Source organism: Pantoea sp. Morm (genome assembly GCF_016643525.1).
GTDB classification, from domain to species: domain Bacteria; phylum Pseudomonadota; class Gammaproteobacteria; order Enterobacterales; family Enterobacteriaceae; genus Pantoea; species Pantoea dispersa.
Window position 1 is genome coordinate 1 of record NZ_VOQX01000005.1, and the last position, 115,343, is coordinate 115,343.

At 57.9% G+C, this 115,343-nt stretch carries 97 protein-coding genes, 1 tRNA gene, 1 pseudogene and 1 riboswitch (1 of these 100 running past the window's edge); of the genes and pseudogenes, 55 read left to right on the forward strand and 44 right to left on the reverse strand.

Annotation, left to right across the window (positions count from 1 at the left end):
- The first annotated feature begins 9 nt into the window (after window positions 1–9).
- Window positions 10–85, forward strand: a tRNA-Phe gene (locus FT726_RS02870).
- Between the two features lie 393 nt (window positions 86–478).
- On the opposite strand, the pseudogene FT726_RS27610 reads toward FT726_RS02870, so the two are convergent.
- The 8 genes and pseudogenes from FT726_RS27610 to FT726_RS02910 all read right to left on the reverse strand — a co-directional run bounded on the left by FT726_RS27610 (window position 479) and on the right by FT726_RS02910 (window position 8,310).
- Window positions 479–766, reverse strand: a pseudogene (locus FT726_RS27610) (RAQPRD family integrative conjugative element protein).
- A gap of 127 nt (window positions 767–893) precedes the next feature.
- Entirely contained in the window at window positions 894–1,364 is a 471-nt protein-coding gene (locus FT726_RS02880; RefSeq protein ID WP_346302378.1) for a hypothetical protein, read from the reverse strand.
- A gap of 578 nt (window positions 1,365–1,942) precedes the next feature.
- Window positions 1,943–4,003: a pyridoxamine 5'-phosphate oxidase family protein gene (locus FT726_RS02885; RefSeq protein ID WP_346302379.1), complete on the reverse strand. Its 2,061-nt coding sequence runs from the start codon at window positions 4,001–4,003 to the stop codon at window positions 1,943–1,945.
- A gap of 14 nt (window positions 4,004–4,017) precedes the next feature.
- A complete protein-coding gene (locus FT726_RS02890; protein WP_058759678.1) occupies window positions 4,018–4,629 on the reverse strand; it encodes a glutathione S-transferase family protein in 612 nt (203 codons plus the stop codon).
- Window positions 4,630–4,791: 162 nt separating this feature from the next.
- Window positions 4,792–6,147 (reverse strand): PTS cellobiose transporter subunit IIC, encoded by a 1,356-nt coding sequence (celB, locus tag FT726_RS02895; protein WP_346302380.1) that lies wholly within the window; start codon window positions 6,145–6,147, stop codon window positions 4,792–4,794.
- Between the two features lie 153 nt (window positions 6,148–6,300).
- The gene (locus FT726_RS02900; protein ID WP_021507629.1) at window positions 6,301–7,608 is read right to left on the reverse strand and encodes a 6-phospho-beta-glucosidase; all 1,308 of its coding nucleotides are present in this window, start codon (window positions 7,606–7,608) and stop codon (window positions 6,301–6,303) included.
- Entirely contained in the window at window positions 7,601–7,945 is a 345-nt protein-coding gene (locus tag FT726_RS02905; RefSeq protein ID WP_230201125.1) for a PTS lactose/cellobiose transporter subunit IIA, read from the reverse strand. The genes FT726_RS02900 and FT726_RS02905 overlap by 8 nt, the downstream gene beginning before the upstream one ends.
- Window positions 7,946–8,004: 59 nt before the next feature.
- Entirely contained in the window at window positions 8,005–8,310 is a 306-nt protein-coding gene (locus FT726_RS02910; protein WP_021507627.1) for a PTS sugar transporter subunit IIB, read from the reverse strand.
- Between the two features lie 291 nt (window positions 8,311–8,601).
- Here FT726_RS02910 and FT726_RS02915 point away from each other — a divergent pair, with 291 nt between their 5' ends.
- Window positions 8,602–9,546, forward strand: a complete 945-nt coding sequence (locus FT726_RS02915; protein WP_288423197.1) for a MurR/RpiR family transcriptional regulator — start codon at window positions 8,602–8,604, stop codon at window positions 9,544–9,546.
- Window positions 9,547–9,928: 382 nt separating this feature from the next.
- Here FT726_RS02915 and FT726_RS02920 read toward each other — a convergent pair whose 3' ends face one another.
- Entirely contained in the window at window positions 9,929–11,611 is a 1,683-nt protein-coding gene (locus FT726_RS02920) for an AIPR family protein (RefSeq protein ID WP_288423200.1), read from the reverse strand.
- A gap of 507 nt (window positions 11,612–12,118) precedes the next feature.
- Between FT726_RS02920 and FT726_RS02925 the strand changes: the two genes are divergently transcribed.
- From FT726_RS02925 to FT726_RS02935, 3 genes are read left to right on the forward strand one after another with little or no spacing between them, the layout of a single operon-like run.
- The gene (locus FT726_RS02925) at window positions 12,119–12,664 is read left to right on the forward strand and encodes a helix-turn-helix domain-containing protein (RefSeq protein WP_058780409.1); all 546 of its coding nucleotides are present in this window, start codon (window positions 12,119–12,121) and stop codon (window positions 12,662–12,664) included.
- Window positions 12,661–13,701, forward strand: coding sequence for an HlyD family secretion protein (locus FT726_RS02930; protein ID WP_346302381.1), 1,041 nt, complete (start codon window positions 12,661–12,663; stop codon window positions 13,699–13,701). Before FT726_RS02925 ends, FT726_RS02930 begins: the two co-directional genes overlap by 4 nt.
- Complete coding sequence (locus FT726_RS02935; RefSeq protein WP_249217897.1) at window positions 13,698–15,254, forward strand: DHA2 family efflux MFS transporter permease subunit; 1,557 nt, start codon at window positions 13,698–13,700, stop codon at window positions 15,252–15,254. Before FT726_RS02930 ends, FT726_RS02935 begins: the two co-directional genes overlap by 4 nt.
- Before the next feature lie 18 nt (window positions 15,255–15,272).
- Here the strand turns inward: FT726_RS02935 and uxuA are convergent, their stop codons facing one another.
- The 3 genes from uxuA to FT726_RS02950 all read right to left on the reverse strand — a co-directional run bounded on the left by uxuA (window position 15,273) and on the right by FT726_RS02950 (window position 20,425).
- Entirely contained in the window at window positions 15,273–16,337 is a 1,065-nt protein-coding gene (gene uxuA, locus FT726_RS02940; protein ID WP_288423210.1) for a mannonate dehydratase, read from the reverse strand.
- A gap of 132 nt (window positions 16,338–16,469) precedes the next feature.
- A complete protein-coding gene (locus FT726_RS02945) occupies window positions 16,470–17,174 on the reverse strand; it encodes a response regulator transcription factor (protein WP_282995920.1) in 705 nt (234 codons plus the stop codon).
- On the reverse strand, window positions 17,174–20,425 hold the full coding sequence (locus tag FT726_RS02950) for a transporter substrate-binding domain-containing protein (protein WP_346302382.1): 3,252 nt from the start codon (window positions 20,423–20,425) through the stop codon (window positions 17,174–17,176). The genes FT726_RS02945 and FT726_RS02950 overlap by 1 nt, the downstream gene beginning before the upstream one ends.
- Window positions 20,426–20,795: 370 nt before the next feature.
- Here FT726_RS02950 and FT726_RS02955 point away from each other — a divergent pair, with 370 nt between their 5' ends.
- A complete protein-coding gene (locus FT726_RS02955) occupies window positions 20,796–21,758 on the forward strand; it encodes a sensor domain-containing diguanylate cyclase (protein ID WP_166719826.1) in 963 nt (320 codons plus the stop codon).
- A 27-nt stretch (window positions 21,759–21,785) separates the two neighbouring features.
- Here FT726_RS02955 and FT726_RS02960 read toward each other — a convergent pair whose 3' ends face one another.
- A complete protein-coding gene (locus FT726_RS02960; RefSeq protein ID WP_346302383.1) occupies window positions 21,786–23,654 on the reverse strand; it encodes an amidohydrolase in 1,869 nt (622 codons plus the stop codon).
- A gap of 162 nt (window positions 23,655–23,816) precedes the next feature.
- On the opposite strand from FT726_RS02960, the gene FT726_RS02965 reads away from it, so the two are divergent.
- Window positions 23,817–24,725, forward strand: coding sequence for a LysR family transcriptional regulator (locus FT726_RS02965; RefSeq protein WP_021507614.1), 909 nt, complete (start codon window positions 23,817–23,819; stop codon window positions 24,723–24,725).
- Here FT726_RS02965 and FT726_RS02970 read toward each other — a convergent pair whose 3' ends face one another.
- The gene (locus tag FT726_RS02970; protein ID WP_241798000.1) at window positions 24,726–26,315 is read right to left on the reverse strand and encodes an MFS transporter; all 1,590 of its coding nucleotides are present in this window, start codon (window positions 26,313–26,315) and stop codon (window positions 24,726–24,728) included. It lies immediately after the preceding gene.
- Window positions 26,316–26,530: 215 nt separating this feature from the next.
- Between FT726_RS02970 and FT726_RS02975 the strand changes: the two genes are divergently transcribed.
- On the forward strand, window positions 26,531–27,352 hold the full coding sequence (locus FT726_RS02975) for an alpha/beta fold hydrolase (protein WP_010616452.1): 822 nt from the start codon (window positions 26,531–26,533) through the stop codon (window positions 27,350–27,352).
- Between the two features lie 197 nt (window positions 27,353–27,549).
- Here FT726_RS02975 and treF read toward each other — a convergent pair whose 3' ends face one another.
- Together treF and FT726_RS02985 are read right to left on the reverse strand one after the other, a co-directional pair.
- The gene (gene treF / locus FT726_RS02980) at window positions 27,550–29,208 is read right to left on the reverse strand and encodes an alpha,alpha-trehalase TreF (protein WP_058759659.1); all 1,659 of its coding nucleotides are present in this window, start codon (window positions 29,206–29,208) and stop codon (window positions 27,550–27,552) included.
- A gap of 348 nt (window positions 29,209–29,556) precedes the next feature.
- The gene (locus FT726_RS02985) at window positions 29,557–30,411 is read right to left on the reverse strand and encodes an SDR family oxidoreductase (protein ID WP_346302384.1); all 855 of its coding nucleotides are present in this window, start codon (window positions 30,409–30,411) and stop codon (window positions 29,557–29,559) included.
- A gap of 101 nt (window positions 30,412–30,512) precedes the next feature.
- Here FT726_RS02985 and FT726_RS02990 point away from each other — a divergent pair, with 101 nt between their 5' ends.
- Window positions 30,513–30,884: a helix-turn-helix domain-containing protein gene (locus FT726_RS02990; RefSeq protein ID WP_021507610.1), complete on the forward strand. Its 372-nt coding sequence runs from the start codon at window positions 30,513–30,515 to the stop codon at window positions 30,882–30,884.
- 22 nt (window positions 30,885–30,906) lie between these two features.
- Here FT726_RS02990 and yghX read toward each other — a convergent pair whose 3' ends face one another.
- A complete protein-coding gene (gene yghX / locus FT726_RS02995; protein WP_058759656.1) occupies window positions 30,907–31,797 on the reverse strand; it encodes a YghX family hydrolase in 891 nt (296 codons plus the stop codon).
- Window positions 31,798–32,365: 568 nt separating this feature from the next.
- Between yghX and FT726_RS03000 the strand changes: the two genes are divergently transcribed.
- The 7 genes from FT726_RS03000 (at window position 32,366) to nhaR (ending at window position 38,916) form a co-directional block, all read left to right on the forward strand.
- Complete coding sequence (locus FT726_RS03000) at window positions 32,366–33,790, forward strand: cytochrome ubiquinol oxidase subunit I (RefSeq protein WP_058759655.1); 1,425 nt, start codon at window positions 32,366–32,368, stop codon at window positions 33,788–33,790.
- On the forward strand, window positions 33,791–34,795 hold the full coding sequence (gene cydB / locus FT726_RS03005) for a cytochrome d ubiquinol oxidase subunit II (protein ID WP_021507607.1): 1,005 nt from the start codon (window positions 33,791–33,793) through the stop codon (window positions 34,793–34,795). It begins immediately after the preceding gene.
- Window position 34,796: 1 nt separating this feature from the next.
- Complete coding sequence (locus FT726_RS03010) at window positions 34,797–34,964, forward strand: DUF2474 domain-containing protein (protein ID WP_021507606.1); 168 nt, start codon at window positions 34,797–34,799, stop codon at window positions 34,962–34,964.
- Window positions 34,965–35,354: 390 nt separating this feature from the next.
- On the forward strand, window positions 35,355–36,221 hold the full coding sequence (locus FT726_RS03015; RefSeq protein ID WP_346302385.1) for a helix-turn-helix domain-containing protein: 867 nt from the start codon (window positions 35,355–35,357) through the stop codon (window positions 36,219–36,221).
- A 251-nt stretch (window positions 36,222–36,472) separates the two neighbouring features.
- Complete coding sequence (locus tag FT726_RS03020; protein ID WP_164861030.1) at window positions 36,473–36,616, forward strand: hypothetical protein; 144 nt, start codon at window positions 36,473–36,475, stop codon at window positions 36,614–36,616.
- 189 nt (window positions 36,617–36,805) lie between these two features.
- Window positions 36,806–37,984 (forward strand): Na+/H+ antiporter NhaA, encoded by a 1,179-nt coding sequence (nhaA, locus tag FT726_RS03025; protein ID WP_346302386.1) that lies wholly within the window; start codon window positions 36,806–36,808, stop codon window positions 37,982–37,984.
- 29 nt (window positions 37,985–38,013) lie between these two features.
- Complete coding sequence (nhaR, locus tag FT726_RS03030; RefSeq protein WP_058780421.1) at window positions 38,014–38,916, forward strand: transcriptional activator NhaR; 903 nt, start codon at window positions 38,014–38,016, stop codon at window positions 38,914–38,916.
- Window positions 38,917–38,967: 51 nt separating this feature from the next.
- On the opposite strand, the gene rpsT is transcribed toward nhaR, so the two are convergent.
- Window positions 38,968–39,231, reverse strand: a complete 264-nt coding sequence (gene rpsT, locus FT726_RS03035) for a 30S ribosomal protein S20 (protein ID WP_013507813.1) — start codon at window positions 39,229–39,231, stop codon at window positions 38,968–38,970.
- Window positions 39,232–39,550: 319 nt separating this feature from the next.
- Between rpsT and ribF the strand changes: the two genes are divergently transcribed.
- The 10 genes from ribF to folA all read left to right on the forward strand — a co-directional run bounded on the left by ribF (window position 39,551) and on the right by folA (window position 53,294).
- Window positions 39,551–40,489, forward strand: a complete 939-nt coding sequence (gene ribF / locus FT726_RS03040; RefSeq protein WP_058774845.1) for a bifunctional riboflavin kinase/FAD synthetase — start codon at window positions 39,551–39,553, stop codon at window positions 40,487–40,489.
- Window positions 40,490–40,516: 27 nt separating this feature from the next.
- Entirely contained in the window at window positions 40,517–43,336 is a 2,820-nt protein-coding gene (gene ileS, locus FT726_RS03045) for an isoleucine--tRNA ligase (RefSeq protein ID WP_241797998.1), read from the forward strand.
- Window positions 43,336–43,836: a signal peptidase II gene (gene lspA, locus FT726_RS03050; protein ID WP_058759648.1), complete on the forward strand. Its 501-nt coding sequence runs from the start codon at window positions 43,336–43,338 to the stop codon at window positions 43,834–43,836. Before ileS ends, lspA begins: the two co-directional genes overlap by 1 nt.
- A gap of 9 nt (window positions 43,837–43,845) precedes the next feature.
- Complete coding sequence (gene fkpB / locus FT726_RS03055; RefSeq protein ID WP_021507597.1) at window positions 43,846–44,316, forward strand: FKBP-type peptidyl-prolyl cis-trans isomerase; 471 nt, start codon at window positions 43,846–43,848, stop codon at window positions 44,314–44,316.
- Window positions 44,297–45,250: a 4-hydroxy-3-methylbut-2-enyl diphosphate reductase gene (gene ispH / locus FT726_RS03060; protein WP_021507596.1), complete on the forward strand. Its 954-nt coding sequence runs from the start codon at window positions 44,297–44,299 to the stop codon at window positions 45,248–45,250. The genes fkpB and ispH overlap by 20 nt, the downstream gene beginning before the upstream one ends.
- 223 nt (window positions 45,251–45,473) lie before the next feature.
- Window positions 45,474–46,289 (forward strand): 4-hydroxy-tetrahydrodipicolinate reductase, encoded by an 816-nt coding sequence (gene dapB, locus FT726_RS03065; RefSeq protein ID WP_021507594.1) that lies wholly within the window; start codon window positions 45,474–45,476, stop codon window positions 46,287–46,289.
- 470 nt (window positions 46,290–46,759) lie between these two features.
- Window positions 46,760–47,908 (forward strand): glutamine-hydrolyzing carbamoyl-phosphate synthase small subunit, encoded by a 1,149-nt coding sequence (gene carA, locus FT726_RS03070; RefSeq protein WP_288423254.1) that lies wholly within the window; start codon window positions 46,760–46,762, stop codon window positions 47,906–47,908.
- Window positions 47,909–47,921: 13 nt separating this feature from the next.
- Complete coding sequence (gene carB, locus FT726_RS03075) at window positions 47,922–51,146, forward strand: carbamoyl-phosphate synthase large subunit (protein ID WP_021507592.1); 3,225 nt, start codon at window positions 47,922–47,924, stop codon at window positions 51,144–51,146.
- A gap of 235 nt (window positions 51,147–51,381) precedes the next feature.
- A complete protein-coding gene (locus tag FT726_RS03080) occupies window positions 51,382–52,524 on the forward strand; it encodes a porin (RefSeq protein WP_058774843.1) in 1,143 nt (380 codons plus the stop codon).
- 287 nt (window positions 52,525–52,811) lie between these two features.
- Entirely contained in the window at window positions 52,812–53,294 is a 483-nt protein-coding gene (gene folA / locus FT726_RS03085) for a type 3 dihydrofolate reductase (protein ID WP_031279709.1), read from the forward strand.
- A gap of 234 nt (window positions 53,295–53,528) precedes the next feature.
- On the opposite strand, the gene apaH is transcribed toward folA, so the two are convergent.
- From apaH to lptD, 6 genes are read right to left on the reverse strand one after another with little or no spacing between them, the layout of a single operon-like run.
- Window positions 53,529–54,398 carry a bis(5'-nucleosyl)-tetraphosphatase (symmetrical) ApaH gene (apaH, locus tag FT726_RS03090; RefSeq protein ID WP_058759644.1) on the reverse strand — a complete coding sequence of 290 codons (870 nt, stop codon included), beginning with the start codon at window positions 54,396–54,398 and terminating at the stop codon, window positions 53,529–53,531.
- 52 nt (window positions 54,399–54,450) lie between these two features.
- Window positions 54,451–54,828, reverse strand: coding sequence for a Co2+/Mg2+ efflux protein ApaG (gene apaG, locus FT726_RS03095; protein WP_021507588.1), 378 nt, complete (start codon window positions 54,826–54,828; stop codon window positions 54,451–54,453).
- Window positions 54,829–54,832: 4 nt separating this feature from the next.
- Window positions 54,833–55,657 carry a 16S rRNA (adenine(1518)-N(6)/adenine(1519)-N(6))-dimethyltransferase RsmA gene (gene rsmA / locus FT726_RS03100; protein ID WP_021507587.1) on the reverse strand — a complete coding sequence of 275 codons (825 nt, stop codon included), beginning with the start codon at window positions 55,655–55,657 and terminating at the stop codon, window positions 54,833–54,835.
- The gene (gene pdxA / locus FT726_RS03105) at window positions 55,650–56,642 is read right to left on the reverse strand and encodes a 4-hydroxythreonine-4-phosphate dehydrogenase PdxA (RefSeq protein WP_059010320.1); all 993 of its coding nucleotides are present in this window, start codon (window positions 56,640–56,642) and stop codon (window positions 55,650–55,652) included. The genes rsmA and pdxA overlap by 8 nt, the downstream gene beginning before the upstream one ends.
- Window positions 56,632–57,927 (reverse strand): peptidylprolyl isomerase SurA, encoded by a 1,296-nt coding sequence (surA, locus tag FT726_RS03110; protein ID WP_031279707.1) that lies wholly within the window; start codon window positions 57,925–57,927, stop codon window positions 56,632–56,634. The genes pdxA and surA overlap by 11 nt, the downstream gene beginning before the upstream one ends.
- A gap of 54 nt (window positions 57,928–57,981) precedes the next feature.
- On the reverse strand, window positions 57,982–60,354 hold the full coding sequence (gene lptD, locus FT726_RS03115) for an LPS assembly protein LptD (protein WP_230857095.1): 2,373 nt from the start codon (window positions 60,352–60,354) through the stop codon (window positions 57,982–57,984).
- Window positions 60,355–60,536: 182 nt separating this feature from the next.
- Between lptD and djlA the strand changes: the two genes are divergently transcribed.
- A complete protein-coding gene (djlA, locus tag FT726_RS03120; protein WP_021312869.1) occupies window positions 60,537–61,349 on the forward strand; it encodes a co-chaperone DjlA in 813 nt (270 codons plus the stop codon).
- A gap of 14 nt (window positions 61,350–61,363) precedes the next feature.
- On the opposite strand, the gene rluA is transcribed toward djlA, so the two are convergent.
- From rluA to polB, 3 genes are all read right to left on the reverse strand, one after another.
- A complete protein-coding gene (rluA, locus tag FT726_RS03125; RefSeq protein WP_346302387.1) occupies window positions 61,364–62,023 on the reverse strand; it encodes a bifunctional tRNA pseudouridine(32) synthase/23S rRNA pseudouridine(746) synthase RluA in 660 nt (219 codons plus the stop codon).
- Between the two features lie 21 nt (window positions 62,024–62,044).
- The gene (gene rapA / locus FT726_RS03130) at window positions 62,045–64,951 is read right to left on the reverse strand and encodes an RNA polymerase-associated protein RapA (RefSeq protein WP_058770630.1); all 2,907 of its coding nucleotides are present in this window, start codon (window positions 64,949–64,951) and stop codon (window positions 62,045–62,047) included.
- Window positions 64,952–65,102: 151 nt separating this feature from the next.
- The gene (gene polB / locus FT726_RS03135) at window positions 65,103–67,463 is read right to left on the reverse strand and encodes a DNA polymerase II (RefSeq protein WP_260641671.1); all 2,361 of its coding nucleotides are present in this window, start codon (window positions 67,461–67,463) and stop codon (window positions 65,103–65,105) included.
- Between the two features lie 169 nt (window positions 67,464–67,632).
- On the opposite strand from polB, the gene FT726_RS03140 reads away from it, so the two are divergent.
- The gene (locus FT726_RS03140) at window positions 67,633–68,397 is read left to right on the forward strand and encodes a DedA family protein (RefSeq protein WP_058759640.1); all 765 of its coding nucleotides are present in this window, start codon (window positions 67,633–67,635) and stop codon (window positions 68,395–68,397) included.
- Here the strand turns inward: FT726_RS03140 and thiQ are convergent.
- From thiQ to sgrR, 4 genes are all read right to left on the reverse strand, one after another.
- Window positions 68,394–69,095 carry a thiamine ABC transporter ATP-binding protein ThiQ gene (thiQ, locus tag FT726_RS03145; RefSeq protein WP_215800380.1) on the reverse strand — a complete coding sequence of 234 codons (702 nt, stop codon included), beginning with the start codon at window positions 69,093–69,095 and terminating at the stop codon, window positions 68,394–68,396. The genes FT726_RS03140 and thiQ overlap by 4 nt on opposite strands.
- Window positions 69,079–70,689: a thiamine/thiamine pyrophosphate ABC transporter permease ThiP gene (thiP, locus tag FT726_RS03150; protein ID WP_346302388.1), complete on the reverse strand. Its 1,611-nt coding sequence runs from the start codon at window positions 70,687–70,689 to the stop codon at window positions 69,079–69,081. Before thiP ends, thiQ begins: the two co-directional genes overlap by 17 nt.
- Complete coding sequence (gene thiB / locus FT726_RS03155; protein WP_215800378.1) at window positions 70,665–71,651, reverse strand: thiamine ABC transporter substrate binding subunit; 987 nt, start codon at window positions 71,649–71,651, stop codon at window positions 70,665–70,667. The genes thiP and thiB overlap by 25 nt, the downstream gene beginning before the upstream one ends.
- Before the next feature lie 46 nt (window positions 71,652–71,697).
- A riboswitch (TPP riboswitch) is annotated at window positions 71,698–71,791 on the reverse strand.
- 70 nt (window positions 71,792–71,861) lie between these two features.
- Window positions 71,862–73,523: an HTH-type transcriptional regulator SgrR gene (gene sgrR / locus FT726_RS03160; RefSeq protein ID WP_058770626.1), complete on the reverse strand. Its 1,662-nt coding sequence runs from the start codon at window positions 73,521–73,523 to the stop codon at window positions 71,862–71,864.
- A 254-nt stretch (window positions 73,524–73,777) separates the two neighbouring features.
- Here sgrR and FT726_RS03165 point away from each other — a divergent pair, with 254 nt between their 5' ends.
- Complete coding sequence (locus FT726_RS03165; RefSeq protein ID WP_282995903.1) at window positions 73,778–74,959, forward strand: MFS transporter; 1,182 nt, start codon at window positions 73,778–73,780, stop codon at window positions 74,957–74,959.
- A 204-nt stretch (window positions 74,960–75,163) separates the two neighbouring features.
- On the opposite strand, the gene leuD is transcribed toward FT726_RS03165, so the two are convergent.
- From leuD to leuL, 5 genes are all read right to left on the reverse strand, one after another.
- Window positions 75,164–75,769: a 3-isopropylmalate dehydratase small subunit gene (leuD, locus tag FT726_RS03170; RefSeq protein WP_058759635.1), complete on the reverse strand. Its 606-nt coding sequence runs from the start codon at window positions 75,767–75,769 to the stop codon at window positions 75,164–75,166.
- A gap of 3 nt (window positions 75,770–75,772) precedes the next feature.
- Complete coding sequence (leuC, locus tag FT726_RS03175) at window positions 75,773–77,179, reverse strand: 3-isopropylmalate dehydratase large subunit (protein WP_058759634.1); 1,407 nt, start codon at window positions 77,177–77,179, stop codon at window positions 75,773–75,775.
- Window positions 77,180–77,183: 4 nt separating this feature from the next.
- A complete protein-coding gene (gene leuB / locus FT726_RS03180; RefSeq protein ID WP_058759633.1) occupies window positions 77,184–78,275 on the reverse strand; it encodes a 3-isopropylmalate dehydrogenase in 1,092 nt (363 codons plus the stop codon).
- Between the two features lie 2 nt (window positions 78,276–78,277).
- A complete protein-coding gene (gene leuA / locus FT726_RS03185) occupies window positions 78,278–79,840 on the reverse strand; it encodes a 2-isopropylmalate synthase (protein ID WP_021507571.1) in 1,563 nt (520 codons plus the stop codon).
- A gap of 93 nt (window positions 79,841–79,933) precedes the next feature.
- Window positions 79,934–80,017 carry a leu operon leader peptide gene (leuL, locus tag FT726_RS27615; RefSeq protein WP_125308910.1) on the reverse strand — a complete coding sequence of 28 codons (84 nt, stop codon included), beginning with the start codon at window positions 80,015–80,017 and terminating at the stop codon, window positions 79,934–79,936.
- 132 nt (window positions 80,018–80,149) lie between these two features.
- Between leuL and FT726_RS03190 the strand changes: the two genes are divergently transcribed.
- The 22 genes from FT726_RS03190 (at window position 80,150) to secA (ending at window position 106,022) form a co-directional block, all read left to right on the forward strand.
- Window positions 80,150–80,329 (forward strand): hypothetical protein, encoded by a 180-nt coding sequence (locus FT726_RS03190; RefSeq protein ID WP_346302389.1) that lies wholly within the window; start codon window positions 80,150–80,152, stop codon window positions 80,327–80,329.
- Between the two features lie 419 nt (window positions 80,330–80,748).
- Complete coding sequence (ilvI, locus tag FT726_RS03195) at window positions 80,749–82,473, forward strand: acetolactate synthase 3 large subunit (protein WP_346302390.1); 1,725 nt, start codon at window positions 80,749–80,751, stop codon at window positions 82,471–82,473.
- A gap of 2 nt (window positions 82,474–82,475) precedes the next feature.
- Window positions 82,476–82,967, forward strand: coding sequence for an acetolactate synthase small subunit (gene ilvN, locus FT726_RS03200; RefSeq protein WP_010615603.1), 492 nt, complete (start codon window positions 82,476–82,478; stop codon window positions 82,965–82,967).
- 197 nt (window positions 82,968–83,164) lie between these two features.
- Window positions 83,165–84,175 carry a catabolite repressor/activator gene (gene cra / locus FT726_RS03205; RefSeq protein WP_346302391.1) on the forward strand — a complete coding sequence of 337 codons (1,011 nt, stop codon included), beginning with the start codon at window positions 83,165–83,167 and terminating at the stop codon, window positions 84,173–84,175.
- A 492-nt stretch (window positions 84,176–84,667) separates the two neighbouring features.
- Window positions 84,668–85,126, forward strand: a complete 459-nt coding sequence (gene mraZ, locus FT726_RS03210; RefSeq protein WP_021507569.1) for a division/cell wall cluster transcriptional repressor MraZ — start codon at window positions 84,668–84,670, stop codon at window positions 85,124–85,126.
- Between the two features lie 2 nt (window positions 85,127–85,128).
- Window positions 85,129–86,070, forward strand: a complete 942-nt coding sequence (rsmH, locus tag FT726_RS03215; RefSeq protein WP_288423284.1) for a 16S rRNA (cytosine(1402)-N(4))-methyltransferase RsmH — start codon at window positions 85,129–85,131, stop codon at window positions 86,068–86,070.
- On the forward strand, window positions 86,067–86,387 hold the full coding sequence (gene ftsL, locus FT726_RS03220) for a cell division protein FtsL (protein ID WP_021507567.1): 321 nt from the start codon (window positions 86,067–86,069) through the stop codon (window positions 86,385–86,387). Before rsmH ends, ftsL begins: the two co-directional genes overlap by 4 nt.
- Window positions 86,388–86,403: 16 nt before the next feature.
- Complete coding sequence (locus tag FT726_RS03225) at window positions 86,404–88,173, forward strand: peptidoglycan glycosyltransferase FtsI (protein WP_288423287.1); 1,770 nt, start codon at window positions 86,404–86,406, stop codon at window positions 88,171–88,173.
- On the forward strand, window positions 88,160–89,647 hold the full coding sequence (gene murE, locus FT726_RS03230; RefSeq protein WP_346302392.1) for a UDP-N-acetylmuramoyl-L-alanyl-D-glutamate--2,6-diaminopimelate ligase: 1,488 nt from the start codon (window positions 88,160–88,162) through the stop codon (window positions 89,645–89,647). Before FT726_RS03225 ends, murE begins: the two co-directional genes overlap by 14 nt.
- Window positions 89,644–91,005, forward strand: a complete 1,362-nt coding sequence (murF, locus tag FT726_RS03235) for a UDP-N-acetylmuramoyl-tripeptide--D-alanyl-D-alanine ligase (RefSeq protein WP_288423292.1) — start codon at window positions 89,644–89,646, stop codon at window positions 91,003–91,005. The genes murE and murF overlap by 4 nt, the downstream gene beginning before the upstream one ends.
- The gene (mraY, locus tag FT726_RS03240; RefSeq protein WP_021507563.1) at window positions 90,999–92,081 is read left to right on the forward strand and encodes a phospho-N-acetylmuramoyl-pentapeptide-transferase; all 1,083 of its coding nucleotides are present in this window, start codon (window positions 90,999–91,001) and stop codon (window positions 92,079–92,081) included. The genes murF and mraY overlap by 7 nt, the downstream gene beginning before the upstream one ends.
- A 2-nt stretch (window positions 92,082–92,083) precedes the next feature.
- On the forward strand, window positions 92,084–93,400 hold the full coding sequence (gene murD, locus FT726_RS03245) for a UDP-N-acetylmuramoyl-L-alanine--D-glutamate ligase (RefSeq protein ID WP_346302393.1): 1,317 nt from the start codon (window positions 92,084–92,086) through the stop codon (window positions 93,398–93,400).
- On the forward strand, window positions 93,400–94,614 hold the full coding sequence (ftsW, locus tag FT726_RS03250; RefSeq protein WP_021507561.1) for a cell division protein FtsW: 1,215 nt from the start codon (window positions 93,400–93,402) through the stop codon (window positions 94,612–94,614). Before murD ends, ftsW begins: the two co-directional genes overlap by 1 nt.
- Complete coding sequence (gene murG, locus FT726_RS03255) at window positions 94,611–95,669, forward strand: undecaprenyldiphospho-muramoylpentapeptide beta-N-acetylglucosaminyltransferase (RefSeq protein WP_150360694.1); 1,059 nt, start codon at window positions 94,611–94,613, stop codon at window positions 95,667–95,669. Before ftsW ends, murG begins: the two co-directional genes overlap by 4 nt.
- Before the next feature lie 70 nt (window positions 95,670–95,739).
- Window positions 95,740–97,215: a UDP-N-acetylmuramate--L-alanine ligase gene (murC, locus tag FT726_RS03260; protein WP_031279704.1), complete on the forward strand. Its 1,476-nt coding sequence runs from the start codon at window positions 95,740–95,742 to the stop codon at window positions 97,213–97,215.
- A complete protein-coding gene (locus tag FT726_RS03265; protein ID WP_058759625.1) occupies window positions 97,208–98,128 on the forward strand; it encodes a D-alanine--D-alanine ligase in 921 nt (306 codons plus the stop codon). The genes murC and FT726_RS03265 overlap by 8 nt, the downstream gene beginning before the upstream one ends.
- A 1-nt stretch (window position 98,129) precedes the next feature.
- Window positions 98,130–98,969, forward strand: a complete 840-nt coding sequence (gene ftsQ / locus FT726_RS03270; protein WP_058780440.1) for a cell division protein FtsQ — start codon at window positions 98,130–98,132, stop codon at window positions 98,967–98,969.
- Entirely contained in the window at window positions 98,966–100,222 is a 1,257-nt protein-coding gene (ftsA, locus tag FT726_RS03275; RefSeq protein ID WP_013507861.1) for a cell division protein FtsA, read from the forward strand. The genes ftsQ and ftsA overlap by 4 nt, the downstream gene beginning before the upstream one ends.
- 71 nt (window positions 100,223–100,293) lie before the next feature.
- On the forward strand, window positions 100,294–101,448 hold the full coding sequence (ftsZ, locus tag FT726_RS03280; protein WP_021507556.1) for a cell division protein FtsZ: 1,155 nt from the start codon (window positions 100,294–100,296) through the stop codon (window positions 101,446–101,448).
- Between the two features lie 101 nt (window positions 101,449–101,549).
- Window positions 101,550–102,467: a UDP-3-O-acyl-N-acetylglucosamine deacetylase gene (lpxC, locus tag FT726_RS03285; RefSeq protein ID WP_031279703.1), complete on the forward strand. Its 918-nt coding sequence runs from the start codon at window positions 101,550–101,552 to the stop codon at window positions 102,465–102,467.
- Between the two features lie 271 nt (window positions 102,468–102,738).
- On the forward strand, window positions 102,739–103,245 hold the full coding sequence (gene secM / locus FT726_RS03290; RefSeq protein WP_346302394.1) for a secA translation cis-regulator SecM: 507 nt from the start codon (window positions 102,739–102,741) through the stop codon (window positions 103,243–103,245).
- 71 nt (window positions 103,246–103,316) lie between these two features.
- Complete coding sequence (gene secA, locus FT726_RS03295) at window positions 103,317–106,022, forward strand: preprotein translocase subunit SecA (protein WP_059010287.1); 2,706 nt, start codon at window positions 103,317–103,319, stop codon at window positions 106,020–106,022.
- 40 nt (window positions 106,023–106,062) lie between these two features.
- On the opposite strand, the gene FT726_RS03300 is transcribed toward secA, so the two are convergent.
- Complete coding sequence (locus tag FT726_RS03300) at window positions 106,063–106,449, reverse strand: transcriptional regulator (RefSeq protein WP_021507552.1); 387 nt, start codon at window positions 106,447–106,449, stop codon at window positions 106,063–106,065.
- Between the two features lie 185 nt (window positions 106,450–106,634).
- Here FT726_RS03300 and mutT point away from each other — a divergent pair, with 185 nt between their 5' ends.
- Window positions 106,635–107,030: an 8-oxo-dGTP diphosphatase MutT gene (gene mutT, locus FT726_RS03305; RefSeq protein WP_215800374.1), complete on the forward strand. Its 396-nt coding sequence runs from the start codon at window positions 106,635–106,637 to the stop codon at window positions 107,028–107,030.
- Between the two features lie 26 nt (window positions 107,031–107,056).
- Here mutT and yacG read toward each other — a convergent pair whose 3' ends face one another.
- From yacG to coaE, 3 genes are read right to left on the reverse strand one after another with little or no spacing between them, the layout of a single operon-like run.
- Window positions 107,057–107,254, reverse strand: coding sequence for a DNA gyrase inhibitor YacG (gene yacG, locus FT726_RS03310; RefSeq protein WP_021507551.1), 198 nt, complete (start codon window positions 107,252–107,254; stop codon window positions 107,057–107,059).
- An 8-nt stretch (window positions 107,255–107,262) separates the two neighbouring features.
- The gene (gene zapD / locus FT726_RS03315; protein WP_346302395.1) at window positions 107,263–108,006 is read right to left on the reverse strand and encodes a cell division protein ZapD; all 744 of its coding nucleotides are present in this window, start codon (window positions 108,004–108,006) and stop codon (window positions 107,263–107,265) included.
- Window positions 108,007–108,010: 4 nt separating this feature from the next.
- A complete protein-coding gene (gene coaE, locus FT726_RS03320) occupies window positions 108,011–108,619 on the reverse strand; it encodes a dephospho-CoA kinase (protein WP_346302396.1) in 609 nt (202 codons plus the stop codon).
- 208 nt (window positions 108,620–108,827) lie between these two features.
- On the opposite strand from coaE, the gene FT726_RS03325 reads away from it, so the two are divergent.
- Window positions 108,828–109,868: a GMP reductase gene (locus tag FT726_RS03325; protein ID WP_262256407.1), complete on the forward strand. Its 1,041-nt coding sequence runs from the start codon at window positions 108,828–108,830 to the stop codon at window positions 109,866–109,868.
- 30 nt (window positions 109,869–109,898) lie between these two features.
- Here FT726_RS03325 and hofC read toward each other — a convergent pair whose 3' ends face one another.
- The 4 genes from hofC to nadC form a co-directional block, all read right to left on the reverse strand.
- Window positions 109,899–111,098, reverse strand: coding sequence for a protein transport protein HofC (gene hofC, locus FT726_RS03330; protein WP_282996480.1), 1,200 nt, complete (start codon window positions 111,096–111,098; stop codon window positions 109,899–109,901).
- Complete coding sequence (gspE, locus tag FT726_RS03335) at window positions 111,091–112,479, reverse strand: type II secretion system protein GspE (protein WP_346302397.1); 1,389 nt, start codon at window positions 112,477–112,479, stop codon at window positions 111,091–111,093. The genes hofC and gspE overlap by 8 nt, the downstream gene beginning before the upstream one ends.
- Entirely contained in the window at window positions 112,472–112,921 is a 450-nt protein-coding gene (ppdD, locus tag FT726_RS03340) for a prepilin peptidase-dependent pilin (protein ID WP_021507545.1), read from the reverse strand. Before ppdD ends, gspE begins: the two co-directional genes overlap by 8 nt.
- Before the next feature lie 176 nt (window positions 112,922–113,097).
- A complete protein-coding gene (gene nadC, locus FT726_RS03345) occupies window positions 113,098–113,994 on the reverse strand; it encodes a carboxylating nicotinate-nucleotide diphosphorylase (protein ID WP_282996479.1) in 897 nt (298 codons plus the stop codon).
- A gap of 182 nt (window positions 113,995–114,176) precedes the next feature.
- Between nadC and ampD the strand changes: the two genes are divergently transcribed.
- Window positions 114,177–114,728, forward strand: a complete 552-nt coding sequence (gene ampD, locus FT726_RS03350) for a 1,6-anhydro-N-acetylmuramyl-L-alanine amidase AmpD (RefSeq protein WP_010618114.1) — start codon at window positions 114,177–114,179, stop codon at window positions 114,726–114,728.
- Between the two features lie 16 nt (window positions 114,729–114,744).
- On the forward strand, window positions 114,745–115,343 hold the 5' portion of the coding sequence (gene ampE / locus FT726_RS03355; RefSeq protein ID WP_031279700.1) for a beta-lactamase regulator AmpE. Its footprint extends 256 nt past the window's final position; only the first 599 of its 855 coding nucleotides appear in the window; the start codon lies at window positions 114,745–114,747; the stop codon falls past the right edge of the window.

The window sequence follows — 115,343 nt, forward strand, 5'->3', positions numbered from 1 at the left end:
CGCCCCGTTGCCCGGATAGCTCAGTCGGTAGAGCAGGGGATTGAAAATCCCCGTGTCCGTGGTTCGATTCCGCGTCCGGGCACCAACATTCTGAAAACCCAGCCTTTATGGCTGGGTTTTTGCTTTTTGAAGCACCAATGATTTCTGGTCACTTTGACTGCTGAGGTCATAGTACTGCTTCAGCTATCCAGTATGAGTCTTCCTCTTAAGCAATCTGACGGGTAAAAGCACTTCGAAAATGTCTGCGTTAACTGGTGAACATCCAGATGCAGACGATCGGTTAAGCCATAGAACGGATAACAAATCGGACTAGCGCGGCATCCCTGACTTAGGTATTTTCCCGTCCATGCCAGACATCCAATGCAGCTCAGGCTGACCAGAGAAACAACTCACAGTGGTAGCCCAACGGACTCCAGTTACAGAACGCTAATATCGATGTTGCCGGATGCCGTTTTAATCGCGTTAATCTGTGCGGCAATCATCGCCATAGCGGACGGCCTCGCGTGTAATCGCCGCTGACCTTGCCGTAATCCAGCGACTGCGCACGGAGAGGCTGCGTGTAGCAGCCGATGCCAGCACGCATGGTGTTGAGGTCTTCATTGGCTTTCTTGTAGTCGAACAGTTAGCGGCGGCGGTTATTGGGGGCGGACTGAGCAGCGACAGTGCGGGCACGGTCGAGGGAGAGCTGGACTTGGTCTAGCAGGCGCTGGGTGGTGGCAAGTTTGTCGAGTTCGGATGCAGTGGCACTGCTTATTTCTAAACCTATAAAAAGGGATAAAAATTAACAGTTGATGTTTGTGGTCTATCATAATTCACCTTCGAAGTCATAATGAAGGTGAATGTTTTCGTAGATCCTTTCGAACATTTAAAACTTAAAATGAAATTAGGGGGAATTAATTCCATCCCTTGCTTTGGGTGTTATCTCTATAGTGATATGTAAATTTTTCATTATAGATGGATTTGAAGTGAATTTTAAAATCAAATTCGGCTGACCCTTGATATCCTTTTTTAAGAGCAAAAATAGATTGACTAACTGCACATGAGGCCTTTGATTTTTTATTCGCTTCTATGAAGGCTACTTCTTCTTCCTTTTTTATGAAGTCATTCTGCCTGGGGGTCCGATAAATGAAACAGAATGGATCTAGGTTAAGAGATTTGATTGCTGCAAAAAACGGTCCAAAATAATCATTATCAACAACCTTACCATTAACTGTTACTTGTATTGATTTAACAATAGCGTTTCCCGGCCCACCATTAAAAAAAAAAAAAGAAAGATATTTGTCATCATTGCTTCCATTTATAGCATAGTAGGTAGTTAAGATGGGCATTACGGATATTTTGTCATGAGAGCGTTGTTCAATCATCTGAAATACACTCAATATAAATGCAATGGTAGAAATTATGATTGCAAAATTCCTTTTTATGTAATCAATAAATATTGTTAACATTATAGCTCCATTATGTTTTATTAATCATATCTAAAAGGTGTCAAAAGCCAGTTAAACAACTAAAAGCCCCACTTAGGCTACTATACTATCGATAATGATACATTAAAATAGTGCATAAGTTTGCATGGTGAAAGTATATGATCATTATGCTCGTGATCCTAACTAATAATGGCAAAATATACCAGATGATAAAAGATGATACTTATGGCGAAAAATAGTGATGATTTTGATGATATCAATAATAAAATTCTTAGTGATAGTAAACCTGTAAAATAACGCATTTCTAGAAGGCAAGATAAGGTCTATGGTGACGAATTACCACCACTACCCGCAAGTGAAGAAGTTTATAATTTTAAACAAACTAAATCTTCAAACGAGGTGACCTGCTCCCCGTTGATTAATACGCTGTAATGTTAGTAATGTTTTCAATTTCACCCTGACCCCGAATATGATCCATGCATAATCAGGAATAACCGGCTTGCCGGGCACTCACCTCACAACGCCAGCTGCACCGCCGCGTCCCCGTCTTCGACCTGCGCCGGCACCGCGCAGCAGAGCAGCACCTCATCCTGCGCCAGCGTGATGCCTGGCCGGGAAGTATAAGTCACCGCACCTTTCACCAGTCTGGTCTTACAGCTGCCACAATGTCCGGCGCGACAGCTGTAGGCCGGGCTCAGGCCGCGCGCTTCGGCCAGCTCCAGCAGCGTGCCGGACTGCGGTGTCCAGCGCGCTTCTTTCAGCGATTCAGTAAACACCACCGGCACCGCTTCGGTCGCCACCGGCGGCAGCGCGGCGGGCTCTGGCACATCCTCCTGCTGACGCTGCAGCGACGAAGGACCAAACGCTTCAGCGTGAATACGCGCGTCGGCAATATTCAGGCCGCGCAGTCCGTCATACATCGCCTGGGTAAATGACGGCGGGCCGCACAGATAGAAATCGTAATCGTTGAACGGCAGCACCTGCGACAGCAGCGCCATATCGATGCGTCCGGCAACGTCGTAATCCACGCCCGCTTCGGCTTCGCCCGGCTGGCTGAGCACGCGTACCAGTTTCAACGCACCTTCGCTGGCCGCCAGCAGCGCATCGATCTCACGCGCAAACGGGCGTTCGGCGACGTTACGCGCCGACTGCAGCAAATACACCGGGCGCATCCGGCGTTTGCGTCGGCCTTCATAAATCAGGTGACGCAGCATCGCCAGCAGCGGCGTGATGCCGACGCCCGCTGCCAGCAGCACCGCTGGCCGCGTTTCGTGTGCATCAATAGTGAAGTCACCGGCCGGTGCGCGCACCTCCAGCCGATCGCCGACGCGCAGAGCATCGTGCAGATACTGTGATACGGCACCTTCACGCTTCACGCTGATGCGGTAATAACCATCCGACGGCGCAACTGACAACGTATATTGCCGAATCAGTGGTTTAGTGCTGCCCGGCAGCGTCAGGCGGATCGGCAGATGCTGGCCCGCCAGATGCGGCAGCACGCCAGCGCCATCATCCGGCATAAGATGAAACGAGCGAATCTGCGCGCTCTCCTCGACGATCCGCGTGATGCGGAATGGTCGCCACTGCGCCGCCAGCTGCTGCGCCTGCAGGCGTTTGCTGGCGGACGGCCAGTCACCGGTCATCAGCGAGGCGGGCGATACGCCGTCTGGCTGATCGGCCCAGCGCAGGGCGAGGGCCGCGCGCCGGCGCACGATGCGGCGCGCGCTAAAGCGCCACAGCCGCTCGGCACCCTGAAAGGCCACGATTTCGGCGGAATCGGTTATCACCGTGGCATCGCCGCTCATTTGTAATACATCGCCGCTGGCGTAGTCGATAAACAGCAGCCCGGCCTTGCCGTTGAGCACGATATTGCCGAGGGTGGAGAAGAACAGGTTGCCGTTGAAGTCCGGAATGGTCAGCACATCATTGGCAGCGATGCGCACAAAACCGGCTTTGCCGCCGCGATGCGAAACGTCTACCTGACGGCGCGCCTGGTCGGCATAAGTGGTGACATAAAACGTGTCCGCCTGCCGGATGGCGGCGCGCGCGGCGTCATCCAGCGCGCTGAGCGTCTCAACTTCGCCCTGATAAGCCCTGCCGGGCGCATGGTCGAAGCGGAAATCGCGCAGCTGAATATAGCGCGGACAGTTGCCGAAGCTCTGGTCAACCTGCACGCGCAGGCCGCCGCCAATTGCCGTCAGCACGCCGTTCATGCGGTTGCGCCGCCGCGTGTGCAGCTCAATGCCGAGCAGGCCCACCGGCGCGCCATCGGTCATCCCGGCGGCCGCCGGATCGCTGGCGTCAGGACCGGCCGCGATATCCAGTGTGGTGGCGTTGGGCGAGAAGATAAAACCGGGCTGGCCTTCCAGCAGCGTGGCCCAGGCATCACCCTGTGCATCAACGCTGCCGGCAACGATAAACGGCAGCTGCGCGTAAAAGTCACGATGCTGATCGGGCATGTAATCGCGAATCACGCGCTGCCCGACATCGGCCATACGTTCCGCCACCCCCGCCTGCTGCTGCAGCGCAATTTCACCGTCATGCCATACCGGCAGCGTAATCAGTTTCTCGCCCATGATGCTGGCTCCTGTCAGGCGCGCAGGCCGGCGGCGGTCTGCGGAAAAGGCACAAAGCCGGGCAGCGCTTCAATCCGGCGCAGCAGCTGATTCACCGCAGGGTAACCGGACATCTCGACATTGCCTTCCGGCGCTCCGGCCAGGTAGCTGTATAAAGCGATGTCAGCAATGGTGGGATGGTCGCCCACCAGCCACTCACGCTGGCTGAGATGGCTTTCCAGCCGCGAAAGAATCAGATGCGCGCGCGCCAGCACCTCTTCCGCGTTGAATTTGGCACCAAACACGGTAATCAGGCGCGCCGCCGCCGGACCGTAAGCCAGTTCACCGGCCGCCACCGACAGCCAGCGCTGCACCTGGGCGGCACCCAGCGCATCTTCCGGCAGCCAGTCGCTGCGGTTAAATTTCTTCGCCAGGTACACCAGAATGGCGTTGGAATCTGCGATATAAACACCTTCGTCTTCCAGCACCGGCACCTGACCGAACGGGTTGATGGCGAGAAACGCCGGGGTTTTATGTTCGCCGCCAGGCAGGTCAACTTCGACCGTTTCATGCGCTATGCCGAGCAGTGACAGCGCCAGCAGTGCGCGGTGAGCGTGGCCGGAGAGCGCTAAATTGTACAGTTTCATCATGCGATTCCTCAGGTAGTGGCCGGGGTGATCCCGAGCCGTGGCCTAAGGTTCGCACAGCCGTATTGCTGGCAGAATAGCCAGATCTGCGAAGTCATTATTGCAAAAAGTGGAAGGATGCGGCCGGGTGCGCAGCAGAGCGCACCCGGCAGAGGAAGTGGTTCAGGAAGGCACGACGGCACTACTGCTGGCGGCCTTCGCCTGCTGTTCATTCTGCTGCTCTTCGCGCAGCTTCAGGCGATCCCACACGCGGAAAAATGGATAGTAGACCACCAGCGAAATCGTCAGGTTGACCACCTGCAACACCGTGCCGGAGATATGGCCGCCGGTGGCGAGATAGCCGCTGACGAAGATCGGCGTGGTAAAGGGCAGGGCGATGCCGGCTGGCGGCGCCACCAGACCGCTGCTCATTGCCGCCCACGAAACAATCACCAGCAGCACTGGCGTCAGGATAAACGGCAGGAACAGGTACGGGTTCATCACCAGCGGAATACCGAACACCAGTGGCTCGCTGATGTTGAACAGCGCCGCCGGCGCGGCGATTTTCCCCAGCTGTTTCATCTGGCGGCTGCGCGCGCGGATCAGCATAAAGATCACCAGCCCAAGCAGCGCGCCGGTGCCGCCAGGCGCAATCCATAAATCGTAAAACTGCTGGGTAAAGATGTGCGGAATCGGCTGGTTATGCTGAAAGGCTTCGAGGTTTTCACTCATGTTCGACAGCCATACCGGCTGAATGAACACCAGCACGATGGCATCGCCGTGCAGGCCGAGCGTCCACAGAATGCCAATCAGCAGCACCGAGAAAATCATCCCCGGCAGCGTGCCGCCGACGTGGTGCATCGGCAGACCAATCACCGTGGCGATCAGGTTGTTGATGTCCTGGAACGGTGAGGCTTCAACGGCCAGGCGCAGCAGCAGCACCACGGCCAGCACGCAAAAGCCGGGAACCAGCGCGAGGAACGATTTCGCCACCGCCGGCGGTACGCCTTCCGGCATCTTAATCACCAGGTTACGGCTGTGCACAAAGCGGTAGATTTCCGTGGAGAGCAGCGCAATCACAATCGCCACGAACAGGCCCTGACTACCGATCAGCGAAATTGGCAGCACGCCGGTGACCAGCTGCGCGGGCGCGCCTTCAACCGGGGCGAACAGCGTCTGCTGCGGAATGGTCATCACAAACGCCACCAGCGCCATCGCGCCGCTGGTTAGCGGGTCGAGCGTGCGGTATTTCTCCGCCAGCCGGTAAGCGATGCCGAAGCTGGAGATCAGCGCCATGATGTCGTAGGTGGCACGCACCGGATAGAGCAGTTTATTGCGCCAGCTGTCGCCGAACAGGTCGGCCATCAGATGGCCCCACGCCGGGATCGGCAGGTAGGCGAAGATCAGAAAAAAGCTGCCGATCAGCATGAACGGCATGTTGAGAATGATGCCGTCCCGCACGGACAGCACATGCTTCTGCCCGGCCACCTTGAGCGCGGCGGGCAGCACATAACGTTCGATGATATTACGGTTGGACATAGGGCCTCCTCGGGCACAATGGCGCAACAAATTAACAGGTCAATGCGTGTCATTTCGGCGCGGCAGCGGATACCTGCACCCGGCCGTCGCGGCGCAATTTATTGCGCGATGAAGCGCGCCGCGACGGCCTGGGTGCGGTTTGCGACAGGGATATCACGCAAACTGCGGCAGCCACGGTTGATTCAGCGTCAGCACTTCGTCCAGCAGCGCTTCGGCGCTGGCGACATCGCCGACCAGCGGATTGCCGACCAGCGCCAGCAGCGCGGCACCGCGATCGCCGTGCACCGCCGCGTCGATGGTCAATCGCTCGAAGGCTTTGATCTGCTGCGTCAGCCCGTGCATCAGCGGTGGCAGCGCGCCAAACACCAGCGGGTGCGCGCCCTGCGCATCGACCACACAGTTCACTTCCACCACCGCGTCGTCCGGCAGACCGTGAATCGCCCCACGGTTCTGGCAGTTCACCACCAGATTTTGCCCGCTATTGTTATGGATGGCGCTGATGAGCTCAACGGCCACTTCGGAGTAATATGCGCCGCCGCGAAAACTCAGCTGCTCCGGCTTGTGCGCCAGCTGCGGATCGGCATACAGCGCGAACAGCTCGGCTTCCACTTTCATCACCTGTTCGGCGCGCGTTCCGGCCTGGCCGTGCTGTGCTTTCTCCTGCTCTTCGGCCAGCATCTGCGGTGTTTGCCAGTAGTAGCGGTGATAAGGGCAGGGAATCGCCTGCAGCGCGCGCAGAAACGCCGGCGACCACGGCATCTCTTTGATGTTATTCATGGTCAGCGCCTGGCCTTCGCACAGCTGTTCGATCACCCCGGCGGTCACGTCCTCGCCGCGGCACAGCACCTGATGCACCCACACCAGATGATTCAGCCCGGCAAAGCGCAGCGCCACCTCGTCAAACGGCGCCTGTAACATGCCGGCGATCATATGGTGCATATTCACCGGCACGTTACACAGGCCGATGATCTTCGCGTTGCTGTAGCGCGCCACGGCTTCGGTAACGATGCCCGCCGGATTGGTAAAGTTGATGATGAAGGCGTCCGGTGCCAGCTGTTCCACTTTGCGCGCAATCTCCAGCATCACCGGAATGGTGCGCAGCGCTTTGGCGAAGCCGCCGACGCCGGTGGTTTCCTGACCGAGACGGCCATACTTCAGGCCCAGCCGTTCATCGGCGGCGCGTGCCGCCAGCTGGCCGACGCGCAGCTGTGTCAGCACAAAGCGCGCGCCGCGAATCGCCTCATCCAGCGCGAAGTGCACGCTGACCTTAACCTGCTCCAGCCCGTTTTTTTGCAGCATGCGGCGCGTGAGATCGGCGATGATCTGCACCTTTTCGCGTCCTGCCGCCACATCCACCAGCGCCAGTTCGGTTACCGGCAGCTGCGCATAACGGTTGATGATTCCCTCCACCAGCTCCGGCGAATAGCTGCTGCCGCCGCCAATGATTGCTATCTTAAGCATCGTTTTCTCCTGCCGTGGTACGGCGATAGAGTTCAATGATTTCGCCCGCTAAATCCTGAATCAGCATGGCGTTCATCAGGTGATCCTGGGCATGAACCAGAATCAGGGTAACCGGCAACCGGCCGCTGCCTTCGTCCAGGCTAATTAGTGCCGTCTGCTGCTGGTGCGCGCTGCTCACGTTTTCCCGCGCCGCCGCCAGCTGCTGCTGTGCCGCATCAAACTGGCCGGCGCGCGCCAGCCGCAGGGCGCTGAGAGCGGCGCTGCGCGCGGCACCGGCCTGCACCAGCAGCAGCATGATCTCCTCTTCCGGAACCACCATTACGTCATCTTCAGGCATGCAGAATCTCCCACAGCGCAACGCCGTGTGTTATCAGTCAGATTGGGGGAAACGAAGAATCAGGAAGCGCGCAGCGCCAGCGCTTTATCCAGCACCTGTTCGCCGCGCATCATGCCGTAATCCATCATGTCGATAACGGCGACCGCCTTGCCCTGCGGGGCTGCGATGGCGGTGAGGCGGGCAGCTTCAAACTGCACCTGCGGGCCGAGCAGCACCACGTCTGCGTCCGGCAGGATACGTTCGAAATCGGCCACCGGGACGGCCTGAATGTTGATCGCCAGCCCGCGCGCTTGTGCGGCGTGCTGCATTTTATTCACCAGCATGCTGGTAGACATGCCGGCGGCACAGCAAAGAACAATGCGCATAATTTATCCTCCTGTGAATTGACTCCGGCATTTAAGACCTGTCGCAGTCGCACTGTAAATACCCTGCGGCCAGATGATTTTGTGGTGAAAGTTATTTAAAGTATTATTTATCAATATCTTAATCATTAAACCGCCATGAAAATAATTTTCATTGGTGTGATCGGCACGATGATTTTCTGTTGCGAGTGCTTTAATTCCAGGAAAATTCAGTGCGCTCAGCTGAAAAAAATCTCACCATGAAAAATATTTTCATGCATCATGAGAGTTCGTTACTGAGGATGTGATGAGCTAATGGATATTGTCTGGCAACTGCAGCAGCAGTCGGCGCGTTTTGATGCGCAGGAATCAAAGCTGGCGCGATTTATTCTGGATAACCTGCACGCCAGCGCGCAGGCCACCATGGAGAGTCTGGCGACGCAGGCGGGTGTCAGCCCGGCTGTACTCCAGCGCTTTGCTGCCTCGGCGGGCTACCGCGATCTGGATGATTTTCTGCACCAGGTGCGCCAGGCCGGCCAGCAGGAAAGTGCGTTTATGACGGTGATTCGTCAGCGGCAGGCTTCGCTCAGCCAGCAGGAGCAGCGGGTGGCGCGCGCCATCCTGCGTGACACCGCGTTTGCGGCCTCGGCCACCATTGAACAACTGGCCAGCCGGGCGGAAGTCAGTGCGGCGACCATTACCCGCTTTGCCCGTTCGGTCGGCTGCGACGATATTCGCGATCTGCGTATGCGGCTGGCACGCGCCAGCGCCGAGCCAGCCAGCGCCAGCCACGGTGCGGTGCCGCAGCTGGTGAGTCTGCATCAGGCGCTGACCCAGCAGTGGCAGCAGCTGGATGACAGCCGCTGGCAGCAGGCGGCGCAGGCGCTGCGTCAGGCACGCAGCGTGTTGCTGATTGGTGCCGCCGGCCAGCACACGCCGCTGGTGGCGGAAGTGCAGCAGCGGTTGAGTGAATCCGGGCTGGCGCTGGCGTGGATCCAGGACGACAACCTGCTGCGCCTGACGCTCAGCCGTTTGCAGCCGGACGATCTGCTGCTGATCCTCGCGCCGGACACCATCAACAGCAGCGTGCTCAGCGCGGTGCATCACGCTCACATCCAGCAGACCCCAGTGATGGCGCTGTGCCCGGCGGCGCTGGATCTCGCCAGCCAGGCCAACTACTGGCTGCCGCTGCCGGATGCAGCACCGGCGCGGCGCTATGGCATTCTGCTGGCTCTGGACCGGCTGGCGGCGGCGCTGTAACACCCCGCCTTTCGACTCAGGCGGTTGCCGCCACCTGAGATTTGGCTTCAATAAACTGCACCAGCGCGCGCGTCACGTCAGCGGTGGTGGCGCTGCCGCCGACGTCCGAATTACTGCTATATCATTCTGACATTATCAAAATATATTAAAGGCTTTATGCTGGTTAACGTTTGGAATAAGGGTAATGATAAGGTGAATAGCCGGCATACCGCAGAAACATGAACGTGGCGGGCGATAATAAAATTTGAAAGAAATCTACAGAATTTCAACAGCTAAAACTCTTATGGTTTTAAATGATTTATTAAGAGGCTTCTTGATGCCTAAATTTTTATTGGATATGTGTATGGATCTTTAAGGGTGGAGTTTCTCCACCCATATTTTGTTAGATTTTCATTTTTTCAATGACTGATTTTGTAATTTCTGTGGTTTTCATTAGGTTTTTGAATAAGTTGGCGATATAGGCGTCAGGATATAGTTCAATAACTGTTTCATGAATTAAATCAAGCGCTTTATCACAAAGCTTAGCTATTTCATTAATTTCATCAATAATAAGCTTTTCAGAGCCATCGTAAAGATTAAAACTAGCTGATTGCATTGCAATATGAGCGATTAAACGATTGCCGTGAATGGTAATTGCTCTCTCTTTACCTTCCTTACTCTTTTTAAGCCTGACTAATCTACTTTCAATGCTTCTATAAACCTGAATGATTCTCCATAATTGTGGTCCTGTGAGTGATTTGTTAAACAATAAAGTGTAGGGGGGTTTTTTAATATCATCCCATAACCGTCCTATACCACTTTTTGCATCAACAACCAAACTAACATCATTTTGTGCGCAAGCTAAAGAAATTGTCGCTTCTTCAAGCCCACATTGATTGTCTAAATTTATTACTGAATCCCCGGATTTATATTTATATTCTTTGTCATCCATTAGCATTTCAACTCTCAGCCTTTCCTGGTTTTGATCTAACGAAACAAAATCTCTTTTTTCAATTCTATTTTGAGTGTTGTTATTTCTGGTTATCTCAACTTCGAGTTGTGGAGGGCAATTTTCCAAAGAGATAATTCTGAATGGAACTTTGGCAATTTCGACTTTTTCAGGAACTTCTAAACTCGCACTGGCAATTGAACCGACAGTTTGAGCACCATTAACTATAGTAAGACCATAGCAAAAGAATTGTCCATGTTCACGGGTTCCACCACCTATAGCTTTTTTGACAATTTTATCACATAGAGCTGTTATACCATTATTAAAATACCAGAACTTATCAGCATCTGATTTAAGAGTATTTACAATGCTACTATTTACGTCAGTTGAACCTAGAAACATTCTAATATTTGGAGAAAATAACCCTTCCTGATGCTCTTTATACCATTGAGCCAAGTCGGAAGCTGCAATTTGTCCATAATATGAACTGTAAGGATTTTTAACGCTTCCCCAGTGGCTTAATAACACTTCAACATCAATCTTTTTATTTTTTCCAGCAGATATGGCGTTATGTAGATCTTGTTGTTTTACAATGTGATAGCTAAATATATTAGATGAGTCATTATGTTTGTTAATGAATTCTTCGAGTGCCTCAATGACATCTTCTGAAACACTGTCGTTACCTGTATAACAGATTAGAAGGGAAATTCTGATATTAATATTGTCAAGAGCATCTTCAACTTCAGCTTGTTTTGACTTTATTTTATCGTTGACTCTGGAGTAATTTGAATTTATGGTTTTTTCAACCCCAGCAAGAAACTTACGAATTCCTCCAACATCAATACTACCTGTTCCATTCTTTTTCCATTTAGATTGGCCAAAATATAATACGTGATTGACACGACTGTAGAAAATAGAATCTATGCCATTATCCATATATCCATCTGTGATAGAGTTGGCTGCTTGCTCATTATCACAGCCAGAGACATAGGATAGAGAGTAAGCCATTTGCCCTCGTGTTAAGGTTGCATCTTCTTTGTCATTATCAGACTTTCCCTCTAAGTCGGTAATGTCTAATAGTTTGGAAAAATCCTTTAAGATTGCTTGTTTAATGTGTCTGACGTGTAATTGTGCCATAGCAGTTCCATAAGTTTAAGTTAGTAGTCCCTTCAGAAATTTTATCATAAATTTTTTTAATGTAAAACACATTAGATAACTGGAATTCTATTGGTGTGAAAGCTTATTTGGAGTGGTTAACTTTATTGCTTATTTGTAATGCAAATATTCAAATATATTATTTAACCTATTCAAAAATAAGTCTTTTAATTTGTATTTGTACATCATAAATATTTTGGATTATTATTTAACTAGTGACTGAGGTTAAATTTAATTTCAATGATAAATTTATTAATTATTTTATTGGATAACTGTTCCGAATTTCTGAAATTTAATTAAAATATATAACTATCATGGTCGGGGCTTTCATTCTCACAATTTATGCTGAGGTTTATAAAAACCTATTTTAAGTCAGACAGTTAGATAATTAACAAATCATCGAGAACACTTTCATTTTGCAAGTAACTTGCAAAATGAAAGTTACCCTGCCACAGTATCCCGCATCGACTTCACATCGGGAACTGGCCCATGAAAAACCAACCTCTGTGTAATATGCCGTGCCCTATCGCACGCAGCCTTGGACGCGTCGGCGATGGCTGGAGCATGCTGATCATGCGCGATGCGCTGGCCGGCTTTACCCGCTTTGATGAATTTCAGAAAAGCAGCGGCGTGGCACCTAATATTCTGTCGCGCCGGCTGAAAGAGCTGGTGGAGGATGGATTGCTGGAAAAGGTGTGTTACAGCGACGCTCCGGCACGCTACGAGTACCAGCTCACTGCGGCGGGCCGCGATTTTCGCACGGTAATACTGGCGCTGGCCGAGTGGGGCAGCACCCACTTTTCACCGGAAGGGCGGCAGATGCAGCTGGTTGAAAGCGCCACTCAGCGCCCGGTGACGCCGCAAATGGTCGACAGCGCCACCGGCCAGCCGCTCTCCAGTGACAAATACCAGATGGTGCCAGGCCCGGCGGCCAGCCCGATGATGCACTATCGCCAGCAGTATCTGGCGAGAAAGCGCGCAGGCGATACGGCGCAAAAATTCGCTCCGCAGACGGTGGCCGGGAACGAACCATGAGCCTGACGCGGAAAAAAGCGGCACTGCTGCTGATGCTGGCCTGCGGCGGCGTGGCGCTGGCCGGCTATGGCTATTACTGGTGGCACAGCGCGCGCTTTATGCCTTCGACCGATGATGCTTACGTCGGCGCGGATATCAGTGCGATTTCGGCCAAAGTGTCCGGCTATGTCCAGACCCTGGCGGTGCAGGATAATGCGGCGGTTAAAAAGGGCGACCTGCTGGTGCAGCTGGATAACCGCGACTATTGGGCGGCGGTTGACCGTGCGGTGGGCGAAGTCGCCGCGCAGCAGGCGGCGCTGCAGGATATCGCCGCCACGCGCCAGCTCCAGCTGGCCACCATCGACGGCGCGCGTGCTGCGCTGCAGGCGGCGCAGGCGGTGACGCAGAAAACCACCGCCGACCAGCGCCGCTATGACGCGCTGGTGAGCAGCGCTGCGGTGTCGCAGCAGATTCGCGATCATGCGCAGGCCGATTACCATCAGGCGCTGGCGCAGGAAGGCAAAACCCGTGCCGATCGCGCGGTCGCCGAACGTCAGCTGCAGGTGCTGGATGCGCGTGAGCAGCAGACGCACGCCGCGCTGGCACAGGCGCAGGCCGACCTGGCACTGGCACAGCTCAATCTGGAATACACCGCTATCCGCGCGCCGTTTGATGGCGTAATCGGCAATCGCCGCGCCTGGGCTGGTTCGTATGTCAGCAGCGGCACGCAGCTGCTGTCGCTGGTGCCGGCGCAGGGGCTGTGGATTGACGCCAACTTTAAAGAGAGCCAGCTGGCGCACATGCGGCCAGGCCAGACGGCAACGATTATCGCGGACGTGCTGCCAGGCCGCACCTTCAGCGGGCATGTCGCCAGCCTGTCGCCTGCGACCGGTTCGCGCTTTAGCATTCTGCCGGCGGAAAACGCCACCGGTAACTTCACCAAAATTGTCCAGCGCGTGCCGGTGCGCATTGCGCTGGACGGCGATGCGGCCACGCTCGGGCTGTTGCGTCCGGGACTGTCGGTGACTGTTACCGTCGATGAGCGCAGCGCGCAATGAGCCGCGTGGTCGCCGCGCCGATCGCGCCCGCGCAGATGCCGGTCAGCCGGAAAGTCTTCGCCTTTGCCACCCTGTGCATCGGCATGTTTATCGCGCTGCTGGATATCCAGATTGTCTCAGCTTCGCTGCGCGACATTGGCGGTGGCCTGTCGGCGGGGGATGATGAAACCGTGTGGGTGCAGACCAGCTACCTGATCGCCGAAATCATCATTATTCCGCTCTCCGGCTGGCTGGCCAGCGTGCTGTCTACGCGCTGGCTGTTCGCCGCCTCGGCCTGCGGCTTTACGCTGATGAGCCTGCTGTGCGGCTGGGCGTGGAACATTCAGAGCATGATCGCGTTCCGTGCGCTGCAGGGGCTGGCGGGTGGCTCGATGATCCCGCTGGTGTTCACCACCGCCTTCGCCTTTTTCCAGGGCCGGCAGCGGGTGATTGCTGCCGCGACCGTCGGCGCGCTGGCGTCGCTGGCGCCGACGCTTGGCCCGACCGTTGGCGGCTGGATCACCGATAACTTCAGCTGGCACTGGCTGTTTTTTATCAACATCATTCCCGGTATTTACATCACCATTGCGGTTCCGCTGCTGGTGAACATTGACGCGCCCAACCGCGAACTGCTGCGCGGCGCGGATTATCTCAGCATCGTGCTGCTGGCGCTGGCGCTCGGCTGTCTGGAATATACGCTGGAAGAGGGGCCGCGCTGGGGCTGGTTTGATGATGACACCATTGCCACCACCGGCTGGATTGCGCTGGCGGCGGGCGTGTTGTTTGTGATCCGCACACTGCGGCATGCCAAACCGATTGTCGATTTACGCGCGCTCAAGGACCGCGACTTTAGCCTCGGCTGCTACTTCTCGTTTATGGCGGGCGTAGGGATCTTTGCCACCATTTACCTTACGCCACTGTTTCTCAGCCAGGTGCGCGGCTTCAGCGCACTTGAGACTGGACTGGCGATCTTCTCCACCGGGGTGTTTCAGATTCTGTCGATCCCGCTGTATGCCTGGCTGGCGAACCGCGTCGATCTGCGTATTTTGCTGGCGGCGGGGCTGATCTGTTTTGCGCTGTCGATGCATTTCTTCGTGCCGATTACCCATGACTGGGGGGCGAAGGAGCTGCTGTTTCCGCAGGCATTTCGCGGTATGGCGCAGCAGTTTGCCGTGGCACCGACGGTGACGCTGACGCTGGGCAGTTTGCCACCGGCACGCCTGAAGCTCGCGTCTGGCCTGTTTAATCTGATGCGCAACCTTGGCGGCGCGATTGGCATTGCCCTGTGCGGTACGGTGCTCAACGACCGCACCAACCTGCACTTTAGCCGGCTGGCGGATCATCTCAACAGCGCCAGCCTGACGCTGGGTGATTTTCTGCAGGGGCGCGCTCAGGCGCTGATGACCAGCGGCCTGAGCCCGGATGCCGCGCATACGGCCGCGCTGCAGTCGCTGGCGGCGCTGACGCTGCGTGAAGCGCGCACCCAGGCCTTTTCCGACGCGTTCTGGCTGATCATGACAGGATTTTTCGTCGCGGCGCTGCTGGTACCGTTATTGAAAAAGCCGCAAGGGTGAGCGCCAGATCGCAGCCCATTAACGTTTACTCAGCGCTTCCCACAGGCCCAGCAGATAAGTGGTGCCCAGCGCGCGGTCGTACAAACCGTAGCCGGGCCTTCCGGTTTCGCCCCAGATAAAGCGGCCGTGATCCGAACGGATATAGCCGTCAAAGCCGTTGTCATACATCGACTGCAGCACTTTATACATATCCAGCGAGCCATACTCCGTCGGATGCGCGCACTCGTAGAAATCTTTATCGCGAATGATCCTGATGTTGCGCACGTGGGCAAACGGGATGCGCTTGCGGCGCGAGAATTCGGCCAGAATGGCATAGACATCGTTCTGCGGATCCTCGGCAATCGATCCGGTGCACAGCGTGATGCCGTTGGCTTCAGAATCGACGACGTTACAGATCCAGTCGAGATCATCGCGGTTTTTCACCACGCGCGGCAGACCGAAGATCGAATACGGCGGATCGTCCGGGTGGATCGCCATCTTCACGCCCACCTCTTCGCACACCGGGATCACCGCTTTGAGGAAATAGGCGAGGTTTTCACGCAGCTTCGCGTCATCTACGTCCTGATATTTGGCAAACAGCTCCTGAACTTTTGCCAGCCGTTCCGGCTCCCAGCCCGGCAGCGCGAAGCCGTTGGCGCTGCCCAGTACTTCTTTCACCACCTCGTCGAGGCTTTTATCAATGCCCTGCTTCTCGAAGGCCATGGTGATGGAGCCATCCGGCAGCACGTAATGCATATCCGTCTTCATCCAGTCAAACACCGGCATGAAGTTGTAGCAGATCACTTTTACCCCGGCGGCCGCCAGGTTGCGGATACTTTGCTGATAATTGGCGATGTAGCGATCGCGGCTCGGCAGGCCGATCTTGATGTCGTCGTGAATATTAACACTCTCAATCACTTCAACCGTCAGTCCGGCTGCGTGCACCTGATCGACCAGCGCCTGGATCTTCTCCTGCGGCCAGGTTTCGCCCACCGGCACATCGTAGAGTGCGCCCACCACGCCGCGTACGCCCGGCACCTGGCGAATATATTCCAGCGAAACCTTGTCTTCCTTCGGCCCAAACCACCGCATTGTCAGCTGCATTATGTCATCCACCGTCATCGTGTCTGTATGATAACGGCTAAGCTACCATACTAGAATTCATGAGGGCAGCATTGTGCGGCGATTAAGCCATGATCCGCGTCACAGAACCGGTTTTATCCGCAGCGCAGTCGCTTACTGGGTGGTCACCAGCTCGGTGAAATACTGCTTGTACTTAAACAGTTCGAGATCCGAGCGCAGCCCCAGTTTGCGCAGCGCGGTCTGCTTCTGACCGCTGATGGTTTTGCGGCTGCGCGCGTATTTACCGGCGATCTGCGTAATGCTCAACCCGTCGAGATAACAGCGAATTACCTCGATTTCGCGCGGGCTCAGCTCGCGCAGCAGCAGCGAGATGTCGTCGCCCGCCTGGCGCGGCGTCAGGTAGTCGTGCATCTCGCGATCGCTCTCCTGGAATTTATCCAGCTCCAGCATCATGTCCGGCGTCAGGAAACGCTTGCCGCGACAGATTTGATGGATGGCATCGATCAGCACCTCCTGATCGTGGCTTTTACCGACAAATCCCTGCACGCCGGCTTTCAGCAACAGCTGGACAATCGCTGGTTTCTCCACCGCGGACGACACCAGAATCTTCAGCTGCGGGTAGTGCAGGCGCAGCTGTTTCACCATTTGCAGCCCGTCGAGCTGGTCTTCACCCAGCATGTAATCCAGCACCAGGATATCGAGCGGGTGGCGCTGCAGGAAGGCCATCAGCTGCTGGCGCTGGGCAAAAGCCCCGACCAGATCGAGCTGCGGCTCCTGCGCTAAGCGGTACTGCATGGCTTTACCAATCAGCGGATGATCGTCCAGCACGGCAATCTGCCAGATTGCGCTCTCTTTCATTAAATCACCTCTTCAGGAATGGGCGTTTCCAGGGCACGCAGGAACAGCGCATCCAGCTCGGCCACCGCCCCGGCGACCTCCGGCAGCAGCTGCTGTAATAGCGCACTATCTTGATGCTCCGCGGCCTGTTCGGCGGCGCGGCAGCGATGTTGCAGCGCGTCGGCGCGCAGCATTCGGGCACTGCCGAGTAGCTGATGCGCGGCGTGACGCGCCGAAGCAAAATTGTTCGCAGCCACCGCCTGCGTCAGCTGGGCGAGATCGTAACTGTTCTGCTGGCGCGCGGTGGTCACCAGGTCGCGCCACGCCTGCGGGTTGTTTGCCGCCAGATTTTCCAGCGTCAGCAGGGTATCGTCACGCGTCGGGTTCATCGGTGCGCCGGTGATCACCTGCAGCAGCTGTGCGCGCTCCAGCGGTTTAAACAGACAACCGTTCATGCCGGCGTCCTGCGCCAGCTGCGCCACGCGCTCCTCCGCCATCGCCGTCAGGCCGTAAACCGGTACCGCGCGTCGCACCAGGCGCTTCTCTTCAGCGCGCAGCTGGCGGGTGAATTCGAAGCCGTCCATCTCCGGCATGTTGCAGTCGGTAATCACGCGGTCAGGCTGATTTTCGCGCCACAGCGCCAGTGCCGCTGCACCGCCGTCCGCCACCAGCACATGGTGGCCGGCGTAGCGCAGCTGCTGGGCCAGCAGCAGACGGTTGGTGGCGTTGTCATCGACAATCAGAATGCGCAGTGCAGCCTGTTTTGCTGGCTCCACCGGCTGTTGCAGGGCGGGCTGCTCATGTTCAATGCTCGCCGCTTCCGCGCGGAAGCGCAGCATAAATACGCTGCCGTCACCCGGTTCACTCTCGACGTGCAGCTCGGTGCCGAGCATCACCGCCAGCCGGCGGCAGATATTCAGGCCTAACCCGGTGCCGCTGGCGCGGTTGCTGCCCTGATCGACCTGAATGAACGGCTCGAAGATCGCCTGCTGCTGCTCTGCCGTCAGGCCAACCCCGCTGTCGCTCACCTCCAGCACATACTCCGGCCGCGTGCTCTCTGCCTGATACAGCGCCACTTCCACTTCGCCGTGCGAGGTAAACTTGATGGCGTTGCTCACCAGATTGGAGAGAATTTGCTTCAGCGCCACCGGGTCAAACAGCACCTGGTCCTGCTCCAGCTCCAGCACGATATTCAGCGCCAGCCCCTTGTTCAGCGCCACCTGGCGGAACAGCGCTTCGCAATCCCGTACCACTTCACTGAGCGACATCGGCTGCAGCTGCACGCTGAAATGCCCGGATTCGATTTTTGCCAGGTCGAGAATATCGCCCACCAGCGACAGCAGCGAACGTGACGACTCCCAGGCGACATCAATGTTTTTCTGCCGCTGCTGTTCATTACTCTGGCCGAGATGCTCGATTTCCAGCAGGCCAATCAGCGCCGCCAGCGGCGTGCGGATTTCATGACTCATGTGCGACAGGAAGGTGCTTTTCGCTTCGCTGGCGCGCACCGCGACTTCGTTGGCTTTGCGCAGGTCGGCCATCAGCGCTTCGATATGCGCCAGCTGCTCGCTGATTTCACGCTCGTGCTCGCGCTGTTTGGCCAGCGAGGCTTTCAGCAGATGGTTACGCCACAGGAAAAACAGCAGGCCCAGCCCGGCCACGGCGACGATGCGCAATATATAGCTGCGATAGCTTTGCCACGAGGTGCTGGTGGCGGGCGGCGTGTATTTGATCCAGCGCTCCATCAGCGACTGCATGGTCGGCTGCGGAATATCGGACAGCGCTTTGTTAAGGATCGACAGCAGCACCTGATCCTGACCATTGACCGCCATCGCCATGCGGAACATCGGCAGCGGCGCGACAAACGCGACCTTAAAGCTGTCATTAAAGTGATTGTTGAGCAGAAACAGCGACGACTCGTACGGCACGATAAAGCCATCCAGCTGCTTATCGAGTAGCTGACCGAGTGAATCAATCGATACGCCGTTTTCGACGAAGTTGATGCCCGGCCAGCGTTCGCGTAAATCGTAACGATAGTAAGCGCGCTCATAGATACCGATGCGCTTGCCCGCCATCTCATCAAAGCTTTTCCACGGGCTGTCTTTGCGCGTCACCACTACCCACGACGAGTAGATGTAGGAGCGGGTATAGCGGATTTTGTCGTCCTGCTGCGCGGTGGCGTCGCTGACGGCGATAATCGCATCGCGCTGGCGATTAAGCGTATCGCGCATGTTGCTCAACCCCTGAATCGGGTTGTAGCGAAAGCGAATGCCGGTGCGCTGGGAAATCATTTTCAGCAGGTCCACGCTCAGGCCGACCACGCGCTGGCGGTTATCAATAAAGGTAAATGGCGTATGCGAAGGATCGTAGTTAACGGTGATCTCGCGGTGCTCTGCCAGCCACGCGGCCTCTTTGTCGCTGAGATCCAGCGGATGGTTTTTAACCACCGACTGATAATCCAGGCTCCAGGCTTCCGCGATCTGTACCGCGTTGCGCAGCGGAATGTTTTTCAGGATTTCATCGATGGCTGCGATCAGCGGCAGATTGGCACTGTTGCTGGCAAAGCGCGCGTCGACATCGTTGGTGTACGGCGTGCTGTGCGCTTCAATCACATTCTGCAGGCCGCGATGCGAAAGAAAGCGCTGAGTGGCGCTGTTGCTCCAGAACAGGGTGTTTTCGCTAAACGCGGTGTCGGTGTAGGCCCACAGCGGCGGCGCGGCCGGCGCCAGCGTGGCGCGCGGATAGCGCTTGTGCAGCAGCGCTTTGAGTTCTGCATCACCGTAATAGAGCAGGCGATAGCGGCTATTTTTCAGCTCACTGTCGAAGGTCGCGTTACGTTTGCTGATTAATACGCTGCGCGCCAGTGAATACGGCAGGCTCAGCGCCAGCTGCGTATCCTGATTGGCGGCCAGCGTATAGTAAGGAATCAGATCGACTTCACCGTCGTTGAGCGCATCCACCAGCTCCAGCCGGGTTTTATACACCTTGATTTTCACCGGCAGATTTAACGCCTTCGCCACGATGGCCAGATAATCGGCCGAAAGTCCTTCGTAGGTATTGGCTTCAAACGACACGGAATAGGGCGGCAGCGGATTGTTCCACACGCCGACGCGCAGTACAGAGTGCTGTTTCAGCCACTGCTGGCTCTGCGGCGACAGCGTGACTTCCGGTGCTACCAGACCATAGCGCGGCGAGAAATTTAACGTGGTTGCACCCCAGGCAGACAGGCAAAAACCCAGTAACAGAAGGAGGCTGAGGATGCGTTTACTCACGGATGGTTTCACTCGCTGGACCGGTTGCGCGCGCTGCCACCATGACGGCGCTTCTTCTCTGACGGCACGTTGCGCGTCAGGCATCCTTCAACAGCGACTTAATACAAGTGGACTTAAATCGCGCTTAAGAAATTTCTTAAAAACAGGAGAGAAAATTCCTGGTGAAAGGCAGGTTTCGCCGGCGCGACGAAGCGAAGCGCGCTGCTATTTTTAGTAAGTGTAAGTTTTGTTTGCTGAAATTACCGCGTTGCTTCGCCATTCCTGCTGAACCCGGCGCAATTTTCCGACGCTAATCGCCTTTTCATTTGTTTTATTTACAGAATCTATCGTGCAGGCAAAATAGCCCTTATTTTCTCTCCAGCGATCAACCATGTCCGAAGAAGCGCTGCGCCAGCAGATTCAGAACCTGAAAAAGCACAATGCGCGCCTCAAGCGCCTGGCGCACGACGCGCGTAATAAGCTGAACGCGGCGCTGGACGGGACCGGCTTATGCCTGTGGCAGCTGGATATTCCCAGCGGCAAGCTGGTGATTTTTAACCGGCGCTGGGGCGCGATGCTCGGCTTTCAGGCGAAAGAGACCAAAGCGCGCTTTGATGCCTGGCGCGAGTGCCTGCATCCGGAAGATGCCGATGAGGTGCTGCGCGCCTTTTACGATCATATTGAAGGACGCGCGCCCTATTACGAGGCGCTGCACCGTATGATCGGCAAGAACGGCAAAATCACCTGGGTGCTGGATCGCGGCCGCGTCAGCGAGTGGGACGAGCAGGGTAATCCGCTCAAAGTGACCGGCACCCATATCGACATGACCAAAGAGAAGAATTACGAAGCCCAGCTCTCCCTGCTGGCGCATCACGACCCGTTAACCGCGTTGCCCAACCGCCACGCGCTGCAGGCGCATTTTAGTCAGCTGCAACGCGCCGGGCCGCTGTGCGTGGCGTTTATCGACCTCGACAACTTCAAGCACGTCAATGACACGCTCGGCCATCGCAGCGGTGACGAGGTGCTAATTCAGCTCAGCCAGCGCATCCGCGATTTGCTGCCGTCAGAGGCCATCGTCGGGCGGCTTGGCGGCGATGAGTTCGTGCTGCTGCTGCCGTTTTTGATTGACTACCCGAAGGTGCGCATTCTGGCGCAGGCGGTGCTGGATGCGGCACTGACGCCGTTTGATGTCGACAATGGTCATGCGCGGATTGGTGCTTCGATCGGTATCGCCCCGGTACACCGGCGGGACAGCTTCGACGACGCGCTGACCCGGGCGGATGGTGCGATGTACCAGATTAAAAAGAACGGTAAGCAGGGCTTTGGCCTGGCAGGCAATATATCGGTGGGGTGAGGGTCAGCGCCCGCACCCTTTTATCACTTAAAACGCAAAACAGGAACAGCCCAGCGCACCCCAGAACGCGTTGTTGTCTGACACCGGCACCGATGACTGGCGCGCGACATCATGAGCGTGGCTGTGCACGCCACAGGGGCCGCTGCACTGGTGTACCTGCGGCATCCGCGCGGCGCGGCCGCTGGTCTGCGGCGGGGCGCTGCGGTAGTGACCAGGCACGGTAACCACCGGCGACCACTCCGGCAACACCGGCACCGGCGGCGGTGCCAGCGGCGTGAAGCTGCCAGCGGCATACACCACATTGCCATCCACCAGCGTCAGCACCGATTCAATGCCTTTGATCTCCTCTTCCGGTACGCTGAAGAAATCTTTCGACAACAGCACCAGATCCGCCAGCTGGCCGACTTTGATCTCACCTTTGGCGCTCTGCTCGCTGGAGAACCAGGCGCTGCCTTTGGTCCACAGCATCAGCGCGGTTTCACGGTCGATGCGTGCGTTGTCATCGTACAGCTGCATCCCGCCGACGGTACGGCCTGAAACCAGCCAGTACAGTGCGGTCCACGGGTTATAGCTGGCAACGCGGGTGGCATCGGTACCGAGGCCGACCGGCACGCCGGCCTCCAGCATGCGCGCCACCGGCGGCGTCTGCTTCGCGGCCTCTTTACCGTAGCGATCGACAAAGTATTCTCCCTGGAAAGCCATGCGATGCTGCACCGCCAGGCCGCCGCCGAGCGCTTTTACCCGCTCAATATTGGCTTCAGTGATGGTTTCCGCATGGTCAAAGAACCAGTGCAGGCCATTGAACGGAATGTCGCGATTCACCTTCTCAAACACATCCAGCATGCGGCTGATCGATTCGTTATAGGTGGCGTGCAGGCGGAACGGCCAGCGATGCTCCACCAGGTGACGCACCACGCGCTCCAGCTCATCTTCCATGCCGGGTGCCAGATCCGGGCGCGGTTCGAGGAAATCTTCGAAGTCCGCCGCCGAGAACACCAGCATTTCACCGGCACCGTTGTGGCGCAGGAAATTGGTGCCCTGGCCCGGCTTCAGCATATCGGTCCACTTCTCAAAGTCTTCCAGCTCGTGGCCGGGACGCTGGGTGAACAGGTTATAGGCGATGCGTACCGTCAGCTGCTTTTTCACGTGCAGTTCGGCGATCACGTCGTAATCGTCCGGGTAATTCTGGAAGCCGCCGCCGGCGTCAATGGCGCTGGTCAGACCGAGGCGGTTCAGTTCACGCATAAACTGACGCGTCGAGTTAACCTGCTGTTCCAGCGGCAGCTTTGGCCCTTTCGCCAGCGTGGCGTACAGCAGCATGGCGTTAGGACGGGCGATCAGCATGCCGGTCGGATTGCCATTGCTGTCGCGCTGGATTTCGCCGCCCGGCGGGTTGGGGGTCTCTTTGGTGTAGCCCACCACTTTCAGCGCGGCGCGATTGAGCAGCGCGCGGTCATACAGATGCAGAATGAAGACCGGTGTATCGGGCGCGGCGGCGTTGATTTCGTCCAGCGTCGGCATGCGGCGCTCAGCAAACTGGAACTCGCTCCAGCCCCCGACCACGCGCACCCACTGCGGTGACGGCGTACGCAGGGCCTGTTCGCGCAGCATACGCAGCGCATCGGCCAGCGACGGCACGCCTTCCCAACGCAGCTCAAGGTTGTAGTTGAGGCCACCGCGAATCAGATGCAGGTGGGAATCGTTCAGGCCGGGAATGCCGGTGTGCCCTTTGGCGTCGATGATTTGCGTCTCGCTGCCGGCAAAGCGCATGACGTCCGCTTCGCTACCTACGGCGAGGAACTTGCCGTCTTTGATGGCCACGGCGGTAGCCAGCGGATTTGCGCGGTCGACGGTGTGAAACTTACCGTTGGTAAAAATCAGGGATGCGGTCGTCATTCTGTTCTCTCCGTTAAATTAAGCGTAGCGGCCCTCAGCCACCGTGTTAATGCGCGGTTAAAAATGCTTGCGCCGATGAGGAAAAAAATACGAAATGACAGCAGTTATTGATAACGGATTGTTTTTACGTTGTCGTTCAACTTTTTTTACGGAGGGTAGGGAATGCGTTTAAATCTGGAGGCGCTGCTGATTCTGGATGCGCTCGATCGTCATGGCACCTTTGCCGCTGCGGCCGCGCGACTGTTCAAAACCGCGTCGGCGTTGAGCTATACCGTGCAGAAGATGGAGAGCGATTTAAAAATCACGCTGCTCGATCGCTCCGGCCATCGCGCCACGTTCACGCCGACCGGCCGACTGATGCTGGAAAAAGGGCGGACGCTGCTGCGTGCGGTGAACGAGCTGGAGCAGCAGGCGCGCTACGTGGAGAGCGGCTGGGAGAGTCTGCTGACCATCAGCGTGGATGCTTCGCTGCCGTTCAGCATCCTCACGCCGCTGATTGACGAATTTTATCAGCAGCACCCGCACACCCAGCTGCAGTTCCGTCAGGACGTGCTGGCCGGCTGCTGGGAAGCGCTGCACTACGGCGAAGCGGACATTGTCTTTGGCGCGGTTCAGGAACCCGCCACGCGCAAAGAGATTGTCTGCCAGCCGCTGGGCTGGCTGGAGTATGTGTTCGCTGTCGCTCCTGACCATCCGCTGGCAGCGGAGCCCGAACCGCTGCTGCGTGAACAGATTCGCCAGTATCGCGCGGTCACGGTGCATGATTCATCCCGCCACGGTGCCGGGATGGATTTACGCGTGCTGGATGAGCAGAAGACGCTGAGCGTGCATGATTTCCCGGCCAAACTGCAGGCGCATCTTGCCGGGCTCGGCTGTGGTTATCTGCCGCTTTACCTGGCGCGCCCGCACCTGGCGAGCGGTGCGCTGGTGGCGCGCCAGCTGGACAGCGAGTGCCGGCGCGATATCGCCTATCTGGCGTGGAATGAGAGCGCCTGCGGCAACGCGGCTATCTGGTGGCGCGAGCGCCTGCCGACGCTGCCCGGCCTGAGTGACATCTACGCGCCAGCCTGATCACAGCGCAATATGATGGCTGACCTGCGGGGGTTCATCACCCTGATGGAACTGCAGTACCGCCTGCTGTAACTCAGCATCGGCGCGCGAGACGCGCTGGTGCTGACGCAAATGCTCCTGCCATGACTCCACCATAAACCACTCCAGCAGCGCTCCGGCATCGTCGGTCTGCTCCATTAATCCCCACGCATAGGCACCGTCACGGCGTCGCGCCTGCGCCAGTTTGTGCATGGCGTGCTGGAAAGCGGCGCGATCGGCCTGGGGAACACGGTAGCGAATCTGGATCAGTACGGCGCCACGGCGGATATCCACCGCATCGCTCACCACTGGTTCAGCCCAGTGCTGCGCTGGCTGCAGATCCGCTTCGCCCGCCGGCAGCGCCAGCCGTTTTGCCAGCAGCGCCGTGATGAGCAGCGCCGCGCCGGCCAGCATCAGCGTTGACGCCAGACCCATGTGCTGGGCGATCAGCCCCCAGGCCAGACTGCCACCCGCCAGCGTGCCGTTGAACACCATCAGATAGACCGCCAGCCCGCGACCGCGCACCCAGTCGGGCAGCACCGCCTGCGCCACGCCGTTGAGGGTCGTCAGCGCGATGATCCAGCCGGTGCCCAGTACCAGCATCAGCAGCAGCGCCAGCCACTGCGGCGGACTGAGCGACAGCGCCACCATGACCAGCGCGCTGAGCACGGCGGAGAGCAGCATCAATCCATCATGGCTCAGCCGGGCACGCAGGCGCGGCAGCAGCAGCGCGCCGGCAATGGCACCGGCACCGACGGCCCCAAGCAGCAAGCCATAAAAGCCCGCGCTGCCGTGCAGCATGGTGCGCGCCACCAGCGGCAGCAGCGCCCAGATGGCACTGGCGAAGGCAAAATACAGCGCGGCGCGCAACAGTACGCGGTGCAGTTCGCGGCTGGCTTTCACATAGCGCAGCCCGGCGCGGAAAGCGCCAAAGAAGTGCTCATTCAGCGCGGTAGCGGCTTTCGCCGGACGTTTCCACCACAGCAGCGCGGCGATGACGAAAAAATAACTGGCGACATCGGCACCGTAAGCGGCCATAGCACCTAAACTTGCCAGCAGCAGGCCGCCGGTAGCCGGTCCAATCGCCCGGGCGATATTGATGCCCAGCGAGTTGAGCGCGACGGCATTTTTCAGCTCATGACGGGGTACCAGCTCCGGCACGATGGCCTGCCATGCCGGACCGAACAGCGCCGCGCCGACGCCGCCGACAAAGGTCAGGCCGATCAGCCATTCAACGGTGAGCCAGTGGTTGTGCGACAGCAGCAGTAGCGTGCCGCTGACGCTGGCCATCAGCAGCTGCACCACAATCAGCAGGCGGCGGCGGTCAACAATATCCGACAGCACGCCGGCCGGCAGCGCCAGCAGGAACACTGGCAGGGTGGCGGCGGTTTGCATCAGCGCGACGGCGGTTGGGTTATCCGACAGTCCGGTAATCAGCCAGGCGCTGGCGACGTCACGGATAAAGCTACCGGTATTGCCGAGCACCGAAGCGGTCCAGATCACGGCGAAAAGCCCGTAGGCGAAAGGGGAAAACGCGCCGCTGCGCGCTGTTTGTGGATTTGGCTGGTTCATCAGGCTGTTCCTGTCAGTGTGCGATGAGAGCACGATACGAAGCTCGCCCGTCAGGAGATAGCGGAAAAAATCGGCCAACTTGTACAAGGATTTTTGACGGCAGGGCTTAGCAAAAATCTTTGCACAAGTTGTCAAAATCTCTGCTTTAGGTTTTTCCACCATCCCACGCTAGTTTGATTGCCAGACACAACATCACTGACTAACGGAGAAAAAACATGAGCACATTCAAGACTAAAGACGGCGTAAACCTGTACTTCAAAGACTGGGGCAAGGGGCAGCCGGTGCTGTTCAGCCACGGCTGGCCGCTGGATGCCGATATGTGGGACAGCCAGCTCAACTTCCTCGCCGAGCGAGGCTACCGCGTCATCGCTTTTGACCGCCGCGGCTTTGGTCGCTCCGATCAGCCGTGGGAAGGCTACGATTACGACACTTTTGCCGACGATATTCACGGCCTGATCGAGCACCTGCAGCTGGATGAGGTGACGCTGGTGGGCTTCTCGATGGGCGGCGGGGATGTGTCGCGCTACATTGGTCGTTATGGTACCGCGAAAGTGAAAGGACTGGTGCTGCTGGGCGCCGTCACCCCGATCTTTGGTAAAACCGACGACCACCCGGAAGGGGTGGAATCAGCGGTGTTTGACGGGATTAAAGCGGGTTTGCTGAAGGATCGTGCGCAGTTTATCAAAGAGTTCGCCACGCCGTTTTACGGCACCAACGCGGGCCAGACGGTTTCCGATGGTGTGCTGACGCAGACACTGAACATTGCGCTGCTGGCGTCGCTTAAAGGTACGCTGGATTGCGTGACCGCGTTTTCTGAGACGGATTTCCGTGCGGATATTGCCAAAGTGGATGTGCCGACGCTGGTGATCCACGGCAGTAATGACCAGGTGGTGCCGTTTGAAGCCACCGGCAAGCTGGTGCACGAGATGATTGCGGGTTCGCAGCTGAAAGTGTATGAGAATGGCCCGCACGGTTTTGCGGTGACGCATCAGGACCAGCTGAATGCCGACCTGCTGGCGTTTTTGCAGGGGAATTGAGGGGGAGTGCATTTTTCCCCTCACCCTAACCCTCTCCCGCCCGCGGGAGAGGGAACCGATCGAGCGGGGGATTGGCTCTTGAATTAACCTGGGCTGTCTCAGTCCTGCATATGGCAGCGTTTCCCTCTCCCGGTGGGAGAGGGCCAGGGTGAGGGCATCAGGCCGCAGCATCCCGCATCAGTCCGCAGTACTCCTCGTCAGTCCGCCAGCAAATGCCCGTACATCGCCAGCAGGCGACGGGTGACGCCGTTGGTCCAGCCGAAGCCATCCTGCAGCGGATACTCACCGCCGCCGCCCGGGCGGGCGCGATCGCCGCTGATATCGTACTTCTCTACCAGCTTGTGGTGCAGCGAATAGAAATTCTTCACCGTGGTCAGCCAGTTGACCGCAATCTCGGTTGCCAGCGTCTCTTCACCGTAGTTATTCAGTCCGACCACCGCCATCCACTGTAGCGGTGCCCAGCCGTTGGGTTTATCCCACTGCTCGCCGCTCTCCACCATGGAGGTGACAAGGCCGCCCTGCGTCAGCAGCAGCTGGCGCAGCGCCACCGCCTGCAGATGCGCCTGTTCGGGTGATGCCAGCCCCAGGAACAGCGGTACCACCGCCGCTGCGGTAAAGGCACCAAAGCGTTCACGACGCCAGTCGTAGTCGCGGTACACGCCTGCGGTGTTGTCCCACAGATAGCGATGAATCGCCTGCTTGCGCGCATCCGCTTTCTTCTGCCACGCCAGGCCGGTGAGTTCTTCGCCCTTCGCGTGCGCCAGCGTCGAGATCATCAGCTCCAGCTTGTAGAGAAACGCATTCAGATCCACCGGAATAAACTGGGTGGTGCGAATGCTGGCCAGACGCTGTGGATCGCGCAACCAGCGCGAGGAGTAATCCCAGCCGGAAGCGGCACCGGCGCGCAGATCGCGATAAACCTCGCTGGCCGGACGACGCGATTTGCTGGCGGTTTCCACATCTTCCATCCACGACTCATCGCGCGGCGTGTCGCGATCATCCCAGTAGCGGTTGAGCAGCGAACCATCCGGCATGCGCACCACGTGGCGATAGGCCTGGTGCGGCATCAGCTCGCCAGCCCCGTCCATCCAGAACTGATACTCTTTCATCAGCTGGTCAAGATAGCGCTTCGCGCCGCGAATGCCGTCCTCTTCAAACAGCTCGACCATCAGCGCGAACACCGGCGGCTGCGAGCGGCTGAGGTAATAGGTACGGTTGCCATTCGGCACGTGACCGTAGTTATCAATCAGCCAGGCGAAGTTGTCCGCCATATGACGCAGCAGATCGTCGCGGCCCGCTTCGGCCAGTCCCAGCATGCTGAAGTAGGAGTCCCAGTAATACGTTTCACCAAAACGCCCGCCGGGCACCACGTAGGGCTTCGGCAGCGGCAGCAGGGAAGAATGCGGTAAATGCTGCTGCGGCATTTTGGTTAACACTGGCCACAGATCGTCAATATGTTCCGTCAGGGTTTTATCCGGATTGGAAACATAAAAACTCTCATTGACTTGCGGTAAATAAAAATGCTCGTGGACAAATTTTTCCAGGTCGAACTCCGCCGAGCGTTTACGGCGGCGATAGCGGATTAAAATATCCAGCGGATCGAATTTAGGCGCGCAGTCCGGAAACGTTTTGCTGTCGGCAAAAATACGTGACGTCTGCACGTGCTCAAACAGCTCCAGATAGCGATCGGCAGGCGTCAGCGCATCAGGCGCAGGCAGGCCTTCAATCAGCTCGGGTTCCGGCTCCGAATCCTGCATACCTTCGCGGATAAACTCGTGAGGATCGTATTGATACCCCAAATCAGCATGGGCTTCGTGTTCTCCGAAAGCTTGACGTTGCTGGTGGTTAGTATTAATAGCGGCCTCCTGAAATTGCCTGGTTGCTCAAAGGACAAATTATAGATCTCTGACCCGATGAGACAACAATGCGAAATATCTATGAACGTAATAAATCTTGTCGATTGATCGGCTATTTTAGGCTTTTTTCAGCGAATACAACGCCCTATATTTCAGGAATTGAAAGCAGTGTTTCAGATGAAGCTTTAAATAAATGAACAGATTTATCTGTAAATAAGAAAATCGTCAGTGATGACGGCAAAAAAGCGGGAAGAGGTTGATCATTTGATGGCAAACGAGACGGGGAAAAGAGGGTTTCTCGCCGCCCTCACCCCGGATTTCACCGCAGGTGAGGGCGCCATCAGCGCCTTACTTTGCCAGCGTGGCCTTAATTACCGCGGCGAACGGTGTGGTCGGGCGGCCAATGAGTTTGCTGAGCGTGTGGCTGTCGTCGAACAGGGCACCCTGAGCGGCACCGGCGTCGGAATCCGCCAGCAGTTCGGCCAGCGGCGCGGGTAAGCCGGCTCCGATCAGCGCCGCGCTGAATTCCGCAGGCGGCAGGTTAACGTACTCCACCTGTTCGCCGGACTGGCGGGCGATCTCCGCACTGAATTCTGCCAGCGTATAGCTGTCATCGCCGGCCAGTTCGTACACTTTGCCGGCCTGATCGTCACGACTGATCACCTCTGCCGCCGCGGCAGCATAATCCTCGCGCGCCGCCGACGCGATGCGCCCGTTGCCCACCGCGCCGATAAAGGCATGATGCGCTAACGCCGGTGCGATGCTGGCCGCATAGTTTTCGCTGTACCAGCCGTTACGCAGCAGGGCATAAGGGATGCCTGAAGCCTGCAGCAGCGCTTCGGTGGCGCGGTGTTCGACGCCCAGACCCAGCGGCGAGGTATCGGCATGCAGCAGACTGGTATACGCGATAAATGACACGCCCGCCGCTTTGGCGGCATCAATCACCGCCCGGTGCTGGGCTTCGCGCTGGCCTACTTCGCTGGAGGAGATCAGCAGCACTTTCTGCACGCCGGCAAAGGCGCCCTGCAGCGTCTGTGGCTGGTTGTAATCCGCGGTACGCAGCGCGACGCCGAGCGCCTGCAGGTCCTGCGCCTTTTCCGGTGAACGTACTACCGCGATGATCTCGCTGGCCGGTACTTTCTTCAGCAAGGCATTAATCACTAAACGGCCCAGTTGGCCAGTGGCTCCGGTTATCGCAATCATGGTGTTTTTCCTCAGGTTGAACTGGTATGGAAACAGCCTACGAGATAAACTAACTTTTAGTAAGTACTTACAGATTTGTTAGTTTGAGCGGAGTGATGTAAATGGCTGAAAACCTGAGTGATAAATTTTCCCGTGGTGAATTGCTCAATGTGAACTGCCCGTCACGTGAAGTGTTAAAACGGATTACCAGCCGCTGGAGTGTGCTGGTGTTACTGGCGCTGCGCGCTGAAACGCTGCGCTTCAGCGAACTGCGCCGCCGGATTGGTGGCATCAGTGAACGCATGCTGGCGCAGACGCTGCGCTACATGGAAGAAGATGGCTTCATTGAGCGTATCGCTTATGAAGTGGTGCCGCCGCACGTGGAGTACAGGTTGACGGCGCTGGGGCATGAGGTGGAAGGGCAGGTCATTGGCCTCGCCGACTGGCTGGAAAGCAATGTCCACCGCATCATTAAAGCGCCGCAGACAGCGTGAGTGCCGTCGCGGCGCGCCAGGCTCAGGCGTGCAAATATTTCTCAAACCAGCCGAGTGTGCGACCCCATGCCAGGTCGGCGGCGGCTTTGTCATAGCGTGGCGTTGAGTCGTTGTGAAAGCCGTGATTCACGCCGGGATAAATATACGCTTCATAGGTTTTGTGGCTGGCTTGCAGGGCGGCTTCATAAGCCGGCCAGCCTTCGTTGATGCCTTTATCCAGCGCGGCATAGTGCAGCAGCAGCGGCGCCTGAATGCGCGCCACATCTTCCGCTTTTGGCTGGCGGCCATAGAACGGCACGGCGCAGGCCAGCTCAGGAAACACCACTGCCGCCGCATTGGCCACGCCGCCGCCATAACAGAAGCCGGTGATGCCGACCTTGCCGTTCCCCTCGGGATGCTGCATCAGGAAATCGACCGCCGCGAAGAAATCGTTCATCAGTTTGGTCGGGTCGACTTTGGCCTGCATCGCACGGCCCTCTTCATCATTGCCCGGATAGCCGCCCAGCGAGCTTAAGCCATCCGGCGCCAGCGCAACATAGCCCGCTTTGGCGACCCGTCTCGCCACGTCTTCAATGTAAGGGTTCAGGCCGCGATTCTCGTGTACCACCACCACGGCACCCAGCTTGCCGCTGGCGTGAGTCGGGCGCACCCGATAAGCGCGTACCTCGCCATGTCCCTGGGGCGACGGGTAGTGAATGTATTCGGCGTTGATATCAGGATCGGTAAACGACACCTGCTCTGCCAGCGCATAATTGGGGCTCATGGCGCTGAGCAGGGTGGCTCCGGTCATGCCGGCGATGGTGAACTTCGCGGCCAGCGAGAGAAACTCGCGCTTGCTGATGCGACCGTGCGCATAGTAGTCATAAAGCTCAAGCAGTTCCTGGGGAAAATCCTGGGCGGTAAGACGGGTCATAACCTCTCCTTCGCTGATTAACCGGACTGTGCTGCTTTAACAAAGCACAGCCTGACGCCGCTGGCAAATGCCATGCCCCAGCGGGTTAATGCGCGATGGCTCACAGAATGTCACCGAAAGACAGCAAATTAATTTCTTTTTGGTCTATAAAAATTATCTTTTAATTAACAAAGTTTCTTTCTGGCGACTGTGCAGGAAATTTTACAGCGTAACGTGAAGGTGCGGTCCTCTGCCGTTTTGTCTGGCGCAGTAATTAACAGCTAAATTAGCCAGTTACCAGATTAACGCCTTTTCCTCTCGCTCTGCTTAATAACAAGATTGTCACAATAAATCACGGGCTTTAACCTTAACTTAGTGATTTTAAACAAGTAGTTTCTGGTGAAAACAATGATCGAAATCAAAAAATACTGTTATAGTTTTAGCCATTCCCACTGTTTCTTTTTGTTCTCGCCGCTTGCCTTACAATTGGCGTGAATCTCTTCCGACGTCACGAAATAATAATTTTGTGCGTCAAAATTGTTAATTATAAGTAAAAATTCGGTGTAATCTTGTGGCAAAGAGGTAAGCAATGTTTGGATTAGATGCCTTCCACCTGGCCAGGATTCAGTTCGCCTTTACTGTTTCCTTCCATATTATTTTCCCGGCCATCACCATCGGTCTCGCCAGTTTCCTGGCGGTGCTCGAAGGCATGTGGCTGAAAACCCGTAACGAGACCTATCGCGATCTCTACCACTTCTGGTCCAAAGTCTTTGCCGTTAACTTCGGTATGGGCGTGGTGTCCGGGCTGGTGATGGCGTACCAGTTTGGTACCAACTGGAGCGGTTTCTCGCAGTTTGCCGGCAGTATTACCGGTCCGCTGCTGACCTATGAAGTGCTCACCGCCTTCTTCCTTGAAGCGGGCTTCCTCGGCGTGATGCTGTTTGGCTGGAACCGCGTTGGGCCGGGCCTGCACTTCTTTGCCACCTGCATGGTTGCGCTCGGTACCATCATCTCGACCTTCTGGATCCTCGCGTCCAACAGCTGGATGCATACCCCGCAGGGCTACATCATAGAGAATGGCATCGTGGTGCCGCAGGACTGGTTCAGGATTGTCTTCAACCCGTCGTTCCCGTACCGCCTGTTCCATATGTCGGTGGCGGCCTTCCTCGCCAGCGCCTTCTTTGTTGGCGCGTCTGGCGCGTGGCATCTGCTGCGCGGTAACGACAACCCGGCAATCCGCAAAATGTTCTCTATGGCACTGTGGATGGCACTGATCGTTGCGCCGATTCAGGCGATGATCGGCGATGCGCACGGCCTGAATACCCTTGAGCATCAGCCGGCAAAAATTGCGGCGATTGAAGGCCACTGGGAAAACCCGCCGGGGGAAGCGACGCCGCTGATTCTGTTCGGTATTCCGGATATGGATGAAGAGCGCACCAAATATGCGCTGGAAGTGCCGTACCTTGGCAGCCTGATTTTGACCCACAGCCTGGACAAACAGGTCCCGGCGCTGAAGAGCTTCCCGAAAGAGGACCGCCCGAATTCGCTGGTGATCTTCTGGTCGTTCCGCGTGATGGTGGCGATGGGCCTGCTGATGATCACCCTCGGCGTGCTGAGCCTGTGGCTGCGTTACAAAAAGCGGCTGTATAACTCCCGGCCGTTCCTGTGGTTCGCCCTGCTGATGGGGCCGTCCGGCCTGATCGCCATTCTTGCCGGCTGGTTTACCACGGAAATTGGTCGTCAGCCATGGGTGGTGTACGGCGTGCAGCGCACCATTGATGCGGTGTCGGCGCATGGTGATTTGCATATGAGCATCAGCCTGCTGGCCTTCATCCTCGTCTATTCGTCAGTGTTTGGTGTCGGCTACGTTTACATGATGCGCCTGATCAAGAAAGGTCCGCTGACCGGCGAGGGTAAAGATGTGCGCCACGGTGGTCCGGGGCAGGATAAAACACCTGCGCGTCCGCTTTCTGCGGCCCATGAGAGTCTGAACGAACCGCAGGAGGGTAAATAAATGATCGATTTCTCCATTATCTGGTTCGCCATTATCGTGTTCGCCACCCTGATGTATATCGTGATGGATGGCTTCGATCTTGGCATCGGTATCCTGTTCCCGTTCAATAAAGATGCCGTTGAGCGCGACATGATGGTGAATACCGTTGCGCCGGTCTGGGATGGCAACGAAACCTGGCTGGTGCTGGGCGGTGCCGGTCTGTACGGTGCGTTCCCGCTGGCCTATTCGGTGATTGCCGATGCGCTGGCCATTCCGCTCACCGCGATGCTGATTGGCCTGATTTTCCGTGGCGTAGCGTTTGAGTTCCGCTTTAAGGCCACCGAAGAGCACCGCGCGTTCTGGGATAAATCGTTTATTGCCGGCTCGCTGCTGGCGACCTTCAGCCAGGGCGTTGCGGTCGGTGCGATTATCGACGGCTTCCCGGTGAAAGGGCGCGAGTTTGCCGGCTCGGCGCTGGACTGGCTGGCGCCGTTCCCGCTGTTCTGCGGCGTCGGTCTGGTGGTGGCATATGCGCTGCTGGGCTGTACCTGGCTGATCATGAAAACCGAGCATGAGCTGCACCGTAAGATGTCCGCGCTGGCGACGCCGCTGGTGATCGCGCTGCTGCTGATTGTCGGCATTATCAGCCTGTGGACGCCGTTCACCCACGATGCGATTGCGCACCGCTGGTTCAGCCGTCCTAACCTGTTCTGGTTCCTGCCGGTGCCGGTGCTAGTGCTGCTGTGTTCGTGGGGCATCGTGCGCGCCATTAAGCGTGAGGCGCACTACTCGCCGTTCCTGCTGACGCTGGCGCTGGTGTTTCTCGGCTTCTCCGGCCTTGGTATTAGCGTGTGGCCGCACATTATTCCGCCGTCGATCACCATCTGGGACGCCGCGTCACCGCCGCAGAGTCAGGCCTTTATGCTGGTCGGTAGCTTACTGATTATTCCGGTGATTCTGGGTTATACCTTCTGGAGTTACTACGTGTTCCGCGGAAAAATCAAAGCCGACGAAGGATACCACTGAGATGCAAACCGAGGTCAGCAATATGAACAACCCCACTGAAACGAAAGCCCCCTGGTGGAAGCGCGTGCTGTGGTTAGTAATCATCTACGGCGCAAGCGTGCTGGCACTGGGCGTGGTGGCATCACTGTTTCGTATGATGATGACGGCAGCGGGCATGCGTTCGCACTAAGTGGTCGATGAGGGCAGGCACGCCTGCCCGGTGTTATCGGTCGCCATAAATGGCGACCCAGCAAGGTGATGCACGATTTTCATAGGGTGCGCATTGATGCGCACCGATCATGTGTCGACACATCAGATTGACCAGCATTTGGTCGCCATTAATAGCGCCCCTGCGGATACGATTTACAGGGGGCGCATTAATGCGCACCGCTATGCGCAGGCAAATCACTGCTCAACGAGGCGATGCCGTTAAGACGATAAAAGGTTAGTCACCTAAGCAATTAATGCTTTTCGCGTCTCGCTGTCTTTACTCTTCCTTACGTTATCCATACGATTTTGTTATATTTATGTGACGGATTACGCAAAAGCACCGCCTTTCCCAACCCATTCAATTAAAAAAATGCTCAGCCTGAATCTGAAAAAACAGTACATCAACGATCTGGTGGACTGGATCGAGGCCAATCTGACCGACGAGCTCAACATCGATCTGATTACCCTGAAATCCGGTTACTCCAAGTGGCACATGCAGCGCATGTTCAAAGAGATGACCGGCCAGACGCTGGCCTCGTACACGCGCAAACGTCGCCTGACGCTCGCTGCCATGGCGCTGCGCCTGACCAGCATGCCGCTTATTGATATCGCCGTGCGGTTTGGCTTTGATAATCAGCAAAACTTTACCCGGGTGTTTAAAAGCCACTTCGCCATGACGCCAGGCGCTTATCGCCGCATTCCTGAGATGCAGATGAAAGACTTCCACAGCCGCATCTCAACCCAGCGGCAGTGGGTGAGTGCGCGCCTGGCAGAGAAGCCGGAGCTGAAGCTGTGCGGAGAAGTGATTGAGTGGGAGTGCCGCTTCGGCGAATACATTGACCACCACAATCACGTGGTGGCGCAGCATACGCGTGATTTCATCGCCTTCGCCGGCCAGCACGTACAGCGTGGCTGGCTCGGTTTCCAGTTCAGTCCGGGCGTCAACTCCAGCGATCGGCAGCATATCAGCCTGTTCCAGGCGCTGGAAAGCCAGTATGCCGACGTGCTGACCGGCAATGTACAGAACTGGACCGGTGAAAGCGGACTGTATGCAGAAATTGACTGGCACGGCGCGCCGGAAGAGATCAATGCGTTCACCGCAGAGGTGTACTACAACCATCTGCCTGCGCTCGGCGTGGCGCGGCGGCCGGGCAAGGACCTGATTAAGCTCGATCTGCGCTACAGCACGCCGGATCTGCTGCAGGGCACCTTTTACATTCCGGTTAAAGTCGGTTAATGCATAAATCGTGCGGTAAACTGTGATAAACCGCACGATTTTATAAATTCCTGTGCCTGAGTGGCGTAAAATCCTTCACCGAAACCTGACTGACCGTGGAAAACACTGTTTGCCACCTCTCAGGCTGGATCATCACCTGCATGCCTGGTCCATTCCGGACCGTTATAGTGAAAAGACAAAAAATTATGCGACTTCTACCGTTGTTACTTTCAACAGCGCTTGTGGCGTTTTCCGCGCTGGCAAGTGCCCAGATGGCTGAGCCTTTCTCACCGCCAGGCGGTCTGCATCCGCATCAGCCTCACTGCGCCCAGCATGAGATTGCCGGCGATAATGCGCTGCCACAGCAGCGTACGGATGACGTGACGCTGCTGACCTGCACGAACCACCAGGCCTGACGGCGCGCTACCTGCTTAACGACCAGCGCCGTATTGCGTCCGTCCGCTTTCAGCCCTCCCACCGCTGCAATACGCCCGGCCTGGCGAATAACTCGAAAATCCCGAGCAATAAACGAGACATAAGCTGCTTTTAACGAGGTGTTACAGCGGCTAAACTTCTCCACCAAATGTCTCTGCTCAGGAGGAGTTGTGAACAAACCCCGTAGTATTCGAAGCTTGCTGAAAAGCTTTATTGAAAGTGACGCCAGCAACGGCATGGTGCTGATTCTGGCGGCGGTGGCGGCGATGGTGCTGGCCAATAATGCCGCCACCGCGCAGGGCTATCAAAACCTGCTGGCGGAGCCGGTACAGATTCGCTTCGGCGTGCTGGATATCAGCAAAAACCTGCTGCTGTGGATTAACGATGCGCTGATGGCGCTGTTCTTTCTGCTGATTGGCCTCGAAGTGAAGCGCGAACTGATCAGCGGCGAGCTGGCCAGCCGCGATCGCGCGATCTTCCCGGTGATTGCTGCGCTGGGCGGCATGGTTGCGCCGGCGCTCATTTTCCTGCTGTTCAATCATGATAACGAAGTTGCCCGCAACGGCTGGGCCATCCCGACCGCCACCGACATCGCCTTTGCGCTCGGCGTGCTGGCGCTGCTCGGCAGCCGGGTACCGGCGGCGCTAAAAGTGTTCCTGATGGCGCTGGCGATCATTGATGACCTCGGTGCCATCGTGATTATTGCGCTGTTCTATACCAGCGATCTGTCAGTGCTGTCGCTGAGCGTGGCGGGCGGCGCTATCGTGCTGCTGGCGCTCCTCAATCGCTGCGGTGTGCGCAACATCGCAGTGTATATGCTGGTAGGCGTGGTGCTGTGGACCGCGGTGCTGAAGTCCGGCGTGCACGCCACGCTGGCGGGCGTCGTGGTGGGCTTCTTCGTACCGCTGGAGGAGAAAGAGGGTCACTCACCGGCTGAGCACCTGGCGCACGGACTGATGCCGTGGGTGAACTGGCTGATCCTGCCGCTGTTCGCGTTCGCCAACGCCGGCATCTCGCTCAGCGGCATCACCTTTGGCGATGTGCTGTCGCCTGAGCCGCTTGGCATTATCCTCGGTCTGCTGATTGGTAAACCGTTAGGTATCACGCTGTTCTGCTGGCTGGCGGTGAAGCTGCGGCTGGCGGCGTTGCCAGGCAGCACCACCATTCGCGACATTATGGCCATCGGCGTGCTGTGCGGTATCGGCTTTACCATGTCGATCTTCATCAGTTCGCTGGCGTTTGATGCCGCGCATGAACAGCTGGTGACGTTCTCGAAGCTGGGCATTCTTAGCGGTTCACTGCTGTCGGCGGTGATAGGTTACACGCTGCTGCGCATCAAACTGCGCTAATAAGGAGAGGCGCAAGCCTCCTTTATGGTATGAATCAGCTCAATTTTAATCATCTCTACTACTTCTGGCAGGTGTGCAAAACCGGTTCGGTGGTGCGCGCCGCTGAAGTGCTGTGCCTCACGCCGCAGACCGTAACCGGCCAAATCAAAGCGCTGGAAGAGCAGCTGGATGGCGTGCTGTTTCGCCGTCAGGGGCGCGGCCTGGTGCCCACCGAGCTGGGGCAGCTGGTGTTCCGCTATGCCGATCGCATGTTTATGCTCAGCCAGGAAATGCTTGATATCGTTAACTACCGCAAGGAGTCGCATCTGCTGTTTGATGTTGGCGTGGCGGATGCGCTGTCAAAACAGCTGGTGAGCAAGGTGCTGGAAACGGTGGTGATGGCCGGTGAGAAAATTCAGCTGCGCTGCTTTGAATCCACGCATGAAATGCTGCTGGAGCAGCTCAGCCAGCACAAGCTGGATATGATCCTCTCCGACTGCCCGATAGATTCAACCCAGCAGGCCGGGCTGTTTTCGGTCAAGCTCGGCGAATGTCCGGTTAGCTTCTGGTGTAATGCGCCACTGCCTGAGCTGCCGTTTCCGGCCTGTCTGGAGCAGCGGCGCCTGCTGCTGCCCGGCCGGCGTTCGATGTTGGGGCGCAAGCTGCTGAACTGGATCCACAGCCAGGGGTTACAGGTTGAGATTCTCGGTGAATTTGATGATGCGGCGCTGATGAAGGCGTTTGGCGCGCAGAATAATGCGATCTTTGTCGCACCGACGCTGTACGGGGATGATGTCTATCGTGACGATAGCGTGCGCGAGATCGGCAGGCTGGAGACGGTGATGGAGGAGTATCACGTTATTTTTGCCGGGCGCATGATTCAGCATCCGGCGGTGCAGAGCATTTGCCATCGCGACTTCAGCGCGCTGTTCAGCCACGGATCGCAGGCATAAAAAAACCGGCGAAGCGCCGGTTCTTTTAACAAAGCGATAAACAGACGGCGATTAAGCCAGTTTGTTGATCTGAGCAGTCAGATTTGCTTTATGACGTGCAGCTTTGTTTTTGTGGATCAGACCTTTAGCAGCCTGACGGTCCACGATTGGTTGCATTTCGTTGAATGCGTTCTGCGCAGCAGCTTTGTCGCCGGTTGCGATAGCCGCGTATACTTTCTTGATGAAAGTACGCATCATAGAACGATTGCTCGCGTTATGCTTGCGACGTTTCTCAGATGTTACGGCGCGTTTCTTAGCTGATTTGATATTAGCCAAGGTCCAACTCCCAAATGTGTTCTATATGGACAAATCAAAGGCCGAGGACTATGCCTTTTGCGCCTTCTTTTGTCAATGGATTTGTGCAATAAAGCGTCGTTTTAACCACGACACCCGCTTACGTAATTGATGGCGCAAGATTCTACCAGCAACACCGCGCTGAATACAGTATTTCGCAACAAAATTGTTGTGATGGGGCCGGAGCCGCCAGCCAGCGGGCGCCTGACGCTGAATCAGGCGCAGGAAAGGCACGCAGACGGGTTAACCTGAACGCTATTCAAGGGTATAATCCGCCGATTTCCACCGGTTTGAGTCAGCCATGAAGTTTATCCGCGGTATTTACAATCTGAAAGAGCAGCATCGCGGCTGCGTCCTGACCATTGGTAATTTTGACGGCGTGCATCGCGGCCACCAGGCGCTGATGGCGGAGTTAATTGCCGAAGGACGTAAACGCAACCTGCCGGTGGTGGTGATGCTGTTTGAGCCACAGCCGCTGGAGCTGTTTGCCGGCGACAAAGCGCCGGCGCGCCTGACGCGTCTGCGTGAAAAGCTCAAATACCTCGCACTGGCGGGCGTTGATGCCGTGGTGTGCGTGCGCTTCGATCGCCGTTTTGCGGCACACTCAGCACAAAGCTTTATCAGCGAACTGCTGGTCGACAAGCTCAATGTGAAATTCCTCGCAGTGGGGGATGATTTCCGCTTTGGCGCTGGTCGCCAGGGGGATTTCCTGTTATTACAGAAAGCCGGTGCGGAGTATGGCTTTGAGGTCATCAGCACCCAGACCTATTGTGATGGCGGCAAACGTATCAGCAGTACGGCGGTACGTCAGGCGCTGGCGCAGGACGATTTTGCTCAGGCGCAGCAGCTGCTCGGTCATCCGTTCAGTATTTCTGGCCGCGTGGTGCACGGTGATGCACTGGGACGCACCATTGGTTTCCCGACCGCCAATCTCCCGCTTCGTCGCACCGTGACGCCGGTAAAAGGTGTCTTTGCGGTTGAAGTGCTGGGGCTGGGCGAGCAGCCGATTCCCGGCGTGGCAAACATTGGTACGCGCCCGACGGTAAAAGGTCTGCGTCAGCAGCTTGAAGTTCACCTGCTCGACACACATATGAATCTTTATGGGCGCCACATTGAGGTGGTGCTGAAGCAGAAGATTCGCGACGAACAGCGTTTCGCTTCGCTGGACGCGCTGAAAGAACAAATTGCGAAAGATGTGGTGACGGCCCGCCAATTTTTTGGGCTAAAAACACCGGTTTAATGACCGAAATACGGAACCGAGAATCTGATGAGTGACTATAAATCTACCCTGAATTTGCCGGAAACGGGGTTCCCGATGCGTGGCGATCTGGCCAAACGCGAACCGGGAATGCTGCAACGTTGGTATGATGACAACCTGTACGGCATCATCCGCGCAGCCAAAAAAGGGAAAAAAACCTTTATCCTGCATGATGGCCCTCCGTATGCGAACGGCAGCATTCATATTGGTCACTCAGTTAACAAGATTCTGAAAGATATTATCGTTAAGTCGAAAGGCATGGCGGGCTTTGACTCGCCGTATGTTCCCGGCTGGGACTGCCACGGCTTACCGATTGAGCACAAAGTTGAGCAGATGATTGGCAAGCCGGGCGAGAAAGTCAGCGCAGCTGAATTCCGCGCAGCCTGCCGCAACTACGCGGCGGAGCAGGTTGAAGGCCAGAAGAAGGACTTCATCCGCCTTGGCGTGCTTGGCGACTGGGATCGTCCTTATCTGACCATGAATTTCCAGACCGAAGCCAACATCATTCGCGCGCTGGGCAAGATCATCGGTAATGGTCATCTGCACAAAGGCGCCAAGCCGGTGCACTGGTGCATGGACTGCCGTTCCGCGCTGGCGGAAGCGGAAGTGGAGTATTACGACAAAACCTCACCTTCTATCGACGTGATGTTTAACGCGCTGGACGCCGATGCGGTACGCGCGAAGTTTGGCGTTGCGGCGTCGGAAGGCCCGGTTTCACTGGTTATCTGGACCACCACGCCGTGGACCATGCCGGCAAACCGCGCCATCTCGCTGCATCCGGAATTCGACTACCAGCTGGTGCAGATTGCTGGCCGCAGCCTGATCCTCGCGAAAGATCTGGTGGAATCGGTGCTGAAACGCGCAGGCATCAGTGAGTGGCAGGTGCTGGGCGAATGCAAAGGCGCCGCGCTGGAGCTGCAGCTGTTCCAGCATCCGTTCCTCGAGCAGATCCAGTCGAAAGTGGTGCTGGGCGAGCACGTCACGCTGGAAGCCGGTACCGGTGCGGTGCACACCGCGCCAGGCCACGGTCCGGATGACTATGTGATCGGCCAGAAGTACGGCATCGAAACCGCTAACCCGGTCGGGCCGGACGGCGCGTATCTGCCGGGCACCTATCCAACCCTGGATGGCGTTAACGTATTTAAAGCCAACGACATGATCGTTGCGCTGCTGCAGGAGAAAGGTGCGCTGCTGCACGTGGAAAAACTGCTGCACAGCTATCCGCACTGCTGGCGTCATAAAACGCCAATCATCTTCCGTGCTACGCCGCAGTGGTTTATCAGCATGGATCAGAAAGGTCTGCGTGCGCAGTCGCTGAAAGAGATCAAGGGTGTGCAGTGGATCCCGGACTGGGGCCAGGCGCGTATCGAAGCGATGGTCGCTAACCGTCCGGACTGGTGCATCTCGCGTCAGCGCACCTGGGGCGTGCCGATGGCGCTGTTCGTCCATAAAGAGAGCGAGCAGCTGCACCCGGATACGCTGGAGCTGATGGAGAAAGTGGCGCAGCGCGTCGAGCAGGACGGTATTCAGGCGTGGTGGGATCTCGATCCGCGCGATCTGATGGGCGATGACGCCGATCACTACGTCAAAGTGCCGGATACCCTCGACGTCTGGTTTGACTCCGGATCGACCAGCTTCTCGGTGGTGGATGCGCGTCCGGAATTTGACGGGCACGCACCGGATATGTATCTGGAAGGCTCGGATCAGCATCGCGGCTGGTTCATGTCGTCGCTGATGATCTCCACGGCGATGAAAGGCAAAGCGCCTTACCGTCAGGTACTGACCCACGGCTTCACCGTCGACGGTCAGGGCCGCAAAATGTCGAAATCCATCGGCAACACCGTGGCACCGCAGGATGTGATGGACAAGCTGGGCGCGGATATTCTGCGTCTGTGGGTGGCCTCAACCGACTACTCCGGTGAGATGGCGGTATCCGATGAAATCCTGAAACGGGCCGCCGACAGCTATCGCCGTATCCGTAACACCGCGCGCTTCCTGCTGGCGAACCTTGCAGGCTTCAACCCGGCGACCGACTGCGTCAGCCCGGAAGAGATGGTGGTAGTGGATCGCTGGGCCGTAGGCCGTGCGCTGGCGGCACAGCAGGACATCGTGCAGTCGTACGAGAACTACGATTTCCACGAAGTGGTGCAGCGTCTGATGCACTTCTGCTCCATCGAGATGGGCTCGTTCTATCTCGACGTGATCAAAGATCGTCAGTACACCGCGAAGGGCGACAGCCTGGCGCGTCGCAGCTGCCAGACCGCGCTGTGGCATATCGCTGAAGCGCTAGTGCGCTGGATGGCGCCGATCATGTCGTTCACCGCGGATGAGATCTGGGGCTATCTGCCTGGCGAGCGTCCACAGTACGTGTTCACCGAAGAGTGGTATCAGGGCCTGTTTGGTCTGGCGCAGGATGAAGCGCTGAACGATGCGTACTGGGCAGAACTGCTGAAAGTGCGCGGTGAAGTGAACAAGGTGATTGAGCAGGCGCGCAGCGACAAACGCATCGGCGGCGCACTCGAAGCCACCGTCACGCTGTACGCCGATCCGGAACTGGCGGCGAAGCTGCAGGCGCTGGGCGATGAGCTGCGTTTCGTGCTGCTGACCTCGGGCGCGACCGTGGCGGATTACGTGACGGCCAGCGACGAAGCGCAGCAGAGCGAACTGTTAAAAGGTCTGAAAATCGCGCTGCATAAAGCAGAAGGCGAGAAATGCCCGCGCTGCTGGCATTACACTACTGACGTCGGCCAGAATCCGGAGCATGCTGCGGTGTGTGGACGTTGCTACACCAACGTAGCCGGAAACGGTGAAGTGCGGAAATTTGCCTGATGAGTAAACTGTGCTCAACCGGACTGCGCTGGGTATGGCTGGTGCTGGTGGTGATCGTGGTCGATTTTGCCAGCAAGCAGTGGGTCATGAACAACATGATGCTGCATGAAACCCAGCCGCTGATGCCGTTCCTGAATCTGTTCTACGCGCACAACTATGGCGCGGCGTTCAGCTTCCTGGCAGACAAAGGCGGCTGGCAGCGCTGGTTCTTTGCCGGTATCGCCATCGCCATTGTGGTGTCGCTGCTGGTGATGATGTATCGCAATCGCGCCAGCAATAAATTAACCAACATTGCCTACGCGCTGATTATCGGCGGGGCGCTGGGTAACCTGTTTGATCGTGCCTGGCATGGCTTTGTGGTCGACTTTATCGACTTCTATATCGGTGACTGGCACTTCGCCACCTTTAACATTGCCGACTGCGGTATCTGCATCGGTGCGGCGCTGGTAGTGCTGGAGGGCTTTCTGAGCCCGAAAGGCAAACAGGTCACGAATAAATAAGGGTAACAGATGACAGACATCGTTCAGCGCGACAGCGCGCTGCTGGTGCATTTTACACTGAAGCTGGAGGATGGCTCGACGGCTGAATCCACGCGCGCCAACGGCAAGCCTGCGCTGTTCCGTCTGGGAGATGGCAGCCTGTCGGCGGCGCTGGAGCAGGAGTTGGTCGGGCGTAAAGTGGGCGATCAGCACGCCTTTACGCTCGAGCCGGAAGACGCCTTTGGCGCTGCCAGCCCGGATCTGATCCAGTACTTCTCGCGCCGTGATTTCATCGACGCGGGCGAGCCGGAAGTCGGTGCCATCATGCTGTTCAGCGGCATGGGCGGCAGCGAGATGCCGGGCGTGATTCGTGAAATTTCCGGTGACTCGATTACCGTCGATTTCAACCATCCGCTGGCGGGTCAGCGCATTAAATTTGAGATTGAAGTGCTGGAGATCGATCCGGTGCTGGAGGCCAGCGATGCAAATCCTGTTAGCTAACCCACGCGGTTTCTGTGCAGGCGTCGACCGCGCTATCAGCATTGTCGAGCGGGCGCTGGAGATGTATGGCGCGCCAATTTACGTGCGCCATGAAGTGGTGCATAACCGCTACGTGGTCAGCAGTCTGCGCGAGCGCGGTGCGATCTTCATTGAAGAGATCAGTGAAGTACCGGACAACGCCATCCTGATTTTCTCGGCACACGGCGTTTCCCAGGCCGTGCGGGCCGAAGCGAAAGCGCGCAGCCTCACTATGCTGTTTGACGCCACCTGTCCGCTGGTGACCAAGGTGCATATGGAAGTGGCGCGTGCCAGCCGTAAAGGTGTGGAAGCGATTCTCATCGGCCACGCCGGCCATCCGGAAGTGGAAGGCACCATGGGCCAGTACAGCAACCCGAACGGCGGTATGTATCTGGTGGAGTCGCCTGAGGATGTGTTTAAGCTGCAGGTAAAAGATGAAAACAACCTGTGCTTTATGACGCAGACCACGCTGTCGGTGGATGATACCTCGGACGTGATCGATGCGCTGCGTCAGCGTTTCCCGGCAATCATTGGACCGCGTAAGGATGATATCTGCTACGCCACCACCAACCGCCAGGAAGCGGTGCGCGTGCTGGCGCAGGATGCGGAGGTGGTTCTGGTGGTCGGCTCGAAAAACTCCTCCAACTCGAATCGTCTGGCGGAGCTGGCGCAGCGTGCCGGCAAGCTGGCGAAGCTGATTGATTCTGCGGATGATATTCAGGAAGAGTGGGTCAAAGGCGTGCAGTGTATCGGCGTTACCGCCGGCGCTTCGGCTCCGGATATTCTGGTGCAGCAGGTGATTCAGCGCCTGCGTGAGCTGGGCGGCGAAGCGGCGATTGAGCTGATTGGCCGTGAAGAGAATATCGTGTTTGAAGTGCCGAAAGAGCTGCGCGTCGACGTACGCAACGTGCAGTAAGCACTTCAATTTGCTGACAGAAACAGGCCGACAATGTTCGGCCTTTTCTTTATCCTTTATCACCTCAGCCGTGACTTCCAGCGGGCGGGATTGCTTTTACTGATAATCTATCGCGGCTGGCCTAAAATTCTTATTATCCCGTTATTATTGTGGCGTGACTGTTATCTGACCGTTAACCTGTTTACGCTTTGCATGCATAGTTTTGTATCAGGAATGAATAAATATGAGTGAAATCCGCATTGCTATTGTTGGTGCGCCGGGTCGCATGGGACGCAATCTGATTCAGGCCGCACAGCAGGCGGAAGGCGTGGTGTTAGGCGCGGCGCTGGCGCGCAGCGGTTCCTCGCTGCTGGGGGCGGATGCCGGTGAACTGGCGGGAATCGGCAAAACCGGCGTACGGGTGACCGACGATCTGCGGCAGGTGGTGAATGATTTCGATGTGCTGATCGATTTCACCCGTCCGGAAGGCACGCTGGAATATCTGGCGTTCTGCCGTCAGCATCAAAAAGCGATGGTGATTGGCACCACCGGTTTTGATGAAGCCGGTAAGGCAGCCATCCGTGAAGCGGCTGAAGAGATTGGCATCGTGTTTGCCGCGAACTTCAGCGTCGGCGTCAATCTGGTGCTTAACCTGTTACAGCAGGCGGCAAAAGTGATGGGCGACTATGCGGATATCGAGATTGTGGAAGCGCATCACCGCCACAAAGTGGATGCGCCATCAGGCACAGCGCTGGCGATGGGAGAGGCGATTGCCGACGCCATGCACTGGAAGCTGGATGAGCACGCGGTTTACGCGCGCGAAGGCCATACCGGCGAGCGCAAGGCGCAAACCATCGGCTTTGCCACCGTGCGCGCGGGCGATATTGTCGGTGAGCACACCGCGATGTTTGCGGATATCGGCGAGCGCGTAGAGATTACGCACAAGGCTTCCAGCCGCATGACCTTCGCCAATGGGGCCGTTAAGGCTGCTGCATGGCTAAAAGATAAGAAATCTGGCCTTTATGATATGCGTGATGTGCTGGATTTATCGATGTTGTGAGTGTTGTGAACCATCGTGATGTGGTTATTTCAATCGGTAAGATATTGATTGAACAGGGCAATGTTTTCATTGCCCTTTATTTTATCTGTAAAATGGCGATCTGATTGTCATTTTTGTTTGTGGTTCTTATTTTTATGATTTATCTGCACGTTTTTTCATGTTGAGTGGCTTTTTTTGACCATTTGGTCAAAAATTTACGCAGTTGGCCGGTGTTTTGCCATTAATTGCGTCAGGCAACCGATTATTTATCGGAGATCTCTCACTATTTTGTCGCCTTGCTTCACTTTTAACATTCAGTAGCCCGAAATATACAAAAAAATAACCGCTCAGGGTAGACAATCACCAGGTCGATCATTAGAATGCGCGCAATTTGCCAAAAATCGAGCGGTCAGGCGGTTTTTGCATTGATTCAGCGCATCATTTTGAATTAATATGCAGATATTGTGACTGTTTATTCCCTGGAGGATGTTTTGATTAAGTCAGCGCTCTTGGTTCTGGAAGACGGAACCCAATTCCACGGTCGGGCCATCGGGGCAACGGGATCGGCAGTGGGGGAGGTCGTTTTCAATACGTCAATGACCGGTTATCAAGAAATCCTCACTGATCCTTCCTATTCCCGCCAGATCGTCACCCTCACTTATCCTCATATCGGCAACGTTGGTGCCAATGCCGCCGATGAAGAATCCAGTCAAATCCATGCTCAGGGCCTCGTCATCCGCGATCTGCCGCTGATTACCAGCAACTTCCGCAGCGAAGAGAGCCTGTCAGCTTATCTGCAGCGCAACAATATTGTCGGTATCGCCGATATCGATACGCGCAAACTGACGCGCCTGCTGCGTGAGAAAGGGGCACTGAACGGCTGCATCATCGCCGGCGACAGTCCGGATGCGGCGCTGGCGCTACAGAAAGCCCAGGCGTTCCCGGGCCTGAAAGGCATGGACCTGGCGAAAGAAGTGACCACGGCGGAAACCTACGCGTGGCAGCAGGGGAGCTGGGCGCTGAAAGGCGGCCTGCCCGAGCAGCAAAGCGCTGACGCGCTGCCGTTCCACGTGGTGGCTTATGACTACGGCGCCAAGCGCAACATTCTGCGCATGCTGGTGGATCGCGGCTGTCGCCTGACGGTTGTCCCGGCGCAAACGCCGGCTGATGAGGTGCTGGCGCTGAATCCGGACGGGATTTTCCTGTCAAATGGCCCTGGCGACCCGGAGCCGTGCGACTACGCCATCAGCGCGATTCAGGCTTTCCTGAAAACCGACATTCCGGTGTTTGGTATCTGCCTTGGCCATCAGCTGCTGGCGCTGGCCAGCGGTGCGAAAACCGTGAAGATGAAGCTTGGCCATCACGGTGGCAACCATCCGGTGAAAGATCTCGATAACAACACCGTGATGATCACCGCGCAGAACCACGGTTTTGCCGTCGATAAAACCAACCTGCCGGCTAACCTGCGTGTGACCCATGTTTCCCTGTTTGACCAGACCGTACAGGGCATTCACCGCACCGACAAACCGGCGTTCAGCTTCCAGGGACATCCGGAAGCCAGCCCAGGCCCGCACGATGCGGCGCCGCTGTTCGATCACTTTATCGAACTGATCGAAGCTTACCGTTCTAACGCGAAGTAATCAGGAGCCCACGATGCCAAAACGTACTGACATAAAATCTATCCTGATCCTTGGCGCTGGCCCGATTGTGATTGGCCAGGCATGTGAATTCGACTATTCAGGTGCGCAGGCGTGTAAAGCGCTGCGTGAAGAGGGTTACCGCGTCATTCTGGTGAACTCTAACCCGGCCACCATCATGACTGACCCGGAAATGGCGGATGCGACCTACATCGAGCCTATCCACTGGGAAGTGGTGCGTAAAATCATTGAGAAAGAGCGCCCGGATGCCGTGCTGCCGACCATGGGTGGCCAGACCGCGCTGAACTGCGCGCTGGAGCTGGAGCGCCAGGGCGTGCTGGCCGAGTTTGGCGTGACCATGATTGGTGCCACCGCCGATGCGATTGATAAAGCTGAAGACCGTCGCCGCTTCGACGTGGCGATGAAGAGCATCGGTCTGGATACCGCACGTTCCGGTATCGCGCACACCATGGAAGAAGCGCTGGCGGTAGCGGAAGAGGTCGGTTTCCCGTGCATCATTCGTCCGTCGTTTACCATGGGCGGCACCGGTGGCGGTATCGCTTACAACCGCGAAGAGTTTGAAGAGATTTGCGAGCGCGGCCTCGATCTGTCGCCAACCAATGAGCTGCTGATTGATGAGTCGCTGATTGGCTGGAAAGAGTACGAGATGGAAGTGGTGCGTGATAAAAACGACAACTGCATCATCGTCTGCTCGATCGAAAACTTTGACGCGATGGGGATTCACACCGGTGACTCCATCACCGTGGCGCCTGCCCAAACGCTGACGGATAAAGAGTATCAAATCATGCGTAACGCCTCGCTGGCGGTACTGCGTGAAATCGGTGTCGAAACCGGCGGTTCCAACGTCCAGTTCTCGGTGAACCCGAAAGATGGCCGCCTGATCGTCATTGAGATGAACCCGCGTGTGTCGCGTTCTTCAGCGCTGGCCTCGAAAGCGACCGGCTTCCCGATTGCCAAAGTCGCGGCCAAGCTGGCGGTGGGCTTTACCCTCGATGAACTGATGAACGACATCACCGGTGGCCGTACGCCGGCCTCGTTCGAGCCGTCCATCGACTACGTCGTCACCAAGATTCCCCGCTTCAACTTCGAGAAGTTTGCCGGTGCCAATGATCGTCTGACCACGCAGATGAAGTCGGTCGGTGAAGTGATGGCGATTGGCCGCACGTTCCAGGAATCGATGCAGAAAGCGCTGCGCGGTCTGGAAGTGGGCGCCAGCGGTTTCGACCCGAAAGTGGATCTGGATGATGGCGAAGCCCTGACCCGTATCCGCCGCGAGCTGAAAGATGCCGGCTCTGATCGCATCTGGTATATCGCTGATGCGTTCCGTGCCGGCATGTCAGTCGATGGCGTGTTCAACCTGACCAACGTTGACCGCTGGTTCCTGGTGCAGATTGAAGAACTGGTGCGCCTGGAAGAGCAGGTGGCGCGCGAAGGTGTCAACTCGCTGAGCGCGGATTTCCTGCGTGCGCTGAAGCGTAAAGGCTTTGCCGATGTGCGTCTGGCAACGCTGGCCGGTGTGGCGGAAAGTGAAATCCGCAAGCTGCGTCATCAGTTCAACCTGCATCCGGTTTACAAGCGCGTGGATACCTGTGCGGCAGAGTTCGCCACGGACACCGCCTACATGTACTCCACCTATGAAGAAGAGTGCGAAGCCAATCCTAATCAGGATCGCGACAAAATCATGATTCTGGGCGGCGGGCCAAACCGTATCGGTCAGGGCATTGAGTTCGATTACTGCTGCGTGCATGCGGCGCTGGCGCTGCGTGAAGACGGTTACGAAACCATCATGGTCAACTGTAACCCGGAAACCGTGTCAACTGATTACGACACCTCAGACCGTCTCTACTTCGAGCCGGTAACGCTGGAAGACGTGCTGGAGATCGTGCGCATCGAGCAGCCAAAAGGCGTTATCGTGCAGTACGGTGGCCAGACACCGCTGAAGCTGGCGCGCGCGCTGGAAGCGGCTGGCGTGCCGGTGATTGGTACCAGCCCGGATGCCATTGACCGCGCGGAAGACCGTGAGCGTTTCCAGCAGGCGGTGGATCGCCTGAAACTGAAACAGCCGGCTAACGCCACGGTGGCGACGCTGGAACAGGCGGTAGAGAAAGCCGCAGGGATTGGCTATCCGCTGGTGGTGCGTCCTTCCTACGTGCTGGGCGGCCGGGCGATGGAAATCGTCTATGACGAAGTGGATCTTAAGCGCTACTTCCAGACTGCGGTGTCCGTGTCCAACGATGCGCCAGTGCTGCTGGATCGCTTCCTCGATGACGCGGTGGAAGTGGACGTCGATGCGATTTGCGACGGCGAACGCGTGCTGATTGGCGGCATCATGGAACACATTGAGCAGGCGGGCGTGCACTCCGGTGACTCGGCCTGTTCGCTGCCGGCGTACACCCTGAGCACTGAGATTCAGAACGTGATGCGCCAGCAGGTGGAAAAGCTGGCGTTCGAACTCAACGTACGTGGTCTGATGAACGTGCAGTTTGCGGTCAAGGACAACGAAGTTTACCTGATTGAGGTGAACCCACGTGCCGCGCGTACCGTGCCGTTTGTCTCCAAAGCCACCGGCGTGCCGCTGGCGAAAGTGGCTGCGCGCGTGATGGCTGGCAAAACCCTGGCTGAACAGGGCGTGACCGAAGAGGTGATTCCGCCGTACTACTCGGTGAAAGAAGTGGTGCTGCCGTTCAACAAATTCCCGGGCGTGGACCCGATTCTTGGTCCGGAAATGCGTTCGACTGGTGAAGTGATGGGCGTGGGCCGCACCTTCGCGGAAGCATTCAGCAAAGCTATGCTGGGCGCGCAGAGCAATATGAAGAAGCAGGGGCGTGCGCTGCTGTCGGTGCGTGAAGGCGACAAGAAACGTATTGTTGACCTGGCCGCGAAGCTGCAGAAGTTTGGCTTCGAGCTGGATGCGACGCACGGTACCGCCGTGGTGCTGGGTGAAGCCGGCATCAATCCGCGCCTGGTGAACAAGGTGCACGAAGGGCGTCCGCACATTCAGGATCGCCTGAAGAACGGTGAGTACACCTACATCGTCAACACCACCGCAGGACGCCAGGCGATTGAGGATTCGAAACTGATTCGCCGCAGCGCGCTGCAGTACAAAGTGCATTACGACACCACGCTGAACGGTGGTTTTGCTACCGCGATGGCGCTGAATGCGGATCCGACCGAAAAAGTGATTTCGGTGCAGGAAATGCACGCGCAGATTAAAGGCTAAACCGCCTGCTCTGTGACTAAACGGCCCCGCGCGGGCCGTTTTTTTTGGCCTGTTTTGCCTGTGCTGCATAAGGTTATACGTTACAAATCTATTGATTTGACATAATTTTTATCAGTTGATGCGAAACCAGTTACATTCAGGCGCATCCGCACAAAATTATAAATACCTCTCCGCTAAGCGCACCGTACTATTCCGCTGCTCAATCATAGAGCGCTCACCTTTACGGGATATAAAAATGAAAATGCGTGCTTTCACTCTCAGCGCAGTGGCTGCGTTACTTGTTGCTGCACCTCTCGCCAGTCAGGCGGAAATCACCCTGCTGAAGCAGGATCCGCAGGCCGGCGATCCGCTTAGCCGTCTCGATTTCAAAGTGGGCGGCAGTATTCGTCCGCAGTATCTGCATCAGAACGGGGTTAACGATAAATCTTATAAGCGTAACGGCTACGACGGCGGTTCACGTTTCCGCTTCAGCGCCAACTACTACCTGTTTGACGATGTCAGCTGGGTGGGTTACTACGAGCTGGGCGTTAACTTCCCTGCCTGGTGGGGCTGGGATAACCACTATGCGGACGGTGCCCACAACACCACGCGTCGCCAGCTGTATACCGGTTTCAAAAGCGCATCGCTGGGCGAGCTCTATTTTGGCCAGCAGAACAGCGTTTATTACGATGTCGTCGGCGCTAAAACCGATATCTGGGACTACGATATGCTGGCCCAGGCACCGGGCAACGGCATCAACGGTGACTACGACGGATCTTACCGCTCGCGCAAGATGCTGAAGTATAAAAACACCTTTGGCGATGCGGATGTCTATGCCGCTTATCTGTTTGAAGATGACGACTATCTGCCGGGCAACGGCCTGCGCTACAAGCGCAAGGGCGGCGGTTCGCTGGGTGTGAACTATCACATCACCAAAGATCTGGCGTGGGGCACCGCGTGGAACTACACCCGCGCGGATATCCGCAATCCGGGCAATGGCGACAGCAAGCGTTACGACCAGAATATCTACGGCACCGCGCTGAGCTGGACGCCGGACAACTGGACGCTGTCCGCCGGTGCGGGCTGGTATGAGAACTTCTCGCCAACTAAACGCAACACCGTTAACAACTACTTCGCGGATGATGCGTGGGGCGTTGAATACTTCGCCGGTTATAAATTCCCGATCGGCCAGTATGCTGTGAAGAGCATCCAGCCGTACTTCATGGGCGATCGCCTGGAGTTCGTCAACGGACGTAACTACAAGCGTATCGATAACGGCGTGGGCGTCAGCGCGCAGCTCGACTACGGTTTCCGCGTCGACTACGAGTACGTGATCACCTCCAGTACCGATAAATCTCTGGGCAACGTTAATCTGGTGCGCCTGCGCTACGATTTCTGATGCGTAAATCAACGGCTCCTGCGGGAGCCGTTTTTTTTGGGCGGGCACAGTGCGCTTTTCTTTACACAGCGCGCGGTCAGCGCGGAGCATCACCCTGAGTTGTAGCGCCTTCACCGCGAATTCTGGCGGCTCTTTCCGCTAACGGCCGCAAAGCCGGAGTAAAACTCTGTCGGTCAGACAAAACGCCGAGCCAAGCGGGCTTTACGTAAATAGCACGGTCGTCCTATCGACGAAAGTTTCACCTTTACGTATCATTGCGCCAATTTTTTTCCTGTAGGTCTTTTAACATGATTAGTTTGATCGCGGCACTGGCAGCAGATCGTATTATTGGCATGGAAAACGCCATGCCATGGCACCTGCCTGCCGACCTCGCGTGGTTCAAGCGCAACACGCTGAACAAACCGGTGATTATGGGCCGTCTGACCTTTGAATCGATTGGTCGCCCGTTACCGGGACGCCTGAATATTGTGGTCAGCAGCCAGCCCGGCAACCATGACGGCGTGACCTGGGTAACGTCGCCGGAAGAGGCAATTGCCGCAGCGGGTGAGGCAGAAGAGATCATGGTGATTGGTGGTGGCCGGATTTATGCGCAGATGCTGGCGCGCGCCGATCGTCTCTATCTGACGCATATCGATGCGGAAGTGGAAGGCGACACCCAGTTCCCGGATTACGAGCCGGACGAGTGGCAGTCGACGTTCAGTGAGTTCCACGATGCTGATGCGCAGAATTCGCACAGTTACTGCTTTGAGATTCTGGATCGCCGCCGTTGAGAGTGGCCTGCTGCGCATGAATGCGCACCTTACAACGACAGGGATCAATCGCTGTTTATACATTCCAGGTGCGCATAAATGCGCACCCTACAATGGCAGGGATCAATTGCTGTTTATGATGCGATAAAATTGTGCGATATCAGGCTGATGGCTGTCACGGTACAGATGGTCGCTGTAGGGTCGCCATTTATGGCGACCGAAAAAAAGCCCCGCTAACATCGCGGGGCTTTTTGTTTACTGCATATCGCTCAGGGGGGAGGGCGCATTCACCGCGCTTTCCGCCATGGCCTGGTCACGGTTCGAGACCTGGGTGTAATACTGGCCGCTCTCCCAGTGCAGCAGGGTCAGCGTTCCGCCCCAGCAGCAGCCGGTGTCGAGCCCGATCACATGCTCTGGCGTGCCTTTTCCTTCCAGCGAAGCCCAGTGACCAAAGATTTGCGTATAATCGCTGCTGATTTTGCCGGGCACCTGGAACCACGGTTTCAGCGGCGGCGGCGCTGAGGCGGGTGCCTCTTTGCAGATCATATCGAGCTGACCATTAGGGAAACAGAAGCGCATGCGCGTCAGCGCATTGGTGCTAAAACGCAGGCGCGCCAGTCCGCTCAGTTCCGGTGTCCAGTTGTTCGGCATGTCGCCATACATGGCATCGAGAAACAGCGGATAGCTGTCGCTGGATAAGACCGCCTCAACTTCGCGCGCGCACTGCTGTGCCGTCTCCAGATCCCACTGCGGCGTAATGCCAGCATGCGCCATCAGCAGCTTTTTCTCTTCATCTACCTGCAGCAGCGGCTGGCGACGCAGCCAGTTAATCAGCTCGTCGGCATCGTCCGCTTCCAGCAGGGGCGTCAGGCGATCCTTGGGCTTGTTACGGCTGATACCGGCATACACTGCCAGCAAATGCAGGTCATGGTTGCCCAGCACCATGCGCACACAGTCTCCGAGCGACCTGACGTAGCGCAGTACCTCAAGCGAACCCGGACCGCGCGCCACCAGGTCGCCGGTCAGCCATAGCTCGTCCTGCTGCGCATCAAAATTGACCTGCGCCAGCAGCGCACGTAATTCGTCATAACAGCCGTGAATATCGCCAATCAGGTATGTACTCATTAAGTCAGTCCGATGAAAACGCGCCGCCCGGACTGGCCGGGCGGAGGAGGAATTAGTGAATGTGGGTTTGCACCGCGAGGCGGAACACCGGAATCTCCACGTGGAAGGTCTCGCCCTCTTCGTCGATCATCACATAGTGTCCCTGCATGGTGCCCATCGGCGTTTCCAGAACCGCACCGCTGGTGTACTGAAACTCATTGCCGGGCGCGATATGCGGCTGCTCACCGACCACGCCTTCACCCTGCACTTCGGTCTCGCGCCCGTTGCCATTGGTGATCAGCCAGTAGCGGCTGCGCAGCTGCACGCTGTTGCGCCCGAGGTTACGGATGGTGATGGTGTAGGCAAACACGTAGCGATCCTCATCGGGAGAGGATTGCGATTCCACATACTGACTCAGTACCTGAACACAAACGCGGGCCAGTTCACTCATGCACTCAGTTCTCCGCAGATTCAGCCTGATGATTGCCCAGCCAGTTTGCCAGCTGGCAATACTGCGCCACGGTGACATTTTCTGCCCGCAGCGAGGCGTCGATGTTGAGTTCATCCAGCGCACCGGCCGTGAACAGGTGTCCCAGGCTGTTACGCAGGGTTTTGCGTCGCTGACCAAACGCTTCGGTGGTGATACGGCTCAGTAAACGCACATCGCTGACCGGATACGGTGGCTGGGTAAAGGGCACCAGACGCACCACCGCCGAATCCACTTTCGGTGGCGGGGTGAACGATTGTGGTGGCACTTCCAGCACCGGAATCACCTGACAATAATATTGCGCCATCACGCTGAGACGCCCGTAAGCTTTGCTGCCCGGGCCGGCTACCAGACGGTTAACCACCTCTTTCTGCAGCATGAAGTGCATATCTTTAATCGAACCAGTATAGCTGAAAAGGTGGAACATCAGCGGCGTCGAGATGTTGTAAGGCAGGTTGCCAAACACGCGCAGCGGCTGACCCTGCTCCTTTGACAGCGCGGAGAAGTCGAAGGTCATCGCATCCTGCTGATAAATCGTCAGCTTAGGACCGAGGAACGGATGCGTCTGCAAACGCGCGGCAAGGTCGCGGTCCAGCTCGACGACAGTCAGCGCATCAAGACGCTCGCCCACCGGCTCGGTTAACGCACCCAGCCCTGGGCCAATCTCCACCATGGCTTCACCCTTTTGCGGATGAATAGCGGAGACGATGCTGTCGATAATGTACTGATCGTTCAGGAAGTTCTGCCCGAAACGTTTACGGGCGTAGTGCCCCTGATGGACGCGATTATTCATTACTGCTCTTGATCATAGTGATGGCGAGGTTAAGCGCCGTAATAAAGCTGCCCGGCTCTGCGCTGCCCAGACCGGCGAGTTCCAGCGCGGTGCCGTGGTCAACAGAGGTACGGATAAATGGCAGGCCGAGGGTGATATTCACCGCGCGACCAAATCCCTGAAATTTTAGCACCGGCAGGCCCTGGTCGTGATACATCGCCAGCACCGCATCAGCGTGCTGCAGATATTTCGGCTGAAACAGTGTATCCGCCGGTAACGGACCGGTGAGCTGCAGGCCCTGCTGGCGCAGTTCGTCGAGCGCCGGAATGATGGTATCGATCTCTTCCCGGCCCATATGACCGCTTTCGCCAGCATGCGGGTTGAGCCCGCAGACAAAGATATGCGGCTGCGGAATGCCAAACTTACGCTGCAAATCCTGATGCAGGATGGTGATCACTTCATGCAGGCTGTCACGGGTGATGGCGTCCGCGACATCTTTCAGCGGCAGATGCGTGGTGGCCAGCGCCACGCGCAACGCTTCGGTCGCCAGCATCATCACCACGCGATCGCCACCGGCGCGCTCAGCAAAGAACTCGGTGTGGCCGGTGAAGGGGATGCCGGCGTCATTGATCACGCCTTTGTGCACCGGACCGGTTACCAGCGCGGCAAACTCGCCGCTGAGGCAGCCGTCGCAGGCGCGGGCCAGCGTCTCCAGTACGTAATGACCGTTGGCGACCGTCAGTTCGCCGGCGGTCACCGGCTGCGCCGTCGCGATGGGCAGCAGCGTCAGCGTACCGGCCTGCTGCGGCTGTGGTGCCACGCCGGGCTGATAGTCACGCAGCGTCAGCGGCAAACCCAGTTGAGCCGCGCGCTGGCGCAGCACGTCGCCGTCTGCGCACACCACCAGCTCAACCGGCCAGTCACGCTGAGCCAGCGCAACGGCGAGATCGGGACCAATCCCGGCGGGTTCGCCGGGCGTGATCGCCACACGATAATTACTGACCATTGCCATCCAGAATCTTCACGTAAGCACTGGCGCGCTGTTCCTGCATCCAGGTTTGCGCTTCTTCGGCAAACTTACGGTTGAACAGCAGACGGTACGCGCGCTCTTTCTGCGCGGCATCGGTTTTATCCACCTGACGGGTATCCAGCAGCTGAATCAGGTGCCAGCCGAAGGAGGAGTGCACCGGCGCACTGACCTGGCCTTTCTGCAGCTTCAGCAGCGCATCACGGAACGCCGGATCGTAGATTTCCGGTGACGCCCAGCCGAGGTCGCCGCCCTGGTTCGCGGAACCCGGATCGTCGGAGAACTGTTTCGCGGCAGCGGCGAAGGTGGTTTTGCCACTCTTGATGTCTGCGGCGATCTGTTCAATCTTCTGACGTGCCTGATCGTCGGTAAGGATCGGTGACGGCTTCAGCAGAATGTGGCGGGCATGCACTTCGGTGACCGAAATGTTTTTGCTCTCACCGCGCAGGTCGTTCACTTTCAGGATATGGAAGCCAACGCCGGAGCGGATTGGGCCGACGATGTCGCCTTTCTTCGCGCTGCTCAGCGCCTGCGAGAACAGCGTTGGCAGCTCTTCAATTTTGCCCCAGCCCATGTTGCCGCCTTTCAGCGCCTGCGGATCGGCAGAGTAGGTCACGGCCAGTTTACCGAAATCGGCACCGCCTTTCAGTTCACCCACCAGCTGACGCGCCAGCGCTTCCTGGTCGTCAACCTGCTGCTGAGTTGGATTTTCCGGCAGCGGCAGCAGAATCTGACTGATGTTAAGTTCGGTGCCCTGGGTATTCTGCGAGCCAATCTGCTTAGCCAGCGTATCCACTTCCTGCGGCAGAATGGTGACGCGACGACGCACTTCATTGTTACGCACTTCAGAGATCAGCATCTCTTTGCGGATCTGCGCGCGATAATCGTTGTAGTTCATCCCGTCATAGGCCAGACGGCTGCGCAGCTGATCAACGCTCATGCGGTTCTGCGCGGCGATATTCTGGATCGCCTGATCCAGTTGCTGATCGCTCACCTGCAGACCGGCTTTTTCGCCCATCTGCAGAATGATGGCGTCCATGACCTGGCGTTCAAGGATCTGATGACGCAGGGTTTTGTCATCCGGCAGCTGCTGACCAGCCTGCTGCGCCTGTGACTTCACCGTGCGCAGCATGTTGTCTACGTCACTTTCCAGCACCACGCCGTTGTTCACGACTGCGGCAACTTTATCGACCATCTGTGGGGCTGCGAACGCAGTGTTAGCGGTAATCGCCACACCAAGAATCAGCATTCTCCAGTTCTTCATACTTTATCCATTGTTGTTTCCGCACTGCGGGATAGCCTGTCAAATATCACAACATCAGAAAGCGCGCTGATAAGGGATGATGCCCTGACGCAGCATTTCATTGGTGCCTAAGCCATAGTTAGAACTCAGACCACGCAGCTCAATGTTGAATGAGATTTGGTTGTCATACTTGCTGTCGTTGTTTTCCCAACCGTTGATCTTGCGTTCGTAACCCAGACGAATGGCGTAGCAGCAGGAGCTGTACTGCAGACCGACTAGCTGCTCGGCCGGACGGCTGTTGCGGGTGTCATAGTAGTAACCCCCCACCAGCGACCAGGCATCGGCAATCGGCCAGCTGGCCGTGGCGCCCACCTGCGAGATACCGTTTTTGTAGATCGGGTTAGTGACATAGCTGGGGTTATTCAACGCCTGCGCCACATACTCCGGGCTGCTGTAGCGGTAGCTCAGCTGCACCATACGGTCGGCATCACGACGATATTCCACAATGGCATTGCCCTGGGAAACGTTGTCCAGCCGCGTATCGTATTGCAAGCCACCGCGCACGCCCCAGCGATCGCTGACTTTCCAGTAAGTATCACCCGCCCACACCAGGCTACCGGTATCATCTTCTTTATTCGTCTGGTTTACGCCGGTACGAGACGGGGTAAACGAGTAGATTTGACCCACGGAAACGTTAAAACGTTCAACCAGATCGTTATCATAAATACGCGTGGTCACGCCGGTCGCCACTTCGTTAGACGAGGCGATACGATCGAGGCCGCTGTAGGTGCGATCGCGGAACAGGCCGGTGTAGTCGGTCTGCAGCAGCGTGGAGTCGTACGGATAGATGTTGCTCTGGTTGCGGTACGGGATATACAGGTACTGCACGCGCGGTTCCAGCGTCTGGGTGTAGCCTTCGGCCCAGTCCATATTGCGGTCAAATACCAGGCGACCATCTACCTTGAACTGCGGCAGGGTGCGGTTGACCGACTCTTTCAGCTGATTGGTGCGGGTGGTATCGATATTTTCGTTGTAGTAGTTAACGTTATCCTGCTGGTAATGCGTCGCCAGCAGCTTTGCCTCGGTATCCAGGCTGGCCCAGCCGTTGGACAGCGGCAGGTTGAGCGTTGGCTCGATGTGCAAACGTGTCGCTTCCGGCATTCGGTTACTGACGTTAGTGAACTTCACCGCCTGCGCATAGATGCGACCGTCAAACGGCCCGATATCGTTCTGGTACAGATTGACATCCAGCTGCGGCATCGCCCGATACACGTTCTGGCTGCTGGTATTACCAAACACCTGGAAGTCTTTGCTGGACAGCGTCGCATCCCAGTTGGTGTCAGCGTAGCCTACGCTGAATTTCTGCGTGGCGTAGCCGTCAGTCGAGCTGTAGTACTTCGAATCAAGATCGTTGAAGTAATAAGGATCGCTGACTTTGGTGTAGTCGGCGTTGAAGCGCCAGTGCTGATCGTAGACGCCGGAGTGACGCCAGTAGAACAGCCAGCGGTCGTCGTTGCTGTCGTTCTGCACCGACGGTCGCGCGGCTTTATCTTTGTTGTACTGATTGTCAGACGGCAGATAGTCCAGCTCTAACAGGCCGGCACCAAACTGCGTCAGGTAGCGGAACTCGTTCTGCAGCTGCAGACCGCGCTTGCTCATGTAGTGCGGCGTAATAGTGGCATCGGCCTGAGGCGCGATGTTCCAGTAGTACGGCAGCATGAATTCGAAGCCGTTGTTGCTGCCGTATTTCGCGTTGGGGATCAGGAAGCCGGAGCGGCGGCGGTCGCCAATCGGCAGCTGCAGATACGGGCTGTAGAATACCGGCACGTTGCCGAGCTTGAAGCGCGCATTCCAGATCTCCGCCACTTCTTCTTCACGGTCCTGAATCACTTCCGAACCGACCACGCTCCAGCTGTTGGAACCTGGCAGACAGGAGGTAAAGCTGCCGTTTTCCAGAATGGTATAGCGGTTATTACCGCGCAGTTTCATCTGGTCAGCATCACCGCGACCCTGACGGCCGACCATCTGATAATTACCGTTCCACACGTTGGTGTCTTTGGTGTTCAGATTGGACCAGGCTTTCGGACCTTTCAGGATGACCTGGTTGTCGTCATAGTGCACATTACCCAGCGCATCGACGGTACGCACCGGCGTCGTTTGTCCGTCCTGCTGACGCTGATGCAGCTGCATCTCGTCGGCAACCAGACGGCTGTTCCCCTGCTGCACATCAACATTGCCGGTGAACACCGCGTCGTTCGGATAGTTCCCTTTTGCTGAGTCAGAGTTGATGGTTACCGGCAGCGAATTCGCGTCGCCACTGACCAGCGGACGGTTGTAGCTCGGCACGCCCAGCATACACTGCGACATCAGATCGTCGGCCAGTGCATGCTGACTATAAAGCGCTGCACCAATCATGGTAGCCAGCAGGGTAGGTATACGTTTTTTCATACGCGGTTTCGATAATTCCATGAAAACTGGCATCATGCCGACAATCCGGACAGAGACTAACGTACCGCCCGGCGTTGCGCCAGTGTTAATCCTGCTCTGCCTGCGTTGCCGTTAGGCGCGGAGATAAATGACAGGTATGATAATGCAATTTTCAGCCGCAAGCATGGCGAATTGAGGAGTTTATGCGCTACTGGGGAAAAGTTATTGGTCTGGCTCTCGGCTTACTTTCCGGAGCAGGCTTTTGGGGCATCGTACTGGGTCTGATCATTGGTCATCTGTTTGACAAAGTGCGCAGCGTAAAAGGACAGGGCTACTTCGCCAATAATCAGGCGCGTCAGACACTGTTCTTCAGCACCACGTTCCAGGTGATGGGCCATCTGACCAAGTCAAAAGGGCGCGTCACCGAAGCGGATATCCAGATTGCCTCTTTATTTATGGATCGCATGCAACTGCATGGCGAGGCGCGCACCGCGGCACAGCGTGCGTTTCGTGAAGGTAAGCAGAGCGAATATCCGTTACGTAATAAACTGCGCGAGCTGCGCAGCGCCTGCTTTGGCCGTTTTGACCTGATTCGGATGTTTCTGGAAATTCAAATCCAGGCGGCGTTTGCTGATGGTTCGCTGCATCCCAACGAGCGTCAGGTGCTGTACGTTATCGCGGAAGAGCTGGGGATTTCCCGCGCGCAGTTCGATCAGTTCCTGCGCATGATGGAGGGCGGTCAGCAGTTTGGTGGCGGCTCGTCGTACGGCGGCGGCGCTTATCAGCAGGCGAAACGTGGCCCGACGCTGGAAGATGCCTGCAGCGTGCTGGGGGTGAAAAGCAGCGACGACAGCACCACCATCAAGCGCGCTTACCGCAAGCTGATGGCCGAGCACCATCCGGATAAGCTGGTGGCGAAAGGTCTGCCGCCGGAGATGATGGAGATGGCGAAGCAGAAAGCGCAGGAGATTCAGGCCGCGTACGACCTGATTCGCAAAGAGAAGGGCTTTAAATAAGGGGCTGCTGCCCCTTAAAAATCGGCCGGCTGGCGAAACGTCATGCTGTTGCCAAACGCCGGATGGGTAATGGTCAGCGATTCGGCGTGCAGCTGCAGGCGTGGCGCCATGGCTAACGCCTCGGGGTGGGCATAGAAGCGATCGCCGAGAATCGGATGCCCCAGCGCCAGCAGATGCACGCGCAGCTGGTGGGAACGGCCGGTGATCGGCTTCAGCTGCACCCGCGCGCTGTTATCGGCGTCATACGCCAGCACCTGATACTCCGTCTGCGCCGGCTTACCCAGCTCCACACTCACCATCTGCTTCGGCCGGTTAGGCCAGTCGCAAATCAGCGGCAGATCGATCATGCCCTGTTCCGCTGCCGGATGTCCCCAGACGCGCGCCACATACTGCTTCGCGGGCTCGCGCTCGCGAAACTGCCGCTTCAGCTCGCGCTCAGCCGCCTTGGTCAGCGCCACCACAATCACACCGCTGGTGGCCATATCGAGCCGGTGCACCGACTCCGCCTGCGGAAAATCACGCTGGATGCGCGTCATCACGCTGTCCTTGTGCTCCTCAAGGCGGCCAGGCACCGACAGCAAACCGCTCGGCTTGTTAACCACCATGATGTGCTCGTCCTGATACAGAATATGCAGCCAGGGGGCGAGCGGCGGATTGTAGGGTTCCATCAGCATGATTCAGCGCGGCCTCAGCGATTATTGGTGTGTCACAACGATCAGACGCAGCGCATCCAGCCGCCAGCCGGCTTCACCGAGGCTGGCCAGCACCTGCTCGCGGTTGCTCTCCAGCGCATCAACCTCATCATCACGGATGTTGGGGTTGACCGCTTTCAGCGCTTCAAGGCGCGACAGCTCGGCGCTCAGCTTCTCATCGGCCTCAACTTTGGCCGCCGCAATCAGCGCCTGCGCTTCCGGCACGATGACTTTTTCCGCCTGTGTCAGGATGTGATGGACATCCTGCTGCACCGCGTTCACCAGCTTGCTGCCGGTATGGCGGTTGACTGCGTTGAGCTGACGGTTAAAGCTTTCGAACTCCACCTTGCCGGCGAGGTTATTTCCGGCGCGATCCATTAGCAGGCGGACCGGCGTGGGCGGCAGGAAGCGGGTAAGCTGCAGGTGCTTCGGCGCCTGTGCTTCGACCACATAGATCATCTCTACCAGCAGCGTGCCCACCGGCAGCGCCTTGTTCTTCAGCAGCGACAGCGCACAGCTGCCGGTGTCGCCGGAGAGAATCAGGTCGAGGCCGTTGCGAATCAGCGGATGTTCCCAGGTAATGAACTGGGTATCTTCGCGTGACAGCGCCTGGTTACGGTTAAAGGTTACGGTGCAGCCATCTTCCGGCAGGCCGGGGAAATCCGGCACCAGCATGTGGTCAGACGGCGTCAGGACGATCAGGTTATCGCTGCGATCTTCCTGGTTGATACCGACGATATCAAACAGGTTGAGCGCAAAGTTCACCAGCTCGGTGTCGTTATCCTGCTCGCCGATGGCATCAGCCAGCGCCTGCGCGGCTTCGCCGCCGTTCGAGTTCAGCTCCAGCAGACGGTCGCGCCCCTGCTCCAGCTGCGCCTTCAGCGTGTCATGCTGTTTGCGGCTCTGGGCGATAAAGTCGTCCAGCCCCTGCGGGTTGTCCGGCGCGGCCAGATACTCAATCAGCTGCGGGTAGGCGCTGTCGTAGATGGTGCGGCCGGTCGGGCAGGTGTGCTCAAACGCGTCCAGCCCTTCGTGGTACCAACGCAGCAGCACTGCCTGGGCGGTTTTCTCCAGCCACGGCACCAGAATCTGGATGTCATGCAATTGGCCGATACGATCAAGACGGCCGATACGCTGCTCAAGCAGATCCGGGTTAAACGGTAAATCGAACATCACCAGCCGGCTGGCGAACTGGAAGTTACGCCCTTCCGAGCCGATCTCCGAACACAGCAGCACCTGGGCGCCATCTTCCTGCGAAGCAAAGAAGGCGGCAGCGCGGTCGCGTTCGATAATTGATAGCCCTTCATGGAACACCGCGGCGCGGATGCCTTCGCGCTCGCGCAGCACCTGCTCCAGCTGCAGCGCAGTGGCGGCTTTGGCGCAAATCACCAGCACCTTCTCTTTACGGTTGCTGGTGAGGTAGCCCATCAGCCACTCAACGCGCGGGTCGAAGTTCCACCAGGTGCCGCTGTCGCCTTCGAATTCCTGATAAATCTGCTCGGGATACAGCATGTCGCGCGCGCGCTCTTCCGCCGTTTTGCGCGCCGCCATAATGCCGGAGACTTTAATCGCCGTCTGATACTGCGCCGGCAGCGGCAGGCGAATCTGATGCAGTTCGCGTTTCGGGAAGCCTTTCACACCGTTACGCGTGTTACGGAACAGCACGCGGCTGGTGCCGTGGCGATCCATCAGCATCGAAATCAGCTCTTTGCGCGCGTCGTCTTTGCCGTCGCGATCGCTGTTCGCCACCTGCAGCAGCGGTTCAATATCCTGCTCGCCGACCAGGTCGTTGATCAGGTTCATCTCCTCTTTGCTGATGGCGTGATCGGCCAGCAGCGTACTGACGGCGTCTGCCACCGGGCGGTAGTGCTGCTGCTCGGCCACGAACTGCGCGAAATCGTGGAAACGATTCGGGTCCAGCAGACGCAGACGGGCAAAGTGGCTCTCCATGCCGAGCTGTTCCGGCGTCGCGGTCAGCAGCAGCACGCCGGCGGTCTTTTCCGCCAGCTGTTCGATAACCTGATATTCGCGGCTCGGCGCGGCTTCGCTCCACGCCAGATGGTGCGCTTCGTCAACCACCAGCAGGTCCCAGTCAGCTTCGGCCAGCAGCTCCAGCCGCTGCTTATTGCGGCGGACAAAATCCAGCGAGCAGATAATCAGCTGCTCGGTATCAAACGGGTTATCGCTGTCGTGCTGCGCTTCGGTGTAGCGATCGTCGTCGAACAGGGCAAAGCGCAGGTTGAAGCGGCGCAGCATTTCCACCAGCCACTGGTGCTGCAGGGTTTCCGGCACCACGATCAGCACGCGCTCGGCGCGTCCGGCCAGCAGCTGCTGCTGGATAATCATCCCGGCTTCAATGGTTTTACCGAGGCCGACTTCATCGGCCAGCAGCACGCGCGGCGCATGACGGCGACCGACGTCATGTGCGATGTGCAGCTGGTGCGGAATCAGGTTGGTGCGCATGCCGCGCAGGCCGCTGATCGGCAGGCGATACTGTTCGCTCTGGTATTTGCGTGCGCGGAAGCGCAGGGCAAAGCGATCCATGCGGTCCAGCTGGCCGGCAAACAGGCGATCCTGTGGCTTGCTGAACACCAGTTTGCTGTCGAGCATCACTTCGCGCAGCACCACGTTGCTTTCGTCGGTATCAAGACGCGTGCCGATGTAAGTCACTAAATCGTTTTCGTTGCGGACTTCATCAACCTGCATCTGCCAGCCTTCATGGCTGGTGACGGTATCACCCGGATTAAAAATCACGCGGGTGACCGGAGAATCATTACGGGCATAGAGGCGGTTTTCGCCGGTGGCGGGAAACATCAGTGTGACCATGCGCGTATCCAGCGCCACGACTGTCCCCAGTCCCAGCTCACTTTCCGTATCACTAATCCAGCGTTGACCCAGTGTAAAAACCATATATTTTTTGCTCGATTCTCTAAAAGATAGAAAGACGTTCACCTGCTCTCAGACAATACCCCACCGCCAGACAGTTATCTGGTCAGCTGGTGCACGCGGTGAGAATCAGGAAGGGCGCTATGGTACTGGATGGCAGGGCATTCGTCACCTGTCAAAAAAGCCCCAGTTGCCCGGTGATCAGTGTAGCAAAGTCATCGCCGACAAACGGTAAAATCCCTTCGGCGATCGGCTGCAGCTGCTTGCTGACGTAGTGATCGTAATCCAGCGGCGTACTGCGCGCTTCCAGCGGCTCCGGCCCGGCGGTAGCCATGACGTAGCGGATCGATCCGCCGTTCTGATACTGCAGCGGACGCTGCAGTTTACGGTTATGTTCATCGGCGAGGCGCGCGGCACGCACGTGGGGCGGCACGTTGCGTTCGTAATCTTTCAGCGGCCGGCGCAGGCGCTTTTTATACACCAGTAGATCGTCCAGCTCGCCGGCCAGCAGCTGCGCCACCGTGTCGCGAATGTAATCCTGCCAGGGTTCACCGCGGAAGATGCGGCCATACAGCGTCTGCTGGAACTGCTGCGCCAGCGGCGTCCAGTCAGTGCGCACCGATTCCAGCCCCTTAAACACCAGTCGTTCGTCGCCGTCGCGGCGAATCAGTCCGGCATAGCGCTTTTTACTGCCCTGTTCGGCCCCGCGTATGGTTGGCATCAGGAAGCGGCTGAAGTGGGTTTCGTACTCCAGCTCCAGCGCGCTGTCGAGACCGTAAGTCTGCTGCAGATGCTGTTGCCACCAGCGATTCACGTGCCCGGCCAGCCGCTGGCCGATCGCGGCGGCATCGGCTTCGCTGTGGGCGCTTTTCAGCCAGACAAAAGTAGAATCGGTGTCACCGTAAATCACGTCAAAACCTTCGGCTTCAATCAGCTCACGCGTTTGCTGCATGATGGCGTGACCGCGCAGGGTGATCGACGAGGCGAGGCGCGGATCGAAAAAGCGACAGGCGCTGGTGCCGAGTACGCCATAAAAAGCGTTCATGATGATCTTCAGCGCCTGCGACAGCGGCTGGTTGCCATCGCGTTTGGCGGCCTCGCGCCCCTGCCAGATCTGCCCGACAATCGCCGGTAAACAGTGGGTGCGGCGCGAAAAGCGCGCGTGGCGAAAACCGGGAACCGAATCGGCGTCATCCGGATGCGCCAGGCCTTCGACCAGCCCGACCGGATCAATCAGAAAGGTGCGGATGATCGACGGATAGAGGCTTTTATAATCCAGCACCAGCACCGAATCATACAGTCCGGGGCGCGAATCCATCACGTAGCCGCCAGGGCTGGCTTCCGGTGCCACTTCGCCGAGATTAGGCGCGACAAAGCCGGCGCGATGCATTCGCGGAATATACAGGTGGCTGAACGCCGCCACCGATCCGCCGTGGCGATCCACCGCCAGGCCATTGACGGTGGCGCGCTCCAGCAAAAACGGCATGATGGCGGTGTGCTGGAAAATACGCGTAACCAGCTCGCAGTCCTTCAGGTTGTAGGTGGCCAGCGCCGGTTTGTCGTGGGCAAAGCGCCAGTTGATCTCTTCCATGCGCTGCCACGGATTGTTGATGGCTTTGCCTTCGCCCAGCAGCTCGCGCGACACCGCCTCCAGGCTAAATGAGGCGAAGTCCCAGAACGCCGATTTCAGCGCCTCGATCCCGTCAATCACCAGCCGGCCGCTGGCCTGAGCAAAGAACACGCCGGGCTTAAAGCCGTGCTCGCGCCACTCCAGCGGCTGCTGCTGACGGCCAAGGCGCAGCGGAATACCGTAGCGGTCGGCATGTTTTTGCAGCACGCGCAGGTCGAACTGCACCACGTTCCAGCCGATGATGACATCGGGATCGTGACGGGCGAACCAGGCGTTAAGCTGCTCCAGCAGCTGTGGCCGGCTGTCGAGGTAGATCAGCTCAAAATCCAGCTGGCTGGCATCACCGTTAGGCGGGCCGAGCATATACACCTGGCGCTGGCCGCAGCCCTCCAGCCCGATGCAGTACAGCTCGCCGTGCTCGGTGGTTTCGATGTCGAGCGACACCCATTTCAGCTGCGGACGGTAATCGGGATGCGGCTTGAGGCGCGCGTTGACGAGGCTGTCGCCGCGCGGCTCGCCGCTGAACCACACCGGCGCCGTGATAAAGCGCTCCATCAGGTAGCGTTCCGGCGGGCGGATATCTGCTTCATACACCGCAATGCCGTTTTCACGCAGGCGTTTTTCGATGCTTTGCAGCTGTCGGTGGCTGCGGCAATAGAGTCCCAGCACCGGTCGGCGCCGGAAATCTTTCAGATCCAGCGGTTGCAGGCGCGTATGGCGCTCGTCGCGAATCAGCGCTTCGGTTTGCGCCTGGAACTCCTGGGGAATAAACGCCACTGACTCCTGCGCAGGCAGCACCAGGCGCTGCGGGCCCTGGTCGGTGGCCAGCCACAGCACCACTTCGCTGCCGGTCGGGGTATCCCGCCAGTGGCGAGTCAGCAAAAATCCTGCGCGCGGTTCGGTCACGTTAACTCCGGAGAATGAATTCATTTCAGTATATCATGGATGTTTATACAGTGTACTGCCGGTGGTGCCGTCGTCCGCGCGGCGCGGGCGTGCGGCAGCGCGGGGAATTGCTTGACGCTGTGGGGCTGTCTCAGGACAATCCAGCCTCTATATTCCGCAGAGGATAGTTATGGAAGCCTGGATCCAACACCTGTTTACGCAATCGCTGGAGTACGCGCTGATTGCCGTGGCGCTGGTGACCTTTCTTGAGTCGCTGGCGTTTGTCGGCCTGCTGCTGCCGGGCACGGTATTGATGGCCAGCCTTGGCGCGCTGGTGGGCAGCGGACAAATCGGGCTCTATCCGGCGTGGGCCGCCGGGCTGGCCGGCTGTCTGATTGGCGACTGGGTGTCGTACGGCATTGGCTGGAAATTCCAGGGACCGCTGCACCGCTGGAAATACCTGCAAAAATACAAAGGGCTGCTGGATAAAACCGAGCACGCGCTGCATCAGCACAGCATGTTTACCATCCTCGTGGGGCGCTTTGTCGGACCGACGCGTCCGCTGATTCCGCTGGCGGCCGGCATGCTGGAGCTGCCGGTGCGTAAATTCCTGCCGCCGAACATTATCGGCTGCATCCTGTGGCCGCCGGCCTACCTGATGCCGGGCATTCTGGCGGGCGTGGCGATCGACGTGCCGCAGGCGGCGCAGGGCGACAGCTTCAAATGGCTGCTGCTGGCGGTGGCGCTGCTGCTGTGGATCGGCGGCTGGCTGCTGTGGCGCTGGTGGCGCAGCGGCAAAAGCGTCGACTGGGCTACGCCTTATCTGCCGCAGGCGCGGCTGCGCTGGCTGGCTCCGCTAATGGCGCTCATCGGTGTGGGTGCCTTTATTGCGCTATTGTTCCACCCGATGATGCCAATTTTCCTGCAGCTGCTGTGGAAGGTGTTCTTCGCTTAACGCGGTGATACGCCAAGGATGGCGGCCGCCGGGCTTTCTCCGCGCAGCAGGCTGGCGGTGCTGCCATCCCAGTACACCCGACCGTCAACAATCACCAGGCTGCGTGACGCAATCTGCTGCGCATCCTCCAGACTGTGCGACACCATCAGCAGCGTGATAGTGCGCGCCTCGCACACCGCGCGCACCAGCTGTAACATCTCGCTGCGCAGCGCCGGATCGAGTGCCGAAAACGGTTCGTCCAGCAGCAGTACCGGCTGATTGCGCAGCAGGCAGCGCGCCAGCGCCACGCGCTGGCGCTGGCCGCCGGAGAGCTGGCCGGGCAGACGCGTCAGCATCGATTCCAGCCCGGTTTGCTCCGCAATCTGCTGTACCTGCTGCTGCTGTTCGCGCGTCAGCTTCAGGCCGGGATGCAGGCCCAGCCCCAGATTTTGCTGCACCGTCAGGTGCGGAAACAGATTGTTATCCTGAAACAGCATCGATACCGGTCGCGCGGAAGGCACGCTGCGGGTGTGGTCGACGCCATCGATCAGCAGGCTGCCCTGACTCACCGGCAGAAAGCCGCCGAGCAGGCTCAGCAGGGTACTTTTGCCCGCGCCGCTCGGGCCGAGAATGGCGAGACGTTCACCGGCCTGTGCGCTAAAGCTGAAGCGCATCGGCAGATGCTGGTAGAGATAAGTAAGGTTATTCAGTGTCAGCATGGCGACCCGGTAATTTTTCCATCAGCGTAAACAGCAGCAGGCATAACAGCAGCAGTAGCAGCGCGGTCACCGCGCCATCGGCACCGCGATAGGCACCAATCTGCTGGAACAGATAAAACGGCAGGGTGCGGAAATCGGCGCTGCCAAACAGCGCCACCACGCCGAAATCCCCAATCGACAGCACGCAGGCAAAGGCCAGCGCCTGCGCCAGCGGACGTCTCAGCGCCCGCAGTTCAATCAGCCGCAGGCGAGTAAACCCACTGATGCCCAGCGAGGCGCACAGCTGAGCGTAGCGCGCGCTGAGATCGCGCATCGGATTTTCCAGCACTTTCATGGCGTAGGGGATGGCGATCAGCGCGTTGGTGAAGATCACCAGCGCATCGGCACGCTGCGGCAGGCCAACGGTGGCGTTGAACAGCAGAAAGAACCCGCTTGCCAGCACGATGCCCGGCATTGCCAGAATCAGCATTCCGCTGAGTTCCATGGCCTGCGCGGCGAAGCGCTGCTGACGCTGGCGCAGTTCGCGACTGCTCCACAGCAGCATCATGGTCAGCAGCACGCACAGCACACCGGCACCGAGTGCGATACGCAGCGACGTCCATGTGGCCTGCCACAGCGCGGGCTGTTGCAGCGCGCCGGCAATGCCGCCGCGTAAGCCGTCGACCAGCACCGCCGCCAGCGGTGGCAGCAGTAACAGCAGTGACAGCGTAATCAGCAGCGTATCCGCGACGCGTGCGTGCCAGGAATCCTGCGGATCGCGCCAGCTGCGCACCGTCTGGCTACCGGCCGGAATCGCTTTACTGAAGCGCTGGCTGAGCAGCACCAGCAGCAGACAGCAGCCGAGCTGCAGTAATGCCAGCAGCGCGGCGCGGCCGGGATCGTAATCAAAGCTAAGCGCCTGATAAATGGCCAGCTCCAGCGTGGTGGCCTGCGGACCGCCGCCCAGTGCCAGCACGGTGGCAAAACTGGCGAAGCACAGCATAAAGATCAGCGCTGCCGTTGGCAGCAGCGGACGGCGCAGCCACGGCCACTCCAGCAGGCGAAACAGCGACCAGCCGCGCAGACCGAGCTGCGCCGCCAGCTGGCGCTGCTCGCCGGGAATGCTCTCCAGCGCCTGCAGCAGCATGCGCGTCGCAAGCGGCAGATTAAAGAACACGTGCGCCAGCAAAATGCCCTGCAGGCCGTAAGGCGAGAAGTGATAGTCGATACCGACGGCAGCGCACAGCTGCGCCAGCCAGCCGCTGCGCCCATAGACGCTCAGCAGACCGAATACGGCGACCAGCACCGGCAGCACCAGCGTCATGGCGCACAGGCGCAGCAGCAGGGTACGACCGGTAAAACGGCGGCGATAGAGCGCGCGGGCCAGCTGAATGGCCGGCAGCACCGAAAGCAGCGCTGACAGCAGCGCCTGCTCAAAGGAGAACGCCAGCACATGGTGCAGATAGCTATCGCTGAGCAGCGCGCGCCAGTCAGTGGCCGGCGCGGCAAGCAGCAGGGCACCGAGCGCCAGCAGCGCGACCGCACACAATAGCAGTGCGCTAAGCGCTCCGGGCAGCAGCCAGCCGGGCATCAGCGGCTGACGGCGCGCTGCCACGCGCTAATCCACGCCGCGCGATGGTCGGCCACCTCTGTCGGGGTGTATTGCAGCGCTTTCGCGGGCACCGGTAACGCCTGATAACCGGCGGGTAAATCGCTTTTGATCACCGGATACATCCAGTTGCCGGTGGGAATGGTGCTCTGAAACGCTGGCGACACCATAAACTGCATGAACTGCTGCGCCAGCTGCGGCTGTTTGCTGCTGGCGAGCTGCGCGCCCACTTCTACCTGCAGGTAGTGGCCTTCGCTGAACGGCGCGGCGGCGTAGTTATCCTTTTTCTCTTCAATAATGTGGTAAGCCGGCGAGGTGGTGTAGCTCAGCACCAGATCGCTTTCGCCTTTGAGGAACAGACCATAAGCTTCGCTCCAGCCTTTGGTGACGGTCACGGTTTTGCTGGCCAGCTTCTGCCAGGCCGCCGGCGCATCATCGCCGTACACTTTCTGCATCCACAGCAGCAGACCGAGCCCCGGCGTGCTGGTGCGCGGATCTTCATAAATCACCCGCCATTTTTCCGGGCTTTCGACCAGCTCCTTCAGGCTGTGCGGCGGATTCTTCAGCTTGTTTTTGTCGTAAACGAACGCGAAGTAGCCGTAATCAAACGGGATAAAAGTGTCATTGTGCCAGCCGTCCGGCAGTTGTAGCCCGCGGGTATCCACTGTACTTTTGCTGAACAGGCCGGTTTTTTCCGCCGCCTGAATCAGGTTATTGTCCAGCCCCAGCACCACGTCGGCCTTGCTGTTCTTTCCTTCCATGCGCAGGCGATTAAGCAGCGATACGCCATCCTCCAGCGCCACATAGTTCAGCTCACAGCCGCAGCGGGCTTCAAAGGCTTTTTTCACTGCCGGACCGGGGCCCCAGTCGGCGGCGAACGAGTCGTAGGTATACACGGTGAGGACGGGTTTGGCCGCCAGAGCCGGCGCAGCGATCAGCAGCAACAGGGGCAGAACTTTATTTAACACTTTGCGTTCCTTAAGGAGAAGGTAAGGTTGCGTCGCAAAGGATCTGAGGGCGGAGCATCTCAAATCCCTACGCCGGTACGAGCCGGATCAGGTTCGACGGGTCTCTCTCAGCCAGTTAACCGGCACCCCGTTGAGAACGACATATTCTAGACATTTACAGGACAACGCGAAAGGTTCACCTGCCGGTCGTGTTGTCTCCTGCTGCCCTTTTTACAGCTCCGGCGGGGCGAACCAGGCGGACTTGAAGTCAAACCAGCCGAGCGTGTTCAGCCGCACGCCACGCATGCTGCGCTGGCCCTCCAGCAGCAGCCAGTGATGAAACAGCGGATGCAGATAGTCGCTGTTTACCAGCTGTTTGCTCCACTCCGCCAGCGGCAGCGCTTTCTCACGCCAGCGCGCGGCGTCGGCCTGCCAGTCCAGCGGGATACAGTGATGCATCAGCGGTAGCTCGTAGAGCTGAGCGAACAGGGCGTAGTCGAGCGGCAGGGTAAAGTTGACGCTGCCCAGCCAGATGTCACTCTCGCCCGCGCCGTCGAACCAGCTTTCGTAGCTCACTTCGCGGGTAATCAGCTCGACGCCCTGCTGCGCCAGCAGCGGCCGCAGCGCATTGGCGATGCCCTCGTGTTCGACGTGGTGGCTGTACCAGCTGAGCGTCAGCTGGGTCACGCCGTCGGGCTTGTGGGCCGGAGTGATATCGCGCCGATGGTGCCAGCGCGGCAGCAGGCCATAAGCCGGGAACCAGTAGCGCTGATAGCCGACGCCGGCATGATTGAGCAGCGCGATAGGATTAAGCAGATCGCTCACCCAGCGGCGGAAACCGGCATCGCGCCCGCGTTCAGAGCGCTGATCGAACAGCAGAAAATAGCAGCCCTCTTCGAGGCGACTCTCTTCCGATTTTTCGTCGTCGTTTTCGCCTTCCAGTTTTACACCGGCGTAGACCAGCTCATCGCTGATCTCCGGCAGCACCCAGATCGAGACATCATCAATCAGCGCGCGGTAGCCGAAGTAGTCATCAAACGCGGCGATTTTCAGCTGGGTTTGCTGGTTGCGCACCACGCTGTACGGACCGGTGCCAATGGGCTGACGGGCGAAGTGGCGCAGCGTCGGCCACTCACGCGGCAGAATCATGGCGCTGACGCTGGCCAGCAGCCACGGCAGCCAGCAGTCCGGCTGGCTGAGATGGATATCCAGCGTCCACGGCGCTGGCGAGTGCAGCTGGTCGATGTGCGAAAACAGCGGCTGGCTGCGCACCCGCTCCAGCGAGGCGATGACATCCTCCATCTCCAGCTCGCGGCCATGATGAAAGCGGATTGCCGGCCGCAGGAAGAAGCGCCAGTGCAGCGGAGAGGTTTGCTGCCAGTGATGGGCAATGTCGGCGGCGATTTCCCCCTTTTCCTCATTTATACGCGTCAGGCCGCTGAATATCTGCCGCGCCAGATGGGTTTCTGAACGGCGCAGCGGCGAGCCAGGCAGCAGGTTAGGCAGAGGCCGGTAGTAGAGCACGCGCAGAATATGCTTGCCCTGGCGAAAGCTGCGGCCAAGGTGCGCGGCAATCATCTGCCGCACCTGGTTTTTATCGCCCACCAGCTGCACCAGCTGATCGATGCGATCCTGCTCCAGCAGGTCTTCGGCGCGCTGCTGCTGTAGCGCCAGTCCGGTGTAGCAGAAGCTCAGCAGCGAGCGTTTACCGCGACCGGCTTCAGCCTGCCAGATCAGCCAGCCCGCCGCCTGCATGGCGTTCAGCAGGTTACGCATGTGGCGGCGTGAGCAGTGCAGCAGTTCAGCCAGCTCGCTCAGCGTGGTTTCCTGATCCTGGCCCTGACAGTGTTGCCACAGGCGAATGAATTGCTGTTGCAGACGCGCAGAGGACATAAAAGGGGAACTCCTTCTCGACTTCGCTCAGTTTTTCCTGCCCCATATTAGAGGCATACTGGCGGGCAATGGAAGAGCGGGAGGCATTCAGCAATGAATGGCGCTCTGCCAGCAGTTCCGCCGACGTGGAACCTTTTCTGAGTAGGGTGCAATTTCACCGCCAGCGGAGTTTTTCTCTGCTGGCTTTTTTCGTTTTGCTGTGGAATCTTCTACGCTGTTTTTTTCCCGGTCTTTTTCCTCAAAGGGATTTCTGCATGAAATCGCTGTTACCGCGGCCGCGCCGCCTGAATCCGGTTTACCTCTCCTTTATGGCGGTGTCATTTATGGTCGGCGTGGCGGGGGCGTTACAGGCGCCGACGCTCAGCCTGTTTTTGACGCGCGAGGTGCAGGTGCGACCGTTCTGGGTCGGCCTGTTCTTTACCATCAACGCCGTCGCCGGGATCGTAATCAGCCTGCTGATGGCGAAGCGTTCGGATAACCGTGGCGATCGCCGTCATCTGATCCTGTTTTGCTGCCTGATGGCGGTGGCCAACGCGCTACTGTTTGCCTTTAACCGTCACTATCTGACGCTCATCACCCTCGGCGTGCTGCTGTCGGCGCTGGCCAGCGTGGCGATTCCGCAGATCTTCGCGCTGGCGCGTGAATATGCCGATCAGTCGGCGCGTGAAGTAGTGATGTTCAGTTCGGTGATGCGCGCCCAGCTGTCGCTGGCGTGGGTGATTGGGCCGCCGCTGTCGTTCGCGCTGGCGCTCAACTACGGCTTCGTCACGCTATTCTGCGTGGCGGCGGTGATTTTTCTGCTGAGTATGCTGCTGATCTGGCGCACGCTGCCCTCGGTGCCGCGCATCGCCGCCACGCCGGAGCAGGTGCTGATGCAGCTCAGCCCGTGGAAAGACAGCCAGGTGCGGCTGCTGTTTATCGCCTCGGTGGTGATGTGGGCGTGTAATACCATGTATATCATTGATATGCCGCTGTATATCAGCGCAACCCTTGGCCTGCCGGAGAAGCTGGCGGGTCTGCTGATGGGCACCGCCGCCGGGCTGGAGATCCCGATCATGCTGCTGGCCGGCCATTACGCGAAGCGCTACGGCAAGCGCAAGCTGATGCTGCTGGCGCTGGTGGCGGCGATTGTGTTTTATCTCGGGCTGGTGCTGTTCCGTTCTCAAACCGCGCTGATGGTGCTGCAGCTGTTTAACGCTGCGTTTATCGGCATCATTGCCGGCATCGGCATGCTGTGGTTTCAGGATTTGATGCCGGGCCGTGCCGGTGCAGCGACCACCATGTTCACCACCTCGATCTCAACCGGGCTGATTATCGCCGGCCTGATTCAGGGGATACTGAGTGAGCGCTTTGGTCATGAGTCGGTGTACTGGCTGGCGCTGGTGATGGCGGTGGTGGCGTTGCTGCTGGCGGCGCGGGTGCGCGATGCGCAGTGAGGGCGGTGTGAAGGTTGAAGGTCGCCATAAATGGCGACCCTGCGGGGCCTTGCGCGTTTCGGGCATGTTTTGCACATTTTTGGTCGCCATAAATGGCGACCCTACAGGGCATTGTGCATTTAAGCATCTTTGGTCGCCATCAATGGCGACCAAATTACTGGCGCGTTTGCTGTAGGGTGCGCATTGATGCGCACCGGGTAAACCTTAACGCAGAAACGCTGGCTGGCTGGATTCGTAACTGGCGATGGACGCTTCATGCTGCAGCGTCAGGCCAATGCTGTCGAGGCCGTTGATCATGCAGTGACGGCGGAAGCTGTCGATTTCAAAGCTATAAACCTTGTCGCCGGCGGTGACGGTCTGCGCTTCGAGATCGACGGTGAAGCGGATACCCGGCTGCGCGGCCACCAGTTTGAACATTTCATCGACCTGCTCTTCGCTCAGCTTTACCGGCAGCAGCTGGTTGTTAAAGCTGTTACCGTAGAAGATGTCGGCGAAACTCGGCGCAATCACCACGTGAAAACCGAAGTCGGTCAGCGCCCACGGCGCATGTTCACGCGAGGAGCCGCAGCCAAAGTTCTCGCGCGCCAGCAGGATGCTGGTGCCTTTGAACTCCGGCTTATTCAGCACGAAGCTGGCGGTAGGCTGGGTGCCGGCGTCATCATCAAAACGCCAGTCGTGGAACAGGTGCGCGCCAAAGCCGGTGCGCGTCACTTTCTGCAAAAACTGCTTCGGGATGATGGCATCGGTGTCGACGTTTGCGGCATCCAGCGGGGCCACAATCCCGGTGTGTTGGGTAAATTTGTTCGCCATGGCTTAAGCTCCCTGAGTCAATTCACGAATGTCGGCAAAACGACCGGTTACCGCCGCCGCAGCAGCCATCGCCGGGCTCACCAGATGGGTGCGACCGCCGCGACCCTGGCGACCTTCAAAGTTACGGTTACTGGTTGAGGCACAGCGCTCGCCCGGATTCAGACGGTCGTTGTTCATCGCCAGGCACATCGAACAGCCCGGCAAACGCCACTCAAAACCGGCTTCGAGGAAGATTTTGTCCAGGCCTTCGGCTTCAGCCTGCGCTTTCACCGGACCGGAACCCGGCACCACCATCGCAACTACGCCCGGCGCCACTTTGCGGCCTTTGGCGATCGCGGCAGCCGCGCGCAGATCTTCGATACGTGAGTTGGTGCAGGAACCGATAAACACTTTATCGATCGCTACCTCAGTCAGTTTGATGCCCGGCTGCAGATCCATATAGGCCAGCGCTTTTTCGGCGGAAGCACGTTCAACCGGATCGGCAAACGAGGCCGGATTCGGGATGGCCTGATCCACGGCCATCACCTGGCCCGGATTGGTGCCCCAGGTGACCTGCGGCGCGATATCGGCAGCATTCAGCGTCACGACGGCGTCAAACTGCGCGTCGCTGTCGGACTTCAGGGTGCGCCAGTATGCCACCGCCTGTTCCCACTGCTCGCCCTTCGGCGCAAACTGCTTGTCTTTCAGATAGGCAAACGTGGTGTCATCCGGTGCCACCAGTCCCGCTTTGGCGCCCATCTCAATCGCCATGTTGCACAGCGTCATGCGGCCTTCCATGCTCAGCGCTTCAATCGCCGGGCCACAGAATTCAACCACGTGACCGGTGCCGCCGGCGCTACCGGTTTTACCGATGATCGCCAGTACGATGTCTTTGGCGGTGATGCCCGGCGCAGCTTCGCCCAGCACTTCAATCTTCATGGTTTTCGCCCGGCCCTGTTTCAGGGTCTGGGTGGCGAACACGTGCTCCACTTCGGAGGTGCCGATACCGAACGCCAGGGAACCGAAGGCGCCGTGCGTGGCGGTGTGCGAGTCGCCGCAAACGATGGTCATGCCCGGCAGCGTCATGCCCTGCTCAGGACCGATCACGTGCACAATGCCCTGGAACGGGTGGTTCAGGTCATACAGCTGAATGCCGAACTCAGCACAGTTCTTCATCAGCTCCTGCATCTGGATACGCGCCATTTCACCCGAGGCGTTGATGTCTTTGGTCTGGGTGGAAACGTTGTGGTCCATGGTGGCAAAGGTCTTCGACGGCTGGCGCACTTTGCGGCCGTGCGCACGCAGACCGTCAAACGCCTGCGGCGAGGTGACTTCGTGAATCAGGTGACGATCGATATACAGTAACGGCGTTTCGTCTGGCGCTTCGTGAACGACATGTGCATCAAATAACTTCTGGTATAAGCTTTTCATTTTGTTATTTTTCCTCGCTGATGTAACCGGCAATGATGCTGCCCATTTCATCGGTGCTCACGGCAGGGCCGTCACCGGCCAAATCACGGGTGCGATGGCCCGCTTCCAGCGCACGGCTTACCGCGCGCTCAATGCTATCCGCAGCGGCGTCAGCGTTCAGGCTGAAACGCAGCAGCATCGCCAGCGACAGAATCTGCGCAATCGGGTTAGCAATGTTCTGGCCAGCGATATCCGGTGCGGAACCGCCCGCCGGTTCGAACAGGCCGAATCCCTCTTCATTCAGGCTGGCCGAAGGCAGCATGCCCATCGAGCCGGTAATCATCGCGCACTCGTCCGACAGAATGTCACCAAACAGATTCGAGCAGAGTAAAACGTCAAACTGCGACGGATCCTTAATCAGTTGCATGGTGGCGTTGTCGATATACATATGACTCAGCTGCACATCCGGATAATCTTTTGCCACTTCGTTGACGATTTCACGCCACATCACCGAGGTCGCCAGCACGTTAGCTTTATCAACAGAAGTCACTTTATTGCGACGTTTGCGCGCAGCTTCAAAGGCGTTGCGGGCAATACGCTCGATTTCGAAACGGTGATAGACCTCGGTATCAAAAGCGCGTTCATGCGCGCCGCTGCCTTCGCGGCCTTTCGGCTGGCCGAAATAGATGCCACCGGTCAGCTCACGCACGCACAGGATATCGAAGCCGCGGGCGGCGATGTCGCTGCGCAGCGGGCAAAATGCTTCCAGACCTTTGTACAGCGCCGCCGGGCGCAGGTTGCTGAACAGTTTGAAGTGTTTACGCAGCGGCAGCAGCGCACCGCGCTCAGGCTGGCCGGCTGGCGGCAGGTGTTCCCATTTTGGACCGCCGACCGAGCCGAACAGAATGGCATCGGCCTGCTCAGCACCGGCCACGGTGGCGGCGGGTAAAGGTTCACCGTGACGATCGATGGCGATACCGCCGACATCATATTCGCTGGTGGTGATGCGCATATCGAAGCGCGCGCGAATCGCGTCGAGAACTTTCATGGCCTGCGCCATCACTTCCGGACCGATTCCGTCGCCTGGCATTACCGCAATATGATAAGACTGAGTCATAGTTACACCGTTTCCTTCTGATCTTTAAATTTACGCTGCAATTCTTTTTCGACCTGCTTTGCCCGCCAGATGTTGTTCAGGGCATTCACCATCGCTTTCGCCGAGGATTCGACGATATCGGTCGCCAGGCCCACGCCGTGGAATTTACGCCCGTTGTAGTTGACTACGATATCGACCTGACCCAGCGCGTTTTCGCCGTGGCCTTTCGCGGTCAGCTTGTAGTTCACCAGCTCAGCATCGAAGCCGGTGATACGATTAATGGCCTGGTAGACGGCATCAACCGGACCGTTACCGGTGGCGGCGTCGGCTTTGGCCTCTTCGCCGCAGCCCAGCTGCACCGACGCCGTCGCGGTGACGCTGGAGCCGGTCTGCACGTTGAATTCGTTCAGCTGGAAGTACTCCGGCTCTTCATTCTGCTTATTAATGAAGGCCAGCGCTTCCAGGTCGTAATCGAACACCTGGCCTTTTTTGTCCGCCAGCTTCAGGAAGGCGTCGTACAGCGTATCCAGGTTGTAATCGGACTCTTTATAACCCATCTCTTCCATACGGTGCTTCACGGCGGCACGGCCGGAGCGGGACGTCAGGTTCAGCTGAATTTTGTGCAGGCCAATCGATTCTGGCGTCAGGATTTCATAGTTTTCGCGGTTCTTCAGCACGCCATCCTGATGAATGCCGGAAGAGTGAGCGAAGGCGTTGGAACCGACCACCGCTTTGTTGGCCGGGATCGGCATGTTGCAGATCTGGCTGACAATCTGGCTGGTGCGGTAGATTTCCTGATGATTGATATTGGTGTGCACGTTCATGATCTGCTGACGAGTTTTGATCGCCATGATCACCTCTTCCAGCGCACAGTTACCGGCGCGCTCGCCCAGGCCGTTCAGCGTGCCTTCGACCTGACGCGCACCGGCCAGCACTGCCGCAATGGCGTTACCGGTCGCCATGCCCAGATCGTCATGGGTGTGAACGGACAGAATCGCTTTGTCGATGTTGGGTACGCGCTGTACCAGCTGACCAATAATGTTGGCGTACTCGCCCGGCAGGGTGTAGCCCACGGTGTCAGGAATATTGATGGTGGTGGCGCCGGCGTTGATTGCGGCTTCTACCATGCGGCACAGGTCGTCAATCGGCGTACGGCCACCGTCTTCGCAGGAGAACTCAACGTCATCGGTATAGTTGCGCGCCCGCTTAATCATGTGCACCGCGCGTTCAATCACTTCCGGCAGCGTGCTGCGCAGTTTAGTGGCGATGTGCATCGGCGAAGTGGCGATAAAGGTGTGAATACGGAAGGCGTCGGCCACGCGCAGCGATTCGTAAGCCGCGTCGATATCTTTCTCGACACAGCGCGCCAGACCACACACGCGGCTGTTTTTGATGGTCCGGGCAATAGTCTGCACGGATTCGAAATCACCCGGCGAAGAGACCGGAAAACCGACTTCCATTACATCCACGCCCATCCTTTCCAGCGCCAGGGCGATCTGCAGTTTTTCTTTAACACTCAGGCTGGCCTGTAATGCCTGTTCGCCGTCGCGCAGAGTGGTATCGAAAATTATTACTTGCTGGCTCATGGTCATCTTCCTTTTGCATTGACTTCGCCGGTGCTACGAGCATAAAAAAACCCGCGCAGTGGCGCGGGTTTTTTAACTTTCAGCAGGTTCGAATCAGTTGTTGATTTCGCCCACGAGTCTACCGCGCAAACTGGATGCGTTAAGTAGTAGACCGAGTAGACGAAAAGAACGTGACATGAATCAAACCTCGTAAAATGAGTGCTGCACATATTGGTACTGGATTCGCCTGGCGATGTCAACCCTAAGTGAAAGGGTATTTCTCTGGCCGGAAAAGGGCGATGTGCTGGGATTATCGGTCATCACAGAGCATTGCCATTAATTAACGGTGGCTTAGCGCGTTATGCCACTTTAAAAAATCTTTTAAAAAAGGCGGGTAATTTTAAGTTGCTGAATTCTATGTTTTTAGTAAGGCTTATTCGTCAGGTGGAAAAACAAGATAAAGCTTGTTGCTTAGCAGATTGTGATGTGGAAGAGGGATTTAAGAGTTAATCACGCCAGAAACGCGGTAACGGAAAAAATTGTGGGCTAAACACGCTTGCAATATGAAAATCATATTTCTTACAACACGCTGTAAATAATCTGCAAACCAGCATTTTCCTCTGTCCTTATGCCATCGCATTAGTTTATTCCTCCCGGGCGATAATCACGCGTCAGTGCCTTTTTTGTCACTGACAGCGCCGTGCCGCCTTATGACGTTTGCAGGCCGGGTTTTCTGCGGTTATGGTAATCGACCTACTCTCAAAAGAATCCACGCAGGTAGATTCCCTGTACCTGGAAGACGAAATGAATGGCGTCTTCTGAGCATAAACATAAGGTTTTGATCTTAATTGGCAATAAAGGGACAGATGCGAGCGGCACGCAGGATAGCGTTTGCTGGCGCAGCTGGCTCTCAAGCCTGGAGGCAGAAAATGGAGATGTTGTCAGGAGCCGAAATGGTCGTCCGTTCGTTAATCGATCAGGGCGTTAAGCAGGTATTCGGTTATCCGGGCGGTGCGGTGCTCGATATTTATGATGCGCTGCAAACGGTCGGTGGTATTGACCACGTGCTGGTGCGCCACGAGCAGGGCGCCGTACATATGGCGGATGGCCTGGCGCGCGCGACCGGCGAAGTCGGCGTGGTGCTGGTCACCTCAGGTCCTGGCGCCACCAACGCTATCACCGGTATTGCGACCGCCTATATGGATTCCATTCCGCTGGTGATCCTCTCCGGTCAGGTGCCGTCCTCGCTGATTGGCTATGACGCCTTCCAGGAGTGCGACATGGTGGGGATTTCGCGTCCGGTGGTGAAGCACAGCTTCCTGGTGAAAAGCACCGAAGAGATTCCGACAGTGCTGAAAAAAGCCTTCTGGCTGGCGGCCAGCGGTCGTCCGGGGCCGGTGGTGATCGATCTGCCAAAAGATATTCTGAATCCGGCTAACAAGCTGCCATACGTGTGGCCGGAAACCGTCAGCATGCGCTCTTACAATCCGACGCTGCAGGGCCACAAAGGCCAGATTAAGCGCGCGCTGCAGACGCTGCTGGCGGCGCACAAGCCGGTAATTTACGTCGGCGGCGGGGCCATTACTTCTGGCTGCGAGGCGGAACTGCTGCAGCTGGCAGAGCAGCTGAATATTCCGGTCACCACTTCGCTGATGGGGCTGGGCGCGTTCCCGGGCTCGCATCGCCAGTGTGTGGGCATGCTCGGTATGCACGGCACCTATGAAGCCAACATGACCATGCACAACGCCGATCTGATCTTTGGTATCGGCGTACGCTTTGACGACCGCACCACCAACAATCTGGCGAAGTATTGCCCGAATGCCACCGTGATGCACATTGACGTCGATCCAACCTCGATCTCTAAAACCGTCAGCGCCGATATTCCGATTGTCGGCGATGCCAGACAGACGCTGACGCAGATGCTGGAGCTGCTGGCGCAGAGCGAGGCGAAGCAGGAGCTCGATAGCCTGCGTGACTGGTGGCAGAGCATTGAAGGCTGGCGCAGCCGCAAATGCCTGGAATTTGACCGCAGCAGCGACAAAATCAAACCGCAGGCGGTGATCGAAACCATTTGTCGTCTGACACACGGTGAGGCGTATGTGACCTCGGACGTCGGCCAGCACCAGATGTTCGCTGCGCTTTACTACCAGTTCGATAAACCGCGCCGCTGGATCAATTCCGGCGGCCTCGGCACTATGGGCTTTGGCCTGCCGGCGGCACTCGGCGTGAAGATGGCGCTGCCGCAGGAGACCGTAATTTGCGTGACCGGCGACGGCAGTATCCAGATGAACATTCAGGAGCTGTCGACCGCGCTGCAGTACGACCTGCCGGTGCTGGTGCTGAACCTGAACAACCGCTTCCTCGGCATGGTGAAACAGTGGCAGGACATGATTTACTCCGGCCGCCATTCACAATCTTATATGGAGTCGCTGCCGGACTTCGTGCGCCTGGCGGAAGCCTATGGCCACGTGGGCATCGCGATTCAGCATCCGGCTGAGCTGGAAGAGAAGCTGCAGCTGGCGCTCGATACGCTGGCGAAAGGGCGTCTGGTGTTTGTGGATGTCACGGTGGACGGCAGCGAGCACGTCTACCCGATGCAGATTCGCGGTGGCGCGATGGATGAGATGTGGTTGAGCAAAACGGAGAGGACTTAATTATGCGTCGTATTTTATCAGTTCTGCTGGAGAACGAATCCGGCGCATTGTCGCGCGTGGTGGGGCTGTTTTCCCAGCGCGGCTATAACATTGAGAGCCTGACCGTCGCGCCGACCGACGATCCTACCCTGTCGCGCATGACCATTCAGACCGTGGGCGACCAGAAAGTGCTGGAGCAGATCGAAAAGCAGCTGCACAAGCTGGTGGACGTGTTACGCGTCAGCGAACTGGGGCAGGGCGCTTACGTCGAGCGTGAAATCATGCTGGTGAAGATTCAGGCCAGCGGGTACGGTCGCGAAGAGGTAAAACGCAGCGCGGAAATTTTCCGTGGGCAGATCATTGATGTGACGCCGACGCTGTACACGGTTCAGCTGGCCGGCACCAGCGATAAACTCGACGCGTTCCTCAACACCGTGCGTGAAGTGGCGGAAATCGTTGAAGTGGCGCGTTCCGGCATCGTCGGGGTATCACGCGGCGATCGCGTAATGCGTTAATACCGCAAAGTTATCATCGGTTTTCAAGCTAACCCGGCGGAATGCCGGGTTTTTTTATTTTATGCGCTTCGGCCGCTTGTGCATGAAAAGCGGTTGCTCAGCGTACTGTTCTGCGGTTAGATGTTACAAATGTTTTACCCTTAGCTACTCTGCGGACATTTTCGCCAGCCCTGGCTTATCAGAATTAAGGTGTCATCGTGAAACTGGATGAAATTGCGCGCCTGGCGGGCGTGTCGCGCACCACGGCGAGCTATGTCATCAATGGCAAAGCGCGGCAGTATCGTGTCAGCGACAAAACCGTTGAGAAAGTCATGGCGGTGGTGCGTGAGTACAACTATCACCCCAACGCGGTGGCTGCGGGCCTGCGCGCCGGACGCACCCGTTCGATTGGTCTGGTGATTCCCGATCTGGAAAACACCAGTTATACCCGCATCGCCAACTATCTCGAACGCCAGGCGCGTCAGCGCGGCTATCAGCTGCTGATTGCCTGTTCCGAAGATCAGCCGGATAACGAAATGCGCTGCATTGAGCACCTGCTGCAGCGTCAGGTGGATGCGATCATCGTCTCCACGTCGCTGCCGCCGGAACATCCGTTCTATCAGCGCTGGGTCAACGACCCGCTGCCGATTATCGCGCTGGACCGCGCGCTGGATCGTGAACACTTCACCAGCGTGGTTGGTGCCGATCAGGATGACGCGCAGGCGCTGGCGGCTGAATTGCGTCAGCTGCCGGTGAAAAACGTGCTGTTTCTCGGCGCGCTGCCGGAGCTGTCGGTCAGCTTCCTGCGTGAAATGGGGTTCCGCGAGGCGTGGCAGGGCGATGAGCGCCCGATCGATTTCATCTATTGCAACAGCTTTGACCGCGCCGCTGCGGCGACGCTGTTTGAAAAATACCTTGAAGACCACGCGATGCCCGGAGCACTGTTTACCACCTCGTTTGGCCTGTTGCAGGGGGTGATGGACGTGACGCTGAAGCGTGACGGCCGCTTGCCAACTGACCTGGCTATTGCGACTTTCGGCGACCACGAATTATTAGACTTTCTGGAGTGCCCGGTGCTGGCGGTAGGGCAGCGCCATCGCGATGTTGCTGAGCGTGTGCTGGAGCTGGTACTGGCTTCGCTGGATGAGCCACGCAAACCGAAGCCGGGTTTAACCCGTATCCGCCGTAATTTATTCCGCCGCGGACAATTAAGTCGTCGCGCTAAATGAAGCGTCGGGCGAGATGTCGCCCGCGCTAATTTCTCTCATCCATATTTAACCAGACGCACACGGGCGTAAAAAAGCGTAAATTATCATCGCCCCGGCTAACGAATTATCGGCGCTGGATTTTCTTATTTGTTTACATCTTCAGCAATCGCGCATAGCAGAGCTGACGCGATGGTGCTGGGCTTCCTTTCAGAAATCCCCTAAAATGCCGCCGCCGTCGCAGATTGGGGCAGAATAATCGCAGCGGTAAAATTGCGCTAATTTTCACCGATAAATCTGACGCAAATTTTTTTTATACTGTTATTCATCAGGTTAATTTTAAATTGACCTTTCATTCTCCTCTTATTCTTCTCTCCGGTTAATTTCATTCGGTGTAAAGAGTGATATTCACTTGCCGTTGCGGCTTGACAAGGATTTCATCGGCTCCGTAAACTCGTTTCGTGGTAAAAAGTGGGATAAAGTGGTGAAAACGGGTAACTGAGGGGTAGGGCTGGCATGTTCCGTGGAGCAACGTTAGTCAATCTCGACAGCAAAGGGCGCCTGGCGGTGCCGACGCGTTATCGCGAATTGCTGCTCGCAGAGTCTCAGGGTCAAATGGTTTGCACCATTGACCTCCATCAGCCCTGCCTGCTGCTTTATACCCTGCCCGAATGGGAAATTATTGAGAAAAAACTGGCCCGGTTATCCAGTATGAATCCGAACGAGCGTCGCGTGCAGCGTCTGCTGTTAGGACATGCCAGCGAGTGCCAGATGGATAACGCAGGCCGTTTACTGCTGGCGAACACGTTGCGCCAGCATGCGAGCCTGACCAAAGAAGTGATGCTGGTTGGACAGTTCAACAAGTTTGAGCTGTGGGATGAACAGACCTGGTATCAACAAGTTAAGGACGATATTGACGCAGAACAGTCAGCTCAGGAGCCTTTATCTGAGCGGTTGCAGGACTTGTCGCTATAGCTATGCAGGAAAATTTTAAACACACCACGGTGCTGCTGGATGAGGCGGTTAACGGCCTTAATATCAGGGAAGACGGCATTTATATTGACGGCACCTTTGGTCGCGGCGGTCACTCACGCCTGATCCTGTCGCAGCTTGGCGCGCACGGACAGTTACTGGCGATCGATCGCGATCCGCAAGCCATAGCCGCAGCCGCTGAGATAAACGATCCACGTTTCTCGATTGTGCACGGGCCGTTTTCAGCGCTGGCTGAGTATGCCGAAGAGCGCGGGCTGACCGGCAAAATCGACGGCGTACTGCTGGATTTGGGCGTCTCTTCGCCTCAGCTGGATGACGCCGAGCGCGGTTTCTCCTTTATGCGCGACGGGCCGCTGGATATGCGTATGGATCCGACGCGCGGTCAGTCGGCAGCCGAGTGGTTGCAGAGCGCGGAAGAGGCAGACATTGCGTTTGTGCTGAAAACCTACGGCGAAGAGCGCTTCGCAAAACGCATCGCCCGCGCCATCGTCGAGCGCAACCGGGAACAGCCGATGATGCGCACCAAAGAGCTGGCCGATCTGATTGCGGCGGCAACGCCGGTAAAAGACAAATTTAAGCATCCGGCGACGCGCAGCTTCCAGGCGATACGCATCTGGATCAACAGTGAGCTTGAAGAGATCGATATCGCGCTGAAAGGGGCATTGACGGTGCTGGCACCGGGCGGGCGTTTATCCATCATCAGCTTCCACTCGCTGGAGGATCGGCTGGTGAAGCGCTTTATGCGTGACCAGAGCCGTGGTCCGCAGGTGCCGGCCGGGATTCCGATGACCGAAAGCCAGCTGAAAGCGCTGGGCGGACGTGAACTGAAAACCCTCGGCAAGCTGATTCCTGGCGAAGCCGAAGTCAAAGACAACCCGCGCGCGCGCAGTTCGGTCCTGCGTATCGCTGAGAGAACCGCATCGTGATTGGCAATGAGCGTCACAGCCTGCCCGGCGTCATTGGTGGCGATCTGCTGCGTTTTGGCAAGATCCCGCTGCTGCTGCTGATCGCCGTGCTGGTTTCTTCGGTGCTGGTGGTGACCACCACGCATAAGACCCGTCTGCTGACGGCGCAGCGTGAGCAGCTGGTGCTGGAGCGTGATGCGCTGGATATCGAATGGCGCAACCTGATCCTCGAAGAGAATGCGCTGGGCGATCACAGCCGGGTAGAACGGATAGCAACCGATAAGCTGCAGTTGCAGCATGTTGATCCTTCCCAGGAAAATATTGTGGTGCAGAAATAAGGAATCGCAGACCTCAATGAGCGGCGCAGGCAAAACGCTGAAGTTAAGAAAACAGGAAGATAAGGCCAGCTTTGTAAGCTGGCGTTTTGCGTTGCTGTGCGGCTGTATTCTTCTGGCGCTGGGTGGATTGCTGTCGCGCGTGGCGTGGCTGCAGGTCATCAGCCCGGATAAGCTGGTGAAGGAAGGCGATTTACGTTCGCTGCGAGTGCAGGAAGTGCCTACCGCGCGCGGCATGATCAGCGATCGCGCCGGACGCCCGCTGGCGGTAAGCGTGCCGGTTAACGCCATCTGGGTCGATCCCAAAGAGCTGACCGAGCACGGCGGCGTCACCGTTGATAGCCGCTGGAAAGCGCTGTCGGATGCGCTGTCGATCCCGCTTGATCAGCTGGCGGCGCGCGTCAACGCCAATCCAAAAGGGCGCTTTATTTACCTCGCCCGTCAGGTTAACCCGGCGATTGGCGAATATGTGAAAAAGCTCAAGCTGCCCGGTATTTACCTGCGCCAGGAGTCGCGCCGCTACTATCCGGCCGGCCAGGTCACTGCCCACCTGATTGGCTTCACCAACATTGACGGCCAGGGCATTGAAGGCATCGAGAAGAGCTTCGATAAATGGCTGACCGGTGAGCCGGGCGAACGTACCGTGCGCAAAGACCGCTACGGGCGGGTGATTGAGGATATCTCCTCGGTCGATAGCCGCGCCGCGCACAACCTGACGCTGAGCATCGACGAGCGCCTGCAGGCGCTGGTGTACCGCGAACTGAACAATGCTGTTGCCTTCAACAAAGCCGAATCGGGCACTGCGGTGCTGGTGGACGTGAACACCGGCGAAGTGCTGGCGATGGCCAACAGCCCGGCTTACAACCCCAATAATCTCAGCAACACGCCGAAAGACGTGATGCGTAACCGCGCTATTACCGACATCTTCGAGCCAGGCTCCACCGTGAAGCCAATGGTGGTGATGACCGCACTGCAGCGCGGCGTGGTGAAAGAGAACAGCGTTCTGAACACCGTGCCGTATCGCGTCAATGGTCATGAGATCAAAGACGTGGCGCGCTATAACGAATTGACCCTTACCGGGGTTCTGCAGAAGTCGAGTAACGTCGGGGTTTCGCGCCTCGCGTTAGCGATGCCCTCCTCAGCGCTGGTAGAAACTTACGCGCGCTTTGGCCTGGGTAAACCGACCAATTTGGGGCTGGTCGGGGAAAGTAGTGGCTTATACCCTCAAAAACAACGGTGGTCTGACATAGAGAGGGCCACCTTCTCTTTCGGCTACGGGCTAATGGTAACACCGTTACAGTTAGCGCGAGTCTACGCAACCATTGGCAGCTACGGCATCAACCGCCCGCTGTCGATTACCAAAGTTGACCCGCCGGTGGCGGGCGAGCGCGTTTTCCCGGAAGACCTGGTGAAAACCGTGATGCACATGATGGAAAGCGTGGCGCTGCCGGGTGGCGGTGGTGTTAAAGCCGCCATCAAGGGCTATCGCATCGCGATCAAAACCGGTACCGCGAAAAAAGTCGGTCCGGACGGACGCTACGTCAATAAATACATTGCTTACACCGCGGGCGTTGCGCCTGCCAGTCGCCCGCGTTTTGCGCTGGTGGTGGTGATCAACGATCCCCAGGCCGGTAAATATTATGGTGGTGCGGTTTCTGCACCGGTGTTTGGCGCCATCATGGGCGGTGTCCTGCGCACCATGAACATTGAACCGGATGCGCTGCCAACGGTGGATAAAAACGAGTTGGTGAAGAATAAGAGAAGTGAGGAATCAAGTGACAGATCGTAACCTGCGCGACTTGCTGGCCCCGTGGGTGCCTGGCGCGCCGGCGCGTCCACTCCGTGACATGACACTGGACAGCCGCGCTGCGGCTGCTGGCGATCTGTTTATCGCCGTGGCGGGCCATCATGCTGATGGACGTCGATTTATTCCACAGGCCATCGCCCAGGGTGTGGCGGCGGTCATTGCCGAGGCTGAAGGTGAAGCCAGCGATGGTGATATCCGCGAGATGCACGGCGTCCCGGTTATCTATCTGGCTCAGCTGCCGCAACGCCTTTCCGCGCTGGCCGGGCGTTTCTACCAGCAGCCGGCTGACAAACTGAAGCTGATTGGTTTGACTGGCACTAACGGTAAAACCACCACCACGCAGCTGATTGCGCAGTGGGCCAACCTGCTGGGCGAAACCGGCGCGGTGATGGGCACGGTGGGCAATGGCCTGTACGGTCAGCTGGTGCCGAGTGAAAACACCACCGGTTCGGCGGTGGATGTACAGCATATTATGCACGACCTGGTCGGGCAGGGGGCTACCGTGGCGGCGATGGAAGTCTCTTCGCACGGTCTGGTGCAGCATCGCGTGGCCGCGCTGCCGTTTGCCGCCGCGGTATTTACCAATCTGAGCCGCGATCACCTTGATTATCACGGTGACATGCAGGGCTACGAATCGGCCAAGTGGCTGCTGTTCTCTGAGCATCAGGTAGGCGAGGCCATCATCAACGCTGATGATGAAGTGGGCCGCCGCTGGCTGGAAAAATTACCGGATGCCGTGGCCGTTACGCTGGGCAACAATCTGCAGCCCGGCTGTCGTGGCCGCTGGCTGCAGGCGACGGCGATCGATTATCACGACGGCGGCGCACACGTGCAGTTCAGTTCGAGCTGGGGCAACGGCGAGTTTGACAGCCGCCTGATGGGCGCCTTTAACGTCAGCAATCTGCTGCTGGCGCTGGCGACACTGCTGACGCTGGATTATCCGCTCGACACGCTGGTGGCCAGTGCCAGCCAGCTGCAGCCGGTGTGCGGGCGTATGGAAGTGTTCACCGCCGCGCACAAGCCGACGGTGGTGGTGGATTACGCACATACGCCAGACGCGCTGGAAAAAGCGCTGGAAGCGGCCCGGCTGCACTGCAAGGGCCAACTGTGGTGCGTATTTGGCTGCGGTGGCGACCGTGACAAAGGCAAACGCCCGCTGATGGGCGCGATTGCCGAACAGTTTGCCGATATCGTGGTGATCACCGATGACAATCCGCGGAGCGAAGAGCCGACGGCGATTGTTAACGACATTCTCACCGGCCTGCTCGATCCGGGCCGGGCCCGCGTCATTGCAGGACGAGCGCAGGCGGTCACCCATGCGGTGATGCAGGCCAGCGCCGACGATATCGTGCTGGTGGCCGGTAAAGGCCATGAAGATTATCAAATCATCGGCAATCGCCGCCTTGACTACTCTGACCGCGACACCGTCGCCCGTTTGCTGGGGGTAATGGCATGATTCCGGTTACGCTGAAAACCCTGGCAGAGATTAGCGGTGGGCAACTGCACGGCAGCGATCTCACGATTGCGGATGTCACCACGGATACCCGTAAAGCTACCCCAGGCAGCCTGTTTGTGGCGCTGGTGGGTGAACGTTTTGATGCGCACGATTTTGCCGCCGACGCTATCGCCTGTGGCGCACAGGCGCTGCTGGTGAATCGTCGTTTAGCGGTTGACGTGCCGCAGGTGGTGGTCGCTGACACGCGTATCGCCTTTGGTCAGCTCGGCGCCTGGGTGCGTCAGCAGTCGAAAGCGCGCGTGGTGGGGCTGACCGGCTCCTCCGGTAAAACCTCCGTGAAAGAGATGACCGCGGCGATTCTGCGCCAGTGCGGTGAAACGTTGTATACCGCCGGTAATCTTAACAACGATTACGGCGTGCCGATGACGCTGCTGCGTCTTACCCCGCAACACGCGTATGCCGTGATTGAAATGGGCGCGAACCATCAGGGTGAAATCGCCTACACCACCAATCTGGTGCGTCCGGAAACCGCGCTGGTCAACAATCTGGCGGCGGCGCATCTGGAAGGCTTCGGTTCGCTGGCGGGCGTGGCAAAAGCCAAAGGCGAAATCTTTGGCGGCTTACCGGTGCACGGCACCGCAATCATCAACGCCGACAGCAACGATCTGCCTAACTGGCAGCCGCAGTTTGCTGACAAAACTCTGTGGCGCTTTTCGCCGCAGCCGATGGCTGACGCGGAGTTCCGCGCCAGCGATATCGTGCTGCGCGCTGACGCCACGCTGTTTACCCTGCACACGCCGCGCGGTGACATCGCCGTCGAGCTGCCGCTGCCGGGCCGGCACAATATCGCTAATGCGCTGGCTGCTGCCGCGCTGGCGCTGTCGGTTGACGCGCCGTTAACCGCTATCCAGTCTGGCCTTAAAACCTTACAGCCCGTTCCTGGGCGCCTGTTCCCGATTCGCCTCGCCGGTAATCAGCTGCTGCTGGATGACAGCTACAACGCTAACGTTGGTTCGATGACCGCCGCTGCGCAGGTGCTGGGCGATATGCCGGGCTTCCGCGTCATGGTGGTCGGCGACATGGGCGAGCTGGGCGACGAAGCCGAAGCCTGTCATCGTCAGGTGGGCGAAGCGGCGAAAGCCGCCGGTATTGATTGTGTGCTGAGCACCGGCAGCTTCAGCCATTTGATTAGTGAAAGCAGCGGCCGGGGCGAACATTTCGCCAGTAAAGCTGAACTGACTGAACGTTTACGCACGCTGCTGTCCCAACATGCGGACATCACTATTTTGGTTAAAGGTTCACGTAGTGCCGCCATGGAGCAGGTAGTACAGAGCTTACAGGAGAAAGGAACATGCTAGTCTGGCTGGCCGAACATCTGGTCGCATTTTATTCCGGCTTTAACGTCTTTTCCTATCTGACGTTTCGCGCCATTGTCAGCCTGCTGACCGCTCTGTTCATCTCTTTATGGATGGGCCCGCGCCTGATCGCCTGGCTGCAGAAACTGCAGATTGGCCAGGTGGTACGTAACGATGGTCCGGAGTCGCACTTCAGCAAGCGCGGCACGCCGACCATGGGCGGCATAATGATTCTGACCTCCATCACGGTTTCGGTGCTGATGTGGGCTTATCCGTCCAATCCTTACGTCTGGTGCGTGCTGGTGGTGCTGGTCGGTTTTGGCGTAATTGGCTTTGTTGATGACTATCGCAAAGTGGTGCGTAAAGACACTAAGGGCCTGATCGCGCGCTGGAAATATTTCTGGATGTCGGTGATTTCGCTCGGCGTGGCGTTCGCGCTGTTCATCGCCGGTAAAGATACGCCTGCCACACAGCTGGTGGTGCCGTTCTTCAAAGATGTTATGCCGCAGCTCGGCCTGTTCTACGTGGTGCTGGCCTACTTTGTGATTGTCGGAACCGGTAATGCGGTAAACCTGACAGACGGTCTGGATGGTCTGGCCATCATGCCAACGGTGTTTGTCGCGGCGGGATTTGCGCTGGTGGCCTGGGCGACCGGTAACGTGAAATTTGCCGAGTATCTGCACATCCCGTATCTGCGTCACGCCGGTGAGCTGGTGATTGTCTGTACCGCGATTGTCGGGGCCGGTCTCGGCTTCCTGTGGTTCAACACCTATCCGGCGCAGGTCTTTATGGGCGACGTGGGTTCGCTGGCGCTGGGTGGCGCACTGGGTACGCTGGCAGTGCTGCTGCGTCAGGAATTTTTGCTGGTGATAATGGGCGGCGTATTTGTGGTCGAGACGCTGTCGGTGATTCTGCAGGTGGGATCGTTCAAGCTGCGCGGTCAGCGTATTTTCCGCATGGCGCCGATTCACCATCACTATGAACTGAAAGGCTGGCCGGAGCCGCGTGTGATCGTGCGCTTCTGGATTATTTCGCTGATGCTGGTGCTGATTGGCCTGGCAACGCTCAAGGTACGTTAATCATGGCTGACTATCGGGGCAGAAAAGTCGTCATCATTGGATTAGGCATCACCGGCCTGTCCTGTGTTGATTTCTTCCTCGCGCAGGGCGTAACGCCCCGCGTGATGGATACCCGTGTGTCACCGCCGGGGCTGGACAAACTGCCAGAGCAGGTGGAGCGCCACGTTGGCGGTATCAACAGCGACTGGCTGCTGGCATGCGATCTGATCATCGCCAGCCCGGGCATCGCGCTGGCGCACCCGGCGCTGAGCGAAGCGGCCGACGCCGGCATTGAAATTGTCGGCGATATCGAACTGTTCTGCCGTGAAGCGCAGGCGCCGATTGTGGCGATCACCGGTTCCAATGGCAAAAGTACCGTCACCACGCTGGTGGGCGAAATGGCGCGCGCCGCGGGCTGGCAGGTGGGCGTAGGCGGCAACATTGGGCTGCCAGCGCTGACGCTGCTCAAATCGCCGGCGCAGCTGTATGTGCTGGAGCTTTCCAGCTTCCAGCTGGAAACCACCCACAGCCTGAAAGCGGCGGCGGCAACCATCCTCAACGTCACTGAGGATCATATGGATCGCTATCCGCTCGGCATGCAGCAGTACCGCGCCGCTAAATTACGCATCTATGAAAACGCGGATATCTGCGTGGTGAATGCCGACGATGGCATGACCATGCCGGTGCGCGGCGCCGATCGCCGCTGCGTCAGCTTTGGCATCGACGTTGGCGATTATCACCTCAACCAGCAGCAGGGCAGTACCTGGCTGCGGGTGAAGGGCGAGAAAGTCCTTAATACCGACGAGATGAAGCTGGTCGGGCAGCACAATTACACCAATGCGCTGGCCGCGCTGGCGCTGGCCGATGCGGTGAATATCCCGCGCGCCTCCAGCCTGAAAGCGTTAACCACCTACAGCGGACTGCCGCATCGCTTCCAGCTGGCGCACGAAGCGCATGGCGTGCGCTGGATTAATGATTCGAAAGCCACCAACGTGGGCAGCACCGAAGCCGCGCTTAACGGCCTGCAGGTGAAAGGCACGCTGTGGCTGCTGCTGGGTGGCGATGGCAAAGGGGCGGACTTTACGCCGCTGGCGCGCTATCTGCAGGGCGACAACGTGCGGCTGTTCTGCTTTGGCCGCGACGGCGATGCGCTGGCCGCGCTGCGTCCGGCAGTGGCGACGCGCACCGACACGCTCGAACAGGCGATGACGCAGATTGCCGCGCAGGTGCAGGCGGGCGACCTGGTGCTGCTGTCACCGGCGTGCGCCAGCCTCGACCAGTTCCGTAATTTTGAACAGCGCGGCGATCGCTTCGCGCAACTGGCGAAGGAGCTGAGCTGATGCGTATTCCCGGAGCCAGTATCGCCAGTTTTATTTCGCTGCGCCTGCGTGATTGGGTGATGGGCGCGCGCGACAACGACGACGCGCCGGTAGTGCTGTATGACCGCACGCTGCTGTGGCTGACATTTGGCCTGGCGATTATCGGTTTTGTCATGGTCACCTCGGCGTCGATGCCGGTTGGACAGCGTCTTAACGACGATCCGTTCTACTTTGCCAAGCGAGATGCCTTTTATATCGCACTGGCGCTGGGGATGGCGTTAGTGACGCTGCGCGTACCGATGGATTTCTGGCAGCGCTACAGCAACGCGATGCTGATGGCCTCGGTGGCGATGCTGCTGATCGTACTGGTGGTCGGTAGCTCGGTTAACGGTGCATCGCGCTGGATCGCGCTCGGGCCGCTGCGTATTCAGCCGGCGGAGTTATCCAAGCTGTCGCTGTTCTGTTATCTCGCCAGTTATCTGGTGCGCAAAGTGGAAGAGGTGCGGAACAACTTCTGGGGCTTCTGTAAGCCGATGGGCGTGATGGTGGTGCTGGCGGTGCTGCTGCTGGCCCAGCCGGACCTCGGCACCGTGGTGGTGCTGTTTGTTACCACGCTGGCGATGCTGTTCCTGGCGGGCGCCAAACTGTGGCAGTTCCTGGCGATTATCGGCTCCGGCATTTTCGCCGTGGTGCTGCTGATTATCGCGGAACCTTACCGTATGCGCCGCGTGACCTCCTTCTGGAACCCGTGGGAAGATCCATTCGGCAGCGGCTACCAGCTGACCCAGTCGCTGATGGCGTTTGGCCGCGGTGAGTTCTGGGGGCAGGGCCTGGGCAACTCGGTGCAGAAACTGGAGTATCTGCCGGAAGCGCATACCGACTTTATCTTCTCAATTATCGGTGAAGAGTTGGGTTATGTCGGTGTGGTTTTGGCGCTGTTGATGGTATTCTTCGTCGCTTTTCGCGCAATGTCGATTGGCCGTCGCGCGCTGGAGATCGACCAGCGTTTTTCCGGCTTCCTCGCCTGTTCCATTGGCGTGTGGTTTAGCTTCCAGGCGCTGGTTAACGTTGGTGCGGCGGCGGGTATGCTGCCGACCAAGGGCCTGACGCTGCCGCTGATCAGTTACGGTGGATCGAGTCTGATCATTATGTCGACCGCCATCGTGTTTTTATTGCGCATAGATTATGAAACACGTCTGGCAAAAGCCCAGGCGTTTACCCGAGGTGCCCGATGAGTGGTAAACGGCTGATGGTCATGGCAGGGGGGACCGGCGGACATGTGTTTCCCGGACTGGCCGTGGCGCATCATCTGATCGAACAAGGCTGGCAGGTGCGCTGGCTGGGAACGGCAGACCGGATGGAAGCCGATCTGGTGCCAAAGCATGGCATCGATATCGACTTCATCCGCATCAGCGGACTGCGCGGTAAAGGCGTAAAGGCCCTGCTGCTGGCACCGGTGCGCATCTTCAATGCGTGGCGCCAGGCGCGCCGCATCATGAAAAACTGGCAGCCGGATGTGGTGCTGGGCATGGGCGGTTATGTTTCCGGGCCGGGCGGCCTTGCGGCGTGGAGTTGCGGCATCCCGGTGGTGCTGCACGAGCAGAACGGTATTGCCGGGCTGACCAATAAGTGGCTGGCGAAAATCGCTACCACAGTGATGCAGGCCTTTCCGGGCGCGTTCCCCACTGCTGAGGTGGTGGGCAACCCGGTGCGTAATGATGTGCTGGCGCTGCCGCTGCCGGCGCAGCGTCTGGCACACCGCAGCGGGCCGATTCGCGTGCTGGTGATTGGCGGTAGTCAGGGGGCGCGCATCCTCAATCAGATCGTGCCGCAGGTCGCCGCCGAACTGGGTGACGCCATCACGCTGTGGCATCAGACCGGCAAAGGCGCACGGGAGACCGTGCAGCAGGCGTATCAGGCCGCTGGCCAGCCGCAGCATAAGGTCACCGAGTTCATCGATGACATGGCGCAAGCCTATGCGTGGGCCGATGTGGTGGTGTGCCGCTCCGGCGCGCTGACCGTCAGTGAAGTGGCGGCGGCGGGTTTACCGGCGATTTTCGTGCCGTTCCAGCACAAAGATCGTCAGCAGTACTGGAATGCGCTGCCGCTGGAAAAAGCCGGCGCGGCCAAAATTTTCGAGCAGCCGCAGTTTACTGCTGCGGCCGTCGCAGACACGCTGCGCCACTGGGATCGCGCCACGCTGCTGGCGATGGCGAAAAAAGCCCGCCAGGTCGCGATTCCTGATGCGACCGAACGGGTGGCACAAGAGGTTGCGCGCGTCGCGAAGTAAGTTAACCGGTCAGTTTGACTGGCCTGCATCTGAATGCAGGTGCAAACGGGAAAACAGGTAACAGAGACAGATGAATACACAACAATTGGCAAAACTGCGTTCTATTGTGCCCGAGATGCGTCGCGTCCGGCACATCCACTTTGTCGGCATCGGCGGTGCCGGCATGGGCGGTATTGCCGAGGTGTTGGCGAACGAAGGCTATCACATTAGCGGCTCCGATCTGGCGCCCAATCCGGTTACGCAGCATCTGGCCTCGCTGGGCGCGACCATTTACTTCAACCATCGCCCGGAAAATGTTACCGATGCCAGCGTCGTCGTGGTTTCTACCGCCGTGGCGCAGGACAACCCGGAGCTGGTGGCGGCGCGTGAGCAGCGTATCCCGGTGATCCGCCGGGCGGAGATGCTGGCTGAGCTGATGCGTTTCCGGCACGGCATCGCGATTGCCGGCACGCACGGTAAAACCACCACCACCGCGATGGTGACCAGTATTTATGCGGAAGGCGGTCTCGATCCGACGTTCGTCAATGGCGGTCTGGTCAAAGCGGCGGGTACGCACGCGCGCCTCGGCAGCAGCCGTTATCTGATTGCGGAAGCGGATGAAAGCGACGCGTCTTTCCTGCATCTGCAACCGATGGTGGCGATTGTCACTAACATCGAAGCGGATCACATGGATACCTATCAGGGCGATTTTGAGAACCTGAAGCAGACGTTTATTAACTTCCTGCACAACCTGCCGTTCTACGGGCGCGCGGTGATGTGCGTGGACGATGTGGTGATTCGCGATCTGATTCCGCGCGTGGGCCGTCAGGTCACCACTTATGGTTTCAGCGACGATGCGGATGTGCGGGTCGAAAACTACGAACAGCGCGGCGCGCAGGGCCACTTCACCCTGATTCGTCAGGACAAGCCGGTGCTGCACGTGACGCTGAATGCGCCGGGTCGCCATAACGCGCTGAACGCCGCGGCAGCCGTGGCGGTTGCCAGCGAAGAGGGCATTGACGACAACGCCATTCTGGCAGCGCTGGAGAGTTTCCAGGGCACCGGTCGCCGTTTCGACGTGCTGGGCGAGTTTGACACCGCTGCCGTTAACGGTAAGCCAGGCAGCGCGATGCTGGTCGACGATTATGGCCATCATCCGACCGAAGTGGATGTCACCATCAAAGCGGCGCGCGCCGGCTGGCCAGAGAAAAAGCTGGTGATGGTATTTCAGCCGCATCGCTACACGCGCACCCGCGACCTGTTCGATGATTTCGCCAATGTGCTGTCTCAGGTGGATGTGTTACTGATGCTGGATGTCTACCCGGCGGGCGAAGCTGCTATTCCGGGCGCGGACAGCCGTTCACTGTGCCGTGCCATCCGCAATCGCGGCAAGGTCGATCCGATTCTGGTCTCCGAGCACGAAGCGCTGCCGGATGCGCTGGCACCGCTGCTGTCCGGCGACGATCTGGTGATTGTGCAGGGCGCCGGCAACATCGGCAAAATTGCCCGCAAGCTGGCTGAGATTCAGCTGCAGCCGGCTCTGAACACGGAGGCGCGCCATGGCTGAGAAAGTCGCGGTATTGATGGGCGGTACCTCCGCCGAGCGCGAGGTGTCACTGATGTCCGGCAGCGCGGTGCTGGCGGGACTACGCGAGATGGGCATTGATGCGCACGGTGTCGACACCCGTGATGTCTCAGTGCTGGACCTTCGGCAGCAGGGCTTTGCCAAAGCGTTTATCGCGCTGCACGGTCGCGGTGGCGAAGACGGCACGCTGCAGGCGCTGCTGGAGTTTCTGCAACTGCCCTACACCGGCAGCGGCGTCATGGCGTCGGCCATCACCATGGATAAACTGCGCAGCAAACTGCTGTGGCAGGGCAGGGGATTGCCGGCGGGCAAATTTGTCTGGCTGACGCGCCAGCAGTATGAGCTGGGGCTGGATGCCGCAGCGCAGGCGTCGATCGCCGCGCTCGGACTGCCGCTGTTTGTGAAGCCAAGCTGTGAAGGTTCCAGCGTCGGCATCAGCCGCGTGAACCAGGCGGAGGCGCTGCCAGCCGCGCTGCAGGAGGCGTTTCGCCATGATGATGACGTGCTGGTGGAAGCTTTTCTCAGCGGTGCCGAATACACCGTGGGCATCGTCGGCGACGAAATTCTGCCGTCAATCAGAATTCAGACCGCCAGCGAGTTCTATGACTATGAAGCAAAATACATTTCTGACGATACTCAATACTTCTGCCCGAGCGGCCTGAGTGCGGAGAAAGAGGCGGAACTGCAGACATTAGTGCTGGCCGCGTGGCGCGCGTTAGGCTGCAGCGGCTGGGGACGGGTTGATGTGATGGTCGACGGTGACGGCAACTTCCAGCTGCTGGAAGTGAACACCTCGCCAGGCATGACCAGCCACAGCCTGGTGCCGATGGCGGCAAAGCAGGCGGGATACAGCTTCCCGCAACTGGTGGCGCGCATTCTGGAGCTGGCTGACTGATATGTCTCAGGCGGCACTGCGCGTTAGAAATCGCGAACCTCAGGAGCGTGCGCGCTCCGGACGGAGCAACGGAGCACGGCTGTTTGGCATCGTGTTCCTGCTGCTGGTGATGGGCATCATGGTGGCTGGCGGCCTGGTGGTGCTGAAGTGGATGAATGATGCGTCGCGTCTGCCGCTGTCGAAGCTGGTGGTGACGGGCGAAACCCACTACACCACGCACGATGATATTCGTCAGGCGATTTTATCGCTCGGCGCGCCGGGAACGTTCATGTCGCAGAACGTGGACATTATCCAGCAGCAGATCGAGCGGTTACCGTGGATTAAACAGGTTAGCGTGCGCAAGCAGTGGCCTGATGAGCTGAAGATAAACCTGGTGGAGTTTGTCCCGGTGGCACGCTGGAATGACTCGCACATGGTGGACGCCGATGGCGTCTCCTTCAGCGTCCCGGCCAGCCACATCGGCAAAGAGACGTTGCCGATGCTGTATGGGCCGGAAGGCAGTGAGAAAGAGGTATTGGCCGGCTATCACACCATGAGTGATGTGCTGCGGGCCAGTAAGTTTACCCTGAAGGTCGCGTCGATGACGGCGCGGCGCTCGTGGCAGCTGGTGACCAGCGACGATGTGCGCATCGAACTGGGGCGCAGCGATACCATGAAGCGTCTGAACCGTTTTATTGAGCTCTATCCGGAGTTGCAGCAGCAGGGCCAGAGTCAGAACCAGCGCATCAGCTATGTTGATCTACGCTATGACTCCGGCGCCGCAGTAGGCTGGGCACCGGCACCGATTGAGCCACAGGACAGTAATCAGCAACAAAACCAGGCACAGGCTAAACCACAATGATCAAGGCAACGGACAGAAAACTGGTAGTAGGACTTGAAATCGGCACTGCGAAGGTCGCCGCCCTGGTTGGGGAAATTCTGCCCGATGGTATGGTCAACATTATTGGCGTCGGCAGCTGCCCGTCCCGCGGTATGGACAAAGGCGGCGTGAACGATCTGGAGTCGGTGGTGAAGTGCGTTCAGCGCGCCATCGACCAGGCGGAATTGATGGCAGACTGCCAGATTTCGTCGGTATACCTTGCTTTATCGGGCAAACATATTAGTTGTCAGAACGAAATCGGGATGGTTCCGATTTCCGAAGAGGAAGTCACTCAGGATGATGTGGAAAACGTGGTGCATACGGCGAAATCCGTTCGCGTGCGCGACGAACATCGTATTCTGCATGTGATTCCACAGGAATACGCCATCGATTATCAGGAAGGCATCAAAAATCCGGTTGGCCTTTCCGGCGTGCGTATGCAGGCCAAGGTGCATCTCATCACCTGCCACAACGATATGGCAAAAAATATCGTGAAAGCCGTTGAACGTTGTGGCCTGAAAGTTGACCAACTGATTTTTGCCGGACTGGCATCCAGTTTTTCGGTGCTGACCGAAGATGAACGTGAGCTGGGAGTCTGTGTTGTTGACATCGGTGGCGGTACAATGGATATCGCGGTGTACACCGGCGGCGCGCTGCGTCATACCAAAGTGATTCCCTATGCCGGGAACGTGGTGACCAGCGACATCGCCTATGCCTTTGGCACACCGCCAACCGATGCCGAAGCGATTAAAGTGCGTCATGGTTGTGCGCTGGGTTCGATTGTCGGCAAAGACGAAAACGTCGAGGTGCCGAGCGTGGGTGGACGTCCGCCGCGCAGCCTGCAGCGCCAGACGCTGGCAGAAGTGATTGAGCCGCGTTACACCGAACTGCTGAATCTGGTTAATGACGAGATTCTGCAACTGCAGGAGCAACTGCGCCAGCAGGGCGTGAAGCACCATCTGGCAGCCGGTATTGTGCTGACCGGCGGTGCGGCGCAGATTGAAGGTCTGGCGGCCTGTGCACAGCGGGTGTTTCACACCCAGGTGCGCATCGGTCAGCCGCTTAACATCACCGGCCTGACGGATTATGCGCAGGAGCCGTACTACTCGACGGCGGTTGGCCTGCTGCATTACGGCAAAGAGTCACACATGAACGGTGATGCAGAAACGGAAAAACGTGCTTCAGTGGGCAATTGGTTTAAACGCATCAACAGCTGGCTGAAGAAAGAGTTTTAATTTTTTGAAAAAGGAGATCATCAGGCAATGTTTATGATCTCCAGGCGACAGGCACATAACGGAGAGAAATCATGTTTGAACCTATGGAATTAACCAATGACGCGGTGATTAAAGTCATCGGCGTCGGCGGTGGCGGTGGCAACGCCGTAGAGCACATGGTACGCGAGCGTATCGAAGGTGTGGAATTCTTCGCTGTGAATACCGACGCGCAGGCGTTGCGTAAAACGGCGGTCGGCCAGACGATTCAGATCGGGACCAATATCACCAAAGGTCTCGGTGCGGGTGCTAACCCGGAAGTCGGTCGTACCTCGGCGGAAGAGGATCGCGAAGCACTGCGTTCTGCGCTGGAAGGGGCAGACATGGTGTTTATCGCCGCGGGCATGGGTGGCGGTACTGGTACCGGTGCAGCTCCTGTGGTGGCTGAAGTAGCCAAAGATTTAGGTATCCTGACGGTTGCGGTGGTGACGAAGCCCTTCAACTTCGAAGGGAAAAAACGCATGGCGTTTGCTGAGCAGGGTATCGCAGAGCTGTCCAAACATGTTGATTCACTGATCACCATTCCTAACGACAAGCTGCTGAAAGTGCTGGGCCGTGGTATCTCTCTGCTGGATGCCTTCGGTGCGGCTAACGACGTGCTGAAAGGTGCGGTGCAGGGTATCGCAGAACTGATTACCCGTCCGGGTCTGATGAACGTCGACTTCGCCGACGTGCGTACTGTGATGTCAGAAATGGGTTACGCGATGATGGGTTCTGGCGTTGCCTGTGGTGAAGACCGTGCTGAAGAAGCGGCCGAAATGGCGATCTCCAGCCCGCTGCTGGAAGATATCGATCTGTCGGGTGCGCGTGGCGTGCTGGTCAACATCACGGCGGGCTTCGACCTGCGCCTGGATGAGTTCGAAACCGTGGGTAACACTATCCGCGCCTTCGCCTCGGACAACGCGACCGTGGTTATCGGTACCTCGCTGGATCCAGAGATGAACGACGAGCTGCGCGTCACCGTGGTGGCGACCGGTATCGGCATGGACAAGCGTCCGGAAATCACTCTGGTGACTAATAAGCCTGCGACTCAGCCGGTCATGGATCATCGCTACCAGCAGCACGGCATGGCGCCGCTGCCGCAGGAGCAGAAACCGGCCGCGAAAGTGGTGAATGATCAGCCAGCGTCATCCAGCAAAGAGCCTGACTATCTTGATATTCCAGCCTTCCTGCGTAAACAGGCAGACTAAGAATATCCTGAGAATTGGGATTCTCCGCTCTTTGTGCTAAAGTATTCGCCCGCCGGTAATTTATACTGGCGGTCGGATGGGTAATATTGCGAGATAATGCGATGATCAAACAAAGGACATTAAAACGTATTGTTCAGGCGACTGGCGTCGGTTTGCATACCGGCAAAAAAGTCACGCTGACTTTACGCCCTGCGTCGGCTAATACCGGGGTCATCTATCGTCGCACTGACTTGAATCCACCGGTTGATTTCCCGGCTGATGCAAAATACGTGCGCGACACCATGCTGAGTACCTGCCTGGTGAATGATGAAGGCGTGCGTATTTCGACGGTTGAACACCTGAATGCTGCATTGGCAGGTCTGGGTATCGACAACATTATTGTTGAAGTCGATGCGCCAGAAATTCCGATCATGGATGGCAGTGCCGCGCCTTTTGTTTATTTGCTGATGGATGCCGGTGTCGAAGAGCTGAACAGCGCGAAGAAATTCGTGCGCGTGAAGCAAACGGTACGGGTTGAAGATGGCGATAAGTGGGCCGAGATTAAACCGTACAACGGTTTTTCACTCGACTTCACCATCGACTTCAAACATCCGGCGATCGACTCAAGCTCGCAGCGTTACCAGCTCAATTTCTCGGCTGAATCCTTTGTGCGTCAGATTAGCCGTGCGCGCACCTTCGGCTTTATGCGTGAAATCGAATATCTGCAGTCTAAAGGCCTGTGCCTGGGCGGTAGTTTAGATTGTGCGATTGGCCTCGATGACTTCCGCGTATTGAATGAAGATGGCCTGCGCTTTGAAGATGAGTTCGTGCGTCACAAAATGCTGGACGCCATCGGCGACCTGTTCATGTGTGGTCATAACGTGATTGGCGCATTCTCTGCGTTCAAGTCCGGCCATGCGCTGAACAACAAGCTGTTGCAGGCGGTACTGGCGAAGCAGGAAGCCTGGGAATGGGCGACCTTCGAAGACGAAGCTGAACTGCCACTGGCCTTCAAAGCGCCAAATTTAGTGCTGGCTTAATTAGTCAGCCATCAAACGGCGGGCTTCCCTGACACCCTCTCCGGTCAGTGGAACCCGCCGTTTTTTATTGCCCGCCGCTAAGCTGTAATCCCGCTCGCAAAACCCTGTTGCCAGCGACCAAACCCTGCGCAAAAAAACGTGAAATCCGCCGTAAGCCCTTTAATCCCTGATGTCGAAGCCCCACATAAGTGCTATTATCTGGCGCTCATGTAAGCAGGGTGCGTAACGCAACTCTGGCTTAGCGCTTAATGACTGGCATGATGGACGAAAGGTGATCGGGATTTTCTCACGCTGGCGACAACTCGGCAGACGCTATTTCTGGCCTCATCTCCTGTTGGGAATGGTGGCGGCCAGTCTCGGCCTGCCTGCCTGTGCACAAAGCGCAGAGCCCACCAGCAGCGATTCGCCGGTCAGCAGCCTGTTTACCGGCAAGGTGGTGCGGTTTGATCACCTGATTCGCCTGCAGGAAAGCGCGCGTCGCCCCAGTTTCAACGTTGACTACTGGCATCAGCACGCCATCCGCACCGTCATTCGCCATCTCTCATTCAGCATGACGCCGCCCGCGACAGCGGAAGCGGAACATGCATTGCCGCTGGCGGCGCAAAAGCTGGCGCTGATTGACTCGCTGCAGGCGCTGCTGACTTCACCCGCGCAACCTTTAGCCGCGATGGCACCGCCGTCGCGAGCGCATCATGTTTCGCCCAACGTTCACTCTTCTGCTGACTGGCAGGCTGCTATTCATGGCATCCGCGCCGGACCTTTCATTGCTCAAAGCTAACGTTATTTTCCTTTTTCTGTTTTTTGCCTTTGCAGCCCGTATTGTCACGGCTGAATTGAGATAAATTTATTATGTTAATCAAATTGTTAACGAAAGTTTTTGGTAGCAGCAATGATCGTACTCTGCGCCGCATGCGTAAAGTGGTCGATGTCATCAACAAGATGGAGCCGGAGTTCGTCAAACTGTCTGACGACGAACTGAAAGCGAAAACCGATCAATTCCGCGAGCGCCTGAAAAAAGGTGAAACGCTGGAGAGCCTGATTCCCGAAGCCTTCGCCACCGTGCGTGAAGCCAGTAAGCGCGTGTTTGGCATGCGCCACTTTGATGTGCAGCTGATCGGCGGCATGGTGCTCAACGAACGCTGCATCGCGGAGATGCGCACCGGTGAGGGTAAAACCCTGACTGCGACGCTGCCAGCTTACCTGAACGCGCTGAGCGGCAAGGGCGTGCACGTTGTGACCGTCAACGACTATCTGGCGCAGCGTGACGCCGAAAACAACCGTCCGCTGTTTGAGTTCCTTGGTCTGACAGTCGGTATCAACCTGCCGGGCATGCCGGCAGTGGCCAAGCGCGCTGCCTATGCAGCCGATATCACCTACGGCACCAACAACGAATACGGCTTCGATTATCTGCGCGATAACATGGCCTTCAGTCCGGAAGAGCGCGTACAGCGTAAACTGCACTATGCGCTGGTGGATGAGGTGGACTCGATCCTGATCGATGAAGCGCGTACCCCGCTGATTATCTCGGGCCCGGCCGAAGACAGCTCCGATCTCTATATCAAGGTCAACAAAATCATCCCGCACCTGGTGCGCCAGGAAAAAGAAGACTCGGATAACTTCCAGGGCGAAGGTGACTTCTGGGTGGATGAGAAAGCCCGTCAGGCGCACATGACCGAACGCGGTCTGGTGAAAGTGGAAGAGCTGCTGGTCAGTCAGGGCATCATGGATGAGGGCGAATCACTCTACTCGCCGACCAACATCATGCTGATGCACCACGTGACGGCAGCACTGCGCGCCCATGCACTGTTCACCCGCGACGTTGACTACATCGTGAAGGACGGCGAGGTTATCATCGTTGATGAACATACCGGCCGTACCATGCAGGGGCGTCGCTGGTCTGATGGCCTGCACCAGGCAGTCGAAGCCAAAGAAGGTGTGGAGATCCAGAATGAAAACCAGACGCTGGCTTCCATCACCTTCCAGAACTATTTCCGTATCTACGAGAAACTGGCCGGTATGACCGGTACCGCTGATACTGAAGCGTTTGAATTCAGCTCCATCTACAAGCTCGATACCATCGTGGTACCGACCAACCGTCCGATGGTGCGTAAAGATATGGCCGATCTGGTCTACATGACCGAGAAAGAGAAGATTGACGCCATTATCGAAGATATTCGTACCTGTACGGCTAACGGTCAGCCGGTACTGGTGGGCACCATCTCGATTGAAAAATCGGAAGTGGTATCTCAGGAGCTGACGCGCGCGGGTATTAAGCACAGCGTACTGAACGCCAAGTTCCACGCCAGCGAAGCGGATATCGTGGCACAGGCAGGTCAGCCAGCCGCGGTAACCATCGCGACCAACATGGCCGGTCGTGGTACGGACATCATGCTCGGCGGTAGCTGGCAGGCGGAAGTGGCCGCGCTGGAAAACCCGACGGAAGAGCAGATTGAAGCCATCAAGGCGGCGTGGAAATTGCGCCATGATGCGGTGCTGGCGGCAGGCGGTCTGCACATTATCGGTACCGAACGCCACGAATCACGCCGTATCGATAACCAGCTGCGCGGCCGTGCGGGCCGTCAGGGTGACGCCGGTTCTTCGCGCTTCTATCTGTCGATGGAAGATGCGCTGATGCGTATCTTTGCCTCCGATCGTGTGTCCAACATGATGCGTAAGCTGGGTATGAAGCCGGGTGAAGCGATTGAGCATCCGTGGGTAACCAAAGCGATTGCTAATGCGCAGCGCAAAGTTGAAAGCCGCAACTTCGATATCCGTAAACAGCTGCTGGAATACGACGACGTGGCTAACGATCAGCGCCGCGCCATTTACAGCCAGCGTAACGAACTGCTGGATGTCTCTGACGTTTCGGACACCATCAACAGCATCCGTGAAGATGTGTTCAAAGCCACTATCGACACTTACATTCCGCCGCAGTCGCTGGAAGAGATGTGGGACGTCCCGGGGCTGGAAGAGCGTCTGCGCAATGATTTCGATCTGGATCTGCCGATTGCCGAGTGGCTGGATAAAGAGCCGGATCTGCATGAAGAGACGCTGCGTGAGCGCATCATGAGCCGCGCCAGCGAAAACTATGCGGCGAAAGAAGAAGTGGTCGGCGCAGAAATGATGCGCAACTTCGAAAAAGGCGTGATGCTGCAAACGCTCGACTCGCTGTGGAAAGAGCATCTGGCGGCGATGGACTATCTGCGTCAGGGTATCCATCTGCGTGGCTATGCGCAGAAGGATCCGAAGCAGGAGTACAAACGTGAATCTTTCGCCATGTTTGCCGCGATGCTGGAGTCGCTGAAGTACGAAGTGATCAGCACCCTGAGCAAAGTGCAGGTGCGGATGCCGGAAGAAGTGGAAGCGATGGAGCAGCAGCGTCGTGAAGAAGCAGAGCGCCTGGCACAGCAGCAGCAGCTCAGTCACGTCGATGACGACACCGCAGCGGCCGCTGCACTGGCGGCACAGGGCGGTGAGCGGAAAGTGGGACGTAACGATCCGTGCCCATGCGGCTCAGGTAAAAAATACAAACAGTGTCACGGTCGTCTGGCCTGATAACAAAAAGGAGCCCGCGGGCTCCTTTTTCTTTGGCTGATTAGCGGGTAATCGCCATCAGCTTCTCCTCATTCAGCCGCACGCCATGGTAGGGCAGCGTAACCAGCAGCCCATCCGGCAAACCATAGCGTTTCAACAGCGCCCGGCTCTGAAACAGCAGCTGGTGATAGTTGTTGTCGCTGATCCCCGGATAGCTCTCATTCCATACCGTGGCAATAATCTGCCGTTTCGACGTGATGCGCAGCAGCAGGCAGGAGAAAAAGCGCTTCTGTGCTTCATTAAGCGGGATGGTCTTCTGTTCTGGCCACCAGGTTAAGGTATTTTGCGCGCTGTCGAGCGTCAGGATGTCGTGAAAAACTAAATGGCGTAAGGTATTCATCTGTTTCTGTGCGTCTTGCGCCAGAAACGTTGTTAGTTTGCGTTCCATGTGTAGTCGGCCTGGCTAGAGTAAAGTGGCTGCGAGTATTCCCAACATGGCGCCGTGCGATCATTACGACCTGTCTTAATAACTGGAATCTGTGCGACAGGATCGCGGTGAAGCCGACAGCAGTTAACATCGTCCGGCGTCTGCTTTAAAATCAGCGCTCACACATTACAAGCGGAATCCAGCTTATGAAACACCTGCAGGTTGCGGTGGGCATCATTCGCAATGCCAGTCGTCAGATCTTTCTTGCCCAGCGCGCAGCAAGCTCGCACATGGCTAACAAATGGGAGTTCCCGGGCGGAAAAATTGAACAGCACGAAAGTGCAGAACAGGCGTTAAAACGTGAGCTGATGGAAGAAACCGGTATTGAAGTGACGGCGGCGAAAGCGATTGGTCAGGCCGACCACAGTTACGATGACCTGCGTGTTACGCTGCATTTCTTCCTGGTGGAGGGCTGGCAGGGTGAGCCGTGGGGACGCGAAGGTCAGCCGCAGCGTTGGGTCGATCAGCGTGATTTAGTGGCCGATGAATTTCCACCGGCCAACCACGCCCTGATTGCCCGCTTAGTGGCGGGCGAGATTTAAACTCAGGGGCCGCGAGCCCCTGCCGATCACGACTGCTCTTCACTCCAGTCGTCACTCTCCGTCATGTCACCGCTGCTGGGAATGCGTTTCTCCTCAGCGGCCCATTCGCCCAGGTCGATCAACTGACAGCGTTTGCTGCAAAACGGGCGCCACGGGCTGAGTTCATCCCACATCACGGCTTTACCGCAGTTGGGGCAAGGTACGGTAATCATCTCTTCCTGCATAACATCCTCTAACAACAGGCTAATTCAAAATTCAGTCGCGCCGGCACTTCGCCGCGTTCGCTATCGAGCGGTAAAAAGCGGATGGCATAGCGGCTTTTATGACCAGAGACCTGCGGATAGAGCGCATCTTCCAGCGTCAGCTGCAGGCGCAGCAGGTCGGACCCTTCGGCGTTATCCTGATAAAAGCCGTTGAGGCTGGTCTGATGGCGAAACACGCCTGACTGACGAATCAGGTTGAGGATCATCGTCAGGCTGTTGCGCAGCGGATCGAGCGAGGCCAGCCAGCTATTCACCAGAGTATCGCGCAGCGCCTGTGGCTGGTGCAGCCAGATGTGTAAACCCGGCAGATCAAAACTGCAGCAGCCGCCGGGAATGCTCAGGCGCTGACGTACGGAGGCAATCAGCCGGTCTTCGCGCAGCTGCTGGCCCATGCGCGGCGCAGCCATCAGCTCGCTGGATTGCTGCTTCAGCTGTTCGCGCAGCTGGCTGACGGTGTGTTCATCGACACCCGGCACATCCAGCCAGGCACGCAGTTTTTGCTGCTGACGCTCCAGCTCTTTTAACAGCTCGGTGCGCATATCGCCGCGTTCGAAGATATCCAGCAGGTCGCCAATAATACGAAATACACCCAGTGCGGCAACCGAGCTGTTGACCGGCAGCGTTACGTGCAGCTGGTTGATCAAAAACTCCACGCGCAGCCAGGTGCGCATTTTCTCATTCAATGGGTGTTCAAACAGAACCACTGTGCTCATGATATTAATCCCGTCCGGTTGCTGCCAGGCGTAAATAGCGCTGGTGAAGTTCAGCAACGCGCGGCAAAGCCTGTTCCGGCGTGCCGCTGTTATCAATGATGTCATCCGCGCAGGCTAAACGCTGCTGACGGCTGGCCTGCGCGGCAAGAATCCGTTGCGCCTGGCTGAGAGAGATACCATCACGCCGGCGGGTGCGCTGCAGCTGCGTGGCCTCATCGACATCCACGACTAATACCCGATCAGCCTGATGCTGCAGACCATTTTCTACCAGCAGCGGCACTACCCACATGACGTAAGGCGAAGTCGCCTGCGCCTTCAGCTGCTGGGTACGGGCGTTAATCAGCGGGTGCAGCAGTTGATTGAGCCAGTTTTTCTCTTGCGGCTGCTGGAAAATAATTTCCCGCAAACGCGCGCGATAAAGCGTGCCTTCTGCGGTCAGAATCGATTCTCCGTGGCGTTTCACAATCGCACTGAGCGCAGGTGTGCCCGGTTCAACCACCTCGCGGGCAATCACATCGGCATCTATGATGTCGACGTTCAGCGCGGCAAAAGCATCAGCAATGGTGCTTTTACCACTACCAATGCCGCCGGTCAGTGCAACGGTAAAAGGCATAGCGTTCTCTCAACATTTTTCTCATCTGCCGCAGCGTGATGAGAGCCCGATCACAATCGGTTTTCTCAGCTAAATTTAACGGATTGTAGCTTAAATAAAGTGAAATTCGCAGTCTTGTCGCGGAACGAATGGCGCGTATGATAACGACACTGGAGCCGTGAGCGCTACCCGAACTGCGGTTCGTCGTCACTAACCAGGACACTCTGCTATGCGTATCGAAGAAGATGTAAAACTGGGCTTTAAAGATGTGTTGATCCGCCCGAAACGCTCCACGCTGAAAAGCCGTTCCGAGGTTGAGCTGGAACGCACGTTCACCTTCAAACATTCAGGCCTCGCCTGGTCCGGCGTTCCGGTGATTGCCGCCAACATGGATACCGTCGGCACCTTTACCATGGCCGAAGCGCTGGCTGGCTTTAACGTGCTGACTGCCGTTCACAAGCACTACAGTGTTGAAGCGTGGCAGTCCTTTATCCAGCGTGTACCGGCCACGGTGCTCAGCCACGTGATGGTCTCCACCGGGACCTCAGAAGCAGATTTCACAAAGTTAAGCGCGATCCTCGCGCTGTCGCCCCAGCTCAATTTTATCTGTATTGATGTGGCAAACGGCTACTCCGAGCACTTTGTTGCCTTCCTGCAGCGCGCGCGGGAAAGCTTCCCGGGGAAAACCATTTGTGCCGGGAATGTGGTGACCGGTGAAATGGTCGAAGAGCTGATTCTGTCCGGTGCCGACATTGTGAAGGTGGGAATCGGCCCGGGTTCGGTATGCACCACGCGCGTCAAAACCGGCGTTGGCTACCCGCAACTCTCTGCGGTGATTGAGTGTGCTGATGCGGCGCACGGCCTCGGTGGGCAGATTGTCAGTGACGGTGGTTGCGCCGTGCCGGGCGATATCGCCAAGGCGTTCGGCGGCGGCGCTGACTTCGTGATGCTCGGCGGCATGCTGGCGGCACACGATGAGTGCGAAGGCACTCTTGTTGAAGAGCAGGGCGAGCAGTTCATGCTGTTCTACGGCATGAGCTCCGAATCCGCGATGAAACGTCATGTGGGCGGTGTGGCGGGCTACCGCGCCGCAGAAGGTAAAACCGTTCGTCTGCCGCTGCGTGGACCGGTCGCGGAGACGGTGAAAGATATCCTCGGCGGACTGCGTTCGGCCTGTACTTACGTCGGCGCAGAGCGCCTGAAAGAGCTGACCAAACGCACCACCTTTATTCGTGTGGCAGAGCAGGAAAACCGCGTCTTTAACCGCTGATGTGCCGCAACGGGCGCCGCGTGCGCCCGTTTAACGTATGGCGTCTCCCAGACCAAATACCGGCAGATACATGGCAATGACCAGCGTGCCGACAATGCCGCCAATCACCACCATCATCAACGGCTCCAGCGAAGCGGCGAGGCTATCTGCGCGGGTCAGCGTTTGCGCTTCGTGCCACTCCGCCAGCCGCGCCAGCATCACATCCAGCGCACCGGCCTCTTCACCGACGCGGATCAGCTGAGCGCACAGCGGCGTAAACAGCGGATGTCCCTGTAGCGCCTGATGCAGCGGCGCGCCAGCGGCAATGTGCTGCTGTAACGCCACGATGGCATCGCGCCACAGTCGCGCGGCCAGCGTCACTTCCACCGCCTGCAGGCTTTGCAGCAGCGTCAGCCCGGCCTGCTGCGTCAGTTGCAGAATCGCGTAGATCTGGCTGAGCTGACCGCCGCGCCACAACGGGGCCAGCAGCGGAAGCCGCAGCAGCCACTGCTGGCTGCGCTTTTGCCACGCAACGGATCGTCGATAGGTCAGACGCGCCAGCCACCCGGACGCCACACCGCACAACAGCAGCGGCAGCGCCGCCTGCTGCAACAGTGCCGACAGCGCCATCACGCCGGCGGTAAAGGCCGGCAGCGGTGCGTCAAAGCTGGCGTACACCGCAACAAATTCCGGCAGTACAAACAGCAGCATCCCGGCGCTGACCGCCAGCGCCACCAGCAGGATGAACAGCGGATAGCGCAACGCTTTCACCACTTTCTGGCGCAGAAACTGTTGCCTGCTCTGCTGTAGTGCCAGCTGGCGGCAGCACTCGTCCAGTTGTCCGGTCAGCTCACCCACCTGCATCAGCGCCGGAAACAGCGGCGGGAAGATATCCGGCCAGGCGCGCAGCGCCTGAGAAAACGGCTCTCCGGCCATGACCCGCTGTTGCAGAAGGCTCAGCAGCACGCGCCAGCCTGCATGAGGATGGCCGCTGGCCAGCAATGTCAGACTCTCCGCCAGCGGCAGCCCGGCTTTCAGCAACGTCGCCAGCTGGCGCATCAGGTCAATTTTCTGCTGCCACTTCCAGTCGCGCGCGCGCCAGCATTTCCCGCGCTGCCAGCTCACCACCAGCATGCCGCGATCGCCCAGCTGGCCGAGCAGGGCATCCTGCGTGGGCTGCAGCGACTCGCCCTCCTGCAGCAGGCCCATACTGTCCAGTGCCTGCCAGTTAAACTGGTAGCGATTAGCCATTGCCAAGGCCCACCACGCGCTGCATCTCCTCGAAAGAGGTGTCGCCGCGGCTCACCGCCTCCAGCCCGGCGGTCAGCAGCGTTTTCATTCCCTGCTCCGCGGCCAGCGTCAGCAGGTGCTCCAGCGGCATATCAGCCGAGATAGCGTTCTGCAACCTGCTGCTCATCGGCAGGATTTCAAACAGCGCCAGGCGGCCGTAATAACCCGAGAAGCAGTGATCGCAGCCGGGCGCACGCCAGGTTTGCAGCGTGCCGGGCCACATGTCGCCGGGCAGATGGGCAATCGCCTGGCCCGGCTGACGACAGTGCACGCACAAACGGCGCACCAGCCGCTGCGCCACCACCAGCTGTAACGCTGGGCCAAGCAGATAGCCGGGAATGTCCATCTGCCGTAAGCGGGTCAGGGTTTCGGCCGTCGAGTTGGTGTGCAAGGTTGAGAGCACCAGATGTCCGGTCTGCGCCGCTTTTACGGCGATGCTGGCGGTTTCAGCATCACGGATTTCGCCGATCATAATGACGTCCGGATCCTGCCGCAGCAGCGCGCGCAGGACGCGGTTAAAGTCGAGACCGCTCCGTGGCTGTACCTGCGTCTGGTTAATCCCCTGTAGCGGAATTTCCAGCGGGTCCTCCACGCTGCAGACGTTTTTCTCCGGCACGTTGAGGGCGCTCAGGCTGCTGTACAGCGTAAAGGTTTTGCCGCTGCCGGTTGGGCCGGTGACCAGAATCAGCCCCTGCGGTTTGGCCAGCGCGTTTTTCAGCAGGCGCAGCTGTGGCACCGGCATGCCCAGCTTATCGAGCGCAATGGCGCTGTTTTCGCTTTGCAGCAGGCGCACCACCGCTTTTTCCCCCTGGCTGACCGGCAGGGTCGACAGGCGGAACGCCGCCGGTTTGTCATCCATCTCCAGACTGAACTGGCCATCCTGCGGCAGCCGACGCTCCGCGATATCCAGACCGCCGAGAATTTTCAACCGTGCCAGCACGGCGGCGGGTGGGGCATCCGGTAACTGCGGCAGCGGATGCAGCACGCCGTCAATCCGCAGCCGCACGCGCAGCCCGTGACGCTGCGGTTCAAAGTGCACATCGGAGGCGCGTCGCTGTATGGCCTGGCGCAGAATCTGATCCACCGCGTGAATAGCGGACTCGGCGCTGGCCTGTTCGCGCGGTGCCGCACTGCTTTCTGGCTGGTGCAGCAGCTGCTCCAGCCGTGCGGCGGGCCAGCACTCAACCTCGACTGCGCACTGGCTGGCAAACTGCAGCGCCTCTAACAACAGCGGGTCTGGCGCGTCCGCGACCGCCACGCGCAATTGCGTGGCGTCATGGTGCAGTATCACGGCCTGATAGCGGGCACACAGTGCCTGCAGGGTGCTATCCGGCTTATCCATTGTTTTCTTCCTTGTCGGCAAAGCGGAACTGCTCAAGGCAGCTGTCGCGCAGGCTGGCATTGTCGCTGGTGCAGCTGCGTTGCCAGCTGAGTGCGCCTTCCGCCGCATTCCATATCGGCAACATTGCAACGGTTAACCCCGTCAGGCTCTCCTGGCCGGTCAGCGTAATGGCACCATTCACCACGCTCAGGTTCGCCACATAGCGTGAGCCTTTAGCGGCGGGAATACCGCGCTCGCCGGCCTGACACTGCGCCGGTCCGCCGCGCTCAATGGCGCACAGCTCCACGGCAGTTTTATAGGGCACCATGGTTTGCAGCATGTCGGTCAGCGCGGCACGTTGCAGATAATTTTGGTAAGCGGGCAGGCCAATGGCGCTGAGGATGGCGACGATACCGATGACAATCATCAGCTCGATCAGGGTAAAACCGCGTTGTTTATCCATAATGAGGCTCCTTGTTGTGGAGCCGCAACGGTAAAAAAGGGCGGGGAAAAGCGGAAGGGGGCGCGTTTCAATCCCGGAAAGGGGCGCGCAGACAATGTAGCGCGTTACAGGCGAAGCCACATGATGATGGAAGCCGGCTCGCAATTTGCCGCCAGCGCCGGCGGCATGGCCTTACGTCAGACTTCGCGAAAACGCATCGACAGATCGAGCGCCTGCACGTGCTTAGTCAGCGCGCCCACCGAGACATAATCCACTCCGGTGGCGGCGATCTGCGGCAGCGTCATCTCCGTCACGTTGCCGGACACCTCCAGCAGCGCGCGCTTCGCCGTCAGCGTAACCGCCTGCTGCATCATCGCCAGCGTGAAGTTATCCAGCATGATGATGTCGGCACCGGCCGCCAGCGCCAGCTGCAGTTCGCTGAGACTTTCCACTTCCACCTCGACCGGCACATCCGGGTGCAGCCACAGGGCTTTCTCCACCGCTTTACTGACCGAACCGCTGGCAATGATGTGGTTTTCTTTGATCAGGAAAGCGTCGGACAGGCCCAGGCGATGATTCTGCCCGCCGCCGCACAGCACCGCATACTTGAGCGCGGTGCGCAGCCCGGGCAGGGTTTTGCGCGTATCCAGCAGCTGGGTATTGCTGCCAGACAAGAGCGCCACATAGCGGTTCACGGCTGTCGCCACGCCGGAGAGCGTCTGCACAAAGTTTAACGCGGTGCGTTCTGCCGTCAGCAGCAACCGCGCCGGCCCCTTTAATTCAAACAGCAGCTGATCGGCCACCAGCGGTTGGCCGTCTTCGACGTGCCAGGTAATGGAAACGTTATTGCCCAGCTGGATAAACACTTCTTCCACCCAGCGTTTACCACAGAAAACACCGGCTTCGCGGGTGATAACGCGCGCTTCAGCCTGCGCCGCCTGCGGCAAAAGCTGGGCGGTGATGTCGCGGTCAGCGTCAATGTCACCGCCTAAATCCTCCTGAAGCGCGCGCGCCACGGTTTCCGGGATATCCAGCTGAATACGTTTAAGCAATTCCTGACGACGATGTTCGGGATTATAACGACGCGACACCATGATTTTGCGGCTCCACCCTGCGGATTACGTGCGCTCACCTTAGCCTGATTTTGCAGCTATTGCCAGACGCGCCAGGTGAAATGTTTAGTATCCTTAACTTGCTGATGCCATAACGCATTAAGTCACAAGCAGCGAGGTGGAATCATGGTATTCTCAGCCAGATTTTGTTCAGGATAACAGGCATGAAACTGGAACACGGCTGGATCACGAGCGCACGCAAGGTGCCGTCGCCGCACTTTAATGCGCGGCCGGATAACGAAGCGCCGTCGCTGCTGATCATTCATAACATCAGTTTGCCGCCGGGCGAATTTGGCGGTCCGTGGATCGACCGGCTGTTCACCGGTACGCTACCGGCTGATGCGCATCCCTATTTTGCGGATATCGCCCAGTTACGCGTGGCGGCGCACTGTCTGATTCGCCGTGACGGTGAGCTGGTACAGTATGTTTCCTTTGACCAGCGCGCCTGGCATGCCGGCATTTCGCAGTTTGCCGGACGGGAAAACTGCAACGATTTCTCCATGGGCATTGAGCTGGAAGGCACTGATACGCTGCCCTACACCGATGCCCAGTACGCTACGCTGCAGCAGGTTACCCGCCTGCTGATGCAGCATTATCCGCTGACGCCGCAGCGTATCACCGGTCACAGCGATGTTGCGCCGGAACGCAAGACCGATCCCGGTCCGGCATTTGACTGGATACGCTATAAACAGGCTATCGGGCAGGAGCACCCCTGACACCGCAGGAGCAGGTATGACGTTGTTTAGTTTGTTGTTAGTTTTGGGTTGGGAACGCCTTTTTAAATTAGGTGAACACTGGCAGCTGGATCATCGGCTTGAGCCGCTGTTTCGCGGTCGCCAGCGCTTCTCGTTGCTGCGTACGCTGCTGATGACCGTGATCGCCATGCTGCTGGTCTGGCTGGTGGTGTGGAGCCTGAAGGGCATTCTGTTTGGCGTGGCGCAGCTGCTGTTCTGGATTGTGGTCGGTTTGCTGTGCATTGGTGCCGGCTCGGTGCGGCTGCATTACCACCAGTATCTTAAAGCGGCGAGCCACGATGATGAAGCGGCCCATCAGGCGATGGCGGCAGAGCTGACGCTGATTCACGGCGTGCCGGTTGACTGTAGCGAGCGCGAATTTCTGCAGGCGCTGCAAAACGCGCTGATCTGGATTAATTTCCGCTTCTATCTTGCGCCGCTGTTCTGGTTTGTGGTCGGTGGCCCTTACGGGCCGGTGTTGCTGGTGGGGTATGCGTTTCTGCGCGCCTGGCAGAGCTGGCTGGCAAAACACCGTTCCCCGCTGGAACGCGCACAGTCCGGCATCGATCGCATTCTGCACGTGCTGGACTGGATTCC

Coding starts and splice junctions, on each gene's coding strand:
- thiQ (WP_215800380.1), bottom strand. CDS start 69,095: ATGCTGACACTGAATAACCTTACTTATCTCTACCAGCATCTGCCGATG.
- ribF (WP_058774845.1), top strand. CDS start 39,551: ATGAAGTTTATCCGCGGTATTTACAATCTGAAAGAGCAGCATCGCGGC.
- murF (WP_288423292.1), top strand. CDS start 89,644: ATGATTCCGGTTACGCTGAAAACCCTGGCAGAGATTAGCGGTGGGCAA.
- FT726_RS02990 (WP_021507610.1), top strand. CDS start 30,513: ATGGCTGAAAACCTGAGTGATAAATTTTCCCGTGGTGAATTGCTCAAT.
- celB (WP_346302380.1), bottom strand. CDS start 6,147: ATGTCCAACCGTAATATCATCGAACGTTATGTGCTGCCCGCCGCGCTC.
- FT726_RS03300 (WP_021507552.1), bottom strand. CDS start 106,449: ATGGAACGCAAACTAACAACGTTTCTGGCGCAAGACGCACAGAAACAG.
- yacG (WP_021507551.1), bottom strand. CDS start 107,254: ATGCAGGAAGAGATGATTACCGTACCTTGCCCCAACTGCGGTAAAGCC.
- murC (WP_031279704.1), top strand. CDS start 95,740: ATGAATACACAACAATTGGCAAAACTGCGTTCTATTGTGCCCGAGATG.
- FT726_RS02975 (WP_010616452.1), top strand. CDS start 26,531: ATGAGCACATTCAAGACTAAAGACGGCGTAAACCTGTACTTCAAAGAC.
- ftsQ (WP_058780440.1), top strand. CDS start 98,130: ATGTCTCAGGCGGCACTGCGCGTTAGAAATCGCGAACCTCAGGAGCGT.
- ilvN (WP_010615603.1), top strand. CDS start 82,476: ATGCGTCGTATTTTATCAGTTCTGCTGGAGAACGAATCCGGCGCATTG.
- FT726_RS03225 (WP_288423287.1), top strand. CDS start 86,404: ATGAGCGGCGCAGGCAAAACGCTGAAGTTAAGAAAACAGGAAGATAAG.
- yghX (WP_058759656.1), bottom strand. CDS start 31,797: ATGACCCGTCTTACCGCCCAGGATTTTCCCCAGGAACTGCTTGAGCTT.
- zapD (WP_346302395.1), bottom strand. CDS start 108,006: ATGAGCACAGTGGTTCTGTTTGAACACCCATTGAATGAGAAAATGCGC.
- pdxA (WP_059010320.1), bottom strand. CDS start 56,642: ATGGTCAGTAATTATCGTGTGGCGATCACGCCCGGCGAACCCGCCGGG.
- apaG (WP_021507588.1), bottom strand. CDS start 54,828: ATGAGTGAACTGGCCCGCGTTTGTGTTCAGGTACTGAGTCAGTATGTG.
- mutT (WP_215800374.1), top strand. CDS start 106,635: ATGAAACACCTGCAGGTTGCGGTGGGCATCATTCGCAATGCCAGTCGT.
- FT726_RS02960 (WP_346302383.1), bottom strand. CDS start 23,654: ATGACGACCGCATCCCTGATTTTTACCAACGGTAAGTTTCACACCGTC.
- FT726_RS02955 (WP_166719826.1), top strand. CDS start 20,796: ATGTCCGAAGAAGCGCTGCGCCAGCAGATTCAGAACCTGAAAAAGCAC.
- dapB (WP_021507594.1), top strand. CDS start 45,474: ATGAGTGAAATCCGCATTGCTATTGTTGGTGCGCCGGGTCGCATGGGA.
- FT726_RS02905 (WP_230201125.1), bottom strand. CDS start 7,945: ATGCCTGAAGATGACGTAATGGTGGTTCCGGAAGAGGAGATCATGCTG.
- FT726_RS02900 (WP_021507629.1), bottom strand. CDS start 7,608: ATGCTTAAGATAGCAATCATTGGCGGCGGCAGCAGCTATTCGCCGGAG.
- rapA (WP_058770630.1), bottom strand. CDS start 64,951: ATGGTTTTTACACTGGGTCAACGCTGGATTAGTGATACGGAAAGTGAG.
- coaE (WP_346302396.1), bottom strand. CDS start 108,619: ATGCCTTTTACCGTTGCACTGACCGGCGGCATTGGTAGTGGTAAAAGC.
- FT726_RS02930 (WP_346302381.1), top strand. CDS start 12,661: ATGAGCCTGACGCGGAAAAAAGCGGCACTGCTGCTGATGCTGGCCTGC.
- apaH (WP_058759644.1), bottom strand. CDS start 54,398: ATGAGTACATACCTGATTGGCGATATTCACGGCTGTTATGACGAATTA.
- FT726_RS02920 (WP_288423200.1), bottom strand. CDS start 11,611: ATGGCACAATTACACGTCAGACACATTAAACAAGCAATCTTAAAGGAT.
- ispH (WP_021507596.1), top strand. CDS start 44,297: ATGCAAATCCTGTTAGCTAACCCACGCGGTTTCTGTGCAGGCGTCGAC.
- cydB (WP_021507607.1), top strand. CDS start 33,791: ATGATCGATTTCTCCATTATCTGGTTCGCCATTATCGTGTTCGCCACC.
- FT726_RS02935 (WP_249217897.1), top strand. CDS start 13,698: ATGAGCCGCGTGGTCGCCGCGCCGATCGCGCCCGCGCAGATGCCGGTC.
- nadC (WP_282996479.1), bottom strand. CDS start 113,994: ATGGTGTCGCGTCGTTATAATCCCGAACATCGTCGTCAGGAATTGCTT.
- rluA (WP_346302387.1), bottom strand. CDS start 62,023: ATGCTGATGGAACCCTACAATCCGCCGCTCGCCCCCTGGCTGCATATT.
- murD (WP_346302393.1), top strand. CDS start 92,084: ATGGCTGACTATCGGGGCAGAAAAGTCGTCATCATTGGATTAGGCATC.
- FT726_RS03080 (WP_058774843.1), top strand. CDS start 51,382: ATGAAAATGCGTGCTTTCACTCTCAGCGCAGTGGCTGCGTTACTTGTT.
- FT726_RS02890 (WP_058759678.1), bottom strand. CDS start 4,629: ATGAAACTGTACAATTTAGCGCTCTCCGGCCACGCTCACCGCGCACTG.
- rsmA (WP_021507587.1), bottom strand. CDS start 55,657: ATGAATAATCGCGTCCATCAGGGGCACTACGCCCGTAAACGTTTCGGG.
- djlA (WP_021312869.1), top strand. CDS start 60,537: ATGCGCTACTGGGGAAAAGTTATTGGTCTGGCTCTCGGCTTACTTTCC.
- FT726_RS02885 (WP_346302379.1), bottom strand. CDS start 4,003: ATGGGCGAGAAACTGATTACGCTGCCGGTATGGCATGACGGTGAAATT.
- secA (WP_059010287.1), top strand. CDS start 103,317: ATGTTAATCAAATTGTTAACGAAAGTTTTTGGTAGCAGCAATGATCGT.
- FT726_RS02970 (WP_241798000.1), bottom strand. CDS start 26,315: ATGAACCAGCCAAATCCACAAACAGCGCGCAGCGGCGCGTTTTCCCCT.
- nhaR (WP_058780421.1), top strand. CDS start 38,014: ATGAATCAGCTCAATTTTAATCATCTCTACTACTTCTGGCAGGTGTGC.
- leuD (WP_058759635.1), bottom strand. CDS start 75,769: ATGGCGAACAAATTTACCCAACACACCGGGATTGTGGCCCCGCTGGAT.
- leuC (WP_058759634.1), bottom strand. CDS start 77,179: ATGAAAAGCTTATACCAGAAGTTATTTGATGCACATGTCGTTCACGAA.
- FT726_RS02910 (WP_021507627.1), bottom strand. CDS start 8,310: ATGCGCATTGTTCTTTGCTGTGCCGCCGGCATGTCTACCAGCATGCTG.
- FT726_RS03020 (WP_164861030.1), top strand. CDS start 36,473: ATGGCTGAGCCTTTCTCACCGCCAGGCGGTCTGCATCCGCATCAGCCT.
- lptD (WP_230857095.1), bottom strand. CDS start 60,354: ATGAAAAAACGTATACCTACCCTGCTGGCTACCATGATTGGTGCAGCG.
- FT726_RS03010 (WP_021507606.1), top strand. CDS start 34,797: ATGCAAACCGAGGTCAGCAATATGAACAACCCCACTGAAACGAAAGCC.
- FT726_RS02985 (WP_346302384.1), bottom strand. CDS start 30,411: ATGATTGCGATAACCGGAGCCACTGGCCAACTGGGCCGTTTAGTGATT.
- FT726_RS03140 (WP_058759640.1), top strand. CDS start 67,633: ATGGAAGCCTGGATCCAACACCTGTTTACGCAATCGCTGGAGTACGCG.
- mraZ (WP_021507569.1), top strand. CDS start 84,668: ATGTTCCGTGGAGCAACGTTAGTCAATCTCGACAGCAAAGGGCGCCTG.
- mraY (WP_021507563.1), top strand. CDS start 90,999: ATGCTAGTCTGGCTGGCCGAACATCTGGTCGCATTTTATTCCGGCTTT.
- ftsZ (WP_021507556.1), top strand. CDS start 100,294: ATGTTTGAACCTATGGAATTAACCAATGACGCGGTGATTAAAGTCATC.
- leuB (WP_058759633.1), bottom strand. CDS start 78,275: ATGACTCAGTCTTATCATATTGCGGTAATGCCAGGCGACGGAATCGGT.
- FT726_RS02945 (WP_282995920.1), bottom strand. CDS start 17,174: ATGAAAGAGAGCGCAATCTGGCAGATTGCCGTGCTGGACGATCATCCG.
- uxuA (WP_288423210.1), bottom strand. CDS start 16,337: ATGCAGCTGACAATGCGGTGGTTTGGGCCGAAGGAAGACAAGGTTTCG.
- fkpB (WP_021507597.1), top strand. CDS start 43,846: ATGACAGACATCGTTCAGCGCGACAGCGCGCTGCTGGTGCATTTTACA.
- ftsW (WP_021507561.1), top strand. CDS start 93,400: ATGCGTATTCCCGGAGCCAGTATCGCCAGTTTTATTTCGCTGCGCCTG.
- lpxC (WP_031279703.1), top strand. CDS start 101,550: ATGATCAAACAAAGGACATTAAAACGTATTGTTCAGGCGACTGGCGTC.
- hofC (WP_282996480.1), bottom strand. CDS start 111,098: ATGGCTAATCGCTACCAGTTTAACTGGCAGGCACTGGACAGTATGGGC.
- FT726_RS03000 (WP_058759655.1), top strand. CDS start 32,366: ATGTTTGGATTAGATGCCTTCCACCTGGCCAGGATTCAGTTCGCCTTT.
- ampD (WP_010618114.1), top strand. CDS start 114,177: ATGAAACTGGAACACGGCTGGATCACGAGCGCACGCAAGGTGCCGTCG.
- rsmH (WP_288423284.1), top strand. CDS start 85,129: ATGCAGGAAAATTTTAAACACACCACGGTGCTGCTGGATGAGGCGGTT.
- FT726_RS02880 (WP_346302378.1), bottom strand. CDS start 1,364: ATGATTGAACAACGCTCTCATGACAAAATATCCGTAATGCCCATCTTA.
- lspA (WP_058759648.1), top strand. CDS start 43,336: ATGAGTAAACTGTGCTCAACCGGACTGCGCTGGGTATGGCTGGTGCTG.
- ilvI (WP_346302390.1), top strand. CDS start 80,749: ATGGAGATGTTGTCAGGAGCCGAAATGGTCGTCCGTTCGTTAATCGAT.
- sgrR (WP_058770626.1), bottom strand. CDS start 73,523: ATGTCCTCTGCGCGTCTGCAACAGCAATTCATTCGCCTGTGGCAACAC.
- FT726_RS03165 (WP_282995903.1), top strand. CDS start 73,778: ATGAAATCGCTGTTACCGCGGCCGCGCCGCCTGAATCCGGTTTACCTC.
- FT726_RS02915 (WP_288423197.1), top strand. CDS start 8,602: ATGGATATTGTCTGGCAACTGCAGCAGCAGTCGGCGCGTTTTGATGCG.
- FT726_RS03325 (WP_262256407.1), top strand. CDS start 108,828: ATGCGTATCGAAGAAGATGTAAAACTGGGCTTTAAAGATGTGTTGATC.
- ileS (WP_241797998.1), top strand. CDS start 40,517: ATGAGTGACTATAAATCTACCCTGAATTTGCCGGAAACGGGGTTCCCG.
- leuA (WP_021507571.1), bottom strand. CDS start 79,840: ATGAGCCAGCAAGTAATAATTTTCGATACCACTCTGCGCGACGGCGAA.
- gspE (WP_346302397.1), bottom strand. CDS start 112,479: ATGGATAAGCCGGATAGCACCCTGCAGGCACTGTGTGCCCGCTATCAG.
- ppdD (WP_021507545.1), bottom strand. CDS start 112,921: ATGGATAAACAACGCGGTTTTACCCTGATCGAGCTGATGATTGTCATC.
- folA (WP_031279709.1), top strand. CDS start 52,812: ATGATTAGTTTGATCGCGGCACTGGCAGCAGATCGTATTATTGGCATG.
- murG (WP_150360694.1), top strand. CDS start 94,611: ATGAGTGGTAAACGGCTGATGGTCATGGCAGGGGGGACCGGCGGACAT.
- FT726_RS02965 (WP_021507614.1), top strand. CDS start 23,817: ATGCGTTTAAATCTGGAGGCGCTGCTGATTCTGGATGCGCTCGATCGT.
- FT726_RS03265 (WP_058759625.1), top strand. CDS start 97,208: ATGGCTGAGAAAGTCGCGGTATTGATGGGCGGTACCTCCGCCGAGCGC.
- FT726_RS02925 (WP_058780409.1), top strand. CDS start 12,119: ATGAAAAACCAACCTCTGTGTAATATGCCGTGCCCTATCGCACGCAGC.
- carB (WP_021507592.1), top strand. CDS start 47,922: ATGCCAAAACGTACTGACATAAAATCTATCCTGATCCTTGGCGCTGGC.
- ftsA (WP_013507861.1), top strand. CDS start 98,966: ATGATCAAGGCAACGGACAGAAAACTGGTAGTAGGACTTGAAATCGGC.
- surA (WP_031279707.1), bottom strand. CDS start 57,927: ATGAAGAACTGGAGAATGCTGATTCTTGGTGTGGCGATTACCGCTAAC.
- leuL (WP_125308910.1), bottom strand. CDS start 80,017: ATGTCACGTTCTTTTCGTCTACTCGGTCTACTACTTAACGCATCCAGT.
- FT726_RS03015 (WP_346302385.1), top strand. CDS start 35,355: ATGCTCAGCCTGAATCTGAAAAAACAGTACATCAACGATCTGGTGGAC.